At 64.5% G+C, this 101,336-nt stretch carries 86 protein-coding genes and 6 pseudogenes; 61 read left to right on the forward strand and 31 right to left on the reverse strand.

Annotated elements, in window-relative coordinates; genetic code table 11:
* Positions 1–578 precede the first annotated feature (578 nt).
* Positions 579–1,076, forward strand: a complete 498-nt coding sequence (locus ACHIRB_RS02795) for an HD domain-containing protein (protein WP_395127610.1) — start codon at positions 579–581, stop codon at positions 1,074–1,076.
* On the opposite strand, the gene ACHIRB_RS02800 is transcribed toward ACHIRB_RS02795, so the two are convergent.
* Positions 1,077–1,547: an NUDIX hydrolase gene (locus ACHIRB_RS02800; RefSeq protein ID WP_395125516.1), complete on the reverse strand. Its 471-nt coding sequence runs from the start codon at positions 1,545–1,547 to the stop codon at positions 1,077–1,079.
* 14 nt (positions 1,548–1,561) lie between these two features.
* Positions 1,562–2,326 (reverse strand): helix-turn-helix domain-containing protein, encoded by a 765-nt coding sequence (locus ACHIRB_RS02805; RefSeq protein WP_395125515.1) that lies wholly within the window; start codon positions 2,324–2,326, stop codon positions 1,562–1,564.
* 178 nt (positions 2,327–2,504) lie between these two features.
* Between ACHIRB_RS02805 and ACHIRB_RS02810 the strand changes: the two genes are divergently transcribed.
* Positions 2,505–2,720, forward strand: a complete 216-nt coding sequence (locus ACHIRB_RS02810) for an excisionase family DNA-binding protein (protein WP_395127598.1) — start codon at positions 2,505–2,507, stop codon at positions 2,718–2,720.
* On the opposite strand, the gene ACHIRB_RS02815 is transcribed toward ACHIRB_RS02810, so the two are convergent.
* The gene (locus tag ACHIRB_RS02815) at positions 2,687–3,211 is read right to left on the reverse strand and encodes a hypothetical protein (RefSeq protein ID WP_395125527.1); all 525 of its coding nucleotides are present in this window, start codon (positions 3,209–3,211) and stop codon (positions 2,687–2,689) included. The two genes, ACHIRB_RS02810 and ACHIRB_RS02815, sit on opposite strands and share 34 nt — an antisense overlap.
* Between ACHIRB_RS02815 and ACHIRB_RS02820 the strand changes: the two genes are divergently transcribed.
* From ACHIRB_RS02820 to ACHIRB_RS02835, 4 genes are all read left to right on the forward strand, one after another.
* Positions 3,138–3,908: a DUF2637 domain-containing protein gene (locus ACHIRB_RS02820; RefSeq protein WP_395125513.1), complete on the forward strand. Its 771-nt coding sequence runs from the start codon at positions 3,138–3,140 to the stop codon at positions 3,906–3,908. The genes ACHIRB_RS02815 and ACHIRB_RS02820 overlap by 74 nt on opposite strands.
* Before the next feature lie 35 nt (positions 3,909–3,943).
* Positions 3,944–4,153 carry a helix-turn-helix transcriptional regulator gene (locus ACHIRB_RS02825; RefSeq protein WP_395125512.1) on the forward strand — a complete coding sequence of 70 codons (210 nt, stop codon included), beginning with the start codon at positions 3,944–3,946 and terminating at the stop codon, positions 4,151–4,153.
* A gap of 7 nt (positions 4,154–4,160) precedes the next feature.
* Positions 4,161–4,955 carry a helix-turn-helix domain-containing protein gene (locus ACHIRB_RS02830; protein ID WP_395125511.1) on the forward strand — a complete coding sequence of 265 codons (795 nt, stop codon included), beginning with the start codon at positions 4,161–4,163 and terminating at the stop codon, positions 4,953–4,955.
* 202 nt (positions 4,956–5,157) lie between these two features.
* Positions 5,158–6,633, forward strand: a complete 1,476-nt coding sequence (locus ACHIRB_RS02835) for a P-loop ATPase, Sll1717 family (RefSeq protein ID WP_395125510.1) — start codon at positions 5,158–5,160, stop codon at positions 6,631–6,633.
* Between the two features lie 368 nt (positions 6,634–7,001).
* Here ACHIRB_RS02835 and ACHIRB_RS02840 read toward each other — a convergent pair whose 3' ends face one another.
* Complete coding sequence (locus ACHIRB_RS02840; protein WP_395125509.1) at positions 7,002–7,628, reverse strand: GNAT family N-acetyltransferase; 627 nt, start codon at positions 7,626–7,628, stop codon at positions 7,002–7,004.
* A gap of 72 nt (positions 7,629–7,700) precedes the next feature.
* Here ACHIRB_RS02840 and ACHIRB_RS02845 point away from each other — a divergent pair, with 72 nt between their 5' ends.
* Positions 7,701–8,762 (forward strand): GAF domain-containing protein, encoded by a 1,062-nt coding sequence (locus ACHIRB_RS02845; protein WP_395125508.1) that lies wholly within the window; start codon positions 7,701–7,703, stop codon positions 8,760–8,762.
* A 445-nt stretch (positions 8,763–9,207) separates the two neighbouring features.
* On the opposite strand, the gene ACHIRB_RS02850 is transcribed toward ACHIRB_RS02845, so the two are convergent.
* Complete coding sequence (locus ACHIRB_RS02850; protein WP_395125507.1) at positions 9,208–9,681, reverse strand: helix-turn-helix domain-containing protein; 474 nt, start codon at positions 9,679–9,681, stop codon at positions 9,208–9,210.
* Between the two features lie 152 nt (positions 9,682–9,833).
* On the opposite strand from ACHIRB_RS02850, the gene ACHIRB_RS02855 reads away from it, so the two are divergent.
* The 21 genes from ACHIRB_RS02855 to ACHIRB_RS02955 all read left to right on the forward strand — a co-directional run bounded on the left by ACHIRB_RS02855 (position 9,834) and on the right by ACHIRB_RS02955 (position 34,885).
* Complete coding sequence (locus ACHIRB_RS02855; RefSeq protein ID WP_395125506.1) at positions 9,834–11,027, forward strand: hypothetical protein; 1,194 nt, start codon at positions 9,834–9,836, stop codon at positions 11,025–11,027.
* 80 nt (positions 11,028–11,107) lie between these two features.
* The gene (locus tag ACHIRB_RS02860; RefSeq protein ID WP_395127599.1) at positions 11,108–11,917 is read left to right on the forward strand and encodes a DUF8176 domain-containing protein; all 810 of its coding nucleotides are present in this window, start codon (positions 11,108–11,110) and stop codon (positions 11,915–11,917) included.
* Positions 11,914–12,804, forward strand: coding sequence for a hypothetical protein (locus tag ACHIRB_RS02865; RefSeq protein WP_395125504.1), 891 nt, complete (start codon positions 11,914–11,916; stop codon positions 12,802–12,804). Before ACHIRB_RS02860 ends, ACHIRB_RS02865 begins: the two co-directional genes overlap by 4 nt.
* Positions 12,801–14,468 (forward strand): cutinase family protein, encoded by a 1,668-nt coding sequence (locus ACHIRB_RS02870; RefSeq protein WP_395125503.1) that lies wholly within the window; start codon positions 12,801–12,803, stop codon positions 14,466–14,468. Before ACHIRB_RS02865 ends, ACHIRB_RS02870 begins: the two co-directional genes overlap by 4 nt.
* A gap of 30 nt (positions 14,469–14,498) precedes the next feature.
* A complete protein-coding gene (locus tag ACHIRB_RS02875; RefSeq protein ID WP_395125502.1) occupies positions 14,499–16,100 on the forward strand; it encodes a peptidoglycan DD-metalloendopeptidase family protein in 1,602 nt (533 codons plus the stop codon).
* The gene (locus ACHIRB_RS02880) at positions 16,097–16,627 is read left to right on the forward strand and encodes a hypothetical protein (protein WP_395125501.1); all 531 of its coding nucleotides are present in this window, start codon (positions 16,097–16,099) and stop codon (positions 16,625–16,627) included. Before ACHIRB_RS02875 ends, ACHIRB_RS02880 begins: the two co-directional genes overlap by 4 nt.
* A 19-nt stretch (positions 16,628–16,646) precedes the next feature.
* Positions 16,647–17,366 carry a hypothetical protein gene (locus ACHIRB_RS02885; protein ID WP_395125500.1) on the forward strand — a complete coding sequence of 240 codons (720 nt, stop codon included), beginning with the start codon at positions 16,647–16,649 and terminating at the stop codon, positions 17,364–17,366.
* Positions 17,366–17,662 carry a hypothetical protein gene (locus tag ACHIRB_RS02890; RefSeq protein WP_199708650.1) on the forward strand — a complete coding sequence of 99 codons (297 nt, stop codon included), beginning with the start codon at positions 17,366–17,368 and terminating at the stop codon, positions 17,660–17,662. The genes ACHIRB_RS02885 and ACHIRB_RS02890 overlap by 1 nt, the downstream gene beginning before the upstream one ends.
* The gene (locus ACHIRB_RS02895) at positions 17,659–17,922 is read left to right on the forward strand and encodes a hypothetical protein (RefSeq protein WP_395125499.1); all 264 of its coding nucleotides are present in this window, start codon (positions 17,659–17,661) and stop codon (positions 17,920–17,922) included. Before ACHIRB_RS02890 ends, ACHIRB_RS02895 begins: the two co-directional genes overlap by 4 nt.
* A 52-nt stretch (positions 17,923–17,974) precedes the next feature.
* Positions 17,975–18,682, forward strand: coding sequence for a DUF8175 domain-containg protein (locus ACHIRB_RS02900; protein ID WP_395125498.1), 708 nt, complete (start codon positions 17,975–17,977; stop codon positions 18,680–18,682).
* Positions 18,679–19,575 (forward strand): DUF8175 domain-containg protein, encoded by an 897-nt coding sequence (locus ACHIRB_RS02905; RefSeq protein ID WP_395125497.1) that lies wholly within the window; start codon positions 18,679–18,681, stop codon positions 19,573–19,575. Before ACHIRB_RS02900 ends, ACHIRB_RS02905 begins: the two co-directional genes overlap by 4 nt.
* Positions 19,560–21,062 (forward strand): hypothetical protein, encoded by a 1,503-nt coding sequence (locus tag ACHIRB_RS02910; protein ID WP_395125496.1) that lies wholly within the window; start codon positions 19,560–19,562, stop codon positions 21,060–21,062. Before ACHIRB_RS02905 ends, ACHIRB_RS02910 begins: the two co-directional genes overlap by 16 nt.
* A 70-nt stretch (positions 21,063–21,132) precedes the next feature.
* Positions 21,133–22,647 carry an SCO6880 family protein gene (locus ACHIRB_RS02915; RefSeq protein WP_395125495.1) on the forward strand — a complete coding sequence of 505 codons (1,515 nt, stop codon included), beginning with the start codon at positions 21,133–21,135 and terminating at the stop codon, positions 22,645–22,647.
* 2 nt (positions 22,648–22,649) lie between these two features.
* A complete protein-coding gene (locus ACHIRB_RS02920) occupies positions 22,650–24,368 on the forward strand; it encodes an ATP/GTP-binding protein (RefSeq protein WP_395125494.1) in 1,719 nt (572 codons plus the stop codon).
* Positions 24,365–24,658: a hypothetical protein gene (locus ACHIRB_RS02925; protein ID WP_395125493.1), complete on the forward strand. Its 294-nt coding sequence runs from the start codon at positions 24,365–24,367 to the stop codon at positions 24,656–24,658. The genes ACHIRB_RS02920 and ACHIRB_RS02925 overlap by 4 nt, the downstream gene beginning before the upstream one ends.
* Before the next feature lie 16 nt (positions 24,659–24,674).
* Positions 24,675–25,394 carry a hypothetical protein gene (locus ACHIRB_RS02930; protein WP_395125492.1) on the forward strand — a complete coding sequence of 240 codons (720 nt, stop codon included), beginning with the start codon at positions 24,675–24,677 and terminating at the stop codon, positions 25,392–25,394.
* Positions 25,391–27,205 (forward strand): type IV secretory system conjugative DNA transfer family protein, encoded by a 1,815-nt coding sequence (locus tag ACHIRB_RS02935; protein ID WP_395127600.1) that lies wholly within the window; start codon positions 25,391–25,393, stop codon positions 27,203–27,205. Before ACHIRB_RS02930 ends, ACHIRB_RS02935 begins: the two co-directional genes overlap by 4 nt.
* On the forward strand, positions 27,202–27,774 hold the full coding sequence (locus ACHIRB_RS02940) for a DUF4913 domain-containing protein (RefSeq protein ID WP_395125490.1): 573 nt from the start codon (positions 27,202–27,204) through the stop codon (positions 27,772–27,774). The genes ACHIRB_RS02935 and ACHIRB_RS02940 overlap by 4 nt, the downstream gene beginning before the upstream one ends.
* Positions 27,775–28,074: 300 nt before the next feature.
* Positions 28,075–28,731, forward strand: coding sequence for an SRPBCC family protein (locus ACHIRB_RS02945; protein ID WP_395125489.1), 657 nt, complete (start codon positions 28,075–28,077; stop codon positions 28,729–28,731).
* A 125-nt stretch (positions 28,732–28,856) separates the two neighbouring features.
* On the forward strand, positions 28,857–34,571 hold the full coding sequence (locus ACHIRB_RS02950) for a helicase-related protein (RefSeq protein WP_395125488.1): 5,715 nt from the start codon (positions 28,857–28,859) through the stop codon (positions 34,569–34,571).
* A gap of 77 nt (positions 34,572–34,648) precedes the next feature.
* On the forward strand, positions 34,649–34,885 hold the full coding sequence (locus ACHIRB_RS02955; protein WP_395125487.1) for a hypothetical protein: 237 nt from the start codon (positions 34,649–34,651) through the stop codon (positions 34,883–34,885).
* A 649-nt stretch (positions 34,886–35,534) separates the two neighbouring features.
* Here ACHIRB_RS02955 and ACHIRB_RS02960 read toward each other — a convergent pair.
* The 6 genes from ACHIRB_RS02960 to ACHIRB_RS02980 all read right to left on the reverse strand — a co-directional run bounded on the left by ACHIRB_RS02960 (position 35,535) and on the right by ACHIRB_RS02980 (position 41,074).
* Complete coding sequence (locus ACHIRB_RS02960) at positions 35,535–36,344, reverse strand: alpha/beta fold hydrolase (RefSeq protein WP_395125486.1); 810 nt, start codon at positions 36,342–36,344, stop codon at positions 35,535–35,537.
* Positions 36,345–36,489: 145 nt separating this feature from the next.
* Positions 36,490–37,140 (reverse strand): YcnI family copper-binding membrane protein, encoded by a 651-nt coding sequence (locus ACHIRB_RS02965; protein WP_395125485.1) that lies wholly within the window; start codon positions 37,138–37,140, stop codon positions 36,490–36,492.
* Between the two features lie 132 nt (positions 37,141–37,272).
* Positions 37,273–38,544: an MFS transporter gene (locus tag ACHIRB_RS02970; RefSeq protein ID WP_395127601.1), complete on the reverse strand. Its 1,272-nt coding sequence runs from the start codon at positions 38,542–38,544 to the stop codon at positions 37,273–37,275.
* Positions 38,541–39,662, reverse strand: a complete 1,122-nt coding sequence (locus ACHIRB_RS02975) for a PLP-dependent cysteine synthase family protein (protein ID WP_395127602.1) — start codon at positions 39,660–39,662, stop codon at positions 38,541–38,543. The genes ACHIRB_RS02970 and ACHIRB_RS02975 overlap by 4 nt, the downstream gene beginning before the upstream one ends.
* A gap of 88 nt (positions 39,663–39,750) precedes the next feature.
* Entirely contained in the window at positions 39,751–40,185 is a 435-nt protein-coding gene (lpqS, locus tag ACHIRB_RS31230; RefSeq protein ID WP_465259337.1) for a putative copper homeostasis (lipo)protein LpqS, read from the reverse strand.
* Positions 40,186–40,531: 346 nt separating this feature from the next.
* Positions 40,532–41,074, reverse strand: a complete 543-nt coding sequence (locus ACHIRB_RS02980) for a DUF2269 domain-containing protein (RefSeq protein WP_395125482.1) — start codon at positions 41,072–41,074, stop codon at positions 40,532–40,534.
* A 384-nt stretch (positions 41,075–41,458) separates the two neighbouring features.
* Between ACHIRB_RS02980 and ACHIRB_RS02985 the strand changes: the two genes are divergently transcribed.
* Positions 41,459–42,043 carry a TetR/AcrR family transcriptional regulator gene (locus ACHIRB_RS02985; protein WP_395125481.1) on the forward strand — a complete coding sequence of 195 codons (585 nt, stop codon included), beginning with the start codon at positions 41,459–41,461 and terminating at the stop codon, positions 42,041–42,043.
* A 37-nt stretch (positions 42,044–42,080) separates the two neighbouring features.
* On the opposite strand, the gene ACHIRB_RS02990 is transcribed toward ACHIRB_RS02985, so the two are convergent.
* A complete protein-coding gene (locus ACHIRB_RS02990) occupies positions 42,081–43,082 on the reverse strand; it encodes a M23 family metallopeptidase (RefSeq protein ID WP_395125480.1) in 1,002 nt (333 codons plus the stop codon).
* A 420-nt stretch (positions 43,083–43,502) separates the two neighbouring features.
* Between ACHIRB_RS02990 and ACHIRB_RS02995 the strand changes: the two genes are divergently transcribed.
* The 6 genes and pseudogenes from ACHIRB_RS02995 to ACHIRB_RS03020 all read left to right on the forward strand — a co-directional run bounded on the left by ACHIRB_RS02995 (position 43,503) and on the right by ACHIRB_RS03020 (position 50,809).
* Positions 43,503–43,922 carry a DUF6153 family protein gene (locus ACHIRB_RS02995; protein WP_395125479.1) on the forward strand — a complete coding sequence of 140 codons (420 nt, stop codon included), beginning with the start codon at positions 43,503–43,505 and terminating at the stop codon, positions 43,920–43,922.
* 89 nt (positions 43,923–44,011) lie between these two features.
* Positions 44,012–44,644: a DUF305 domain-containing protein gene (locus tag ACHIRB_RS03000; RefSeq protein WP_395125478.1), complete on the forward strand. Its 633-nt coding sequence runs from the start codon at positions 44,012–44,014 to the stop codon at positions 44,642–44,644.
* Between the two features lie 89 nt (positions 44,645–44,733).
* The gene (locus ACHIRB_RS03005) at positions 44,734–45,960 is read left to right on the forward strand and encodes a L,D-transpeptidase (RefSeq protein WP_395127603.1); all 1,227 of its coding nucleotides are present in this window, start codon (positions 44,734–44,736) and stop codon (positions 45,958–45,960) included.
* A gap of 756 nt (positions 45,961–46,716) precedes the next feature.
* Positions 46,717–49,147 (forward strand): annotated as a pseudogene (locus tag ACHIRB_RS03010) (heavy metal translocating P-type ATPase).
* Between the two features lie 69 nt (positions 49,148–49,216).
* Positions 49,217–50,266 (forward strand): DMT family transporter, encoded by a 1,050-nt coding sequence (locus tag ACHIRB_RS03015; RefSeq protein ID WP_395125475.1) that lies wholly within the window; start codon positions 49,217–49,219, stop codon positions 50,264–50,266.
* 273 nt (positions 50,267–50,539) lie between these two features.
* Entirely contained in the window at positions 50,540–50,809 is a 270-nt protein-coding gene (locus ACHIRB_RS03020) for a heavy-metal-associated domain-containing protein (protein ID WP_395125474.1), read from the forward strand.
* 586 nt (positions 50,810–51,395) lie between these two features.
* Here ACHIRB_RS03020 and ACHIRB_RS03025 read toward each other — a convergent pair.
* Both ACHIRB_RS03025 and ACHIRB_RS03030 read right to left on the reverse strand, forming a co-directional pair.
* Entirely contained in the window at positions 51,396–52,067 is a 672-nt protein-coding gene (locus ACHIRB_RS03025) for a GNAT family N-acetyltransferase (protein ID WP_395125472.1), read from the reverse strand.
* 355 nt (positions 52,068–52,422) lie between these two features.
* Positions 52,423–52,830, reverse strand: coding sequence for a DUF6153 family protein (locus ACHIRB_RS03030; RefSeq protein ID WP_395127611.1), 408 nt, complete (start codon positions 52,828–52,830; stop codon positions 52,423–52,425).
* On the opposite strand from ACHIRB_RS03030, the gene ACHIRB_RS03035 reads away from it, so the two are divergent.
* Positions 52,769–52,909, forward strand: coding sequence for a hypothetical protein (locus ACHIRB_RS03035; RefSeq protein WP_395125525.1), 141 nt, complete (start codon positions 52,769–52,771; stop codon positions 52,907–52,909). The genes ACHIRB_RS03030 and ACHIRB_RS03035 overlap by 62 nt on opposite strands.
* Positions 52,910–52,949: 40 nt before the next feature.
* A pseudogene (locus tag ACHIRB_RS03040) lies at positions 52,950–53,060 on the forward strand (DUF305 domain-containing protein); the annotation flags it as partial.
* 66 nt (positions 53,061–53,126) lie between these two features.
* Here the strand turns inward: ACHIRB_RS03040 and ACHIRB_RS03045 are convergent.
* From ACHIRB_RS03045 to ACHIRB_RS03060, 4 genes and pseudogenes are all read right to left on the reverse strand, one after another.
* Positions 53,127–53,487, reverse strand: a pseudogene (locus ACHIRB_RS03045) (HAD-IC family P-type ATPase); the annotation flags it as partial.
* 64 nt (positions 53,488–53,551) lie between these two features.
* Positions 53,552–55,828 carry a heavy metal translocating P-type ATPase gene (locus ACHIRB_RS03050; protein ID WP_395127604.1) on the reverse strand — a complete coding sequence of 759 codons (2,277 nt, stop codon included), beginning with the start codon at positions 55,826–55,828 and terminating at the stop codon, positions 53,552–53,554.
* A 30-nt stretch (positions 55,829–55,858) separates the two neighbouring features.
* Positions 55,859–56,794: a hypothetical protein gene (locus ACHIRB_RS03055; RefSeq protein WP_395127605.1), complete on the reverse strand. Its 936-nt coding sequence runs from the start codon at positions 56,792–56,794 to the stop codon at positions 55,859–55,861.
* Positions 56,795–56,872: 78 nt separating this feature from the next.
* Positions 56,873–57,079, reverse strand: a complete 207-nt coding sequence (locus ACHIRB_RS03060; RefSeq protein ID WP_395126252.1) for a heavy-metal-associated domain-containing protein — start codon at positions 57,077–57,079, stop codon at positions 56,873–56,875.
* 286 nt (positions 57,080–57,365) lie between these two features.
* On the opposite strand from ACHIRB_RS03060, the gene ACHIRB_RS03065 reads away from it, so the two are divergent.
* Both ACHIRB_RS03065 and ACHIRB_RS03070 read left to right on the forward strand, forming a co-directional pair.
* On the forward strand, positions 57,366–58,793 hold the full coding sequence (locus tag ACHIRB_RS03065) for an MFS transporter (RefSeq protein WP_395126253.1): 1,428 nt from the start codon (positions 57,366–57,368) through the stop codon (positions 58,791–58,793).
* A gap of 315 nt (positions 58,794–59,108) precedes the next feature.
* Positions 59,109–62,123: a Tn3 family transposase gene (locus ACHIRB_RS03070; RefSeq protein ID WP_395126254.1), complete on the forward strand. Its 3,015-nt coding sequence runs from the start codon at positions 59,109–59,111 to the stop codon at positions 62,121–62,123.
* Between the two features lie 13 nt (positions 62,124–62,136).
* Here the strand turns inward: ACHIRB_RS03070 and ACHIRB_RS03075 are convergent, their stop codons facing one another.
* Complete coding sequence (locus tag ACHIRB_RS03075; RefSeq protein WP_395127607.1) at positions 62,137–64,278, reverse strand: MMPL family transporter; 2,142 nt, start codon at positions 64,276–64,278, stop codon at positions 62,137–62,139.
* Between the two features lie 141 nt (positions 64,279–64,419).
* Positions 64,420–65,943: a DHA2 family efflux MFS transporter permease subunit gene (locus ACHIRB_RS03080; protein WP_395126256.1), complete on the reverse strand. Its 1,524-nt coding sequence runs from the start codon at positions 65,941–65,943 to the stop codon at positions 64,420–64,422.
* An 88-nt stretch (positions 65,944–66,031) separates the two neighbouring features.
* Between ACHIRB_RS03080 and ACHIRB_RS03085 the strand changes: the two genes are divergently transcribed.
* The 3 genes and pseudogenes from ACHIRB_RS03085 to lnt all read left to right on the forward strand — a co-directional run bounded on the left by ACHIRB_RS03085 (position 66,032) and on the right by lnt (position 68,642).
* Complete coding sequence (locus tag ACHIRB_RS03085; protein WP_395126257.1) at positions 66,032–66,418, forward strand: ArsR/SmtB family transcription factor; 387 nt, start codon at positions 66,032–66,034, stop codon at positions 66,416–66,418.
* Positions 66,415–66,993, forward strand: a pseudogene (locus tag ACHIRB_RS03090) (P-type ATPase actuator domain-containing protein); the annotation flags it as partial. The gene ACHIRB_RS03085 and the pseudogene ACHIRB_RS03090, both read left to right, overlap by 4 nt.
* Positions 66,994–67,037: 44 nt before the next feature.
* The gene (gene lnt, locus ACHIRB_RS03095; protein ID WP_395126258.1) at positions 67,038–68,642 is read left to right on the forward strand and encodes an apolipoprotein N-acyltransferase; all 1,605 of its coding nucleotides are present in this window, start codon (positions 67,038–67,040) and stop codon (positions 68,640–68,642) included.
* 33 nt (positions 68,643–68,675) lie between these two features.
* On the opposite strand, the gene ACHIRB_RS03100 is transcribed toward lnt, so the two are convergent.
* Positions 68,676–68,990, reverse strand: coding sequence for a hypothetical protein (locus tag ACHIRB_RS03100; RefSeq protein WP_395126270.1), 315 nt, complete (start codon positions 68,988–68,990; stop codon positions 68,676–68,678).
* Between ACHIRB_RS03100 and ACHIRB_RS03105 the strand changes: the two are divergent.
* Positions 68,983–69,398, forward strand: a pseudogene (locus ACHIRB_RS03105) (sterol desaturase family protein); the annotation flags it as partial. The gene ACHIRB_RS03100 and the pseudogene ACHIRB_RS03105 sit on opposite strands and share 8 nt — an antisense overlap.
* A gap of 64 nt (positions 69,399–69,462) precedes the next feature.
* On the opposite strand, the gene ACHIRB_RS03110 reads toward ACHIRB_RS03105, so the two are convergent.
* On the reverse strand, positions 69,463–69,705 hold the full coding sequence (locus tag ACHIRB_RS03110; RefSeq protein WP_395126259.1) for a tRNA-dependent cyclodipeptide synthase: 243 nt from the start codon (positions 69,703–69,705) through the stop codon (positions 69,463–69,465).
* Positions 69,706–69,831: 126 nt separating this feature from the next.
* On the opposite strand from ACHIRB_RS03110, the gene ACHIRB_RS03115 reads away from it, so the two are divergent.
* The 6 genes from ACHIRB_RS03115 to ACHIRB_RS03140 all read left to right on the forward strand — a co-directional run bounded on the left by ACHIRB_RS03115 (position 69,832) and on the right by ACHIRB_RS03140 (position 73,860).
* Positions 69,832–70,269, forward strand: a complete 438-nt coding sequence (locus ACHIRB_RS03115) for a hypothetical protein (RefSeq protein WP_395126260.1) — start codon at positions 69,832–69,834, stop codon at positions 70,267–70,269.
* 94 nt (positions 70,270–70,363) lie between these two features.
* Positions 70,364–71,440 carry a sulfite exporter TauE/SafE family protein gene (locus ACHIRB_RS03120; protein WP_395126261.1) on the forward strand — a complete coding sequence of 359 codons (1,077 nt, stop codon included), beginning with the start codon at positions 70,364–70,366 and terminating at the stop codon, positions 71,438–71,440.
* Positions 71,441–71,458: 18 nt separating this feature from the next.
* Positions 71,459–71,680, forward strand: coding sequence for a heavy-metal-associated domain-containing protein (locus tag ACHIRB_RS03125; RefSeq protein WP_395126262.1), 222 nt, complete (start codon positions 71,459–71,461; stop codon positions 71,678–71,680).
* 100 nt (positions 71,681–71,780) lie between these two features.
* Entirely contained in the window at positions 71,781–72,419 is a 639-nt protein-coding gene (locus ACHIRB_RS03130) for a TlpA family protein disulfide reductase (RefSeq protein WP_395126263.1), read from the forward strand.
* 86 nt (positions 72,420–72,505) lie between these two features.
* Entirely contained in the window at positions 72,506–73,057 is a 552-nt protein-coding gene (locus tag ACHIRB_RS03135; protein WP_465254689.1) for a TlpA disulfide reductase family protein, read from the forward strand.
* Positions 73,054–73,860: a cytochrome c biogenesis CcdA family protein gene (locus ACHIRB_RS03140; protein WP_395126265.1), complete on the forward strand. Its 807-nt coding sequence runs from the start codon at positions 73,054–73,056 to the stop codon at positions 73,858–73,860. The genes ACHIRB_RS03135 and ACHIRB_RS03140 overlap by 4 nt, the downstream gene beginning before the upstream one ends.
* Positions 73,861–74,036: 176 nt before the next feature.
* On the opposite strand, the gene ACHIRB_RS03145 is transcribed toward ACHIRB_RS03140, so the two are convergent.
* The 6 genes from ACHIRB_RS03145 to ACHIRB_RS03170 are packed head-to-tail and all read right to left on the reverse strand — an operon-like array spanning position 74,037 to position 78,134.
* The gene (locus tag ACHIRB_RS03145) at positions 74,037–74,300 is read right to left on the reverse strand and encodes a hypothetical protein (RefSeq protein ID WP_395126266.1); all 264 of its coding nucleotides are present in this window, start codon (positions 74,298–74,300) and stop codon (positions 74,037–74,039) included.
* On the reverse strand, positions 74,297–74,890 hold the full coding sequence (locus tag ACHIRB_RS03150; protein WP_395127608.1) for a cadmium resistance transporter: 594 nt from the start codon (positions 74,888–74,890) through the stop codon (positions 74,297–74,299). Before ACHIRB_RS03150 ends, ACHIRB_RS03145 begins: the two co-directional genes overlap by 4 nt.
* Positions 74,891–74,924: 34 nt before the next feature.
* The gene (locus ACHIRB_RS03155; protein ID WP_395126268.1) at positions 74,925–75,281 is read right to left on the reverse strand and encodes a DUF3703 domain-containing protein; all 357 of its coding nucleotides are present in this window, start codon (positions 75,279–75,281) and stop codon (positions 74,925–74,927) included.
* A complete protein-coding gene (gene lspA, locus ACHIRB_RS03160) occupies positions 75,278–75,805 on the reverse strand; it encodes a signal peptidase II (protein WP_395126269.1) in 528 nt (175 codons plus the stop codon). Before lspA ends, ACHIRB_RS03155 begins: the two co-directional genes overlap by 4 nt.
* Positions 75,802–77,757 carry a heavy metal translocating P-type ATPase gene (locus tag ACHIRB_RS03165; protein WP_395127609.1) on the reverse strand — a complete coding sequence of 652 codons (1,956 nt, stop codon included), beginning with the start codon at positions 77,755–77,757 and terminating at the stop codon, positions 75,802–75,804. Before ACHIRB_RS03165 ends, lspA begins: the two co-directional genes overlap by 4 nt.
* Positions 77,754–78,134: an ArsR/SmtB family transcription factor gene (locus ACHIRB_RS03170; RefSeq protein WP_395126228.1), complete on the reverse strand. Its 381-nt coding sequence runs from the start codon at positions 78,132–78,134 to the stop codon at positions 77,754–77,756. The genes ACHIRB_RS03165 and ACHIRB_RS03170 overlap by 4 nt, the downstream gene beginning before the upstream one ends.
* A 188-nt stretch (positions 78,135–78,322) precedes the next feature.
* Between ACHIRB_RS03170 and ACHIRB_RS03175 the strand changes: the two are divergent.
* The 12 genes and pseudogenes from ACHIRB_RS03175 to ACHIRB_RS03230 form a co-directional block, all read left to right on the forward strand.
* Positions 78,323–78,901, forward strand: a pseudogene (locus ACHIRB_RS03175) (IS630 family transposase); the annotation flags it as partial.
* 75 nt (positions 78,902–78,976) lie between these two features.
* Positions 78,977–79,894: an ABC transporter ATP-binding protein gene (locus tag ACHIRB_RS03180; RefSeq protein WP_395126227.1), complete on the forward strand. Its 918-nt coding sequence runs from the start codon at positions 78,977–78,979 to the stop codon at positions 79,892–79,894.
* Positions 79,894–80,592, forward strand: a complete 699-nt coding sequence (locus ACHIRB_RS03185; protein WP_395126226.1) for a hypothetical protein — start codon at positions 79,894–79,896, stop codon at positions 80,590–80,592. Before ACHIRB_RS03180 ends, ACHIRB_RS03185 begins: the two co-directional genes overlap by 1 nt.
* A 231-nt stretch (positions 80,593–80,823) precedes the next feature.
* Positions 80,824–81,525: a hypothetical protein gene (locus ACHIRB_RS03190; protein WP_395126225.1), complete on the forward strand. Its 702-nt coding sequence runs from the start codon at positions 80,824–80,826 to the stop codon at positions 81,523–81,525.
* Between the two features lie 153 nt (positions 81,526–81,678).
* Positions 81,679–83,634: a DUF4158 domain-containing protein gene (locus ACHIRB_RS03195; RefSeq protein WP_395126224.1), complete on the forward strand. Its 1,956-nt coding sequence runs from the start codon at positions 81,679–81,681 to the stop codon at positions 83,632–83,634.
* 104 nt (positions 83,635–83,738) lie between these two features.
* Entirely contained in the window at positions 83,739–84,698 is a 960-nt protein-coding gene (locus tag ACHIRB_RS03200) for a tyrosine-type recombinase/integrase (RefSeq protein ID WP_395126223.1), read from the forward strand.
* 1,414 nt (positions 84,699–86,112) lie between these two features.
* Positions 86,113–87,051, forward strand: a complete 939-nt coding sequence (locus ACHIRB_RS03205) for a hypothetical protein (protein WP_395126222.1) — start codon at positions 86,113–86,115, stop codon at positions 87,049–87,051.
* The gene (locus tag ACHIRB_RS03210) at positions 87,051–87,983 is read left to right on the forward strand and encodes a hypothetical protein (protein WP_395126221.1); all 933 of its coding nucleotides are present in this window, start codon (positions 87,051–87,053) and stop codon (positions 87,981–87,983) included. The genes ACHIRB_RS03205 and ACHIRB_RS03210 overlap by 1 nt, the downstream gene beginning before the upstream one ends.
* On the forward strand, positions 87,980–89,650 hold the full coding sequence (locus tag ACHIRB_RS03215) for a hypothetical protein (protein WP_395126220.1): 1,671 nt from the start codon (positions 87,980–87,982) through the stop codon (positions 89,648–89,650). Before ACHIRB_RS03210 ends, ACHIRB_RS03215 begins: the two co-directional genes overlap by 4 nt.
* A 261-nt stretch (positions 89,651–89,911) precedes the next feature.
* On the forward strand, positions 89,912–90,136 hold the full coding sequence (locus ACHIRB_RS03220; RefSeq protein WP_395126219.1) for a hypothetical protein: 225 nt from the start codon (positions 89,912–89,914) through the stop codon (positions 90,134–90,136).
* Between the two features lie 195 nt (positions 90,137–90,331).
* On the forward strand, positions 90,332–90,718 hold the full coding sequence (locus ACHIRB_RS03225) for a hypothetical protein (RefSeq protein WP_395126218.1): 387 nt from the start codon (positions 90,332–90,334) through the stop codon (positions 90,716–90,718).
* 72 nt (positions 90,719–90,790) lie between these two features.
* Entirely contained in the window at positions 90,791–91,588 is a 798-nt protein-coding gene (locus ACHIRB_RS03230; protein ID WP_395126217.1) for an RES domain-containing protein, read from the forward strand.
* A 117-nt stretch (positions 91,589–91,705) separates the two neighbouring features.
* On the opposite strand, the gene ACHIRB_RS03235 is transcribed toward ACHIRB_RS03230, so the two are convergent.
* The 3 genes from ACHIRB_RS03235 to mobF form a co-directional block, all read right to left on the reverse strand.
* Positions 91,706–91,960: a hypothetical protein gene (locus ACHIRB_RS03235; RefSeq protein ID WP_395126216.1), complete on the reverse strand. Its 255-nt coding sequence runs from the start codon at positions 91,958–91,960 to the stop codon at positions 91,706–91,708.
* Positions 91,961–91,999: 39 nt separating this feature from the next.
* On the reverse strand, positions 92,000–94,051 hold the full coding sequence (locus ACHIRB_RS03240) for a DEAD/DEAH box helicase (protein WP_395126215.1): 2,052 nt from the start codon (positions 94,049–94,051) through the stop codon (positions 92,000–92,002).
* Between the two features lie 855 nt (positions 94,052–94,906).
* On the reverse strand, positions 94,907–100,834 hold the full coding sequence (mobF, locus tag ACHIRB_RS03245) for a MobF family relaxase (RefSeq protein ID WP_395126214.1): 5,928 nt from the start codon (positions 100,832–100,834) through the stop codon (positions 94,907–94,909).
* Positions 100,835–101,336 lie beyond the last annotated feature (502 nt).

The following is a 101,336-nucleotide window of genomic DNA, read 5'->3' on the forward strand; positions in this document are numbered from 1 at the left end:
GCACCATTCTTTGTTGGTGACACGGACTTCCGCTCAATCGCCGTGAAAGCACGAGGCTAGAGTCCAACCGCAGAGGTCGAATGGGAGCGGCACGGCGCTGTCGAGGTCATTAAGCACCACGCCGAAAGGGGACGCGTTGGGTGTTGGCACATGACGATGATCACACAGCGCTGGTGACGGGAAGGCCGCCGACTCGCATGGAACGAGCCAATTGCACCGTCCGCGAGAACCGGTTGACAATCTCTTGTGCTTATCGACACGGCTCGCCTCGCGGGCGCCAAGATCTAGGCTCGGCCGCTCGACTGAGGGCAACCCGGGCGAAGCAGCACACATTGTGCGGGATGCTTTGTCTACCGGATGCTCACAGTCCGTTTCAGACTGGACGGCCCGGGGTTTGTGGCGAACACATCCGAGGTGTGGTCTGCACGGGCTGCGACGGTATGTTGGTTGTTCATCGAAGTGACTGAGAATTGCGGCGACCAAGAGTTGTGCTCCGTATCCACTCTCGCAATCGGTAGGTTGACCTTGTGGCTGTCGCAGATATTTTCACCGCGCCCTCGCTTGCCAGGGCGACGCTCGTGGACCCGTTGCCTCAACGGTGGTTGCATGTTCGAGGCGTGGGAGCCCGGGCCGAAACAATCGCGCATGCGTTCCGCAATGACGGCCACTATCTCATCGCCGCATGTTGGCTGCACGACATCGGGTACGCACCTGCATTGGTGCACAGTGGTTTTCATCCTCTAGATGGAGCGAGGTTCCTGCGCGCAGAGGGCTGGCCCGAACGAATCTGCGGCCTTGTTGCGCACCACTCGTTCGCGGACGTTGAGGCGGAACTTCGCGAAATTGGTGGACTGGGTGAGTTCGAGAACGAAGAGTCGGCCGTCCGTGATGCAGTCTGGTATTGCGACATGACTACGGGGCCGAATGGCGAACTGGTGGACGTCCACCAGCGGTTGGACGAGATCGTCTGGCGGTATGGTCCGGCAGATGTGGTGTCACAGTTCGTAAGTCGTGCTCGTGGCGAACTCATTGCCGCGGTGGAGCGAACCGAGCGAAAGCTGCGCGCGGCTGGTTAATTAGCCGATGTACGGTTCGGGCGACCGGGCGTATCCGTGATCGATTCGAAGTCGGACCGAAGGATGAATGTCAAGTCCGTCCAATTCATCCTGATTGACCCATCGAACGATCGATGACTCGTCTGATGGGCGCAGGTGTCCGCCAACCGGTCTGGCGCGTAGACAAATCGAGAACTGTTGGCGCACTTCGCCGTTGGAATAGGCCATTACATGATTCGGATTGGTGTAAAGACCGACAATCCCGGTGACTTCGATGTCGATGCCGGTTTCTTCGCGGGTCTCGCGGACAGCGGTCTCCGATATGTACTCGCCGACGTCCTGGCCGCCGCCGGGAATCGCCCACAGGCCGTTGTCGGTCCGTTGGATCAGCAACACCCGTTCGTGGTCGTCGAGCACGAATGCCGTCGCTGCAACGACGATGCTGTTTGCTTGAGGTGCGTCAGGGTCGTAGTAGTGCTCGATGCGTGCCATCGAAGCGATTCTAGCTAGTTGTACATGGATACGTGCGGTCCCGCGAGAGGCTTCGAATCCTCCCAAACGGCGTCGAAGCTGTCTGCGTAGGTGTCGAAGAGGTCGCCGCCGGCAAGCTGGCGTAGATGCAGCACAGGGGAGTGGGCGGCCATCAGTCCGTAAACGTGTGTGTTGACTAGCATCTCGTGATCGAAGCGATAGATCGAGTTGTACAAGGTGGTCTCGTGCAGCCTGATGTCGATGGCAGGTTCGTCCGCGAGCGGCTGAAAGAACATGATCGCGTTTCGGATCTTCGCCGCGATCGCTTCAGGGCCGATGTTCTCCTCTCTGCTGCGACTCGTGACGTTAAGGCTGTCTGGGTCGCCGAACAGGAATCGGATGTTCGTTCCAGCTCGCGACTTGGTGCGAAGTGTCTTGACCAACTTGTGGTTCTCGGTCAGGAATAGTCCAGCGTATACAAGAATATCCAATTGGCTTGCGGCGCTGTCTATTAGACGCGACCAGACTTCTCGCGGCATTTCGTGCCGGTGCGGGTATACGGCGACAACCTCGGACGTTGCGATCTCTGCTGCGCGTTCTGACCCGCGCGCGTCCGGCCACAGGAAAGACTCGGATTCACGCAACAACGCCGCAAGAGCATTTCTGTGCTTTGGATATGGTGTCCGGTCTTTCGTAATCCATCTTTCGATGGTCTTCGCGTCGACGTTTATCGCTTGCGCGGCCGTGTCGCGCGTCAATCCTTGGCGAAGTAGAGCGTCTCGCAATCGGTCGTTCGTCACTGTTCCCCCTCAGAAGTTGGGACGACTAGGGACGAGTTTACCACGGGGACGTCTTAAGAAGTCACGTTGCGCGGTGCTGCCGTCCTCTTTGTACACGCGAATCTGTTTGTGCCCGAACCGATCCAACAACGACCGGACAGGTCACTCGGCCGGGCGTCGTTGCAGAAGGGACCATGCCATGAAGAAGCACGATCGATCCGGCAGCGGAACACTAGTCTTGATCAGCATTCAGAAGGGGGCGGAACTCGTCGGAGTTCATCCCAGGACATTGCGCCGCTGGATTGCCGAGGGTCGACTGACAGGCTACCGACTGGGGTCGCGCGCGATCCGTGTCGACAAAGGCGAATGCTTCGCGCTCGCTCAACCATTCGCAACGGCGGGTGGTGCGTGGTGAACGCCGACGAGATGCAATTTCGCGATCTCAGTAGGCTGTTCCACATATTCGAGGACATAGCGGCGTCCGCCCAATCGATAGGCCGCGATGGAGTCGAGCGTAACTCTGGATTCCCCAACGAGCGGTTGGCTCTCGCGGTCACTGCGATGGTCAGTATCTCCAATAGTCAGCGCGAAGTGTTGAACATGCTCAGCGTGCGCGCCAGACCCGGAGGAGGCGCGCCGCCGACCACGACTCGGGGTGCAGCTAGCCGCCGTGTCGCATTGCAGCGACTCGGCGATCCGCGTCGTTTGCTCGCCGATGTCGGTCGCGGGCCTCGATATGCCGATCCGGCCGGTTTCACCCTTCGGGCGGCGGGACAGCGACGAGCGGACCCAACTCGTCGCGATCGCGACACCATTAGTCGTGGTGCCGCACATGACCAGTAGCCGCGCTCGCCCTCTTCGTATTGCAACCATCTCTGCTGTCGGCTTGACCGTCGCGATCGCCACGGGCGCCTTCATATTGTCATTCGCGGCACTGTCGGACTTGGCTGTGCAAGCCGGCCAACCGCGTCACCTAGCGTGGATTTGGCCAGTCATCGTTGACGGAGCGATCCTGCAGTCGACCATCAGCGTCGTGACTCTGGCCCGCCTCGAAAGCGGTAAACCTGCGCTGCGCTTCTTCTGGACGGTCCTTGCGAGCACGGCCAGTGTCTCAGTGGCCGGTAACGCTTTTCACGCCGGCATATCATCTGGCCGCACACTGGCACCGTTGGTCAGCGCGGCGGTGGCAACCGTCGCGCCAGTGAGCCTTCTCGCTGCTACACACGGTATTGCGCTTCTGGTCCGGGTTACCCAACACGTTGAGCCCATGCCGACCAACAAAGACCAACCGATTTCGAGTCGGCGAGCGACAACGCAGCGGGCGCCAAAATCCAGTGATAGTACAAACGACAATCGCTCGCCTAATCGAGCCCAACCGAATCCGAGCCAGTCACTCGCGAGTGAATCGGATCAACTGCCCTCGAATGACGACCCCGCAAGAGTCGCTGCAGCCTTGAAAGCGGAGGGCTGGTCGCATCGGCGAATCGGCGTCCGGCTTGGTGTGCATCACAAGACAGTCGGTCGGATGCTGCAAAAAGAACCGCAGCCCGCTGAAGCCGCGACGCGGACAGACGTTCCAAACATTTCGACCGCAAATGTGTAGCGAAACGACAGTATTCATCCAGAAGGGGACAAAGCATGAGCCATCCGCCGATCGAACGAGACATGCTGACCGCCAACGAAGTCCGTGAAATCACCGGCGTGCCGGTCTCGACGCTGCACGACTGGGCATCGAAGAGAGAGCGTGGACTCGATGCACCCGGGCCGCACCATATGCGCTTGAGCGTCCGCCATCGCAGGTGGGCAAGGCAGGACGTGTACACGTGGCTTGAATCTGCACGAGTGTGATTGATCGATGAGCTGGAAAGCGGTTGATTGGGCCACCGATGCCGACGTTGGGTCACCCACCCTCAAGTTGATTCTGATCTTGCTCGCGAACAAGGCGGACGAGCGATTCTCCTGCTTTCCGTCGATTCGAACGCTGATGTCTGAATCGGGTGCCGGCAGAAGCACGGTCCTTCGCGCGCTCAAGACGTTGGAGGCCGACGGGCTGGTCACCAGGCGTGCCCAATTCCACGACTCGGGAGCGCAGCGGTCTAGTCGATACTTCCTCAACCACCCTGATGCGCCGCATCTTTCACCCCGTCCCGAATCGACACCCCCCGGTCCCACTCCGAAACGCCGCCCAGTTCGCCGTGAAACGGAGGGGGTGTCATATCGAGACCCCACGGGAGAACCAGTGGTGGACCCCAATAACCCCTCAAGTGAACCTCCATCCGAATCCAGTGATGCTGGTGTCGAACTGCTTCGAACCCTCCCGCCCCCGTGGACAGTGGGCCGGAAGGATGTAGCTACGCTGGCGCCGAGGATCAACGCTGCGCTTCGCGCTGGCTGGGACGCGAAGCGTCTCTCGGACTATCTATCGAAGAATGCGACAGGCGTGCGTTTTCCTGCGCGGGTTCTCATGGCACGACTCGCGGATCTGCCTGCGCCGCAGGTCTATTCGACAAAGCGAACGACAACCAGAATGCCGTGGTGCGGCAGATGCGAAGATTCGCTGTCGAGAACGGTCACCCTTGTCCAGTTGGATGGCTCAGATCGTGCGGCCTTTTGCCCGCGGTGCAGTCCTCAAATGCAAAGCTCACCATGAACATCGTTTCAACGTCCTCGACAAGAGGAGCAGCGATGTCCAGCATCGCGGAAGATCAACGATTCAAGGCCAAAGTTTGGTAACCGAGGTAAGTTGGTCGCCTGGGGAAATTGCCAACAGCAGCGGCGGCGTACTCGCCTGGACTCGGCGTTTCACCGAGTAGCGGACCTCGGCTTCGGCCGACTTGGCAAATGGAGAGTTGATGAGAACAAAGTACTCGGACTTGTATTTCGGACTCAGTGACGCGGTCAACGAAGCAAAGCAAGATCCCGACCATTTTTTTCGTAGCTACGTCAACATAAACAACGTCGTCGATGAGGTTACGTCAGGGCGCAGAACATTTGTCTTCGGGCCAAAAGGAACCGGAAAGTCCGCGCTTGGGTTGTGGATCGCTTCAGATGTCGACAGTGTTTGCTCGCAAGTGCGCGACGCGGCATCGCTTCCTCTTGCCGACATTCCGAACTTGCAGACCGGTCAACCTGCTGGAGTCGAGCGTACCGTTACTGCATGGAAGTTCATTCTACTGTGCAATTATCTCACCCTGCTGCGCAGAGATAATGCATGTAGCATGACCAACGCTCGAGAAGTGGATCGCGTTACGCGTCTTCTTCGCGAGTATGGATTTATGGGCGACGCATCGGGCAAGGCGCTTCTGAAGGTCGCGACCACAACGGTTGCGATCCCAATTCCACGAGCTGGAAGTGTTTATAAGAAGGAATCCAAATCTGCACTGAATATCTTCTCATTGATTCCGTATCTTGAGGAGTGGGTTTCGTCGGCGAGGTCTCCGAACCGACACGTACTGTTCATCGACGGGCTGGACTCTATCTACCTAAACGATCCACGATACGATGAGAGTTTAGCGGCACTCGTGCAGGCCGCGTATCGCATGAATCAAAATCTCGGTGCGGCTGGCGCGACAGGATCCGTCGTACTTCTACTGCGCAATGACGTCTTTTCGAGGGTTTCGTTGCGTCTGCCTGACTCGCAGAAAATGCGCGACGACCTCGGAGTCGACCTAGACTGGAGGATTCTCACCGGTTCAGCCGGACGAAATGCGCCATTGTTCAAGCTCGTTAATGATAAGGCGTCCGCTGCGGCGGAAGAGTCAGTAACAGTTCTGGACTATTTCCCGGCTAAGATAAAGGTAGGTAACGGAAATCGCGAAATACCGACTGTTCAATATTTGCTCAACCTTACCCGCCATACTCCGCGCGACTTGTTAAGACTCTTTGAGGAAATTCGAAAGGTCGAAGCCTCTAACGTCTTGGGGCAAGGTAGCTCGCAACTCTCGGCTGCCGTAATCCGAGAAGGAGTCGTGCAATATTCCACCAAGTACTTCGTCAACGCGATTAAGAATGAGTTTGCTGGATATGAGGGCGGCCCAGAAATCGCACAGGACGCCGTCACAGCATTGCAGTATCTAGGATCTCAGAAGTTCGACAGGATTGGCTTCAGGCAGCGGTTAAGGGAGGTAAGGGGAACCCAGGTGTCGGAGCAAGAAGGCGATCGATTACTCAAGTTGCTGTTCTTCGCAGGCGCAATTGGGAACCTCGTCGGAAACGACAGTTATATGCGCTTCTATCACCGACGGGACGATTCCGAGATATACCTTCGTGGGGGGCTGATTCTTCACGGGACCCTATGCCACGCCTGGAATGTGCCATTCGCTACTTAGCAAATCGGATCCTACGATCGTCGCCCACGCGGATAGCCTATGATGTATCGCCACCGGAACGGCGTGGCGACGCGCAATCACTGTAGCCATCGCGTGCACAGGCAGCGGACTCGTGGCACGCGTAGATGGAAGCAAAGTCGCGTACGCGTACTTGCGTGCCCTAGAGTGCCTTTCACGCAATTAAGCATGTACTCACTACAAGCAAATCGGCACGTTGAGCATTGCCCCCCTCCCTCGCTACTAAGGCGGCAGCGGTCCCGCGGTGAATTGTCATTCCGAGCCTCGAGCCCCGAGCCCTCATGACGGCCGTGATCTGATGCAGCCGACATTTTTTGGCGACCACGCCTGTACCACCGTTGTCAGAGGCGTTACCTTCGTAAGGGCCCGCCCGTTGGAGCGTCGCGCCACAAAGGCAACAGCTGCGGACCCGTTGAGCTCAAGCTGATCGGATCTCCGTAGTCCCCGAAGCCGAGTGAGCGATAGAAAGGCGTCATGACCGCTCGCGTCGCCGCACCGTATGTGGGTTCGCCGGCCGAATCGGCGCGCTCGAGACCGTATGCGAGGAGCGTCCTCGCAACGCCCGTCGTCTGCAGCTCGGGTTTCGTTGCCAGCAAGCACATGTACCAATGGGGCGTTCTAGGGTGGACGGCGTCCAAGGTCCGTCGCAGCCGAGCCGCCGCTGGCAGCCTGGTTCCGAGCGCGCGTATCAGCGCTGGAAGCGATCGGAGTAGTCCCGTCGTTGATTGAGTCCAGTGCCCTGGCGGATCCCATACCGCGACGCCGACGATCGTTGTCCCAACCTCGGCCACGTCGACACCGCCCGCCGGGACGTGATGGTGACGGAGGTTGGCGGCCAAGTAGATCGGCATCCGTGCTGCCCGCTGCTTGTCGTTCGGCCATAGATGGCACATCACGGGATCTCGGTAGAACGCGACCGAGAGCACTTCAGCCAACGCCGGGATGTCGTCAGCCTTTGCGGATCGAATTGTCGCCATGTTTATCATCATGCACGAATGGGGAAAATCGGGTTGTATCGACCTAAGAATTCGAACCGGGGGAGCACCGCTGTGACTACAGAAAAGAAGACCATTCGGCTGCTGGTCGAAACGTTGGATTCGGATCCAACTGTAGTCGTGGAAAACGGCGCGCCGCGCGAATTCAAGAGACTCCCGAATGTATTGCGCGGTGCCCAAAAGGCCGTGGTCGAGCAGCTGATTGCCGAAGCTGTCGACAGTGGTACAGAGCGCCGCGCAAGGGTCGAATCAGGCCGCGATGCCGACGGTGGTTCCGTCGTCGTCTCACCTGTCTTCGGTCCCGACAGGACCGTCTTCGGATTGCAGGTGGCCCTAGGGCCCGGTGAGACCTCGACACACGACTCGGTGGCTGCATGGGAATGGGAGCTCGGCCTCGATGGCGTCCCACCGCGCCTACGGCTTTCGGGAGAGTTCTTCGACGTCTTCGGGATCGGTCCTGACTATCAAGATCGAAGCGTTTACGGTCCGGCCGACTACTTCGCTCGGATCGTTCGACTGAATGATGTTTTCGCTGGTTGGGAGACGATCAAGCGAGCCAGTGCAGGCCATCGATCTTCTGGAGATTTTGTGATCCGGCGGGAGGCCGGAGACCTGGCGGTGATTCGCTTTGCCCAACGCTGCGTGGAAACCCCTGCGGGGCTTAGGCTCAGGGGAATCTGCCGCGAGTTGTCGGCGACGGAGGTCGGTACTGATCTCGACGTTGCGGTCTTGGACAGCATGGCAATGCGACACATGCTCGGAACGCAGCAGATGTTCGCATACATTCTCGACACGACCATCCCGCATGCCCCGTGTGTTCTTAAGTGGCTTACGTCCTGGGTCCCGAACATCGGACACGGCGTAAGCACTGGCCAAACGCCTGCCGTCCACCCTGATGATCTCCCGACCGTGATGCAGTTGATCGAAGAGGGCCGCCGGACCGCCGAACCTGTCACTGGAACCGCTCGCGTCCGCAGAGCAGGCGGCGGTTGGATTTCCATGCGGGCGACTGGTCAGCTGCTTTCGCCGAGCCTCTCCGAGAACACCTGGATTCTGATAATTCACCCCGAGTCTCTTGCCGAGAAGGGCGTGCCGTCCTCAGCCGTACCGGTCTGACGGCCGCATCCGAGACTTCGTCGGCGCCGGCACCGCGGGGGTCTGATTCTTCCGCGCATATAGCTGTTGACACGCGGGGATTGTGTGCAGGCCACTCGGGTCGACTTCGGTCGCGCAGTCGGTTCTTCGGTGACAATTGGACTATTGGTCTTTTTTGACGATTGGAGTCGACAGATGCTGTTAGTGCCGTGTAATAATTCGTTCTGAGCAGCAGCACCTAATCGCATTTTCGGATGCGAAGCGATGCACCCCTTTTGGTTATTCGCCCTGCGGTTGCGGCTCATTTGCGTACCTCGAAACCTCGGGGTTGCTACGCACGCTCTTAAGCTGCGTCGCCCGCGCCGGTAAGTGGACTTGAACGTGTATTCAGGTTCCGCTCACTCGACGTGACCGGGGTAGCGCACACATGAAACTTCTTGCTGAATCACCATCGCTTCGCGCAGCGCTAAGCGTGCGTTCCTGCCGGCCGAGCGCGGACCCTCGCGTGCGCGTCTCGCACTTCGTCCTCGGAGATTCCCAGCGCCGCCGCCAGTTTGGCTTGCACCCTGTCGTCCAGGTGCCGTTCTCCTCGCTCGATCTGCTCGACGAGCGTCTTGCTGAGGCCGGTTTCGTCGGCGAGTTGGTACTGGGTCCAACCCTTCATGTGCCGCCAGTAGCTGAGAAAACGCTGCTCGGGGTCCACGACGATGACGTCACTCATTTCGATCCCAAGCGCAGCAGTCGCGCGAGCGAGCTTGTCGATTTGCGGGGAATTGGGACCATCCTCCCATCGGCCGATGGTGACGCCGGTTGTGTCGGAGAGTCGACCGAGCTCGCCGCGCGACAGGCTTCTTGCTTGCCTGGCAGCGGCAAAAAGGTCTGGCCGGAATCCGCGGATGACCCGTCTCATCGGGGCGCTGTCGTTGACATCGACGGTCACGATGCGTCCTTCCATCGGAACACGCAACATTGTAGGTGTTAGTTGTCTGTGTTAGATGTTAGCCTGCTATTCAAACGAACTCCTCTAGGGCAGACATGACGGCCTGCGCTTGAGCGCTCACCTCCGAAACTCGCACACGAAAGGTTCCAAACATGCAGAACCGCAACATCTTTCCAAGCGCGGGCATCCTGGCTCAGCGTGCCGTCGTCGCGGTGTCCCTACCGCTCGCGCTCACTGTCGGGGCGGCGGGCACCGGCATAGCCGATCCGGGCCAGCCCGGGTTGACGCAACAAGACGACGAGGCGGGCCAACCCGGTCTAACGGTGACACCCCCAACACCGGCGCCACCTGCGATCGAGCCGGAAGTCGAACAACCGGTTGTCGAACGGTCCTACCTGCTACCCGACTATCCACAACTTCCAGCTCGTCCAGCCCCAGAGGTCTACGCCGGGCCCGCCCCCGCAGTTCAACTCGAAGAGCTTCATACGCCGGAGCCGGTAGCCCCCGTTGCGCCCGTCGAAACCAAGCCTGACGAGCTCTATTTGGGCGACCGGTCGGTGGTCCGACCGGAGTGGATACCGAAGGAGTGGGGCGATCGGTTCAACATCGAAACCTCGACTGTGCAGGCCGCAGTCAACACTTTCTACCGAAGCATCGGCGTCGACGACGACCGCGCAACGGTCATCGCCCAATCTCAGATCGCAGGTGGCCTCACCGGAGCGGTTGCGGCCGCGCTGGTGGCGGGGATTCCTGCCGCCATTGTCGGTGCTGCTGTCGGCGCGGCGTTCGGCGCGATAGCGGGTGGCGTCGTCGGAACAGTAGCGCTACCACTCGTCGGGGCGGGCCCGGGCGCACTGGCTGGTGCAGGTATCGGTGCCATCGTCGGCACCGCCGCACTGGGTATACCGGTGGGCGTCGTCGCCGGCGTCATCGGCGGCTTCCTTGGAGCCGGCATCGCAGGAGCTCTCGCAGCCGGAAGCGACGTGGGACCATCCGAACCGAAACCTGCTGAACCACCGAATAATTCGCAGTCCGCTCCAGAACCGGCACCACCCATCATCGTGCCGCAACAATGGGTCGACCAATCAGTGGTAGTCCTCGACGATGCTGTCCCTGGTGTCGCTGAAACGGTCGAAGCCGTCGTCGACACAATCGAGCAGGCGCCTGGCGGTTCCGACTTTGTCTCGACAGCCAAGCAGAGCTTGTCCTCGATGCCACCCATGCCACCGCTGCCTGCTCTGCCTCCTGTCCCCGCGGAACTGGCGCCACTGGCTGAGCAGCTCGCCCCCGTCGGTCAACAACTGACAGATCTGGTCGGCGCTGTCCAGCAGGCTGCAGGGCTCTGATCACGATGGCGAACGTGAACGATCTGAGGCTGGATGGGCCGATATCGCGTGAGCGGTCGCAGTTCGAGGAGCTACCCACAATGTCCCCGGCCCCGTCGAGAGAGGCCGTCAGCGGATCTGACGACAGTGAACCCGGGTGGCTGGGCTGGCTGGGCGACGAGGACGAAGTTCCGGTGCCGGGGCAGGTCTCTGGTTCGACCGAAGTCAAGGAGACGCCACTAGTCATCGGACGGGGCGGAGAGGCCTCTCCCGATGGTGCAGGGGCAGCGTCCGCGCGTGTGGACGACCCGCTGGCCCCCTATGCGGCGGATCTCCGACGCCGTACCGCACAGCGACGTGCCCGGAAGCGACGTGGGGCAATTGCTGTCGCCGTCGCAGGGGTCGCAATAGGCACCGGTCTTGTCGTGTTGGGGGTCAAAGCCCTGTCCTCTGACACCGATCCCAAGCTGCCCTCCGTTGAAACAGCCTCGGCGATGCCGTCCGCCCAAACATGGTGCCCGACAACCGTCGAGCCTTCGCGAGCGAGCGGAAACGGTCGCGGATCGACGATCGCCGGCAACGCCGTCTGGAGAGCAGGCGCAGCACAAGTGTTTGAGCTCGAGTACCAGATGTACATTGCCCGCAATGCCGAGGCCGCACGCGCCTTGATAGCACCGTCCGCTCAAGCGGCACCGATTGAAGCGACTCGCACTGCAATCAACTCGACGCCAGCAGGAACCGAACATTGCGTCTATCTAAAGGCGCTGGAGGCGGGTCGATTCGCCGTCACCGTCGACGAGAAGTGGCCCGATCAGACCGTCAAGAACTGGGATCTGGTCGTCACCACTGCGATTCAGCCAGACGGACGAACTCTCGTCACCGCGATCGAGCCCGGTGCAGGTGCACGATGACCACAGATATCGATCCAGATTCACTGGGCTGGTTGACGGATCCGCCACCACCTGGGTCACCAGCTGACGTGCCTTACACCGATATGCGAGTTCCCGCCTCCGTACGCATTTCCGGCTTGGCCTCGACAGGGCAAGGTTTACCGATTCCTCCGCCGATGCTGGTCACTGGCTCCAGCGGCGGATCCGGATCGACGATAGTCACTCTCGGGCTTGCATCCGCCATGGCGATCGACAACCTCGGATACGTCCATCCGGCGGCGATCGACGCCACGCCGGCAGGTGGGGATCTCTCACTCCGCGGCTGCGATCTGCACAACGCCCGCACCACCGCAACCATGCAGACCTGGCTGGCCGACACAAGCCTTCCGGTAAGTCTGCCGTCCGTCGTGGAGGCCGCATGCTCCCGATCCTCAGCAGGGCTACGGATCATGTCGCGCAGCGATGCAGCACTGCCGCGGCGCGAAACGCTGGTGTCGTTGCACGGCAACGTCATTGACGCGGGCTTCGTCCCGATCTACGACGCCGGTGCACCGGTCCGCGCCCGCTCCATTCGCCCGCTGTTGTGTGATCCACGAGTTCCGATTGCCATCACTGTCGCTGCCCGACCGGATGCAATCAACCGGCTCAACCCGGTCATGGCGTGGCTCGACGCTGAGTTCGGCGAATACATGGCCAGCGACGTGACGATCGTGGTCACCCGGCAAACCAACGACCCAGCGATGTTCGCCTGCACAGAGTGGGTCCGGGCATGGGGGATAGGGCACGTTCGCTCGATCGTGGAGATCCCCTACGACGAACACCTCGGCGAAGGCCGGCAGATCAGTTGGCACCACCTTGCTCCCGCCACCCAAGCCGCGTTCCGCCTACTTCTCGAGGAGATGCGATGAGCAACCAATTGAGCCCCACCAGACACCTCCGCAGCGGCCTCGTCGTCGGACTGTTGACGGCGACGATGCTCTCCACAGCCGGCCAGAGCAGCGCCGATCCGGCACCCCCCGAACCGCGTCCGCCCGCTCCCACTGCCTCCGATATCCCCTGCACTGCACTGCATGTGGTGGGTTTTCAGGGCACTGATCAATCCGGTGACCAGTCCGATCCGACCTTCGACGCCGGCTTCCTCGGCCAGTCCGTCACCGGCCCACTGAAGAGCGCCGGCGGAGACGCCGTGAGCAGCCAACTGGTGGCTTACGCGTCGGACTTCGGGCGTCGTGGGGAGTCCTACGTCAAATCGATGACCGGTGGCATCAGCAACGGACTCCAGTCCATCGCCGACTACGCCGCGCGGTGCCCACAATCTTCGTTCGCCATCATCGGCTACTCCCAAGGTGGCCAGGTTGCCGACGAAATCGTCCGACTCATCGGCGCCGATGATCCGACCGCACCGATACCCGCGTCCAAACTCGCTGCCGCATCGATCTTCTCCTCACCGATCCGACCTCCTGATGCAGCAATATTCCCCGGCGCACCGGGAATGCTTTCCCCCGCAACACCACCCGGCGTCGCATCCTCGGCCCTGTCCAACCTGACCGTCGACGCAACCACAGTCCCCGACGGTGGGGGCATCTCCACCTCGGTATCCAACGTCGCGGACTACGGTCCTCTGACAGGTCGGGTTGCATCTTGGTGCAGGGGTGGCGACATCGCCTGCGCCACACCGGAAGACGCGCCACTGGCCCGCACCATCGCCAACATCGGCGGTCAGGTCGACCACCTCGACCAGCAAGATCCACTCCAGACCGCAGCCGACCTCACCGTCGCACTCGGAGGTGCCGCGCTACGCACCGCAGCCGGGGTTGTAAACGACGACCTGAACTTCGCCGGTGGCCGCTTCACCATCACACCGGGCAGCGAGACTGTGCTGGGCCGTTTGGCGGTCAACTCCGATCCACGCTCGGCCGGCACCCAAGCCGACGCTGACATCGTCTCCGCCGTGGTCAAGCTCGGCGTCATGGGGTTCAACGCCGCCGTCACCGTCGCCAAAGAAGTCCTCACTCCAGCGAACATTGCGCAGTTCGCGACCGTCGGACTGGCCAATCCTGTTGCGGGCCTCGCAGACTTCGGCATGAAACTCGGCGGGGCAGTCCTCGACCTGTTGCCACCAGCGACGATCAACCAGGGCATCCAGTACATCTTCCATCAGATCCAGTCGGGCATCGTCGACAATCAAGGCCTGGTCAAGATGGCGACCGACCTGCGCGTCTGGGACGTGCAGCGCCAACACACCTCCTACGACGCCGCCGCCGACTCAGCCAGCGGGCAGACCCCAGCAAAATTCACCGTCGAGTGGTTCACCGCACTGGCACAGGCATTGACCACCGGTGACACCGCCGAAGCATCTGACACCGAGACCACCACTGCGCCAACGGGTCCGGCACCGATGTTCCCCGCAGATGCCTCTGCGACGAAGACCCGCCCGACTGGATCAACTCCCACTCCACTTTTCCCGACGACGGGCACCTTTGTGGTGCCGACACCACTGTTCCCCGAAACCGGCGACCCCACCGCCGCTACGCCGACATCAGCAGCACCCACCAGCAGCGAAAGCCGCTGACATGCACACCACCGCATCGAGTCGAGTCCGATGAAGACCGCAGCCGGTTTCGCCGGTGCGGTGGTGCTGCTACCCCTGCTGATGATCGCCGTTTTACTCGCCGTCGTCTTCGTCGACGACAAGGACGCCTGCGCACCGACTCGACCCGTAGCGGCCGTGGTCCAGGGCGATCCAGGCCCCGCACCCGCAGAGCGTGGCTCACCTGCCCCGTCGGGCGAGCGCACTTATCCGCTGGCCGCCGGAACCTACACCGTCACCGATCATTTCGGCACTCGCGGCGGATCTCACCAGGGTGTCGACTACGCCGCGTCTGCGGGCACCGCAATGTTCGCCGCCGCCCCCGGAAACGTGGTGGCATCCGGTCCGGCGTCGGGGTTCGGGCAGTGGATCATCATCGACTCCGTCGACGCCGACGGATCACCGTTTGCCACCGTCTACGGCCATATTTTTCCCGATGACCTTCGTGTCAAAGTCGGCGACGTCGTCAAGGCTGGCGATCACATCGCGGCTGTCGGTTACAACGGCGAGGTACAGCCACCGGGCCCGGGCGGATCGCACCTGCATTTCGAGGTCTGGCCCGGCGGCCGACTCACCGGAGGATCACCGATCGACCCAGAGTCCTGGCTCGCCGGTGCCGCGACCCCGAAAGCCCGCCCCGGTGGTACACCCTCGACACCCTCACCGGCACCGGTGTGCGAGGACGGATTCGGCACCCAAGGCGGCCAACTCGCCGACGGCGTCGTCCCACCCGAACTCGACCCCTGGTACCGCAAAGCGGGGTCACTGTGCCCACAGATCACGCCGTCGCTGTTGGCCGCACAAGGCAAGCAGGAGAGCGGCTTTCAACGTGGGCTGTCCTCGCCGGACAACGCGCAAGGCTTGGCCCAGTTCATCCCATCCACCGCCATCGCCACGGCCCCCGACGGGCGCCCCTACATCATCGACGCCGACGGCAACGGCCTCGCCTCGGTATGGGACGACGGTGACGCCATCATCGGGCAAGGCCGCTACATGTGCGCCCTCGCCGCCATCATCGACGGCTGGAAAGCCGCCGGTCGAGTGCAGGGCGACACTCCTGCACTGGCTTTGGGTGCCTACAACGCCGGCGAAGGATCGGTGCTCGCCTCGGGCGGCATGCCGAACCAGATCCCACGGCACTTCTCCGAAACACAGCCCTACATCCGGATCATCCTCGACAACGAGCCGAACTTCCGCGCCGCCGCCGCAACCGGCAGGTTCGTGCCAAGCCCGTCCTCGCCGGTCGGAGGACAGATCGTCGACGCCGCTCGGCAGTATCTCGGAACTCCGTATGTCTACGGCGGCGGCGGACCGCAAGGACCCAGCAACGGGGGGCTGGATTGCTCCGGACTGACCTCAGCTGCCGTGCACGCCGCCAGCGGCGGCACAGTGACCCTGCCCCGCACGTCGGAGCAGCAGTGGTCTGTCGGCACCGAAATCCCGATCGATCAAGCGCAGCCCGGGGATCTGGTGTTCGGCGAATGGGGTTCCGGCGGACCAGGTCACGTCGGAATCGCATCCGGCAACGGCCAGATGATTCATGCCCCCCAGCCCGGGGACGTCGTCAAAGAAGCGCCGGTTCAGTCCGGCATGCGTGCACGGAGAGTCGCATGAACCACTCCCACAGAACCCTCACCTCGCTGCTGATCACCGTCACCGCAGGAACGCTGCTGCTGATGGGGTGCGGCACCGACGACGAGTCACCACGCTCGACTGAACCGTCGACACCGTCGACCGTCGACACCAACTCGGCCGACACCGTCGCCGTGGAAGCGCTGGCGCGCATCTTCTCCTGGCGACCCGCCGACGAACCGCAAGGCGGATCCCTCGCCCGCGCTCGCGACCTACTCGGACCGACCCTGCTCACCGTGGTCGACGGGTATGCGTCGGATTCGGCACCACCGCGTACATCGCTGCAATGGGCGCACTGGCGCGACACCGGTGCTCGCGTCGACGCGTTCACGTTCGCGTCGGCCGAACCATCCGGAGACACCGACCCCGCCCGGATTCAGCACCGCAAGATCGGCATCGAACAGACAGTCGTCTATCCGGACGGGGACACCGAATCTCTCCCTCCGACAGCAGTCATCGCGACTCTCATCCGCACCTCAGATGGCTGGCGACTGGATACCTACCAGTGAAAGCAGGTGAACGAACACCATGACCGATTTGGTGACCGAGCGCATGGCGCCACCCCTCGGCCAGGCGGCGCCACCGTCGCCCCGGATGGCGCCCGAACGCGTCCCGATGCTGACACCAGCGCCACGCGGGACTGGCAGCTGGAACACACGGGTCACACGTGCGCCGCACCAACGAGCGCCGCTGGTGTGGCTGCTCGGCGCGACCGGTGGCGCGGGAGTGTCGATGCTGGCGGCGTCACTTGCCTATGCCGGAGATGCACAACGACGCTGGCCGTCGCTGGTCGGCTACAGCGCCGCACTCGATTCGCCACTCGTCGTCATCGTGACCCGCACCCATATGAGCGGACTGCACGCTGCGCACAACTTGCTGCTGCAGCACGCCTCCGCAGCCACCCCCACCGGGGTGCAGCTGGTCGGTGTCGTCACCGTCGCCGACACCGACCGGCCACTGTCCAGCCCGGTCGCCGCCCGCCGAGCCGTCGTCGAAAGCCTCGCTGCCGATCTCGACGCCCGTGTCTGGCGGCTCGGCTGGATCGAACCGTGGCGATCACTGACCACCGACGATCTCGCGATCTGGAGCCCGGGCTACCGACTTCCCGAGGACAAACAGCACCGCCGCGACCCGTCCCGCACACCACCGCCACCAGTTCGCGAACTCGCCGCCGAACTGCTCACCGCGGCACGATCCGCCACTGCCTCCGGCCGTGGGAAACCCAGCACCCGAAAGGAATCCACATAATGCTCGCCACCTATGTCGTCGACATCCTGGCCGCCGATCCTCCCGGCGGAAACATCTTCGACCCCGTCATCACACCACCCCCCTTCGCAGAGAAGTACTCCCTGCTGCTCGGTATCGGCCTGTTCTTCGCTGCGTTCGCCTTGACCGGGTTGGGGATCTTCTTCGGCGTGAAATTCGCGCAGTCCTTCGCCGAAGGCCACGGTGGGCAAGGCCAGAAAGCCGGCATCGCCGCGTGTGCGGTCGGGGCGATCATGGCTGCCAGCGCAGGGACGTGGGTGACGTGGTTCATCCGATGACCACCGCTGTTTTGGCCGCCGGCGGAATGGTGACCCCACCCGACGATGTCACCCAACCGGTGCTGCACATCGTTGGGATCTTCTTGTGGTTCGTGGCGGCCCTGCTCGTCGCTGCCGCCATGTACGGCGGTTACGAGTTCGCCGAATCGTTCCGCGAAGCGCAGTCGTTGACCCAGGCCAAAGGCCGGATGCTCGTCGTCGCCACAGCCGCGATTCTCACTGGCTCCGCCGCCGCCGTCGGTGGCTGGCTCTTGATATGAGCACCGCTGCCGCACAACCCCATTCGATCCAGACACAGAGGCGGAAGGCGATATGAAGATCCGATTGGTATTCGACGAGCTGCGCTCACGACTGTCCGAGGTGGACCGCAGACGGACCGTCGCTGCGATGGCCGTCCTGCTCGTCCTCGGGGTTGTCGCAACACTGCTGATGTCCTTTGGTGGCGGCGGCGAAACCACCGACGGCGGCACCGACACCGTCCTCGATGTCGCGGCCGTACCGGAGCAGGTGCAGTGGGAGCTGTATCGCGGCGTCGCTGTGCCCTACAGCGCCGATGGTCCGCGTGACCGGATCACCGGATCGGGCTATGCGCGCACACCCCAAGGCGCCGTGTGCGCCGCCATGCAGGCTCAGGTGCGGTTGTCGATGGCACCGGATGAATCCTGGGCCAGCACCGTGGTCACGGTCGCAGCACCCGGTCCTGGACGCGATGCATTCGCCGCGGCACGAGTCATGGCCTCGATCAGCAGCGACGCAGATCCAGCACAGACCGCCCAATTCGTCGGCTTTCGTGTGACCGACTACAGCGACTCCGCAGCCACGATCTGGCTGGCGACCCGCATGCCCGACGGCACTCTCACGGCTGCATCCTCGGGCGTCATCTGGTTCGGCGACGACTGGAAGCTAGCGTTGCCGGACCCGAAAGGTGCTGCGGGGGATGCAGAGTCGACTCCCTTGGTGGCGTTGACGTCGCTGGACGGCTACACCGCGTTCGGCGCCACCACCGGGGGCCAACGATGAAGACCGCAGAACGTACGAGCAAGCGCCCCGACACCACGACCGAACCAGGCGCAATGCGGCGCATGGGCGGGTGGCTCGCCGGTAGCCGAACCACGCTCTACATCTCGGCCGCCTTCATCGCCTTGATGCTCGTCGCCGGAATCGGCATCATCGGTGCGCGGCTCGTCGGCGACGACGACGCAGCGACACCGGCGCGGCCAACCTCGGCAGCGACACCGACCCCGACCCGAACACCGCCGGCACCCGATCCGACGCCGGCTGAGCCGTTCAACCCGCCGTCGGCGGACATGCTGGGACGACCGATCGCCTATCCGAAAAACTCTGCCGGTCAACCTCTTCCGCAGCAACCGGTCGACCGCGATACCTACTCGTGCCCGGCACCACCGACCTGCCCACCGCTCGATGCCCCTGCCTCGGTGATGTGGCAGATCATCGGTCCGTTCGCACTTCCCTTCTCCACCAGCGACGGACCCACACGCGTGGACGGACCTCTGGTCTCCGGCTACACCCGCACCCCGCAAGGCGCGGCACTGGCCGCCTGGCAAGTCCAGTCCCGGGTCGCGATCAGTCGAGCACACCTCGATGCCGCCCGTGACACACAGATCGTCGCTGTCCCCGGTCAGGATCTCAGCAGCACCGAAGAATGGGACATCTCCAGCATCGACCCTGTCGTACCGCGGCCGTCGGCATTCCGGATCACCGGCTGGAGCGCCGACGCCACGTTCGCCGTGATCCAGTACGCCGTCCCCGATCGACGCCGGGTCGGGAACAACTGGATGATCGTGCAGCTGCAAGCGCTCTGGCAGGACGGGGACTGGAAGCTACGTGGAGCCGACGTCGAGCCAGGCCCCTTCGCGCCGCTGACGACACTGTCGGGGTGGTCGGAGTGGTAACACGCCTGCTCACGCTGCTGCTGCTGGTCCTGGCGGTCCTGATCGGCACGCCAGTGCTGGCCGCTGCCGAACCCACCCCGCCAGCGCCGTCGGCGCCCGCGGAGGAACCCGATCTCTACTCCAAGTGCCGAGCAATCGGCGACAAAATCGACAGTCTGCCGGGCCCACTGAGCATTCCCGCCAAGCAATTCGAACTGACCTGTGACGTCGGTACCGCCGTCGCCAACCCCAGCGACGCCGTCGGGGAAGCGATGGACGGCGCAGTCGGGGAGGCTGCGACCGCATTCGCCGACGGCTGGACCAAAGCGATCACCATGATGTTCACCTGGTGGTACCGCACACCCCTCACCGATGAAGGCAGTAGCGGAAACAGCGGAGAAATCATCTCCGAGGTGCACTCCTACCTGCGCTTCTTTCAGATCGCGCTGTTCGTCGTCTCGATCGGCGTATCGGCAGTGCGTCTCGCCTTCGCTCGCGCGGAGATGCGGGACACCCATGCCCGTGAAGCGGCCGCTGTACTGACCCGAACCGTGTTCGCGTCGTGGTCGTTGGCTGGGCTGGTGGTGATTGCAGACGAAGCCTCCCGGCGCGGCGGAATGTGGATCGTCGAGCTGATGGTGGGGGACAACCTTGTCGACGCTGCCAAGAAGCTACTGATCTCCGGCCCGCTCCTGGGGCCGGGTCTGCTGTTCGTGTTCGCCTTCCTCGGCCTCATCGGCACGATCGTGCAGTGCTGCTTCGTCCTTGCCCAGATGGCGGTCGCGAAGCTCATCCAGGGCGTCATACCCCTCGCCGCCGCCGGATCCGGCTTCGCGGCCGGTAAACAGGCCTACAACAAGTTGCTCGCATGGACCGCGGTATTCCTGTTGTTTCCGCTGATGGCGTCGATCGTCTACGGCGTGGCCTTCGCCGCCGCCGGCGGCAGCGACGACGCCCAAGGCACGTTCGCCGGACTGATCCTGCTGACACTGAGCTTCCTGACCCTGCCCGCCTTGATGCGACTGATCGTTCCCGCAGTCGGATCGATGGGCGGCGCGTCCGGCATGGCGCTGGCCGCCGGGGTCATGGCCGCCACCGGATCCATCGGCGGCCGCATCGGTGAATCACTCGGATCCACAGGCGGTGCTACCTCGGAATCTCCATCGTCGCCACCGGCTGGAGGACGCAGCGACGGACAGCAACCGACCGGCGCGACCACCTCGTCGGGAGCTGCCGGATCGACCGGAGGCATCGGGTCCACCGGCTCCGCCGGGGCAACGGGCGCGGCCAGTAGCGGTGGCGCGGCAAGCGGTGGCGGAGCCGCCGCCTCCGGCGCAGCGTCCGGAGGCGCAACTGCTGCTGGACCGGCCGGTGCCGCCGTGATGGCCGGCGAACAGGCCGGTAAAGCCGTCGGCGCAGTGGTCGGCGGGGTCGCCGGGGCCACCGGTGCCGCCATGGGCGGACCGGACACACCCGACGGCGATTCCACCGGAGGACGGTCCGCATGACCTGCCCTGAGGTACCCCGACCACGCTGCCACACCCATCGCCCGACCGCGTCGGACCTGAAGGAGTCGAGATGACACAAGTCGATAATCTGCCGTTGGAGGCCAGACGCACCTACAGCGCCGGACACGAGGTGCGGCGAGTGTTCGCGTTCGGTGTGCCGAAGAAAGTGTTCTACGTCGTCGGCGCCAATCTGATCGTCGCCGTCCTGTTCATGCTGATCAGCGGATTCGTCCTCACGGGACTGACCTGGATCGTGCTCAGCATCGTGGCCTGCATCCCGCTCGCTGTCCGCGTCGCGGGCCATTCCGGCTACGAACTGGGCTTGCTGTGGCGGGGGTTCCGCAAACAGAGCCGCACCGGCCGCAACGTGCTCCGCGCCGGGCCGCTGTCGAACGCTCCGGGCGGACGGACCCGGCTCCCCGGCGTCGCCGCACCGACCGAAATGTGGTGGGGCATCGACAAACTCGGTCGCAGATTCGGCATGATCCGGATGCACTCCACCAGCCAGTACACGGTGTCGCTACGCGTCACACCACAAGGCATCGGCGGCATGCAGCAGGAAGTCGTCAACCTGATGGTGGCCGACTGGGGCGAACTGCTCAACTCGGCCGGGCAACCCGGCGACGTGGAAGGCATTGTCGTTGTCGCCGAGACGATTCCGGAGACCGGTGCACGGTTGAAAGCCGAAATCGACCGGCTCTGCCATCCCGACGCACCGGCCGCTGCGGTGGAAATGATCCGGCAGGCCGGTCGCGGCCGAGCGGCAGACAGATCCGGCAGCCAACTGCTCATGCGAGTCTCCATCACCTGGGCCGCGCGCACCGACGCGAAAAAGAAAGACCCGATGGTGATGCTCGCCGATCTGTCCGAGCGGATCCCCGCGTTCTGCGATCAGCTCGCTCGAAGTGGCGTCGTCGCTGATCCACTCTCCGATCATCAGCTCGCTGCGACCGTGCGCCGCTGCTTCGACCCTCGCGAAGAGACCGAAGCTGCCGTCGAAGACGTGGTCAGCAACAAGATCGACGCCGTCGACTGGCTCGACGCGGGTCCGCTGACCGCTGATCAGACCTCCGATACCTACTTTCACGACGGTGCCTGCTCGCGAGTCTGGGTGATGAGCAGGCCCCCGTCCGGATTCCCCACGGAACGAGTCTTGGAGAAGCTGATCGCGGGCCGACCCGATGTGGCGCGGAAACGAATCACTCTGATTCACAGGCCATTACCGCCCGGTGACGCCGCTGCGAGCGTCCACGCCGATCATCTCGCCGCCGCCGCCGCGGTCAACTCGACCCGTGGTTTGGCCTCGGCGCGGGCTGGGATGCAAGTGGCTGCAACCCAGCAGGCTCGACGCGAAGAGGCATCGGGTTCCGGGGTCACCGACTACGGCATGATCATCACCGTTTCCGCCCGCGACGTCGAGGAACTCGACGGACTCGGCGAGATCGCCAAAGACATGGCCGCCTCGGCGCGACTGTCGATCCGTCCCGCCTGGTGGTCCCAACCCTCGGCGTTCCTCGCTGGCATCGGAGTCGGGGTCTTGCTGCCCGACCATGCCAGCGTCGCGAAGACTGTTCGGGGGGCCTAGCCATGACCCGACGCTCCCGGATGGGCATCAACCTGCGTCGCTGGTTCGCCGACAGCATCACCCACAGCTACGAACCGACCCGGCGCCGCACGCGGGCACCGTCGATGGATCCGCTGACGCGGGGACAACGCAGTCGCGCGGCCGACGCCAAACAACAGGCACGCGAGACCGCCGCTGCTCTGAAAGAAGAGATCAAACAACGCGATCCCGCTCGGCGAGAGCCGAAATGGCGGCGCGCTGCACGTCTCGGCTCCCGCGGTCTCGGCGGACCCGGTGGCGGTGCCATGGAGGTCGTCGACGTCATTCCCACGTTCCGGGCCACCACCGTGCAGGCATGCGGGCTGTTCCCGTTCGTCTTCGGTGACACTCACCCGATGGTCGGCAGCCCGCATGGAATCAACCTCAAAACCGGCGGAACCTTCAATTACGACCCCATCTCGGCGACGTATCGAGCTCGTCTGCACGTCACCCCGAGCTGCTTTCTGCTCGGCCTGCCCAGCTACGGAAAATCTTCGGTCGCACGCAAGATGATCGCCGGTGCCGCAGGACAGAATCAGATCCCGTTTGTCTTTGCCGACACCAAAGGCGAACATGTCAAAGTTGTCAAAGATCTGGGCGGCAAAATCATTCGGCTCGGCCACGGCCACGGCCAGCTCAACCCGCTCGCGCTCGGGGCTCTCGGGTCGATCATTGTGCGCCTGCAAAAGGCCGGCCGCGAAGACCTGGCACGGTTGGTGTCCAAGCAGGTGCATTCGCGTCGCAAACGGCTGCTGCAAGGTCTGTGCGAAATCGAGCGTGAATCCGCACTCGGTCAGACCGAACGCAATCTGCTCGGTGCCGCGCTGCGCATCCTCGACGCCGATCCGCGATTCGGGCCTGAATCGCTTCCTCCGGTGATCGCCGATCTGATCGATCTGATCGAGTCCGCGCCCGACGCACTGATCCGCAAAGTGCTGGCTGCCGACCAAGCCCATTACAACCTGGAGGTCAAGCCGCTGCTGCAGACCCTCACTGCACTCGTCGACGGTGATCTGGGCGACGTGTTCGCCGGACAGACATCGGATCCGATCGATCTGATCGCAGATCCTCCGCCCGCGATCTGCGTCGACATTTCCTCGATCACCAGCGGTGACGAGAAGCTGGAAGCGGCGGTGATGTACGCGTGCTGGGAGGATGGTTTCGGCGCAATCGAAGCAGCCCACGTCCTGGCAGACGCCGGGCTGGCACCGCAACGACACTTCCTGGCCGTCCTCGACGAACTGTGGCGCGTGCTCTCGGCCGGCCCGGGCATGGTCGGGCGCATCGACGCAGTCACTCGCCTGACCCGCACCCTCGGGACCGCGCTGATGATGATCACCCACACCGTCAAAGACCTCGAAACCCTCGCCGCCGATATGGATATTCAGAAGGCGAAAGGTTTCATCGAACGTGCCGGTGCTCTGATCGTGGGTGCGTTGCCACGCGAAGAGATGGACAAGCTCGACGCGATCATTCCGTTCACCCGCGCCGACCGCGACACTGTGTCGAGCTGGTCGACCCCCGGCGCCTATGACCCCGACACCCACACACGGCGTCCACCACCGGGGCGGGGCAATTTCATGCTCAAGATAGGCACCGAACGCGTCCCCGGAACCCCGTTCAAGACCGTGTTCACACCGATCGAAATCGAACGCAAATGGCACGAGACCGACGCTAGATTCTCCGGGGCGATGGCCGCATGAGCATCGTCTTCCTCTATGCCTCGGCCACCGAGCCGCACTCGCCCTCGGCCGCGCTCGGTGGCGCTCTCGACGAGCTGCAGCGCCAACTCCTGATCCTCTCGCGCCAGCACCGCTACGTGGTGATCACCTCGCATTCACACACGCTGGCTCCGACAACGGTGACCAGCCGATCGGTGCTGGGACGAGACAAGCCCGGCTGGCTCGCCAGCGTGACGGCCGCAGTTGATTGCGCCGATCTGCACACCCGCAACTCCATCGAGCCCCTCGATGGTCAGGACACGCAGCGATGAACAGAGGAGCGACAGCATGAGCACCGACACACCACATTTGGAGTTCGTTGGCAGTGAGATCGCAGTCATGGCTGCGAAAGCGTTGCAAGCTGCTCGCCGGGCGAGCGAGGAGTACCGCCGCGCACAACAACGCCGTGAACAACGACACGACCGAGCCGAACGGTTGGCCGACCGCGAACGTCAACGAGCCGAGCGGGCACAACGAAACGCTGAGAAGAGTGACCTGCTGGCCCAGAAATGGCAGGACTCCTCACTGGCGGCACGATGGGCGGCGGCGGAAGCCACTCGCGACGTCGACCCGCAGACCGCCGATGCCTGGTCGCAACGGATGCGCGAAGATGGGATCAGTCCCGAAGCGGTGATCACCCTCGCCGATCAGATGGACGCAGCCGACGCCGAAACCGTGGCCGCTGTAGTCGGCGCGGGTTCGGATCCACGCGAACCCGGCGACGCCGGTGCCGGAGCGGACGAGCCGTCCGGAACAGATATGAACGCGCAGACGCTCGTCGCCGAATCGTTGGCCGAATCGTTGGTCGAACACACCCTCGACGCCGAGACTGCACCCGCACCGGACTACGACAGCGAGTCGAGACGACGTGTCGCCGACCTAGTCGGCGTCGCCGATCCGGCGTGGTCGAGTGGCGAAACTAGCTCTTCCGTAGCCGATTTCACTGAGGTTCCGCAGCGGGAATCGAACGAGACCTACGCCGAGCGTGAATTCGGAGCGGACCTGTGAACCGCAATCGTTCCGATGTTGTGTGGTGGTGGATCGCTCTCGCCTCTGGACTGGCTGGTGTCCTCACCTATCTGTGCTGGCGTGGCGGTAGTGCGATTGCCGGTCTCGATCAGGCCGTACCCGCCAACCCGGTGGTCGCCTTGTCCGGAGTCACCGACGGCGAGCTGATCTGGCCGATCCAGGCGACGGTATTGCTCGTGCTGGCCGCCGTCCTCGTTCTGGTCTGCGTCGGCCTGTTCTCGTCCCGGCTGATCCGACGAGGGTCCACCACACGCGTCGATCACCTCGCGAAGTCGATGGCACCGCCGCGACATCTCGCCGAAGTGCACGGCGCGAGCGCGAAACGCAAAGCCGAACGCCTGCGTCCCGGAATCGTCCTCGACAGGCCTGACACCTACGGGATTCCGATCGGCAAAACCGTCTGCGGAAACCATCTGATCGTGATGAGTTGGGAGGACGTTGGTCTCGCGTTCTCGGGCCCACGAACCGGAAAGACGCAGGCATTGGCTATTCCTGCTGTGTGTCATGCTCCTGGTGCGGTGATCGCGACGTCGAACAAGCGTGATCTGCACGACCACACGCGCGGGGTCCGCGAAGCGGTGGGGCGAGTGTGGATCTTCGATCTGCAAGGCATCGCGACCGACGGTGGTCCGCAGTGGTGGATCGACCTACTGCGCGGCATGTCGTCGCTCAAAGCGGCCCGCAAACTCGCCGGCTACTTCGTTTCGGCGTCCAAAGAGGACGGGGCCCGCGTCGATGCCTACTTCGACGGCGGCGCTCAAGAACTCCTCGCGCTGCACATGTTCGCCGCCGCGGTCGGAGGCGGAGATCTTCTGCACACGCTCGGCTGGCTTTCCGACGACGACTCGGCCCTACCGGCGATGTTGCTTGAGGCGGCTGGTGAAGCCATGGCGGCGGAGAAGGTTCGCAGCGCCCAACGACTCAATCCGCGTCAGAAGGACGGCCTCTTCGACATGGCGCGCCGGTTCCTCAACGTCCTCAACGATCCGGAGTACGCGAAAGCTGTTCTGCCGCAGCGCCGCAAGCAGTTCGATCAGGACAGTGGACTGGCCGCTGTCGCGTTGTCCCACGACTTGCCCGAGTTCGATGTCGACCGCTTCGCCAGCTCGACGGACACCCTGTATGCGATGTCGTTGGAAGGTCCCGATTCGGCGACCGCGTTGACGACGGCGCTGGTCGGTCGGCTGCTCGAGGCGGCGTTCGTGGTGGCGCGACGCAGCCCCGGTGGACGGCTGCCGACACCGATCGTGGCGGTGCTCGACGAGGCCGCCAACGTGTGCAAACTGTCGGATCTGCCCAAGCAGTACTCACACGCAGGATCTCAAGGGGTCGTGCTGTTGACGTTCCTTCAGTCGCCGGCCCAAGCCGGGGAAGTGTGGTCGGAGCAGAAGCTGGCCACGATGCGTCAGGCGGCGAACATGCATTACTACGGCGGCGGAGTCGACGACGACAGCTATCTGCAGTCGATTTCACATCAGATTGGGGAGCACGACGTTTCGCGGTGGTCGTCGAGTCATTCGAGCGGATCGACCGGTGGTGGTTCGCGGTCGCAGTCGTGGTCGCGGGAACCGATCGCACCGGTCTCGGTGCTGGCGGCGTTGCCGAAAGATCGTGCCATTGTGATGACGTCGGGCAATCCGCCTGTGCTGGTGCGTAAATCGTTCTGGAGCGAGGGCCGTTTCGCCGAGCAGATCCGCGCCTCGCTGGCCACATACGAACCGAAAAAGGGTGCCCTTGCCTTGAGCGGACTCGACCTCGACCCATCGACCGAGCAGGAGCTCGCGTCATGACCGACGACTACGGCGACGAACCCGACTACTACACGTCGACACCATCATCCCCGCAAGGCAAAGCCGGACGTAGACGTACTGCGAAGCCGAAACCCACATCGGGCGCAGCATCGGAGAAGGTCGAGAAGGAACCCGAACCCGATGTGTTCGCCGACGTCGGCGAATTCGTCGAACACTGGCTGGCACCGGTGCTGGCCGGGAAGCTGCTCGGCGGTGGCCGGGGTCGCACCTGGTGCCGACAGTGGTGGCGGCACCGGGAGGTCAGCGTCCGACTGCACGCACTGTGGCGCGGGTGGGAAGGGGCGCGGCGCAGCGAGGAACCGCTGGCGATGAGTTCCTGGTGGGTCCAGCACACCGACCCGCATCTGCGCGCACTCTGCGATGGCGAGGCCGGACCGATGTGGCGCTGCACCCCGGAGGCTCACGTCGACATACCTGCTTATCCGACGATCCCCGTACCTGCCGGGTGGTTCGACGCCGACCGCAACGACGAACAGCCGCCCGCAGACGGTGGTCGCGGACCAGATTTCCGGACCATCAGGGCCCGTACCACAGGAGATGCAGCATGAGCGGCGGCTGCGTTACCGGCGTCGATCCGCCGATCCGATAGCCCTTTCGCACTGTCGTCACGCTCGAACGTCATCACATTCACCCTTTCCCAGACCCTGGCGGGTGGTCTAGACCCGCCAGGGCAGGGCAGCCAGAGAACGGAGCTCCGGCCAATGAGTCACCATAATCACCACGAACGCAGGCACACCCGTCGCAGGGTATGTCTGCAGAGGAGCTCCCTGGTATGCCCCGCAAACAGCGCCGCGCCGCCACCGACACGCAACTGGATCTTTTCGCCACCGAGGAAGGTACCGCCGCCGATGACCGAGACCCCACCCGAGAATCTTCGCCAACTGGTCGAGCAGACGTGGCGGACCCATATCGGGCTGCCGGAGGACTGGTCGCAGACGCAGAAGGCGAACTTCGTCGCCGACGAGGCGCTGCGGATCAGCGACCTGATCGAGACGCAGATGCAGGGCCAGGGTCCGCTGGTGCGCCAATGGTGGGACGAGCACGGCGAAGCACCGGACTACCTGACGACGGTGACGTTGATCGAGACAGCTCGCCGCTCGATCACCGAAGCGGTGCTGGCGCAGGAACTTTACGAGCAGATCCCGCACTCGGAGCAGGACTTTCCGGAACCGGTGAGCGTGGAGGAGTTTCAGGAGCGGGAAGCGCTGCAGGAACAGGTGCGGCTCCAGGACGCGGCGGGGGACCGGGATCGGTGGATCGATCCGCTTCGTCGACGGGATCCGAGTTCGGAGGCGAGCGAGTTGTCGCGCCAGCTGTGGCCGGATCGCTCGGCGCTGTTCCGGGTGACGGGGGCCTTTTTGCTGCAAGCCCGGACCGAGGACGGCGAGCCGGTGCCGACTGGGCCGAGCGACCCGCTGGCAGCATCGTTCACCAACCAAGTCAGCCAAGCCTTGGTGGCGGCGGGCAGACCGCTCGACGGCCCCGGAAGACTCGTCGACCCGTAGCCGAGGGCCAGGGCGATCTGTTCGCTCTCGACGTCGACGGTGCCGCGCCGCTGGATCCGGCGGTCACCGATCCGGGCGGGACACCACTGCCGCCACCACCGGCGGAGGTGACAGCGGCGTTCGAGATGTCATCGCAGCACGCCGAAATGGGTACTGCGGCCGACGACGTAGAGCAGCTGCCAGTCGCGTCCATCTCGATCGACGCGACACTGACACATACTCCCGACCGCGGTGCGCCGCTCGTCGACGAGCACCAGGCCGTCGAGACACCAGTCGCCGAACAGCCGGTGTACGTGGCACCCGTCGATTTCCGACCCGGCACCGAGGTCCTGCCTCCGTCAGGGGAAAAGGCCCGTGCTGCGGCCAACATCGCCGCGATCCGGATCGTGCGTCGCATCGAAGCCGAGGACCGCTACGCCACCGCGGAGGAGCAGTCGGTGCTCGGCCGCTGGTCCGGGTGGGGTGCCGCTGCCGGGATCTTCGACCTCCGCAAACCGGAATGGGCCACCGAGCGTGAGCAGCTGCGTGAGCTGCTCGACGACAGGCAGTGGTCGCAAGCTCAACGCAACACTCTCAACGCGCACTACACCGATCCCGCTATCGCACGCGCGATGTGGCGGGCGATGGAACAGGCCGGATTCGGCGGCGGCCGCGTCCTCGAACCCGGCTGCGGATCGGGCACGTTCCTCGCGCACGCGCCGAGCAGTGCGCAGATGGTCGGGGTCGAGCTCGACTCCACCACCGCGTCCATCGCCGCGGCGTTGCATCCGTCGGCGCAGATCCGCAACGAGGGGTTCGAACTGACCCACGTTCCGGAGGCCTCGTTCACCGCAGCGATCGGCAATGTCCCGTTCGGTGACTTCCGGCTGCACGATCCGGTGCACAATCCGTCGCGGCTCTCGATTCACAACCACTTCATCAACAAAGCTCTCGCGGTCACTGCACCCGGCGGCTACGTCACGGTCCTGACCTCGCGCTACACCATGGACGCTGTCAACGCACGAGCACGCACAGAGATCGCCGACAAAGCCGACCTGCTCGGTGCGATCCGGTTGCCCGAAGGTGCGTTCTCCCGGGTCGCCGGCACGTCGGTGGTCACCGACATCCTCGTCTTGCGTCGCCGCGAAGACGGCCAGGAGATGACCGCCCGGACGAAGCAGTTCTTGGGGTTGACCTATTCGACGGTCTATCGGGACGGCCGTCAGCTCGGGCTGCAGGCCAACTCCTACTACGCCGACCATCCGCACCACGTGCTCGGCACGATGGAACTCGGACGTGGCCAATACGCCGCCGAGCAGCTGGTCGTGCGGGGGGAGAGCGGTGCCGCCCTCGCCACCCAGGTCGTGGAGGCGTTGTCCGGCATCGTCGAGCAGGCACGGGGAGCCGGGCTGGCGTTAACGGCGAGCTGGGCGAACACGATGGGACCGACCCGTGCGGACTTCGAACGCGGACTCACCCGCGCCCGCGAACGGGGTCAGGCCGGCACCACCATCGGCACCTTGTCCTGCGACCCGCAAGCCGCCGAGATCCGGACCTGGACCGGCATGGAATGGGCACCGGTCAAGACGCGGGGAGCCAAACAGACCGCCGAGTGGGGTGCGCTGCTGGATCTGCGCGACATTGCGGTCGCGTTGATCGACACCCAGCGCGAGGATCAACCGGCGGCCGAACGGGCCGCATTGCGCGTCGAGCTGAATCAGCGCTACGACGCCTACGTGTCGCGATACGGGCTGATCAACCGGTTCACCTGGTCGAAGGTCGCCGATCTGACCGATGCGCAGCACGACCGCGCCTTGGACACGCTGTTGGCGCAGTGGCGGGTATCGGAAGGCAGCAAAGCTGAGCCCTACGAAGGTCCGGTGCCGGAGCCGATCCTGGCGCAGTTGTCCGATCAGGCGTGGGTCAATCCGAAGTCGCCGCACAAACTGGCCTCGCACCTGGGTAAAACGCTGCGGGCCGATCCGTCGTTCGCTGCGGTGTTAGCGTTGGAAGAATTCGACGAAACGACGATGACGGCGACCAAAGCGGCGCTGTTTCATACCGATGTGCTCGGCGTGCGGCCCGGTCGCGAGAGTGCCGACACCCTCGCCGACGCGGTGGCGATCAGTCTGGATCAGACCGCCCGCGTCGACGTCGACCGGATCGCCGGTCTCCTCGGGACCAACGTCGAGCAGGTCGAGTCTCAGTTGCCCGACTCCGGCACCGCGTTCCGCGGTGTCGCCAATCCGAACGTGTGGGTTCCGGCCGCGCAGTACTTGTCGGGCAACGTCCGCAGGAAGTTGGCTGTCGCGCACGAGTTCGCGGCCGTCGACGAGCGCTACCGACCGAATGTGGATGCGTTGACGGCGGTGCTGCCACCGCCGATCCGCACCGGTGTCGAAGTGCGACCGGGCACGGGCTGGATCCCGCATACCGACTACGTGCAGTTCATGCGCGACACATTCGCGATCCCGGGCGATGTGTCGGTCACGATCGAGAAAGCGGCTGGTCAGTGGTCGATCCAAGCCGGGTACTACCCGGCCAGCGCCGAGCAGGACATGAAATGGGGGCTGGTTCCTAAGCCCTACCCGTCGGCGACGCGGTTCAACTTCGAGCACGCCGACGCCCAGGCCCGCGGCTGCTACGACGCCGGCGTTCGTAAAGGTGAGTACGGCTGGCGCGACGTGTTAACCGATCTGCTCAACAGCAAGCCGATCGAGATCACCAAGTCCAAGCAGTACCGCGACGCGTCGGGCGGTGACGGTCTGCACGATGCGGCCACCCGTGCCGCTCAAGCCCGCGCACAGCGGCTGTCTCAGGAGTTCGGTCAGTGGGCACTGCACACCGATACCGACCGCACCGAACGGCTGCTGGACCGCTACAACGAGCTGTTCAACTCTGTCGTCGCCCCGTCCTACGACGGATCCGCTCGCGCCTTTCCAGGGTTGGGTTCGTCGTTCAAACCCTATGACTATCAACGCAATGCGGTCGCTCGCATCGTCAGCGAGCCGTCGGTGCTGCTCGACCATGTGGTCGGGGCCGGTAAGAGCGGCACCATGTTCATGGGCGCGATGGAACTCAAACGACTCGGACTGGCCGCCAAACCGTGGATCGTGGTGCCCAACCACATCGTCGACCAGGTGACCAGTGAGGCGTTGCGCTGGTATCCCGGTGCGAAGGTGCTTTCCGGTGCGGCCGCAACCGATGCCGATATGCGTCGGTTGTTCGTCGCGCAATCTGCCTCGCAGGACTGGGACATGGTGATCGTGCCGATGTCGGTGTTCGTCCGGGTCGGTGTCGCGCCGTCGACGAAAGCCGAGTTCATTCAGATCCAGCTCGACAAACTCAACGCCTTCGACGCCGAACATGACGACAGTGTCAAAGCGATCGAAAAGGCCAAGGCCACACTGGAGGCCAAACTCACCGAAGCCCTCGACGACGCCAAACGCGACACCGGACTGAATTTCGAATCCTCGGGGTGTGACTACTTGTTCATCGACGAGGCGCACAACTTCAAGAACCTCGTCCGCGCCTCCCACATCCAAGAACTCGCCTGCGCGGGCTCCGATCAAGCACTCGATCTGCAGATGAAGCTGACCCATCTGCGCGATCAACGCCGCGCCCAGGCGGTCGCCGCCGGGGTCGGTGACGACGAATACGTCGAACGGGTCGCTACCTTCGCCACCGGCACACCGGTCGCGAACTCCCTCGCCGAATTGTGGGTGATGCAAACCTATTTGCGTCCGGATCTGCTCGCCGACGCCGAAGTCTCCGACCTCGACGAATGGGGTGCGGCGTTCACCGAGACAGTGGAACGGGTGGAGCTCAACAGTTCCGGTAGTCGGTTACGCCCGGTGACTCGTGTTGGTGAGTACACGAACGTGGGCGATCTGGTCGCCATCAATAGTGTGTTCACCGACTTCGTCGGTCGCGAACGAGTCCCGGTTCCGTTGCCGGAAAAGAACACCGGCACAAACGAAGTCGCGGTTTTTACCCCGCCGCAGGAGGTGCTCGACTTCATCGCCGACCTGGGCTGGCGCGCCGACAATGGTGATCCGTCCCGACCCGACATCGACAACACCCTCGTCATCGCCGATCACGGCCGCAAAGCGTCGCTGGATCCGCGGGCGGCGCATCTGCATCTGAGCGCGAAAGAGTTCCGCGTCGACGGCACCACCCGTGCCGCGGTCGTCTCGGAGAAGATGTTGGAGATCTGGAACGCGACGAAGGACAACCGGTACCGCGACAAGTTCGGTGAGATGTCCCCGACGCCGGGTGGGCTGCAGATCGGGTTCTGTGATCGCGGCACCCCGAAGCCGGGGGAGTGGTCGGTGTATCAGGAGATCAAGGATCGCCTTGTCGCCGGCGGCATGGATCCGCACTCGATCCGGTTCGTGCACGACTATCCGAAACCGTCGCAGAAGGCGCAGCTGTTCGCCGACTGCCGCAACGGACGCGTCTCGGTGCTGCTCGGATCGACCGAGAAAATGGGTACAGGAACGAATGTGCAGGGCCGGGCGGTGGCGTTGATACACATCGACGTGCCCTGGCGCCCAGCGGATCTGGAGCAACGCGAAGGTCGCATCATCCGCCAAGGCAACCAGAACGAGCAGGTGCGGGTGCTCAACATCGTCGCCGAACGCACCTACGACACGGTGATGTGGCAGACCGTGCACAAGAAAGCGCACTACATCGAACAACTCCGCCGAGCCGATCGGTCGATGCGCCGGGTCCCGAACCTCGACGCCGACTCCGTCGCCGAGAACGCAGCGCTGACAAAAGCGCTGGCGACTGGCGATCAACGGTATATGCGGCAGGTCGAACTCGACTCCCAAGTCCAGGACCTGCAAGCAGAAGCGGACGCGCATTTCGCCGAGCAACGCAGCATCGAACGCGACCGTGACCGGCTCCGGGTGCGGGTTCCATTGTCGGAGAGACGATTGCAGCTGCTGACTGCGGCTGTGCCGGCGTTGCAGGCATGGCGCGACCGGGACGGGTTCGACATGACGATCGGCGGCCGACGATTCAGCAAACGTTCCGAGGCGTCGGCGGCGTTGCAGATGTCGTTGCGTGAGGCGTGGGGAGCGTTGAAAGGCAAAGGTTTACACGAATCGCTGCCGGTCGCCGAGATCGCCGGACATACCGTCGAAGTGGTGCGGTCGATGACGTCGAGCGAACTCTTCGTCCGATTCGAATCGCTGCCGATCGCCAACCGCGCGTTCGATCCAAACGAGCTGTACACGCCGATCACCGCTGCGACGTCGGAGCACGGGCGGGCGGCTCGGGCGTCGGGCATCATGACCCGCGTCGAGAACATGGTCGACGACGCCGGCGCGGAACTCGGCCGACTCGAGTACAACCTCACCGAGGACCGACGACGGCTGGCACTGCTGGAGAACACCACCATGAGCGACTTCCCGGACGCCGTGCGGTTGCAGGACCTCAGCACCGAGCTGCACGTGCTGCGGCGTGAGCTGCGCGATGCCGAGAACAGTCCGGAAGCGTTGGCCCGCAACCTCGCTCGCACCCAACGACTGGAAGCGAAAGGACGCGAAGACGGGTGGAGCTTGCTGCTCAACCCGACACCAGCGCTGGTCGAAGACCTCGGCTTCGAAGATGCCGACGCGGTCCGGGAGGTGATGGCGGTCCGTGAGATCGAGGCGCAGCGTGACCTGCATATACAGGCGGTCGCCGAATCGATGACCGCGCCGATGCACAATTCCGCTGCGCAATTGATTGCGTTGACCACGCCGCCTGCATCGACACATCAGCGGCACACCACAACAGCGCACCCACCGACAGATCCGAACGATGTCGGACCCACCAAGAACACTGCCTACGGCGCAGATCCGGACCTGTGACATCACGACATCAGACCGTCGGAAATGCCCATGCAACGCTCATCTCGACCACAAATTCTTCTAGGGGGAGGAACCACATGAAGATCCGAACGATCCGACACACATCTGCAGCTGCGCTGCTCGCCGGCTGCGTGATGACCGCATTGGCCGGGTGCGGCTCGTCGACCGACGCCGAGACCGCGGCTTCGAGCACACAGGCGCTAACGGCAACTCTCACTCCCACGGCCACAGGTACTGCACCGACGGTGTCGACGGCAACGGCGCCGCCGGCAGGACAGGAAACACCGCTGGCCGATGTGGATGCGAACTTCTAGACCGGCCAGGCGTTCGGAACGCACTTCGTCGACCAATCCGGCCGGGTCGCATGCAACTTCAATCCGGTTATGGGCGGCTGCGTCCTGACGGCACCCGCACATCACGCAACAAGCACTATGCCGGTATATGCGGGCAGCGACAGTGCGATGCCCTACACCGCTGTCGGCTGGCGCACAGCGTCTGAAGTGCAGACGGAAGTACCGACCATGGCTAGTTTCCCTATTCGGCTGGCCCAGGCCGGGGGGTTGCAAGCCTGATTAAACGCTGGACGGTTACACGGTACGCACCCCGTTGGGCACACTTCGGTGAACGCCGATTCATTGCTTTGACGCCTCCGCTCCTTGTCCTCCGCCGTGGGTCGATGCGGGTGCCGTGGTAGCGGCGGGTTCCGAGTGATTTCGTACCATTCGCTTGTGCCGACGGCCTGCCCGCGACCGGCGTGAACAACGATCACCTCGTGGCTACCCGCATATCGGTCGCGGAGGTCGAACCTTTGCCGCATCGGGTGGTTGGATCCATCATCGGTTCGCCTGCTCCGAATCAGTGGTGCCGGGGCCGTCGGTAGGCATTCGAGCGGGTTATCGCAGGTGTGCTGCTTGCGATCCTCTCCAGGACAATTGGACGCCCAACTTTCTCCATGCTGAGTTGTTAGTTCCAAGAGAGCTCGCCGCAGTTGTCGAGGAAACGGCGGATTTCCGGGGCCACGGCATCGGCGAGATCCTCTGCTGTCCGCAGCGCGTCGAACGACACGTTCCGCGCGAGTGTCGCATTCGGGATTGTGGCGCTCATGCGTTCGGTGACCTCGACCGGATGGCGCTCGTCAGCGCCGGGAACGATAAGCACCGGAGCGTCAATCGCGCTGAGCTCGTCGAGCGTGCGGAACGAGCGGTCACGCCCAATGGCGGCAGCGGCGGCGACGCTCCCCGGGTCGGCGCGCGGTAGCGCAGAGCGCACCAGGTTCCCGATCAGTGGTTGCAGGTGAGGAAGGAACAACTCCCACGCCGCCTCGATGCCCTCCGCTCGCACCCGGTCGGCGAAACGGTCCATCAACGCGGTTTCGGCTAATTTTGCTTCGTCGTCCTCGATATCCTCGGCACTGATCACCACGATCGAACGAACTCGCGCGGGGAAGGCCAGACCGACGCGCAACGCGATGGTGCCGCCCAAACCGGTCCCGCCGACCACCGCATCCGGCACGTCGAGATGGTCGAGTAGGGCGGCCACGTCCTCGGCGTAGCGACTCCACGTGTGCAGGCCAGGATCTCGGCACACCGAGCGGCCATATCCCCGCACATCCGGGACTACAACCGTGAACCGGTCCGCGAGACGGTTCGCCATCGGCAGCAAACTGTGATGATCCGGGCCACCGCCGTGCAGCAGTACGACGACGGGACCGGCCCCATCTGCTGCGGCGAACAGAAGGGTTCCGTCGCCGCCGCGGTAGTTGATTTCACGCATTACCGCGCTTCTCTCGTCTCGTTGTGTTTCAGCTGGGTGCGGCGGGGCGTGGATGTGGTGGTCCAATCAAGTTGCGAGCAGCTTCGGACGCGTTGCTTTATCTCTTCGCGATCGGTCGGGCCGCGTCTATGCCCTTTTGACGATGCTATTTCCGTCGGCTGCGAATAGCGGCACCCAGTCCTAGTGCTACACCGAGGGCCCCGAGTGCCAGTCCGCCGGCGCCGAGCCAGCGAGCGAGGGTGTCGGTCGTACTACCTTCGGCGGCGGCACTGGACGTTTCGTCGCCGTGCGCATGGGCGTCCGAGCCCTCGGTGAGGGTGAGTACCGGTGCCGGAAATTCCGGCTCCTCGCCGCTGTCGGGCGTCGGCTGGTCCCAATTGACCACCTTTCCGTCGCTGTAGGTCTGCGCGGCGGTGAACGAAACTTCATTCTCCTCCGGCAGGGGGCTGGCCGACAGGACGAACCGCTGGAATTGGCCGGGGCCCACACCTGCACCGGGGTCGGCGGTCCATGTCACCGAGGTCACGAGCTGGGACGAGTCCTTCTCCACGGCAGCGGTCCATCCGGGTAACGGCTCCGTGCGCGCGGATTTGAAGCCTGGAAGTTGGATCGACAGTTTGGTTGTGTTGGCGGTGTCGGATTCGGTCGACACTTTGAAGGTGAGCACGGTCGAAGCGCCTTGCTTGGCGCCTGGTGACTCGACTGTGAGGTGTGCCGATGCAGTGCCGGCGGAGAGTGCGAGGGCCGTGGCAACGGCGCCTGCGGTGATGAAGGCCCGGGTGATCGAGTGCGTCATGTCTGTTCCTTATTCTGAGGGTCGCTGGATTTCGAGACGATTTGTCTGGTGTGGGAGCGAACGTTTGTCCGCAACGCCTGTGATCTTTTGACGGGCCGGAAGCTGCGCGAGCTTGCTAAACCGGTGTTGGGCTCATTCCAGCGAGGTGACAGGCACTTTGGTGGCGCGGGGATCGAGGCTGCCGGTCCGCTCGAGCAGATGCAGTGCGGTCACGCATCCGAATCCGACGACGGTGAGTGCGATCCAGATCAATGCGTCGAGTCCTGCGTCGTGAACCACTCCGAATACCGCACCGGTACCGAGGTTGCCTGCGAGGATGCCGATTCCGACGATCGTGTTGTAGAAGCCGTAGTGGGTGGCCACGATTCTGCCGCCGGCCAGGGCGACCACGGTATCCATTTCGAATGGGAAGACCGCGGCGGTGCCGACTGCGAGAAGTGCGGCGGTCAGTAGCAGTGCGGTCGCACCAGCCCAACTGCCGAACACGTCGTTGGTCGGCACGACAACCAGTGGGACGAATGCCACCGAAAGCGCGGCCATGCCGATAACCAGGCTTCGGCCCGAGCCCCACCGTGCAGCGAACCAGGCGGTGATGCGGAGTTGGCCGGCGATCGCCACCAATCCGGAGATGACGAAGACCGACGTGACCAAGGTGGTTGCGGACATTCCGCCTCCGGCAATGACGTCGGCCTGCAACGGCAAGGCCAAGTAGACCTGGAAGGAGAGGACGTAGGAGCCGATCATGGCCAGTGAGAACAGCACGAACGGTCGATTGGACATGACTGTGCGCCAGTCCTCGCGGACTGAAGGACGGTCCGTCTCGGTCTCGGCTTCATGGGCTGGGAGCGCCCAGATCTGGACCACGGTGAGGATGCCGAATACTGCCGCAGCGACGAGGGCCGTTACCCGAAAGTCGAACGCGGTCAGCGCAAGTCCCACTAGCGGGCCCAGCAGGATTCCTGCTTGGTAGAACACGTTGAACACGGCGAAGGCTTCGACCCGCCGGGGACCGGCGTCCGCGGCGAGGTAGGCGCGGACCGCGGGGTTGAACAAGGCACCCGCGAAACCGGTGGCAGCAGAGGCCACCAGGATCGCGGGCAGCGAGTCGACTGCTGCCAACAGGACGAAACCGGCGGTGCGTAACAGGCATCCGGCAATGATCAGAGGTTTGTATCCGAGGCGGTCGGCGAGGGTCCCGCCGAGCAGGAACATGCCCTGTTGGGAGAAGTTCCGGATTCCGAGGACGAGTCCGACTGTCCAGGCCGCCAGCCCGAGCGGTCCGGCGAGGTAGCCCGCCAGGAACGGCATCAGCATGTAGAAGCCGATGTTGATGGAGAATTGATTGACCATCAGCACTTGACTGGGTCGGTCGAAGCTGCGGAATTGGGTGATCAGGTTGGTCATGCTCGGTGCTCGCCTGGATTCACCACAGTGGCGCATCGGGTCCACTGCTGGACGACATGGTCGGTGGGATGGTCGATCGTGACCGGTTCGGTGGGGGGAGCGGTGTCGAGCAGCCCGCGTTCGCGGCAGAAGTCGTCGTTGTAGATGGTGTCGAAATATCGTTGGGGACCGTCGGGGAAGACGGCGGCGATCTTGGTGCCGGCACCGCTGCTGCGGGCAATCCATCCCGCTACCAACGCGACGGCACCCACACTCCAGCCGCCGCTCGCGTGATATTCGGCGGTCAATGTTCGGCACGACCAGACTGCTTCTTGTGGCGCGATCCAATGAATTTCGTCGAAGGCGGGATAGTCGATGTTGCCGGGAAAGATGCTCGACCCCAAACCACGCATAATGCGCGTGTCCGCGGGTTGCCCGAAGATGGTCGATCCGATCGTGTCGACGCCGACCAATTTCAGATCGGGAAAATGTTGGCGCAGGACTCGCGCGACTCCCGCCGAGTGGCCCCCGGTCCCGACCGAGCAGACCAGCACGTCGATACGGCCGAGTTGGGCAATCAGCTCTACCGCCAGCGACTGGTAGGCATCGACATTGTCAGGGTTTGCGTACTGGTCGGGACTCCACGAGCCGGGATTGGCGTCGAGCAGTTCACGGACCTTGTCCAAGCGGGCTTGTTGCCAGCCGCCGGTGGGGTGTGGCTCGGTGACCAGTTCGACCTTCGCGCCGTAGGCGGCGAGCATCCGATGCACGATCGGTTCCATTCCAGGATCGGTGACCAGGGTGACCGGGTGCTGGTGGACCGTGCCGGCGAGCGCGAGCCCGAGGCCCAGGGTTCCGCTGGTGGATTCGATGATCATCGCCCCGGCGGCAAGTTCGCCACGCGCTTTGGCGCGCTCGACCATGTGCAGCGCGGGGCGATCTTTCATCCCACCGGGATTGCATCCCTCGAGTTTCGCCCAGAAGCCTTTGCCGGCGTCGGCGAAGGGTTCCCCGACCCAAAGAACGGGCGTGTCACCGACCAGGATGCCGGGGCCCCGATCGCGTGCGCTGTCGATGGCGGGTGAGTCGTGCGGAGCTGAGGTTGGTGAATCGGGTACGTCAGAATACGCAATGTCCATGATGGTTCATCCCTGTACTAGTGGTCAGGTGAGATAGGCAGCATTCGACCGACCACAGAGTCGAACTTGGTGGTCGATCAGCTGATGCTCAGCACCTGGCGATACAGAGGTCTTGCAATATCGCGCGCCCGCTGCGAGCGGGGACGGGCGATCGTGGAGGCCCGCGAGCCGATACAACGAGGGACAGGACGGCGGCGACCAGCGTTGTCACGGAGGCGGCAACCAACGCCAGAGGTCGTAGTGGATTGTCGGTGCGGACCCGCTGGAGGGCAGCTTGCAGTTCGTGAACGTCCCGCGCCGATCCATCTTGTGTGTGGGGGTGCCCACCTGAGTCCGGGGACGATTGACTCATCTCACCGAGAGTGGTCTGACTTGTCACTGTCAGGTCGTGAGAGTGAGGCGGCAGCGACTCGTCACCGGTAAGAAGCGCACATTGAAGGACGGTCAGGCCGAGTAAGCACAGAACCGCGGACACAGCGACGAGCACATGCACACGCATGGGACGAACCGCGGTGACCTCCATAGTGCTCCCAACCGTAACAGTGGGGAAACATGTATCCGGGCTTGCGCTGCGGGCGCAGGTGACGTGTCGTACGTCCCGTACGAATGCCTGAACGCAGTGGCTCGTGAACAAAACTGGCAGATCAGAGGCTGTTCTCTGCCTGGTCGAACGTAGTTGACGGCGTCCACGTTTTACGGCGCGGCATGCCGAAAGGTGGGGTCCGTCACCCGAGGTGTTAGCCCACGGTCGGGACCGTAAGGCCTGGCCGATCGAGCGATATCAGGGCGATCGGGGTCCCGGCCGCGGTAAGCAGACGATGCTGAACGTGAACAAATCGGGGAGGGTGCTCTCAGCCTTCGGTGCCGGTTTACCGTTGCAATCTCCCCATGGAAGGTGAGAGCTCCGCCTTGCGCCGTGTGTCGGACTGCTTCAGGTGCCCGTATCGGGTCATTCCCCGCGGTTTGAAGACTGCGAGTGCATTGGCCGCCAGCAACATGAGTAGGGCAAGCAGGGTGTGGACCAGGGGGGATGGGTTCCGGACTGCGTCGAGATCCGTGGTCGTATCCGCGGCTATTCCTGCCATGACGCTGACCGTCTGCGTGTACATCAGCAAGATTGCCGTGGCAACGAGGTTGATCAGGAGTTTGAACAGGACCCAGTAGTGCCGGATCAGACCCCATGCGGTGCCAAGTGACTCGATGATTCCGGTGAGTAGTGATGCGAACGCGAGCGGGACGAGGACGAACAACGCGACGGGCTCCATCACGAGATAGGAACCCCGCACTGTTTGCGGGCTCTGGCTGGTCAAGCCGATGATTGCGAGTCCCAGAAACGCCACGACCGCACCGAGCCATCCGACCGAAACTGCGACGTGCGAAGCAAGGGCGAATTTGCGCAAGCGCGGTGTCATGATCACGACTGAGGGATCCCGTTGTCCGCCCCGTGCTCGTCCACCACACTCGGCTGCACCGTCCGCCCGGCATCGTTACCAAGAGAGGTGTGGCGACCAGGACCGTGATCTCCGCCGCCGAAGAGAAGGAGAGCAACTATGAGGACTGTGACGACGGCGCAGAGTACGTAGACGACCTTCACCCAGCGTGGTGTGCCGGGTTGGCGATCGGGTGTGGAGCTTGGCGGGAGAGCGGACACAGCAGGCCGTCCTTCGGGGTGCCACGCGGCTACGAGATCCAGAACCGGTGTTGCTTTGTCGATGGTTACCTATTTCAGTTTTACGAGACAGTCTGTATATGTCAATACATATCGTTACACCAGGGTCGCACTGTATAGTTGCGCAATGCCGCGACTGTGGAACGAGACGATCGAGGCGCATCGTCGTGACGTGCGGGAAGCGATCCTGGACACCACTGCGGCGCTGGTCGCGGACCAGGGTCTGGCCTCGGTGACGATGTCGCAGATCGCCGAGGAAGCCGGAATCGGGCGGGCGACGTTGTACAAATACTTCCCCGACGCGGACGCGATCTTGTCTGCCTGGCACGAACGTCAGATCGCCGCCCATCTCGGACATCTCGTCACCGTGCGCGACCGCGGTGGCGACTCCGACGAACAGCTACGTGCAGTACTCGAAGCGTTCGCCCTCATCTCTCACGAGTCCAACGGTGGCGGAGGCGAACTGGCGACACTGTTGCATCGGGGTGCGCACGTCGTCGGTGCCCAGCAACAGCTTCGCAACATGATCCGAGCATTGATTGCGGACGGCTCGACCCGAGGCGATATCCGCAGCGATGTGGCGGCTGATGAGCTCGCCGGATACTGCCTGCACTCGCTCACCGCTGCCGGCACCCTGGCATCGGTGGCTGCAGTCCGTCGGTTGGTGGACGTCACTCTGGCGGGAATGCGCCCGCCCATACATCGGGAGTAGCCGCAGTATCGGCCGAGGGAACCGACATCGCAGCACTTCAGGAATCGGTATCGGCGTCCGTTATGCCGGCATCGCGCTCGTCCAGCCATTCGATGGGATCGACCTTCTCGCCGGTCGGCGAGGCCACTTCGAAGTGGAGGTGGGGACCGGAGGAGATTCCGCGGTTTCCGACTGTCGCAATTTGCTGTCCTGCGCGAACGCGTTGGCCGACCGCGACACCATTGTTGTTGTTGTGCCCGTAGGTAGTCACGGTGCCATCGTCGTGGCGGATTCGCACCCAGAGCCCGAATCCCTGCGCAGGTCCTGCGCTGATAACTTTCCCGTCCGCAACCGCCACTATCGGAGTGCCTACGGAGTTGGCGATATCGATGCCCTCGTGGTTGCGCCCGTCACCGAAGGGTGAGGTGATCTCGCCCGAGGTTGGTGCGACGAATTTCGCTGTCCCGGGAAGGCTGGGATTCGGGCGAGTGCGGTCTGGCCGGGTCCGTTGCGCTGGTTCCGATGTCGATTCGTCGGGGGGGATGACGCGGCTCGCGCGAGGATCGGCCGTGAGTGGGGGAGTCGTGGTGTCGGTATCTGGCCCGTGGCCCAGCGATGGATCGTGCGGCGACTCGGCGGCGGCGAGGGTCGACACAAGTTTGCCGACAGGGAGTCTGGTGAGCAGGCCAGTCAGCACGGTGGGGTCGACGTCGTTCACTGCGCCGATGCACGGTGTGATCGTGGCCAACGCGCCCGGTCCTTCGGTTGGCGACGTAGATGGCGATGCGGTCATGTCGACCAGGCACGACGTGATTCGACCGCTTGGTCCGGCCAGTTCTTCGAGTGCGCCGCTGGAACCGATCGCGCGCAGAGATTCGATGAGGATGTCGGCCACTTCGCCGCGCAGGTGGGCCTGGCGAGCCGGGCTGTCGCCGGGTGCGGCCGACACGGCCGGCGCAAAAGCCACCAGTCCGCCGAGCATCCCGAGGCCGACGACAGCCTGAACGGCCGATCTCGGTCGATGGCCGGTGGAGCCATTTAGGGTCGGTGAGCGACGCATTCAAATTCCTCCTCGACCTACATGGACGTGACGCCCGGTAGATCACCGTGAGTGCGTGGCCTCGAAGTCAAGCCGACACGCCGCTCATCATTGCACTTCTGCAACATCTGCACCAGGAAACTCGATAACAACTTGAAACACACCAACCCCAGCAGGTAACTCAGAACGAGCTGACACCCCGCTCAATCCCGATCGATCTGTCGTTTGCGTGTCGACATTCAAGGACACAGGGCGTTTCCACACACCGATCATGCGAAGCCGTGCCAGGCCTTGATCGGTCCGTACATCGGGAACCACCTGGCGATGGCGATCAGTCGTGTGGGCGATGCAGCTGCGATCGCGGTGTGTTCGTTGGCGATCGTCTGCCTCTCGGTGCCCGCATATCGGTAGCATCGCAGGTGTGAAGCGCACGGTGCGGCGGTGAAGGCGAGGCACCTGCTGCGCGCCGCCGCTGTTATGGCGGTGCTCTTCGGTGTGCTGTTCATGCATTCGCTCCCGCTCGCACACCCCGCCCGTGCACACGTCGCGTCGGCGGCGCACGTCCCCGATGGCCATGCGCATTCCCACGACGCCTCCGCTGCCATCGCGCCCACCGCAGGGGTTCCGTCGCTGCAGTCGGGCCAATGCACGGGTGACTGCTCGAGTCACAGCGGCATGCAACACCTGTGTTTGGCGGTCCTGACGATCGCGGCCGCGCTGATTGTCGTCAAGTCGATGTCGCCCACCTCGACCACCGATCACCACCATCACTGCATGGCGTCCTGGTTTCGCATTCATTCGGGGCGTGCGCCGCCGTGGACAACTCCGACTCTCGCGCAACTGTCGGTATTGCGGGTGTGACAGGTGACCCACCGAGTGGGTCACCTACCAGGCGCGTCGCCGCGCCTGCCTCACCCTTTTCGCACACCGATAGTTAGAGGAGTTCCCTGATGCGTTCCACCACGATCAAATTCGCCGCTTCCGCCACCGTGGCAGCTGCAGCGCTTGTCCTGTCCGGCTGTAGTGATGACAGCGCCGGCAACCACGATATGGGCCAGATGTCGAGCAGCGCCGGAATGGGCACCTCGGCGGCCCCCTCCGCCACCGCGGAGGCCTCGGCCGAATTCAACGACGCCGATGTGACGTTCACGCAAATGATGTATCCCCACCACGCGCAGGCCGTAGAGATGGCCAAATTGGTAGACGGTCGCACCAGCAATCCCCAGGTGATCGAGCTGGCCGATGCCATCGAAGGCGCCCAGGCCCCGGAGATGGAGCAGATGACGCGCATGCTTGCGGCGTGGGGTAAACCGGCCCCGTCGGACATGGGCGGTATGAACCACGGCGGCGGTATGAGCGGGATGATGCCCCCGGAGCAGATGGCCGATCTCGCGGCAAAGACCGGTGAAGAATTCGACACCGCGTGGTTGACGATGATGATCGACCACCACAACGGTGCCATCGAGATGGCGCGGACCGAGCTCGCGGACGGCAAGAACGGCGAAGCGAAAGCCTTGGCCGGCAACATCATTGCCGCTCAAGAAACTGAAATCGCCACGATGAACGGCCTGCTGCAGAGATAACCCCGTCGAGGGGCGGGAACCAGCACTGCGGTTCCCGCCCCGCCGACGCCGCTTCGCCCAAGTTTCATTTCGCGTTGACCGGGAGAACCATGTGCACTGACCGATCCCGCAGGATCCTCACCCTCCTCGCAATCGCGGTCCTCGTCGTCATCGGAGCCGCCTGCTCTGAGGACTCGACAAGCTCTACGAGCAACCCCGAATCTCCAGACAGTCCCGCCCCGGCCGTCATCGTCCGACCGGATGACGGCGCCGCGGCGGTCAACCCGCTCGACCCTGTCGCAGTCGAAATAGACGGCGGCACTCTGGAATCGGTGACCATGACCAACGACGCGGGGAAAATTGTCGAGGGCATTTTCACTCCCGACCGCGCGGCATGGAAACCGGCAGTGCCGTTGGGGTACGGCAGGACGTATGAGATCGCGGTCTCTGCGGTGGGCGCCGACGGGACTCGTTCGCAGCCGATGACCTCGTTTTCGACTGTGACGCCGGACAACCAGACCACACCGTCCCATGTCACCAGCGGCGGCAATCTCCTCGTCGATGGTGCGACCTACGGTGTCGGAATCGTGGTCGTCACTCATTTCGACGAACCGATCACCGACCGCGCCGCGGCCGAGAGGCAACTGAGGGTCGATACAACACCGGCTGTGGAGGGATCGTGGTACTGGGCCGATGCCCAGAACGTGCATTGGCGTCCGCAAAGCTACTACGCCCCCGGCACTACCGTCACGGTGCGGGCGGACGTGTACGGCGTCGAGTTGGGTGAGGGTCTGTTCGGGCAGGAAGACGCGATGACCTCGTTCACCATCGGAGACGCGCACATCTCCGTCGCCGACGACACCACCAAACAAGTGACCGTGACCAACAATGGTGAGGTCGTGCGCACCATGCCGACGTCGATGGGCATGGGCGGAACCGAGATCGTCAACGGGCAGACCCTGTCGTTCTGGACCCAGCCCGGCATCTACACCGTCCTGGACAAGGCGAACCCGGTCATCATGGATTCCTCGACGTACGGTCTGCCAGTGAATTCCCGTCTCGGATACAAGGAAACGATCAACTACGCCACCCGCATCAGCAACGACGGGATCTATCTGCACGAACTTGCGGACACAATCTGGGCCCAGGGAAATACCAACGTCTCGCACGGGTGTCTGAACCTCAGCCCCGCCAACGCCCAATGGTTCTACGAGTTCTCCCGTCCCGGTGACGTCGTGGAAGTGCGCAATACCGGTGGAGCTCCGTTGCAACAGTGGCAGAACGGTGACTGGAGCGTGCCCTGGGACCAGTGGCAAGCCGGCAGCGCACTGCAATGAGCGGGCTGAAACAGCGGGGATGCGTGACCGATCACCAACCATCGAGCGCTGCACTGGTTGTCTGTCCACCGGGTTCCAGACCGGTGGCGTCCCATGCAACATTGCGCGAGCGTGATGTACCCCAGGGTTGGTCAGATGGAATTGCCGCTTGCACCGCGCGGTGCGGCCGTGGTGGCCGGATCCGATGTGGCAGAGGCCGTGCGATCTTAGGTCCTTAGTCCCTATGGCCGCGCTAGTTGTCGTGGGGACAATTGCTTTCTACGGCGGTGGCTCCCATCGACGACAGGCTGAGGAGAATTGTAATGAACCACAAGACGCATCTTTATCTGATGGTCGGCCTTGCCGTGGTGGCGGTTTGTTGTTCTCCACCGGGAATGCTGGCGGATGGTTCTCATTTGTGTGGGTGGGTGCGTGCATGGCGATGATGTTCTTCATGATGCGCGGTATGGGCGGTATGGGCGGCGGCAGGCGCGATGAGTCCGAGGACGACGAGCTATCGCCAGCACAGCGGCATGACCGTCATCGCTAGCCCCTGGCTACGCCAGCTCGCACCCGGCCACAGCACGACGTTGTCGCGGGCACGGTGGCGCGCGCAGAGTTCAGGGCCGCGGGCGCTTGCCCGGGAACGTGTCTCCGCAGTCTTTACGCCCCCCGTGGGGCCGGTGGTAACGGGCTCGGGACACCTCTGGATCGGCATGTCGACAGTAGAAGGAGTTAGGCGTGGCTACCTCGGTTACAGGCTCTGATCGCAGCGTGGTGTTGGAGCTCGACGGTGTGCACTGGGCGACCCAGAAGAATGCGGTAGAAACAACTCTCGGGCGGCGGCCGGGAGTGGTTGGCGTGCAGGCGAATCCGGTGGCGCAGACCGCAACGGTGACCTACGACCCGTCCCGCACCCGGGTCGAGGACCTCGCCGGCTGGATCAGAGACTGCGGATATCACTGCCGGGGGGAATCCGTCCCGGACCATCTGTGTCCTCCACCGGCACCGGCCACTGCCGCGCAAGTGCGTGTCACCTCCGGTGACCACGGCGGGCATGGCGCGCACCCGGGGCATGGTGTGGGTGCCACGCCCGGTGCGGTGACGGATCGGATGGGGAGCCCGGCCGAGGTGATGGGTCACGGTGGACATGGGGAGATGTCGATGGCCGGCATGGTCCGTGACATGCGTAACCGGTTCCTGGTGGCGGTGGTGTTCGCCGTGGTGGTCACGTTGTGGTCGCGGATCGGGCGCGATGTGCTCGGCTTTGGTGTGGCGGCACCGTTCGGGTTGCGCGACGATGTGTTCCAGCTGATCTTGAGCCTGCCGGTGATCTTCTACTCGGCGCAGATCTTCTTCGCCGGGGCTGTGCGCGCGTTGCGGGCCCGGACGTTGGACATGATGGTGCTGGTCGCGGTGGCGGTGGGTGCCGGCTGGGTGTACTCGGTCGGGGTCACCGTCACCGGGGGCGGTGAAGTCTTCTATGAAGCGGCGACGATCCTGACCGCGTTCGTCCTGCTCGGACACTATTTCGAGATGCGCGCGCGTGGGGGAGCCAACGAGGCGGTTCGGGCGCTGCTCAAGCTGGCGCCACCGATGGCCATGGTGTTTCGCGATGGTGAGCCGGTGGAGATTCCCACCGATCAGGTTGTCGTCGGCGACGTGCTGCTGGTCCGCCCCGGTTCCAAGATCGCGGTGGACGGGGTCGTCGAAGACGGGGACAGCGACGTCGACGAGTCCACCGTGACCGGGGAGAGTCTGCCCGTGCACAAGGGCCCCGGCGACGACGTGGTTGGGGCCACCATCAACACCACCGGCACCCTGCGGGGTCCGGGCTACCAGGGTCGGCGCGGACACCGCCCTGGCGCAGGTCGTGAAGCTGGTGCAGGAGGCGCAGAACTCGAAGGCGCCGGGGCAGCGGCTGGCGGACCGGGCCGCGTTCTGGCTGGTACTGGTCGCGTTATTGGGCGGGGTCGGCACATTCGTGGTGTGGCTGTCGGTCGGTCGGTCGGTCAGCGAGGCTTTGCTGTTCGCGATCACGGTGGTGGTGGTGACCTGCCCGGACGCGTTGGGCCTGGCCACCCCGACCGCGATCATGGTGGGCACCGGTCTCGGTGCGGGTCGCGGGGTGTTGTTCAAGAACGCGACCGCGATCGAAACGTCGAAAAAGATCGACGTCGTGGTGATGGACAAGACCGGCACCTTGACCTTGGGTGCGCCGGAGGTGACCGACCTGATCGTCGACGGGTTGCCCGAGACCGACGCGCTGGCGCTGATCGCGGCGGTCGAACGCAATTCCGAACATCCGTTGGCCGCAGCGGTCGTGCAGCACGCCGATGCCGCTGGCGTGCGCCGCTTGGATGCTCGGAACTTCACCAACGTGGCTGGCCAAGGTGCCGTCGCGACGGTCGACGGGCACCGGGTCGTGGTGGGCAACACCCGACTGATGGTCGCCGAGGAAATCGACCTCGGCGTGCTCGGTGCCCGGCAGCAGGAGCTCGCCGCTGGGGGGCGGACCTCGGTGCTCGCCGCCGTCGATGGCCGGGCCGTCGCGGTGATCGGTATCGCCGATGCGGTGCGACCCACCTCCGCCGCCGCGGTTGCGGAGTTGCGTTCTCTTGGTGTCGAGGTGGTCATGCTCACCGGGGACAACGCTGCCACCGCGCGCCGGATCGCCGCGCAGATCGGCGTCACCGAGGTGATCGCCGACGTGCTGCCCGGCGACAAGGCGGCGAAGGTCAAAGAGCTCATCGCCGCTGGGCGTCGGGTGGCGATGGTCGGTGACGGGGTCAACGACGCCCCGGCGCTGGCCCAGGCCGACCTCGGGATCGCGATCGGGGCGGGCACCGACGTCGCGGTGGAAACCGCGGATGTGGTGCTGATGCGTTCCGATCCCCTCGATGTCGCGGTGGCGCTGCGGATCGGGCGGGGGACGGTCCGCAAGATGAAGCAGAATCTCGGCTGGGCGATCGGTTACAACTCCATCGCGCTGCCGATCGCGGCCGGTGTCTTCGAACCGGCGTTCGGGCTGGTGCTGCGCCCCGAGATCGCGGCCATCACGATGGCCGGGTCCAGCTTGCTCGTAGCGGTGAATGCGCTGACCCTCAAGCGACTCCGACTACCCAGTCCCACACTTCCGGCGACACCGGGGCCGCTGGGCAAGCAGCCGGCCGAGCCGGCCGATGTGGCCGCCGCCGAGCGACGCTGACATGGCCTGGCCGGTGACGTCGCCGCGTGTATGTCGTGGCGTCATCGGCGAGGCGCGGTGTGTCCGCCGGTGACCGGCTCATCCCTGCGCGGCCGTCCGGCCGCCTTGACTCACCATCCGGCACCGCTACGGATGCTGTGGATTACCGCCGCCCTGGGTGCCTGTTTCCTGGGTGTGCGGTGGGGACTACGAGACGCGCCGCCGCTGTGGTTTGCCGCCTTGCGGGCCTTGCTCGGCGGGGCCGCGTTGGCCGCCGTCGCCGCCGCTCAGCGTCGGCCGCTGCCACGGTCGGCCCGCACCTGGGGCCGGGTCGGGGTGCTCGGGCTGGTCAACGTGAGCCTGGCGTTTGCGGCCATGTTCGCCGGCATCGCCGGGTTGGCTACCGGCACCGCCGCGGTGCTGTCCAACGCCCAGCCGCTGCTGATTCTGCTGCCCGCCTGGTGGCTGTACGGGGAGCGGGTGTCGGCGCGGGCCACGATCGCGTTGGTGGCGGGGTTCGGTGGGCTGCTGGTGGTCGCGGTGCCCGGCGGCGGCGGATCCGGGGCGCTGCTGTCACTGCTGTCCGCGGCCGCGGTCACCGCCGGAACGTTGATGGTGCGCCACCTGGGCGACGTCGACGTCGTGGTGGCGAGCGCGGCGCATTTCCTGTTCGGTGGGGTAGCGCTGGCCGGAGTCGCCTTCGCTGTGGAAGGCGTCCCGGACATCGCCTGGACGCTGCGCTTCGTGGCCGTCCTCGCCTTCCTCGGCCTGATCGCGACCGCGGCGACGACGCTGGCCTGGTTCGTGGAGACCCAGCGTTGCCCGCTGTCCGCGCTGACCCCATGGATGTTCCTCGTCCCCGTTTTCGGGTTGCTGATCGGTCTCGTCGTCTTGGGTGAACGCCCCGATGTCTGGACGGTCACGGGCGTCGTCCTGGTGCTGGTCAGCATGCGGGTGGCGCTGACGAAGCACAGCGTCCCCGGCGCCGGTCCCGGGTTACCTGCATGTGGCGGACTCCCTCGACCCGCCGTGGCAGCCTCATCAACGAGGTCACTCAAAATGAAGGAAGGCGGAGCGCGTGAGCAGCAACGACATGTTTTCAAGTTGTGGTGGGCGTGGATGGGTCCGCCGAGTCGCTGAGGCCCTCGATGGGCGGCGACCGAAGCCCGACTGCGGAACGGGGCCCGCAAGAGCTTTGGCCGATCAGAATCAGTCTGGTCGAGCCCGGCAATATTCCGGCAGAGACTTAACGGCCGTTTCCGGGTGAGTCGTTGGACACCGGGATGCGGCCGTTGCCCCAAGGGTCAACGTGGCCTCTCGTGCTGGCAAGCTGGTTATCTCGATACCCCCTATGGGTATAAGCTGAGGACCGACAAGCGCTCGGCGTGTCGTTATGAGAAGGGTGAGAAGTCGATGAATGTCACAACCTACAAAGTCGAGGCAATGACCTGCGGGCACTGCGTGTCGACGGTGAAGGCCGCGGTTGGTTCCGTCGTCGGTGTTACCGCTGTGGATGTGGATCTGCGGGCAGGAACCGTGATCACTACAGGCACGTACGCGGATTCCGCTGTTGCGGAAGCCATCTCGAAAGCAGGGTACGAGGTCGTCGCCACCGAACCCGAAGCGACCGCCGGTAGCTTGCTTCCGCTGGTCGGCAAATCCGGCGGCTGCTGCTGCGGCTAGGCGTCGGCGGGATGGGGGAACTCTAATCGTCGTGATCGCGATCGGCCCGGTCCTCACGGTCACGTTGGCGCGTGCCGGCGTTGCTACTTTGCGGCTCAATAACTGGCTGATTCAGCCAGTCATCGAGGGGAGAGCCTTGCATACACCCCAGGCCGATATGGTGATCGAGCTCGTCCGCGCCACCTACCCGAAGATGATCCAGAACCTCAGCTGGGCAGCCCGGATACAACGGCTTCGCGTCTGGGGCGATCTGGGCGTAACGCTGCGGTCAGCACAGCGCGTAGGCGCTGTGCGGAGGTGTCCGCGTTATCGCGGACTGCGGCGAGTTGGCGCAGTTGGGCGGTGATTCAAACGTCATTCCGGCTTAAGAAGCCGAGTCGCCACGACGGACGGGCTGCAGCAGCGATAGCCGCCGCCCAGCCAGGATCCGGTTATGGTTCCCGGCGGGCGACCTGTCACTCAGCTGGGGGCTCATCTGGTCGAACCACCCAGGTCAAATCCACGTTGGTCGAGGAACATGGTCGAGGGAACATCCCTCTCGATCACAACAGCGTCAGTGTGGGTGTTCACTATGAGCGGGTTCCGGCTATCGACAGTTGCGCTGTTCGGCATCACGAATACGCGCGAATCGGTCGGCGGTGATCGCCCACAATTCATGATCTGTTCGTCGTCCACCGACGTCGAGGTAGCCGCTCATCGTGCCTTCGTATATCAACCCGATGCGGGTGACCAGTCTTTTGGCTGCGACATTGGTGATGCTGATCGGCGCCGAGATGCGATGCAATCCGAGTTCGGCGAAGCCGTGCTCGAGTATCAATGTGGCTGCGGTGATCCCGATGCCTGACCGTCCATGCGCTGAATCCACCCAGATCCCAACCTCGGCGGTCCCGTTGTGCATGTCGATCCATTCGAAGTTGCACTGGCCGGCAAACCGTCCATCCACTTCGATCACCATGGGCAGTGCGTGGCCTGCCGTTGTGACGGCTCGACTGTGTAGACATTCGCGGATCCACACTGTCTCGGTGTGGCGCTGCTCCCAACATGTATTCGACGACGTCCAGAACGGTTCAATGACGGCCTGATTTTGTAGCCGTAGCTGGCGCCATGCTGGGGCATCCGAGATGCGGGGACACCGTAGAGTGACCGTGCTGTCGGTGGGACTGGGTCCTGTGATCGTGAGTTGCCGGCGTTTCGGCTGCCAGGCGGTGAACCGGTCGCGGACGCGTCCGGCGTAGAACCTGGCAACTGTTTCTGTCATCGACTTCTTGCGCATGGTGAGACCTCCGAGGTCGTCCGCCCGGTCCGTAACACGACCCTTCGAGGTCTCCGTTGGGACCCGGGACAGGTCCGATTAGCTGGTACCGACCGGCGACGGTGTAAACAACGTTGTGCACATCAGTGACAAAAGGTGTTGATGCACAAGTCGAAGTAACAACACCTGTAGCAATGGCCAGATGCTGGCTGGTGCGGTCGGCAAATGTCGGTGTCCGCTCCTCACCGAGGCGTCGCCGAGAAACAGCGTCGGCGGTACCACCCGATGGAGAACGGCAGGACTTAGTGCAGTGCGAACGGCCAACGTTTCGACTTGTTGACGCTGGCGGCGGGCCTACCCATCACACTCTCAACACCGATAGCTGTTCGAGACTCAAGGTGGTCTGCGGGCGGGTCGGGCCCTTCCATATGATCGACTGCCGCTGCATCCGGTCGGGCCCGCGAGCCCACGAGGTCTGGCCGAGCAGCATTCGGGCACCGGCAAGCGCAACGGTGACCGTCATCACGACGAGAGAACTATGCATACCCGAGTGCACTGGGCACGGGCTGCCGCAATCGGTTTCGTCTGAAGATGGATTGTCCGACGCTGCTGGGTAAAATAGCGCGGCATTGTCGCTCGCGGTATGAGTGGTATTCGGGGGGTGCCCGCCCGCGGAGTGTTCGACTGAAATCGAGTGCATGAGGAGAATGCCAACCAGCACTGTCACGACCACACTTATTCGTGCCGCGTTGATCATCGTCGCCCTCATCAGCGGACTCATCTTTCGACGATACTTCACGGATCTGGAAGTCGCGGTGCGGCCGCGAGCTGCCCGCCAAGACAAGTGATCGGATCGCCGCTGTAGGTGCCATCAGCGCTGTCGATTCGGCAAACGCCGGGATCGCGGGCGGGTCCAATACCGATGCCAAGCAGATGGCTCGCACGATCGTCGAAACTCAGCAGCAGGAGATCGACACGATGCGGCAGCTACTCGGCTGACCTGATCCACTTGTCGAGGAGAAGGCCGCACCCTCTGTTCGGGGGTGCGGCCCTGTCCTACGACGTTCAGCTACTCGATACCGCGTCCCGGCGGCCGTCGCCCACAGCGCCCGTGATGATATCCGGCGTGCGGTCGAGTCGACGCAACAACTGTGCGTTGGCTGCGACCCGACCGGTGCAAGCACTCCGGCTGCGAGGGGAACGGAGATGAGGTTGTATCCCGCTGCCCACCAAAGGTTTTGCTTCATCTTCCGGTACGACGCTCGGGAGAGTTCGATCACCGACAGGACCGATCGCGGGACGTCGCTTGCCAGGATCACTCCGGCCGACGCGATCGCTACGTCGATCCCTGCGCCGATCGCGATGCCGACGTCGGCTGGGGCGAGTGCCGGCGCGCATCGTTGACTCCGTCACCGACCATCGCCACCGGTTCGGCCTTCCTGTCGCAGGGCAGCAGGGTGTAGTCGTCCTTCCCTCCGGGTGTCGGTTGATTATCCGGTTGCAGTGGAACGGAATCGGCGCAGGCGCAGGCTGTTGCTCACCACGAACACCGACGAGAACGCCATAGCTGCACCAGCGAGCATCGGGTTGAGCAGGCCCGCGGCGGCGAGAGGGATGGCTGCCACGTTGTAGGCGAAGGCCCAGAACAGGTTGACCTTGATCGTGCGCAGTGTCGCGCGTGCCAACCGGATCGCGTCGGCGGCAGCGCGCAGGTCACCGCGCACCAGGGTCAGGTCACTGGCCTCGATGGCGACGTCGGTGCCGGTGCCCATCGCCAAACCGAGGTCGGCTTGGGCGAGTGCGGCGGCGTCGTTGACCCCGTCACCGACCATCGCCACAACCTTGCCCTCGGCCTGCAACCGTTTCACGGTTTCGACCTTGTCCGCAGGCAAGACTTCGGCGATCACATGATCGATACCGACCTGGTCGGCGATCGTCGCGGCGGCGGCCGCGTTGTCACCGGTGAGCATGATCGGTGTCAAACCCAGCGCCCGCAGCTGCGTAATCGCTTGTCTGGAAGTCGCTTTGACCGCGTCGGCAACCACCAGCACGGCACGGGCTTTGCCGTCCCACCCGACCGCGACGGCGGTCTTGCCCTCGGATTCCGCGGCGCGCAGCGAGGTGTCGAGGTCGGCGGGCAGGTGCTGGGCCCAGTCGTCGAGCAGTCGTGTTCGACCGACGACCACCGCGTGTCCCTCGACGACGCCGTGGACACCGAGACCCTCGACGTTGGCGAAATCTTCCACAGCAGGCAGGACACCGACCCGGTCACGCGCACCCGTAGCGATTGCTTGCGCGATGGGGTGCTCGGAGGAGTCTTCGAGCGCACCCGCAAGCCGCAGCACCTGGTCTCGATCTTCCCCGTCGGCGGTGATGACGTCGAGCAGTGTCATCTTGCCGGTGGTGATGGTGCCGGTTTTGTCGAGTACGACGGTGTCGACGCGACGGGTGGATTCGAGCACTTCGGGTCCCTTGATCAGAATCCCGAGCTGCGCGCCGCGTCCGGTGCCGACCATCAGTGCGGTCGGTGTCGCCAGGCCGAGTGCGCAAGGGCAGGCGATGATCAGCACAGCGACCGCTGCGGTGAACGCAGCGGCAATCGATCCGCCGGTGCCGATCCAAAACCCGAGTGTGGCCACCGAGAGTGCGATCACGATGGGAACGAAGATGCCGGAGATCCTGTCCGCCAGTCGCTGCGCCTGGGCCTTCCCGGTTTGCGCGTCTTCGACGAGTTTCGCCATCTGCGCGAGCTGAGTGTCGGTCCCGATCCGGTTGGCGCGCACCACGAGTCGGCCGCCGACGTTGACGGTCGCGCCGACCACCTGATCGCCCGAACCGACCTCGACCGGTACGGACTCACCGGTCAGCATCGACGCATCGACAGCGGAGGAGCCCTCGGTGACGACACCGTCGGTGGCGATCTTCTCACCCGGCCGGACGACAAACTCGTCGCCGACCGCGAGCTGGTCCACACTGATCCGCTCCTCGACGCCGTTACGTAGCACCGAGACCTCTTTGGCGCCGAGCTCGAGCAAGGCGCGCAACGCCGCACCCGCGCGCCGTTTGGAGCGCGCTTCGAAATAGCGGCCGGCCAGGATGAACGTGGTCACCCCGGCGGCGGCCTCGAGATAAATGTTTCCCGCGCCGTCGGTCCGCGAGATTGTCAGTTCGAACGGATGGGTCATGCCGGCGATCCCGGCGGTGCCCCACAACAGTGCGTACAGCGACCAGCCCAGCGCGGCGAGGGTGCCGATCGACACGAGCGTGTCCATGGTGGCGGTGCCGTGGCGCAGGTTGGTCCATGCTGCCTTGTGGAACGGCCATGCCCCCCAGGCGACGACCGGCGCGGCCAGGGTCAACGACATCCACTGCCAGTTGGTGAACTGCAGCGCCGGGACCATGGCCATCGCGATCACGGGCACACTCAGCATCAGCGATACGAGCAACCGCTGACGCAACGACGTGGTCGGATCCGGTGCACTCGAATCCTCGGATGCGTCTACGGAGTCGGGTGATGTCGATTTCGGGGCGGGCAGGTGCGCGGTGTAGCCGGTCTGCTCGACCGTGGCGATCAGCTGGTCGGGGGAGACGCCGCCGCGGTAGGTGACGCGGGCCTTTTCGGTGGCATAGTTCACCGTCGCGGTCACGCCGTCGAGTTTGTTGAGCTTGCGCTCGATCCGATTGGCGCACGACGCGCAGGTCATCCCGCCGATCAGCAACTCGACCTGCTCGTCGGACTGTGCGGGTAACGCGGTGGCGGAATTCATGGCTGGTCCTTTCACGGTGACGGTACGCGGTCAGTGGTCGTGACCGGCCACGGCCGGTTCGGGCTGCAGACTGCCCTCGGCCGGGGATCCGGCGGCGCTGAGGGTGAATTCGGCGGTGCGCACCACCCCCGCGTGCTGGAAGTCCAGAAACAGGCGGTAGTCCCCGACGCTGGGCGCGGTGGCGTAGAAATCGATGGTCGGACCGGCTGCTGTCACGCCATCGCCCGGATGCCCGTCGGGATGAACATGCAGGTAGGCGAGGTCGGCGCTGCGCAGGGCGACGAGATGGCCGTAGGCACCGAGATACGGCTGTAGATCGGTGACCGGTCGGCCGTCCTTGGTGACAGACAAGGTGACTTTGGACGCCTGTCCCGGAACCAGGTTGCCGTGCAGGGTGACGGTGTAGCCGTCGATCTCGGTGGTGCCGGTCGCGGCCGGTAGCGGTTGCGGGTCGAAAGTGCCGGCGACGTGAAGGTCTGCGCCCAAGGTGACTCCTTCGCCGCCTTCAGGGGTGAAATCGGCAAAGACGCGATAAGTTCCGGCGCGGGTGAGATCCAGTGGGACACTCCAGATTCCGGCCGAGTCGAGCACGGGGTGCACGTGCTGGTAGCCGACCATGTCGCGACGCACGACGATGAGGTGCAGTTGTTTGCCGTGGCTCGCGGCGTATCGCGTCAGCGGTGTTCCGGCGGGGTCGACGATTCGGAATCGCAGCGACACGGCGGTCCCCGTGGGCGTCTGCGGTGTCTCGAGCTGCAACGTGTATCGGCTGTCGGTGACCATCAGTCCTCCAGGTGCTGAATCCGGGCTTGCCGCCTCGCCGGGCAGTTCCTCGGGGTGTATGCCGCGGGTGTGTACCGGGGCGGGGCTGTCGGCGGGACCGACGACCGCGCCGGTCCCGAGTGCGGCGGCGAAGACCACCGCGAGACCGGCGGTGAAGCCGGCAATTTTCTGTGCCGTGTTCATGGTCGATGTGCTCCTGGTGGTTTCCCGGCCGAACCCGCTGAATCAAGTCCGGCCGACATGGGTCGTGGGGACCGACGATCAGTCGGCTAGTCGGTATCCGGCCTCGTGGACTGCGCCCTTGATGACGTCGCGGTCGACAGGTTCGGCGCTGTCGATCACGACCCGGCCGCTGGCGAGATCGACGTCCACGGACGTGACGCCGTCGATGGTGCCGACCTCCTCGCGTACCGAGGACACGCAGTGGCCGCAGGTCATTCCGACGACGGTGACGGTGGCTGTGCTCATTAGGAGTTCCTCTTCTCGGGGCGGTAGATCTCGCGGATCGCGGTGCTCGAGTTCGTCGTTCGAACCCATTGCAATATTTACCATACCCCCCTAGGGTATACAAGAGTCCGCAACGGAGCCGATGGTCAGGAGGACGACATGTGCATCGTGTAACCGACCGAATATGGTTCGCCACCTGCGAGGAGTGATCGAGCAGGATGCGGCGAGCCCGACTGGGCGGCGGTGAAAGGTATGTCACCGTCCGCCCGGTCCTCCCATACCCCGTACACGTAAGGAACCTGATCTCATGTCCACACAGACACCCACCCGGAAGTGGTGGGCTCTGGCGTTGATCGCCGCCGCACAGTTCATGGTCATCATGGATACGTCCATCATCGGCATCGCGCTCCCGCAAATGCAGAACGATCTCGGCTTCACCCAACAGAACCTCACGTGGGTCTTCAATGCCTACGTCATCGCCTTCGGCGGACTGCTGCTGCTCGGCGGCCGCCTGTCGGACCTGTTCGGTGCGCGACGCGTGTTCGGCGCTGGTTGGCTGATCCTCTTGATCGGATCGATCACCGCCGGTGCAGCCGGAAACGTCGCGATCGAACTCACCGGCCGCGCTGTCCAGGGGGCCGGCGCCGCCCTCATCGCACCGTCGGCACTCACCTTGCTGATGATGCTGTTCGGCGGCTCGCCGAAAGAGCTGACCAAGGCACTCTCGATTTACGGTGCAGCGGCCCCCGCGGGCGGGACCGCGGGTGTGTTCTTCGGCGGCGTCATCACCGAGTACATCAGCTGGCCCTGGGTGTTCTACATCAACATTCCCATCGCGGTGATTGCGCTGCTGGCCATACCCGCGGTCATGCCGAACGTGCCTACCCGCTCCGGATCGATCGATGTTCTGGGCGCGATCACGGTCACCGCAGGACTCGGCACTGCCGTGTACGCAGTCGTGCGGGCACCAGAGGTCGTTTGGGCGTCCGGTCAGACCTGGGCCGGATTGGCCGCAGCCGCCGGATTGCTCGCAGCGTTCGTCCTGATCCAGGCCAAGCGGCAAACCCCGCTGATGCGACTGGGCATCTTCACCGCGCCCAATCTCGCCGTGGCAAACGTCGCGCAGCTACTCCTCGGCGCGGCGTGGATTCCGATGTGGTTCTTCCTGAACCTGTACCTGCAGCAGGTACTTGGCTACAGCGCCTTCCCCGCGGGTGCCGCGCTGCTGCCGATGACCGTGTTGATCATGCTTTGCATGATCGTGGTAGCGCCACGAGCAATGGTTCGCTTCGGCGCTAAACCGATGATCGTCTCCGGTCTGGTCGTGCTCGCGGCGGGTCTGGCGTGGCTGTCGTTGGTACGGCCCACCGGGAACTTCTGGATCGACGTCTTGCCTGCCTCGCTGGTCGCAGCGGTCGGCATGTCATTGGCGTTCATTCCCTCACTCGGCACCGCGATCTCTGCAGCTCGTCCCGAGGAGGGCGGCCTCGCGTCCGGCATCGTCAACGTGAGCTACCAGGTCGGTTCTGCCGTCGGCCTCGCTGCGATGACCGCCGTAGCCGCGGCCGCCGGCGCAAACCAGCTAGGAAACACGGTGGAGCTGACCGACGGTTTCTCCGCGGCATTCCTCGGAGCCTCCGCGATCGCGATCGCAGGTGCAGCCATCACCGCCGTCGCAATGCGGACACCGAAAACTACGAAAGCTCAGGTGCGGGAGCCAGTCTCAGCCGCGTGACGTAACGGGATGGGGCCGGGCGGAAAGGTCCGGCTCCAACTTCGTCGACAGGGTGTGGCGTCGTATTCCGTTCGTGGGCTCACGAAATCCCACTGAAATCGAGACCCCAACCCCGGTCGGCGCGCTAGAGGAACCTCAATTTCAATTTATGGGAATCGCCCGCGGCCTGGCAGGGGTTCCGGTAGTAACGGCGCAGAAAACAACAGATATGGCGTAGTCCCTGGTCGGGGTTGATTCGCCGGTTCGGGCTGCGGGCGTGGTTGTTTGGTGCTTGGCTGCCGATGTTGTTGGACGGCATGTCGGAGGTTGGTGTTTGTGGCGACGCGGGTGTTCGCGGATGAGGAGTTGGAGCGTCTGCGGGAGTTCCCGGAGATCAGCCGTGAGGAGTTGTTCCGGTTCTTCACGTTGACACCGACTGATCTGGCGTTCGTTGATCCGGGTCGCGGGCGTGGGCCGGCTGATCGCCTCGGTGTGGCGATCGCGTTGTGCGCGTTACCGTGGTTGGGGTTCGTGCCGGACAAGGTGTCAGCAGCCCCGCCGGTCGCGGTGGCTCGGCTGGCTGATCAGTTGAAAGTTGATGCGGGCCAGGTCCGTTCGTACGGACGGCGGGCGCAGACCCGGACCGAGCATCTGCGGCTGGTGGCGCAGTATCTGGGGTGGCGGCCGGCCGGGGCGATGGAGCTGAAGGAGCTCGACGAGTTCCTGCTGGCGCGGGCGATGGAGCACGATTCACCGACACTGTTGTTCCGACTCGGGTGTGAGTACCTGGTCTCGGCGCGGGTGATCCGGCCGGGACCGGAAACGGTGGTACGCCGGGTTGCGCACGCTCGCGCGCATGCGCAGCGGGAAACCTATGACCGATTGGCGCACGAGTTCACCCCGGCGCGGTGCGCGGAGTTGGACGCTCTGCTGGTCAACGATGCATCGCTGGGGATGTCGCGGTTGCGGTGGCTGGCGACCGGCCCGGTGGAAGCGTCCGCGACGGCGGTGAAGGCAGAGGTGGAGAAGCTGGCGTTTCTGCGTGGGTTGGGGGCAGATGAGCTGGATATGTCGGTGCTGCCCGCGGAGCGGCGCCGGTTCCTGGCCACGATGGGTCGACGGTTGACCGGCCAAGCCCTCGAAAGGCGGGATCCGCAGCGCCGCTACCCGATCCTGCTCACCGTGCTCGCGCAGTCGGGCACCGATGTGCTCGATGAGGTGGTTCAGCTGTTCGATCAGGCGATCTCGGCGAAGCTGAGCAAGGCCGAACGACGTATGCAGCAGGAACTAGCCGAACGCGGCAAGGGTGGCGAAGACCGGCAAGGGCTGCTCGATGATCTGCTGGTGATCGTCACCGACTTGCAGATCCCCGACGAGGACATCGGCGGACTGATCCGGGGTGACCGGATCGGATGGGACCGTCTGCGGGCGGCGATCGCGCAGGCCAAACCGCGGCTACCCCGCGATCACGGACACCTGGCCGCATTCGATGCATCGTACGGATATTTGCGGCAGTTCACCCCGGCGGTGCTCTCGGCAGTGCGGTTCGCCGGTGGCACCGCGGCGACAGAGTTGCTACTCGCGGTGCACATGCTGCGGGAATTGAACGCCACCGGGAATCGGAAGGTCCCAGACGAGGCCCCGGCCGGGTTCGTCCCGACGAAGTGGCGCGGCTATCTCGAGGAGGCCCGCAAATCCGGCAATTCCACCGCCTACCGGCACTACTGGGAATTGTGCGTGCTGCTCGGCCTGCGCGACGGACTACGCAGCGGGGATGTGTACGTGCCGGGTTCGCGCCGGTACGCCGATCCGGCCGCCTACCTACTCACCCCCGAGCAGTGGCAGCCCCAACGAGAGAAATTCTGCCGTCTGGTCGGCAAATCACCTGATCCGGCCGGCGCCCTGGCCGCCGCCACCGACGAACTACACAGCGCGCTCGGCGAGCTGGAGGCGGTCCTGGCCGATGGGGATGGCCCGGTCCGTGTCGATGAGGCTGGCGATCTGGTGGTTTCGCCATTGTCGGCGGAAGACGTTCCCGCCGAAGCGGTGTCGCTCAAGGCCGAGTTGACCGAGATGCTGCCGTTCGCGCCGATCGTGGCGTTGCTGATCGAGCTGGACAAACGCACCGGCTACCTGGACTGCTTCACCCACGCCGGCGGCAAGCACGCCCGCACCCCAGAACTCAAACGCAACCTGATCGCGGTCCTGCTGGCCTACTCCACCAATCTCGGGCTCACACGCATGGCGGACGCCTGCGGTATCTCTTACGACATTCTGGCCTGGACCTCGGAGTGGTATGTGCGGGAAGAGACACTGCGAGCGGCCAACATTGCGATCATCGACTACCACCAGCTGCTGCCGCTGACCACGGTGTTCGGCGCGGGCACCTTGTCGTCTTCGGACGGGCAACGGTTCCCCACCCGCGGCAAATCGGTCACCGCGCGAGCGCTGAGCCGCTACTTCGCGAACGAGGGCCTGTCCACCTACACCCATGTCACCGATCAGCACGCCACTTACGGCACGAAAGTCATCGTCGCGACCAAGCGTGAGGCCCATTATGTTCTGGATGAAATCCTGGGTAACGCCACGGATCTGCCGATCACCGAGCATGCGACCGATACGCATGGGGTGACTCTGGTGAACTTCGGGTTGTTCGATCTGCTCGGATTGCAGTTGTCCCCGCGGATCCGCGATCTGGGCCGGATCACCCTCTACCGGACCGGGCCCCGCGCCCAGTTTGAATCGGCGTTCCCGCACGCGGGAGGACTGTTGACCCGGAAGGTCAACCTGGATCTGATCGCCGAGCATTACGACGACCTACTCCGGTTGGCCGGGTCGCTGAAGTTCGGGTATGCCACCGCGTCCCTGCTGGTCGGCAAGCTGTCCGCGTCCGGTCGGCAGAACACCCTTGCCGCGGCGTTGAAGGAGTACGGGGCGCTGCGGCGCACTATCTATGCCGCCCGCTACCTGTCCGACCCGGACTACCGGCGCAAGATCTCCCGTCAGCTCAACAAGGGTGAGTCCCTGCACGCGTTGCGCCGGGACCTGCTCTACGCCCACGAAGGCATGATCCGGGCCCGCCATCTGGAAGGGCAGACCGAACAAGCCTGGTGTCTGACCTTGGCCACGAACGCGGTAATCGCTTGGACTACAGAGTATTACGGGCTCGCGGTCGAGCAGATGCGGCGCACCGGGCGCCGCATCGACGACGAGGTCCTGGCCCATATCTCCCCGGCGCACAGCGAGAACATCAACTTCTTCGGCGCCATCGAGGTCGACATCGACGCCGAACTCGCCCAGCTCGGCCCCACCGGGTACCGGCCGTTGCGGGTCCGCGACACCTTGTTCTGAACGAGCGCGGCGTTTATCGTCGCGCTCGCTTGGGTGCGGGTAGCCACCAGTTCCAGCGTCCGAACAGTCGCATCAGTGCGGGGACGAGGATCAGGCGCACGATGATCGCGTCGATGGCGACGGCGAGGGCGAGGGCGAAGCCGATCTGTTTGAGTTCGAGGACGTCGGCGGTGACGAAGCTGCCGAACACGACGACCATGATCGCGGCGGCGGCGGTGATGGGGCGGGCGGTGTGGGTGAGGCCGGCGGCGACGGCGTGTTCGTTGTCGCCGGTGGTGTCCCAGTATTCGCGCATGCGGCGGATGAGGAAGACCTCGTAGTCCATCGACAGGCCGAACAGGATGGCGAAGACCACGGTGGGCAGGTACACCTGCAGGAAGCCGGTGCTGGTGAAGCCGAGCACGGATTCGCCGATGCCCCACTGGAATACGGCGACGGTGAGGCCGAGGGCGGCACCGGTGGCGAGCAGGTTCATCAGGATTGCTTTGAGCGGCAGGACGATGCTGCGGAAGGCGACCAGCAGGAACAGCAGTGACGAGGCGAGCACCAGGGCGATGACCAGGGGGAGTTTGCTGTTCATCTCCTCGGCGAGGTCGACGAATTCGGCGGTGCTGCCACCGATTCGGATGGTCGGTCCGCTGTCGCGGCCGAGGTCGGCGGCCTGGGTGCGCAGGTCCCGGACCAGTTCGTCGGCGTCGGCGGAGTCGAAGGCCACAGCGGGCACGACCGCCGCGAGTAGCCGCCCATCGGAGGATTGTGGTGGCAGGATCGTGTCGATACGGTCGTCGCGGCCGATGTCGGTCAGGTACTGCCGAACGCGGGCGGTGTCCTGGGTGCCGAGTGGTCCGTCGTCGGGTCCGGTGGCGAACACTTCGACGGGCGAGAGGGATCCGGCGGGGAAGTTGGCGGTGAGCGCGGCGGTCGCGCGCCCGGACGGTTTGTCGGCGAGGGTTCCGACGCCCATGTCGAGGCCGTAGCGGATGCCGAGGATCGGCGCGGATGCCAGCAACAGGATCGCGATGGCGAGGCCGCCGAACCAGATCGGGCGCCGCATCACCGCGCGTGCCCAGCGCGCCCAGGTACTCGTGGTGAGCCGGTCGGGGTCGAGGGTTTCGGCGGGCCGGAACCGCTGCGGCAACGCTCCCCGGTTGATCGCGGGTCCGAGCGCGGCCAGCAGCGCCGGGAGCAGGGTCAGGCCGACGGCGAGGGTGGCGAGTACGGCGAGCGCGACGCCGAGGGTGATGCCCCGGAAGATCGGGGCGTCCATGATCGCCAGGGAGCACAGGGAGATCATGACGATGATTCCGGAGGCGATGATCGTCTTGCCGGCGGTGTTCAGTGCCCGGCCGACGGCGTCGCCGATCGCGGTGTGCTGGTCGCGGCCGGTGACCCCACCGTGGCTGAGTTCTTCGCGGAAGCGGCTGACGATGAACATGGCGTAGTCGATGCCGACTCCGACGCCGATCATGGTGGCCATCGACGCGGTCAGCGCGTCGAAGCTGGTGATCGCGGTCATGGCGAACATGGCGCCGGCGGCCAGGGCCAGCCCCGCCAGCGCCACCGCCACCGGGACCAGCGCCGCGACCAGCGCGCCGAGAGCGAGGACCAGCAGCAGCAGCGCCACCGGGATTCCGATCGCCTCGGCGCGTTTGAGGTCGTCGGTCTGGATGGCGGTGACATCGTTCTGGACCGGGGAGTAGCCGGTGACGGCGGCGGCGAGGGCGCCGGTGTCGGTCGCGGCGATCGCCGTCTGCAGGTGCTCGGCGGTGGCAGCGCGTTGGGCCATGTCGCCGTCGAGACCGACCAGGGCGATGGCCACCCGTCCGCCGGGGGCGATCTGGCCCGGACCGCGGTAGGGGTCGATGATCCCGCTCACGCCCGGAATCTTCTGCGCCGCGACGATGGTCCGGTCGACGGTGGCCCGGAATTCGGGGCTGTCGGCGGTGGCGTCGGGTGAGTCGAACACGATCACGTCCTGTTCGGCGCCGAACTGCGGGAAGTGGGTGGCCATCAAGGTGTCGACTTGCGTCGATTCCGAGCCCTGGACCCCGAAATCCATTCCGGTGAGACGGCTTTCGAGCGCGGGGTAGGCGAGGGCGCACGCCACCAGCAGCGCCGCCCACACCGTCAGCACCCCGCGACGATGTCGGGCCATGGCGGTACCCCAGCGGTGCAGGGCTGCGGGCCGCTCGGTCCGAGAGGAGACCGCGGCCTCGGCGCGCCCGGCGTAACCAGTTGTTCGCATGTCGGAGTCCTTCTTTTGTTGTCGATCGGTTCGATGCCTGTCGGTGTCGTCTCAGCCGGTCGGTGACCGCCCGCGCTGTGGCTGCTCGGGCGCGGCGGCCGTGCGGCGGCCGATGATCGCGGCGGCGAGGACGGCGGACAGCGCGGCGACCGCGGCGGTGGTGAGCAGCACCAGCGTCATGCCGTGCAGATAGGCGGCGCGGGCGGTGTCGGCGAGCGCGGGGCGCCCGAGTTGCTGGGCGAGGGCGAGTGCCCCGGCCAGAGAGTCACGCGCGGTGCCGGCGGCGGGTTCGGGCAGTCCGGTGGTGCCGAGGCCCTCCGAGTAGCCTTGGGCGAGAACGCTTCCCAGTACCGCGACACCGAAGACGCCGCCGACCTGGCGCAGGGTCATGGTGATCGCGGTGCCCGAGCCGGCGTGTTCGGTGGGCAGGTCGGCGAGCACCGCGTCCATAGCCGGGGACAACGCGACGCCGATACCGAATCCGGCTCCGGTCAGCCAGGCGGCGACGAATCCGTAGCCGCTACCGGCATCAGTCGACGCGCCCACCGCCAGGGCCGCGGCGATGATCACGAGCCCGGCGGTGACCGGTACCCGGTAGCCCACGGCTGCGGCGACCCGTTCCCCGATCGGGGCGCCGACGACCAGACCGGCGATCAGTGGCAGCAGCCGCAACCCGGTACCGAGCGCGTCGTGGCCGCCGACGAGTTGCAGGTACTGCGGGATCACGAACAGCAGGCCCAGCATCCCGAAGGTGACCAGCGCCCCGGCGATACTACCGCCGAGGAACTGCCGCTGCCGGAACAGTCGCAGTTCGATCATCGGGTCCCGAGTGTGCCGCTCCCACAGGAGGAATCCCGCGAAAACCACTGCGCCGCCGAGCAGCGTCGCTAGCACCAGCGGATCGCGCCATCCCCGGCTCGGTGCCTCGATCAGTCCGTACACCACCCCGAGCAGACCCGTCGTGGACAGCATCGCGCCGAGCAGGTCGGGCCGCCGGGGTCGGGGATCCCGGGATTCGGGTAGCAGCACCGCGATGGCGAGGGCGGCGATCACCGCCATCGGCACGTTGATCAGGAAGATCGATCCCCACCAGAAGTGGTCGAGTAACCAGCCACCCAGAATCGGTCCCAGCGGGATCCCGATGCCGACACCCATCACCGTCAGCGATACCGCACGCCCGCGTTCGGACGGTGCGAACAGCACCGGCAGGACCGCGAACACCACCGGCAGGATGATCGCGGCCCCGACGCCCATCACCGCCCGTGCGGCGATCACCATGGCGGCGGTGTCGGCCCAGGCCGCCGCAGCGGAGGAGACGGCGAAGAGCATCAGCCCCGCCAGCAGCAGCCGTTTGCGCCCGTAGCGGTCGCCGAGTGCTCCACACGTCAGCATCAGCCCGGCCAGGACCAGCACGTACGCGTTGACCATCCACTGCAGTTCGGCCGTGCCCGCCGCCAATTCGGTGGCGATGGTGGGCAGCGCCACGTTCATGATCGTGATATCGAAACCCACGGTCAGCACCGCGATGAGCAGGCTGCCCAGCGCCCACCAGCGGCGAGCGGGTTGTGTGTACATGGCGTCCTCCCAGAACGGGAAATAATCTGGCTTACTCGCTGTCATCGGCTATTTACGATCGATCATGGTCGTAGGCTATCATCGGCCCATGTCGATGAAAAGCCCTTCCACCGATGAATCGGTGCGTGACGAGCTCGCCGGTGCGGTCGCGTTGTTCCACAGCCTGTCCGACCCCACCCGGCTGGCGATCGCGCGGCACCTCGCCCACGGCGAGGCGCGCGTGGTCGACCTGACCCGGGCACTGGGACTGCCGCAGTCCACGGTGTCCTCGCACCTGGCCTGCCTGCGCGACTGCCGGCTGATCACCGGCCGCCCCGAAGGACGTCAGGTGTTCTACGCCCTGGCCCGCCCGGAACTGCTCGATCTGTTCGCCGCGGCCGAGACCCTGCTGGCCGCCACCGGCAACGCCGTCGCGCTGTGCCCCACCTACGGCACCGACACCGGATCCGAGACCACCGAGGAGACCACCCGATGAGCGACGCCTGCGGCTGCGGCCACGACGAACCCGGAACAGGTGACGCCGAGGAGCGCGAACCCGAAAAGTTCTGGCAAGTCGGCGAATTGCGCTGGGCCGCCGTCTCGGGGGTGTTCCTGGTGGCGTCGTGGATCACCGGGTGGACCGGCGGACCCGAGCTCACGGTGACGGTGCTCGAGCTGATCGCCGTCGTCATCGCTGCGTCCACGTTCGTACCCGACGCACTGCGCAATCTGCGGCACCGACGCATCGGCGTAGGCACCTTGATGACCGTCGCCGCCATCGGCTCCGTGGCGCTGGGCCAGTTCGCCGAAGCCGCGCTGCTGGGCATCTTGTTCTCCATCGCCGAAGGTCTCGAGCACTACGCGGTGGCCAAGACCAGACGAGGGTTGCGGGCCCTGTTGTCGCTGGTGCCACCCAAGGCGTCGGTGATCCGCGGCGGAACCGAACTCACCGTCTCACCCGACGAACTCGTCATCGGCGACGTGATGATTCTGCGCCGCGGCGAGCGGGCCGCCACCGACGGAACCATCGCCGCAGGACGGACCAGCCTGGATCTGTCGGCCGTCACCGGGTGAGTGGCCGGAACATAGCCGGTGAACCCGCCGAGCAGCCAAATATGGACACCCTCCCCACCGCTGTCGCGGCGTCAGGCACCGGTTCACCGGGCGCCCGATGCGATCCTCGTCGGCTGATCTCTCGTCGGCTGATCGCCGTTGTCGCCGGCGGCGGGTTGCTGTGGAGCAGCTTTCCACCGACAGACTGGTGGCCCGCCGCTTTCGCCGGACTCGCACTGCTGGGCTGGGTCCTGGCCCACAGCAACACCACAGTGCTCGGCGGCCTGGGCTTTGGCTTCGTCTTCGGCGTGGCGTTTTACCTGCCCCTGTTGCCGTGGACCGGTGCTCTGGTCGGCATCGTTCCGTGGTTGGCTTTGAGCACTCTGTGCGCGGCGTTTACTGCACTGTTCGGTGCCGCCGCCGTGGCACTGCGCGATCAACGGGGTTGGCCGATGTGGTGGGCCACCTGGTGGGTCGCTGTGGAACTGTTGAAGAGCACCGTGCCCTTCGGCGGATTCCCTTGGGGTGTACTGGCTTTCGGCCAATCCAGCGGGCCGCTGGCGCAACTGGCACCCTGGGGAGGACCTTCCCTGATCTCGTTCACCACGACGCTGATCGGTTTCACCGTCACGGCGGTGCTCGTTGGTCCGGGTCGACACCGACGACGCAGCGCGGTAGTCGCGCTGTCAACGGCACTGTGTCTGGCGGCCCTCACCGGACTCGCCTGGGAGCCCTGGCGTTCGGATCGTGAGAAGCAGACTCTGGTGGTTGCGGCGGTGCAGGGCAACGTGCCGCGCCTCGGCCTGGACTTCAACGCACAGCGGCGCGCCGTGCTGGACAACCACGTTCAGCAGACTCTGCGTCTCGCCGACGACGTTCGCGCCAGTCGCGCGCCCCAACCCGATCTGGTGGTGTGGCCGGAAAACTCCTCCGACATCGACCCATTGATCAACAACGATGCAGCGCAACAAATCGACACTGCTGCACGGGCAATCAACGCACCCATTCTGATTGGCGCCGTCCTGAGCAACCCACCACAAAGCACCGACCCCAGATCCACCTCGAACACCATGATTCTCTGGTCACCCGAGGACGGACCCGGAGCCCGACACGACAAGAAGATCCTGCAACCGTTCGGTGAATATCTACCGTGGAGAGGGTTCTTCCAGCTCTTCTCCGATTATGCGGAGCGCGCCGGCTTCTTCGTTCCCGGTACCGGCTCCGGTGTCGTCGAAGCCGCCGACGTCGCCGTCGGAGTCGCCACCTGTTGGGAGGCGGTTTTCGACCGTGCTCCTCGTGAATCGGTTCGTAACGGCGCCCAGGTGTTGGTCATCCCGACCAACAACGCCACCTTCAACGAAACTATGAGTCGGCAGTTTCTCGCGTTCGCGAAGATTCGCGCCCTCGAGCACCGACGGCCGGTCGTGGTGGCAGGCACCACCGGTGTCAGCGCCATCATCACGCCGGACGGCCGGGTTGTCGATGAGACAGCCTTCTTCACCGCCGACTATCTAATCAGCCGCATTGAACTCAACGACGAACTCACGCCGGCCACGCGGTGGACCCCGATGATTCACGGGGTCGTCACCGTTTTGGCAATCGCTGCGCTCTTGTTAGTGGCGATCCAGCGCTATACGCCGTCGTGGCGTAAATCGTCAAGCGGATGATGCGAGCATGTCCGTCGGCCCGACCACGAGTATCTACATCACCTGCGGCGCAGTCACATTGGCGTTGCTGAATCTGCGACCGGAACGACCGGTCCGTTCGACACGCTCGCCCGCGGATACGAGGGGTTGACCGGCATGTGGCAGGGGAGGGTGGCGCTGCGTCCCGGGATGCTGATCTATACCGGCCGGATCGGGTCCGCGCACCGCCACCGCCACGCCGCCACGCAACTGGTGCTCGCCACCGACGGCGAGATCGAACTCATCGATGCCGCGCCGCGACACCGCCGCACTCATCCCCGCCGGGGTGCCACACGAAATCGTCGGCTCGGCAACAGGATTGCCGCTCATCCTGCTCGGGCTGCCCACCCCCGTCGCCTACGCCCTGGCTCTCGCCGTCGCCCTGCAGCTGCTGCTGCAGCACTCCAACGTCGACTACCGCGTCGGCCCGCTCCGCAACGTGCTCGCACTCAACCAGGCCCACCGGTTCCACCACCTCAAATGGGCCGGCATCGGCGATGTCAACTTCGGGCTGTTACCCTGCTCTGGGACCACCTGCTGCGCACCTACTCCTACGACCCCGCCCGCGCCTTCACCAGCGCCGACCTCGGCATGGCCGCCAAACCCGACTACCCCACCGGCTACTTCGCCCAACTCGCCGAACCCTTCCGCCCCAGCGGAGCCTGCACCACCAGCACCGCAGGACATCCAACGCCCATCCTGTCGCACCAGGCCGGGCTGAACCTCGAACCTCGATAGGAGAAAGTGCCCCGGCCGACCCGGCATCACCGCAGACGAGGAACGACACTGACATGGCCCCGCATCACCGACCAGGAGCGTGTAGGCCGCCGGTAGGTCCGGCACGAAGAAATGCGCGGCGGCCAAGCCCCAGCGCGCCAGGCCTGGCGATCCGCTCGGTGGTGAAGAAACTATTGAACGGGCTGATCCCGAAACAGACGTGCGCGCGGGCGGTCAACGGCGCATGGCAATGCAACGACAGTGGCTGTACCTGGAACGGCAAGGGCGGGCCTTTCGGTGGATCACGAACCCGGCGCCGCAGGACCAACGGGCCCTGGACCGGTGATGTCGCCCCACAGGATGGACCTTCCAGCGCCGGGGAAGGTCAAGCCCGGACGCGGGAGTTGCCACCTTCTACGACATTGCGACGTAGCTGGTCAGTAGTATCGGCGCGGTGACCGCCACCTCGCCCTCGCGCGGCATATCCGCGCGACTGCTCGCGGTGTTGGCGGTGCTCGCCGGGCTCGCGCTGGCGCAGGGCCTGCAGTGCCGGGACGGCATGCCGGCGATGTCGTTGCCTGGGTCGATGCCGCAGTCGGTCATGTACTCCGCCCCGGCCGACACCGACGCCAGTGACGACGCGGATCTGGTCACCGGCGCATTTCATATCGTGAAGGCCGCCGCCGATGCGGCTGGTGAACCGATGGCTCTCGGCGGAGTCCTCGCCGCCTGCCTGGTCGCCGTCCTCACCTGGTTGGCGGCGTCGACGCTGCGCCTGCGGCGAACCTCAGTCGCCGTGGGGTGCCCCATCCGGGCCGGACCCAGCCGCGCGGCCCATGCCGCCCTACCACGGGCACCCACTCTCGCACAGCTCTGCGTGCTCCGGACATAGAGAACAACGGCACCGTCGACCGATCCGCGCCGCGCGGCCGGTCGGTGGTTTCCGTGCGTCTTCCTCTGTCCACCTTGCTTTTTCAGGAGCTGTCGTGAATCTCCTCGCCATCCTCACCACCGGCCTGTTCGCCGGTGGCATCTCGTGTGCTGCCGTGCAGGGCGGACTGCTCACCGGCTTGATCAGCCGCCAGCGCACCACAGCTAAGACAACGGCCGCGGTCACGTCCCGGACCGGGAACGGCAGCGGTGTCTCGGCCGCACCCGTTCGGTGGTCGACCCGATTGGCCGACGACCTCACCCCGGTCGGTGGATTCCTCGCCGGCAAACTCGTGTCCCACACACTGTTCGGTGCCCTGCTCGGAGCAGTCGGTGGCGCCGTCCAACTCTCCCTCGGGATGCGCACCTGGCTGCAGATCGGCGCCGGGCTGCTCATCGTGACATTCGCACTCGCCCAGCTCGGCGTCCCCGGCTTCCGCCGGATCGTGATCGAACCACCCACCTCGTGGATGCGGCTGGTCCGCAGCCAGGCCCGCTCCCGGGCTGCCCTCGCGCCCGCACTGCTCGGCCTGGCCACCATCCTCATCCCCTGCGGGGTAACCCTGTCGGTCGCCGCCCTCGCACTCGCCTCCGGCTCACCGGTGCAGGGAGCGGCGATCATGGCCGTCTTCGTGCTCGGCACCGGACCACTGTTCGCGGTTCTCGGATATGCCGCCCGCCTCGCCGCGACCGCATGGCGCGGCAGGCTCGCCCTGGTCACAGGTCTGATCGTGCTCGCCATGGGCCTCTACACCCTCAACGGCGGACTCGAACTCGCCGGATCCCCCCTCGCAGCCAGCCGGATCACCGGAACTCTCGGATCGGCAGCACCGGCACCCGGCACCACGGCCGCCACCGTCGTCGACGGAACTCAAACCGTCACGATCACCGCCCGCACCGGCTCATACAGCCCCCACACCATCCACGCCGCAGCCGGAATACCCACCACACTGGTGATCAAGTCCGACAACGCCTCCGGCTGCATCCGATACCTCGTCATCCCCGACCGTGGCATCGAACAAGTCCTGCCCGTCACGGGTGAAACCCGCGTCGACCTCGGCGCGCTGCAACCCGGCCGGCTCGACTACACCTGCGGCATGGGCATGTACTCCGGCATCATCACCATCGCCTGAAAGGACAAACATCCCGAAATGGCCACCACCACCCACGAATTCCGCATCGAGGGCATGCACTGCGGCAGCTGCGCACTGCTCATCGACGACACCCTCGATGACCTGCCCGGCGTCCACCGCACCCGGACAACAATGAAGAAGGGCCGCAGCACCATCGAACTCGACACCCACACCACCACCCCCGCCGACATCCTCGCGGCGATCGAAAAGCTCGGTTACACAGCGACTCTCGTGCCCTGAACGGTGCGTGACCGACGTCGGACCCCCGCCCGTTCGAACCCGGACGCGGCGATCCGACGACCACCCACCCGCCGCTCCATCACACACGGAAGAAGGTCCGATGCAGGTCAGAACCCGGTGGCTCGTCTTCGTTCTGGTCGTGATCGTCACGTTGATCGTGGCGTTGTGGCCCCGATCGGGATCGCCGACGACCGCGTCGCGCACCGCTACCGAGGGCCTCGGGAGCGGGCCTGCCGGAGTCGACAGCTCCGCATCGACCGGGTCCGACACCGGCACCGGGACAGCAGCACCCTGCCCGCATCCGCCCACGGACTCGGTCGACGAGGGTGCACTCCGGGCTGTCATGGTGCGGTGCCTGGGATCGGGCGCCGACATCGACTTCGGTGCCGCGCTGCACGGGGAACCAACACTGATCAATCTCTGGGCGTCCTGGTGCGGCCCGTGCCGGGCCGAGATTCCCGTGCTCGACTCGTATGCCCGCGAACCGGGCGCGATTCGTGTCGTCGGACTCAACGTGCGCGACGCCCCCACCGCGGCGCTCGCGCTGTTGGCCGAACTGGGGGCGCGGTATCCGTCCTACACCGATACCGGCGCCGCGCAGCAGGCGCTCGCGGCGCCGCCGGTGCTGCCGCTGAGTTTCCTCGTTCAGCGTGACGGTTCCGTCGACCGGATCACCGCACCGCTGGTTTTCGACGACCCCGCCCAAATCCGTGCTGCCGTCCAGGAGTTGACCCGATGACCGCTCCGACCTCCGTTCCTCGCCGCAGCCACCCGCCCGCAAGGCGTGCGCCGGTGATCGCGTTGCTCGTTGTGCTTCTCGCGGCGATGGTCGCCGGCACCGGATGCGCATCCGGGACCGACGCGGTTGCCTCGGGCGGCAGTTTCGACTTCGTCGCGCCCGGCGGACAGATCGACATCCTCTACGACCCGCCACAAGCACGAGGGGCGGTGGGCGCTTTGTCCGGCCCCGATCTCATGGACGCCAGCAAGATCGTTTCGCTGTCGGACTACACGGGCCAGGTTGTCGTGATCAATCTCTGGGGCCAGTGGTGCGCGCCGTGCCGGTCCGAGGCCGACGATCTCGAACGCGCCTACGAAGCCACCAAACACCTGGGTGTCCAATTTCTCGGGATCAACGTCCGGGACCGGCAGAAAGACAAGGCACAGGACTTCGTCAGGGACCACCGCGTCTCCTATCCCTCGATCTACGACCCGCCCATGCGGACACTGATCGCGTTGGGTGGCAACTTTCCCACCAGCGTCATCCCGTCCACGCTGGTGCTGGACCGCCAGCACCGTGTGGCCGCGGTATTCATGCGCGCGTTGCTCACCGAAGATCTGCAGCCCGTCATCGAACGCGTGGCTGCCGAACGATGACCGTTCTTGCACAGGTCGGTGACAGCTTTCAGACGCTCGCGGCGAGCGGGCCGTTGCTGCTCGCGCTGGGTGCTTGTTTCCTGGCCGGGATGGTGTCGTTCGCCTCACCGTGCGTGGTGCCGCTGGTCCCGGGCTATTTGTCATATCTTGCCGGCATCTCCGGCGCCGAAACCCCGGACGTCACCGCGGCGGTCGGCACCCGGGTCCGGACCGCTGGACGATGGCGGGTGACCGGTGCCGCCGTCCTGTTCGTCGCCGGATTCACCGTCGTGTTCGTCGCGGCGACCGCGTCGGTGTTCGGCGTGATCGGTGTCCTCACGCTCAACCGCGAGCTGCTGCAACGGATCGGCGGCGTGATCACCATCGTGATGGGCTTGGCGTTCGTCGGCCTGATCCCGGCGCTGCAGCGCGACACCCGTTTTGCGCCGCGCCGCATATCGTCGCTGGCCGGTGCCCCGCTGTTGGGGGCGGTCTTCGGTTTGGGTTGGACACCGTGCCTTGGCCCCACCCTGGCCGGGGTGATCTCGGTCGCCGCCGGGACCGACGGCGCGACCGCCGCACGAGGTGTCGTCCTGATCGTCGCCTACTGTCTCGGGCTCGGACTGCCCTTCGTGGTGCTCGCTTTCGAGTCGGCCACCGCCGTCCGCGGGGTGGGGTGGCTGCGCCGCAACACCCGAACCATCCAGATCCTGGGCGGCATCATGCTCATCGCGGTCGGTATCGCCCTGCTCACCGGCGCGTGGGAACTGTTCGTCGGGTGGCTACGCAACGAATTGGTCTCCAACGTGGTGTTGCCGATCTGACGGCCCACCGACGGGGGTCCACCGCCACGGGTCGCATCAATCCAGCACATTCACACCTCTCGCGATCCAGACAGCACGGTGTCTGGGATACGGCTGCACCGGCGCCTGATTCGACCACCACCACTGTAGGAATTCACGGAACATGGCGGTGGAGCGCTCGCCCGACCTGCGGTTTCTCAGGTTCGTGTCGGCGACAGATTCTCAACATCATGTCGGAATCCTCGCGACGCGGTCTGGATCCGGTGTGGGGTGTCGGCGGGGACGATGACATGGGTGCCACGGTGCGGCTGACCGCGCCGATCGACGACAGTCATCGGTGAGCTCGCGGTCATGACCTGAACGGCGTGATGGGCGTGGGTGTCGGTCACCCCGATCGACCCGGTGAACGCAAGGATTCCGGGCCGGATCAGGGCGCCGCCGCTCCAGGTGTGGTCGGTCATGTCACCGCCTCGAATAGCCGGAGGATCACGCCGGATTCGATCAGGATGATCGCGCCGAGTGCGATGAAAACCGCGGGGACGAGCCAGTGGTCGACTCGTTCGAGGGTTTCGGTGACCTTCTTGTGGCTGCCGAGGAGCCGCCCGGCTGCGCACCAGATGCCGACGCAGACCATGAACACGGCGATGGTGATCGCGGTTTGGGGCGGTGCGAGGGTGCGGAAGACGGGGGTGTAGAGGGAGATGTTGTCGGCACCGTTGGCGATGGTGATGCCCGCGACCCCGAGCAACCCCGCGGCGACGACCGGTGACTCGCCGTCACCGTTGCGGCCGGCGATCAGGCCACGGATACCGAGGGCGAGTGGCAGCAGCCCGAGCAGCCCGACCCACTCGTCGGGGACGATGACCAACCCGAGGGCGGCGATCACGCTGATCACCACGATGGCGGTGAAGCCGAGGTACTGGCCGGCGACGATCTGCCACGGGTGTGGCCGTCCTTGGGTTGAGGCCACGAACAGCACGGTGAGTACGACGATGTCGTCGATGTTGGTGCCTGCGAACATCGCTACGGCCGCGAGGACGGTTTCGATCACCGGAGGTACCCCGCGGCGGAGGTCAACTGCACGTTCACCGGGTGGGGTCCGCTCGCCCGGTGAGGGCCGCGAGGTCGGACGGGAGCGGCATCGGGGTCGTCAGCCCCGCGCGGGTGCGGCCGGTGTTACCCTCCGGGTAGTGGCCGACCAGGGATCCGGGTGCGGCGACGACGATCCGCACGATCTGCCCGAGGGCCTCGCGGCGGTCGTGTTGGCGCAGAGCGAGTGCGAGCATGGCGACGTGGTTGCGGGTATGCGGCCAGGGGTAGGGCTGGGACAGGATGTGCGCCCGTTCGAGGTGCACCCACCGCGCATTGTCGGCCGTGGTGTCGCGGGCGGCGGTCATCTCCGCGGTGTAGGCGGATCGAATGCGGTCCGGCATGGCGGTCATGCCGCACTCTCCCTGGCGGTAGGCGCCGATTCAGTAGGAGTTCGGATCGAATCCCAGACCATCGATGCGATCACCAGCACGACACCGCAGGTGAGGTAGGTGTCGGCGAGGTTGAAGGTAGGCCACCAGCCGGTGTGGAAGTAGTCGGTGACCTTCCCGTCGACGGCGCGGTCGATCACGTTGGCGGCCGCTCCCGCGAAGATCGCCGAAAAGCCCACCACCCCCACCAGCGAACTGGCGGGGACGGTGCGCCACGCGTAGACGCCGACACCGAGGGTGATGGTGGCGGTGACCGCGAGGACGATCCACGTCGGCAACTGGTCGCCGAGGCTGAACGCGACACCGCTGTTGTACGCCAACCGCAGTTGCAGCAATCCCAGGTCAACACTGCGACCCCCGGACAGTTCCCGGCGCGCGACAGGTTCGACCAGCAGTGCACCCGCTGCGAGCGCGACGGCGACGGCGACAAGAACCCACCGCGACCGTCCCGCGCGGGTCGATCGAGCGGTCGCTGTCTCGATCATGCGCGGGCCTCGAGCTTCTCCGTCTTCAGGGCCCGTACCGACCCGGTGGTCAGGGGCTGGGCGCGGCCGGCCCGGACACCGTTGGCGATCACCACAATCTCGGCGACCTCGTGCACGAGGACCACGGCGGCGAGGCCGAGGACACCGAACAGGGCCAGTGGCATCAGGACGGTGATGATCGCGAGCGACAGTCCGACGTTCTGCAACATGATCGCTCGTGAGCGGCGGGCGTGTGCCAGGGCCTGCGGCAGGTGGCGCAGGTCCTCACCCATGAGGGCGACGTCGGCGGTTTCGATGGCCACGTCGGTGCCCATCGCGCCCATCGCGATGCCGAGGTCGGCGGTGGCCAGGGCGGGGGCGTCGTTGACGCCGTCGCCGACCATCGCCGTCGGCCGCGTGGTGCGCAACTCGCCGATGATGCGGGCCTTGTCCTCCGGGCGCAGGTCGGCGTGGACCTCGTCGATCCCGACGTCGGCCGCGAGTGCGCGGGCGGTGCGTTCGTTGTCGCCGGTGAGCATCGCGACGTGGTAACCGTCGCGGCGCAGCCCGGCCACCACTTCGGCCGCTTCGGGCCGCAGTTCGTCGCGGACCGCGACCGCCCCGATCACCACGCCGTCGCGCTCGATGAGCACCGCGGTGGCCCCGGCCTGCTGCATCCGTTCCACGTCGGCGGCGAGGGGTCCGGGCTCGATCCAGCCCGGGCGCCCCAACCGCACCGCACGTCCGTCGAGGTATCCGGTGAGGCCGGCACTGGTGACGGCCTCGACGTTCTCGGCCGGGGCGTAGTCGTCGACGGCGGCGAGGATCGCCTTCGCGAGGGGGTGCTCGCTGCGCGCTTCCAGGGCCGCGGCCACCGCGAGGACCTCGTCGCGGGTGGCCCCCGCGGTGGTGGCGATGTCGATGACGGTGGGCCGGTTGCGGGTCAGGGTGCCGGTCTTGTCCAGGGCGATGCCGCGGATCCGACCGAGTGCTTCGAGGGCGGCGCCGCCCTTGACCAGGACACCGAGCTTGCTGGCGGCACCGACGGCGGCGAACACGGTCACCGGCACGGCGATCGCCAGCGCGCACGGCGAGGCGGCGACGAGGACGACGAGGGCGCGTTCGATCCACACACGCGGTTCCCCGAGCAGGCTGCCGACTGCGGCGATGACCGCGGCGATGACCAGGATCGCCGGGACCAGCGGTTTGGCGACTTTGTCGGCCAGGCGTTGGGCCTCACCCTTGCGGGATTGTTCGGCCTCGACGATCCGCACGATCTTGGCCAGGGAGTTGTCCTGGGCATCGGCGGTGACGGTGATCTCGAGGACGCCGGTGCCGTTGATCGAGCCGGCGAACACCTCGTCGCCCGGCCCGGCCTCGACCGGCACGGACTCGCCGGTGATCGCCGAGACGTCCAAGGCGGTCCGGCCGGTCGCGATGGTGCCGTCGGTGGCGATCCGCTCGCCTGGCTTGACGATCATCATCTCGCCCAGGCGCAGTTCGGCCGGGGGGACCGTCTGTTCGCGGCCGTCGCGGATCACGGTGGCGGTGGCCGGGACCAGGGACAGCAGCGCGCGCAGGCCGCGGCGGGTGCGGGTGACCGAGTACTCCTCGAGGCCTTCGCTGATCGCGAAGAGGAACGCCAGCATGGCGGCTTCCTCGACCTTGCCGAGGAGCACGGCGCCGACCGCGGCGATCGTCATCAGGGTGCCGACCCCGATTTTGCCCTGTACCAGGCGTTTGAGGGTGGACGGGACGAAGGTGTAGCCGGCGACGAATAGTGCGAGCGAGAACACCGTCAACGCGACCAGGCGGGGACCGCCGGTCCACTCGACGATCAGACCGACCGCCAGCAGCACACCGGCGACCGCGGCGGCCCGGATCTCAGTGATCTGCCACAGTTTTTCCGGCTCGCGTTCCTCCTCGCCCTCGGGGCGGGGCTCGTCGTGGCCGCAGCCGCACGCGTCGCTCATGCCCGCACCCCCTCGGCGGTGTCGGTGCCGTAGTTCGGGCACAGCGCCACCGCATTTCCGGTGGCAGCGAGCAGGGTTTCCGCCGAGGCCAGCAGGTCCAGCAGCTCGGGCCAGGTCAGGGAGTAGAACACCTGCCGGCCTTGCGGGCGGCCCTGCACCAGACCGCAGTCCCGCAGGCACGCCACGTGCGCCGACACCGTCGACTGCGCCAAGTTTTGTTCACCGACCAGGTCCGCCACCCTCGCCTCCCCGGCGGCGAGTCGGCGCACGATCGCCAGCCGGGTGCCGTCGGAGAGGCTGTGGAACAACGCCACCGCCGCATCCAGGTTCGTACCGGTGCCCGGCGCTGCCAGGCACTTATCGCTATCAATCGTCATGTGACGATGATAGCGCACTTGGTAGTTGCATTGCATCCGGTGATGACGGGGTATGTGCCGACGTCGATGTCATGAGATTTCCGTACGGAGGTAGCCGGATGATTCTCGACAGGGGCAACCTTCATGCTTGAGCAACCACTTGCATCGCAAGAGTCACAGCACCGGGTGATTGAACGCGACCCTCGAGGCCACCGGAGAACGCGATCGTCTTGTGCTGCGACGAGAATCTCAGATCCAGGCGTTGGACCGCACGGCCCCGACGTTGCCGATGCAGATCGGGATCCCCGAGCGGCAGACCCACGACTATGTTCGCCACGGCACGACCACGCTGTTCGCGGCATTGGAGATCGCGACCGGCAGAGTCACAGGCGTGTGCAAGCCGCGGCACCGGCACCAGGAATTCCTGTCGTTCCTCAAACACGTTGCACGCGCTTACCCCAAACAGCAACTACACCTCGTGATGGACAACTACGCGGCGCACAAGAAGCAGGAGATCCGCGACTGGTTGGCCGAAAACCCCCGGATCCGTGTGCATTTCACCCCGACGTCGGCGTCCTGGATGAACCTGGTCGAGGTGTGGTTCGGCATCATCGAACGCCAGGCAATCCCACCGCGGCACATTCCGAAACGTCAAAGAGCTCACCACCGCGATCCGGCAGTTCATCAACGGTTGGAACCCACGCGCCCACCCATTCGTCTGGACCAAAACCGCCGATCAAATCCTCAAGAAAGCCAACCGCCCAACAACTTCAAACGCGGACCACTAGGCTAGGGATAAGTAAAAAGGGGTATTAAAATGGACATAGAAGCAGAAACCAATACAAACGATTCGGACACCAAAAGTGGCTGATGCGATTATTGTCTCAAAACTAATTAAGAATTTCGGCAGCTTCCGCGCCCTCAACCAGCTTGATTTAACTGTCAAGACTGGCGAAGTACATGGATTTTTGGGGCCCAACGGTTCGGGCAAATCCACGACTATCCGCATTTTGCTTGGCTTGATGCGTAAGTCGGCTGGTGAGGTGCGCATGATGGGCGGGGACCCCTGGCGCGACGCTGTGGAGCTGCATCGCCGCTTGGCCTATGTGCCGGGTGAGGTCAACCTGTGGCCAAACCTTTCCGGCGGCGAAGCGATCGATATTCTTGGCTCGCTGCGCGGCGGACTGGATAAACAGCGCCGCAAGCAGCTGCTTGACCGTTTCGACCTTGACCCGTCCAAGAAATTTCGTACCTACTCAAAGGGTAACAGGCAGAAAGTGGCGCTGGTAGCCGCTCTCACTTCTGATGTCGAGCTTTATATATTGGACGAACCGACATCAGGATTAGATCCTCTTATGGAGGCAGTGTTTCAAGAATGTATTCGCGAACTAAAGAGCGCTGGTAAGACCGTCCTGCTATCCAGCCATATTCTGGCTGAAGTTGAGTCGTTGTGCGACCGGGTAACAATCATCAGCCACGGCGAGACCATCGAGAGTGGCACACTCGCGGAATTGCAGGGCCTGCACCATACCACGGTCATAGTCGAGACTGAACAGCCAATTACCGGTTTACAAAAATTATCAGGCATCCGCAACCTTGTTATCAAGGGACGGCAAGCCCACTTCGAAGTTGACCCACCAAGCCTGGACGCTGCTTTTGATGTGCTGAGCAAACTCAATATCCGCAGCGTCACCAGTCACCCGCCGACGCTCGAAGAACTATTTTTGCGCTACTACAAAGTCACAGATATAAAAGACCAGAATAAAAAGGCAGTACGATAATGAGCACGCTTACCGGCACCTGGCGACTTACTTTGGTGGCCTTGAGACGCGACCGTGTCAAACTCTTGGTCTGGATTGTGGGTATTGCACTGATAACTCTGGGTATGGCGAGCACGATGCTAAGCGAATACCCTACCGCAGCCGAACGGCAAATAGCTGCCACGCTGATAGCTAATAGCCCTGGATTGTTGATTATTCGCGGGGCCGCGCCCGCCATAAGCCCCGGTGGGCTGGCATTATCGGAAGGCACGGTCTTTTGGGGTATTTTTGCCGCATTGATGAGTATCCTGGCCGTTATCCGCCACACCCGGCAGAACGAGGAAACCGGGCGGGCGGAACTGGTCGGCTCAGGCGTTGTCAGCCGCTATGCGGGGCTGATTGCCGCTCTGATTGTGGCGGTGGCAGCGAATATCCTGCTAGCCGGACTGGTAAGTCTGGTTTTAATAGCCAAAAACTTGCCGCTTGAGGGCTCGTTGGCGGCCGGGATCGGGATCGGAGCTGTAGGTATAGCCTACGCTGCCATTGCGGCTGTCGCCGCACAGATGTTTGAAAGTACTCGCACCGCCAGCGGATTGGCGGTAAGCATTCTAGGGGTGACTTATTTGCTGCGCGGTGTGGGAGACGCGTTGGGCACGGTGCGGGCTGACGGAGCTACTATTTCCAGCGCCTGGCCCTCGTGGCTGTCACCAATCGGTTGAGCTCAGCAAATGCGTCCGTACGACCAGAACAATTGGTGGGTTCTGGCGATCCCAGTAGGACTGTTTATAGTCGCAACAACTGCTGCTTTTGCGCTAGTCGCGCGGCGGGATGTGGGGTTAGGATTGCTCCCAGCCCGCAAAAGCGCGGCTACGGCTGCCCACTACCTTCTACGGCCAATCGGCCTGGCCTGGCGGCTGCAGCGGGGAACGTTAGTGGCATGGCTAGCCGCGATGTTGGTATTTGGCGCGGTTTTCGGGTCGCTGGGTAGACAAGTCGGCGGGTTGCAAAATTCACAAGTAGCAGAATTGTTTGCCAAGCTCGGTGCCACCGGCGAAGATTTTACGAACGTCTTTTTTGCCGCCATCCTGGCGCTGATGGGAGCCATCATCAGCGCATACGCGGTTCAAGCATTGATGGTGCTTCGGTCCGAAGAAGCAGAAGGCAGACTGGAGCCGCTGATGGCTACCGCCACTGCGCGGCTAGGCTGGCTGATGAGCCACGTGGTTATCGTCGTTGCGGGTAGCGTAATTATCTTCTTATTCTTGGGTACCGGCATGGGCATCGCCTATGGCCTTGCCGCCGGTGATACGCCGGGTCGAGTTGCCACATTAGCCGCCGCTGCGTTGGTGCATGTCCCAGCGACTTTGGTTATAGCGGGAGCAGTCGTAATGCTCATTGGTCTCACTTCAAAGTGGTCAGGAGTCCTGGCGTGGTCGGTATATGCGCTCGCTATGCTCACCGGGCCATTAGGTGAGGCTTTAAGTTTACCTGGTAGCTTTCGCGGTGTCTCGCCGTTCAGTCACACACCAGCATTGCCCTCAGCTGACCTGATACTAGCGCCTTTGCTAGCTTTGCTGTTAGCGGCAGGCGTTATCACCGTCATAGGGATAGTCGCCTTCCGCCGCCGCGACTTAGGAAGTGCACGACCGTAAATAAGAAATATCCCTCGGGAAGCGTGGCTTGCACTTTGCCTATTTCATCATAGGCTGGGATTTAATAGGGGGTTGAGGGACAGACGCCCGGGATCCGGCGCTAACGACTGAATAGCGAGCGGTGCTGGGCCTGCCGGTGATTTCATATCGAGCGTGAACGACGGGGGCAGCTACGGCCGGTTCGGTGCGTACTCGCGGGTCGAGTTGGAACGGTTCTTCCACCTGGACGACGAGGATCGGCGGCTGATCGCGGCCAGGCGCCGCGATTACAACCGATTGGGCTTCGCTCTTCAAGTCGTGGCGGCGCGGCATCTCGGCATGTTCCTTCCTGATCCGCTGGACGTGCCGCCCGAGCTGGTGGGCTACCTCGCCGGGCAGCTGGGAATCGAAGACCCGACCTGCGTGAAGCGCTACACCGACCGGGAGAAAACAAAACTTGAGCATGCCTGGGAGATCCAGCGTGAGTACGGCCTGACACCGTTTGCCGAGGTCGAGTCCGAGCTGACGGCCTGGATTTCTGATCAAGCCTGGATGACCGGCGAGGGGCCGAAGGCGATCTTCTCCGGCGCGATGGCCTGGCTTCGCGGTCGCCAGGCGCTGCTTCCCGCAGGCGTCACGACCTTGGAAAGGATGGTCGCCACCGGTCGTGAGTCCGCGGATCAGCGGTTGTGGCAGCAGTTGACATCACCGCTGACGCCGCAGACTTCGGGTGCGTTGCTAGGGCTGTTGGATGTGCCCGACGCGGGCAAGCAGCGGGTCAACGAGCTGGATCGGCTGCGTAAGGGCCTGTTCCGAACGTCGTCGAAGGGCATGGTCGCCGCGTTGAACCGGGTGGCGGACCTGGTCGCGGTGGGGGCCGGTTCGCTGGACGTGTCGACGGTCCCGCCGCGCCGGTTGCTGGGGTTGGCGATGCACGGCATTGCGGGCAAGACGACCCTGCTGCGGCGGATGTCGCGTGAGCACCGCCTGGCTGTGTTGGTCGCTACCGTGCTGGCATTGGCGGCGCGGGCGACCGACGACGCTTTGGAGTTGTTCGACCTGGTGATGACCACGGAGTTGTTGTCCAAGGCCGAACGCGAATCCAAAGACGAGAAGCTACGCCGGTATCCGCGGGTGTCGCGCAATGCCGGCAAGCTCGCGGCCGCGGTGAAGGTGATGCTGGAGATGAGCGAGGTGGAACCGGACATCAGCTTGGAGTTGGTGTGGGATCTGATCGAGAACGGGGTCACCAAGAGCGAGCTGCGGGCGGCTGTCGCGGTGATCGACGAGTTGGTCCCGGCCGGTGACGCCGAGTTGAACGGTCGACGTTTGGAGGAGCTGGCCGGGCGACTGGCCACGGTGCGCCCGTTCCTTCCGCTGATGATGCGGACCATCGAGTTCGGTGCCACCGCCGACGGTGCCCCGGTGCTGAAGGCGATGACGACCCTAGCCGATCTGCTGACGACAAAGTCGAAGCTGCCCGCGACGTATCTGGATGCCCGTCGGGTCGACCACGACCTGATCACCGGCGGCTGGTCCCGGCTGATCTACCGGGAAGGCCGCCCACCGGAGACGGTGGACCGTGCTGCCTACACGCTGTGTGTTCTGGAGCAGTTCCATCGACGCGAACTCCATACCCGGATCGACGCGGCGATCCGGCGGACGGAAGGGGCCGAGCCGATGACCGACAGCCCCCCAGGCGAGCCTGACCGAGATCCTGCGCCACAACGGCATGCCCGATTTCCTGGGGCCACTGATCCGGCCGATAGCGCAGGGCAGACCCCGTCGAGCGGGCACAGCTCACCGACGCGAGCGGGTGCAGGACCCCACCCCATGAACCCGACAACCCCACCCGCCGTGCGCGTCCAACTGCTGCACGTTCCCGACTGCCCGCTCGTCGAGCGCGTGCGCGACACCCTCACCGCTTGTCTGCACGACACCCTGATCCCGGTACAGGTCGAAGAACTCGAAGGCGAGTACCCCTCCCCGACATTGGTCATCGCCGGCCGCGACGTCGCCACCGGCCAACCGCCACAACTGGTCACCTGCTGCCGACTCGATCTGCCCACCTACGAGCAGATCTGGACCGCGCTCAACACAGCCATCCCAACACGACCAACCCACGGATAACGGCCTGTTATCTGTGGCATCCTGAGATCCGGCCTGCGGGAACAACACTCCGGCGGTGCGCGAAGCGGCCCCGTTATCTGTGGCTAGCCGATTGGAGGTCACCCATGGTGAAGATCGCGATCACCCTGCGCGCCGCCGCGGACGCCTTCCTCGACTCGATTCGTTCACCGAACACCCGCCGCGCCTACACCATCGCCCTCGACAAGACAACTGCTGTCCTCGGCGAGGACCGGCCCCTCGCCGACGTCGCCGACGACGAGATCGGCGAGACCCTGGAAACCCTGTGGGGTGAGTCGGCGGTCAACACCTGGAACGCCCGCCGCGCCGCCGTCGCCTCCTGGCTCGTGTGGTGCCGCGAACACGGATACCCCGCCCCCAAGGTCGCGGTCTGGGTGAAACGCTCCACACCACCGGACTCGAACACCCCGGTGCATTCCCGCACCGCGATCGACCGGCTCATCGCCCGCCGCGACATCGACCTACGGGAGAAGACGCTGTGGCGGATGCTGTATGAAACCTGCGCCCGCACAGATGAACTGCTCCAGATCAACATCGAAGAACTCGACTCGGCGGGCCGCTGTGCCCCGGTGAAAGCCAAAGGCGCGAAACCTCGCACCCGCCGCCGCGGCGCGACCCACGCCGAACACCAACTCGAGCTCGTGTACTGGGACGCGGGCACCGCCAGGCTGCTGCCGAGATTGATCACCGGCCGAACCCGCGGACCACTGTTCCTCACCCACCGCCGACCCGGCCCCGGCACGGCCGTCACCGACCGCGACATCTGCCCCGACACCGGGCTGGCGCGGCTGTCCTACGGCCAAGCCCGCGCCCTGCTCGACAACGCCACCGCCACCGCCACCCACGGGCCAGGCACAGGGTGGGACCTGCACGAAATCCGACACTCCAGCCTTACCCACCTCGGCGAAGCCGGAGCGAGCCTGCTCGAACTCATGGCCAAATCCCGGCACCGCAAACCCGACAGCCTGCGCCGCTACTTCAAGCCCTCACCAGCAGCCATGCGCGCAATCACCAGCCTGCTCGGTCCCGGAGCCGACCGACGCTGAAATCACCGTTCGCCCCTTCGGCGATCCTGAACACTTGGACAGGTCAATTACCTGGCGCCGCAACGCAATATCCGTTGTTTTCTGCGCCGTTACTACCGGAACCCCTGGCAGACGGCGACGTGGTGAAGCGAGCGAGGTTGTGCACCAGTCGATTCAAGGCAAACAACCGTCGTGCCGGCAGTTGGACACCCTGTCGGGGATTGCTGGGCATACGTTTCTGCAGCACCCATCACCACGAATGGGCAATTGTGCAACGCTGTTGCACAAGTTCGGGCCCGGCATCTGAAGCATCGCGAGGTGACGTCTGCGGGGTAGTGAAGATCGTACGGACGAAGTGACTCAGTCGCGTGCGTGTGAGCGTTCAGGGTGCTCGGTCGGCTCGTGGAGCTGAGGGCGACTTATCGAGGATGCCTAGGGTCGTGACCTTTGGAGGTATTTGTGCAGCGGGCGCTGCACAAATTGGCCCAGGCTCGCGCGCAACCCGTCCTCGGACGCCCGAATTCTGCCGCCGTACGTGGCGTGCCAGCTATCGTTTTTAACGATCGGCCGGCCCGGTCAACCCCCAACTGACCTGTGGTTTCTCGTTTGTGCAAGCGCCGCTTGCACAAAGTGGCTTGCGACGTGACCTGTTAGTAAGCCGATGTGCTTCGGTTCACCACGGTGTTGCGGGCTGCGGTGGAAGTCGTGGTGATTTCGTAGGTGGCGTCGGCGAGAGGTCGGCGCCACCTCTATCGGAAACGTACGCGGGTTGAGGCGTACGGCTGACGGCGATCGCGTCGCGCGTCGACCGGTCAAGGTTATCGCGTGAGGGCCCGGGAAGCGACGGTCCGCAACTCCACGACGCGCCGCTGTGTATGGGCGATCCATCGGTTGCGACCCCAAAGTTTTTCCGAGGCCGGCAGCGCCCCTTCGCTATCGCCCTTGAGATCGTTCTCGAAACCTCCGGCCGCACACCTCACCGAACGGATGCACAAGCGAAACGACTGAACTTGTTTGTGCGCGAGCTTAGAACGTCTGGCGATCGCGAAGGGGCCTGAGGTTGTCCAGGCGGGCCGCATCGACGGCTTGTGTTCCGGGCTGTCGTTTCAAGGGTTCCGTCTGCCGGGCTGCGGATTTAGGATGATCATTAATCGGTCACCACAATCGAACCGTGCCCCCTTGCGGGTGCGGCAGTTGGATCGTTGGACGCGTACGACGATCGCCTCGATAGCCGATGTCCACAGGTGGTGGCCCAATCCAGTAGATACCCCCTGAAATGTCGAAAGACACCGATTGCCGTCGGTGTCTTTCAGGTCGATCGCCAGGAATCCGCAGTCGCTGACGTCTGTGCAGGAGGAGATCTGCACTCATGAGAATACTCCCGTTTTCCCGTTCCACACCAGCCTTTTCAGCGTGAAAGACGGGTGATGTGGTCGTGTCGGCGTATGCGCGTGGTGGTGACGATCCCGACTCGATCATGTTGCGTATCAGCTCCTTTTGCCCACGAAGCATCGACGATGAAGCATGGCGAGCGATCGGGCCGTGGGTGCGGACAACCACGCTGGCGTCGCAGCCGGTGTTGGCGACACAGGCCACGGCGTCACTGAAAGCGCTGTCGCGATTCGCCGCGTGGGCGGTCGAGCAAGCAATGGTGCTCGAGGCCGAGACGGTGTTGAGTCCGGATGTGTTGGAGCGGTATCGGCTCACCGGGATGCGGCCACTGGTCGCCACCTCACGCTCAGCGGAGATATCCCGGCTGCGGCGAATCGCCCGCACGGTGACGACGTCGGCGCCGTGGCCACCGCCGCTGGACAGCTCCCCTCGCGGACCACTGTCCCCGCCCTACACCGCTGAGGATGTGGCACGGTTCTGGGACGTTGCGCATCGGCAGCGCAGTCTGTTTCGCCGTCATGCGATGACGGCCGTTCTCGCGCTGACTCTCGGTGCCGGCGCCCGGTCGGGAGAGTTGTTCACCGTCGGGGCCGCCGACGTGGTCGAGATCGCGTCGACCACTGCGGTGCGGCTCGGCGTACCGGTGCGGGTGGTGCCGGTGCGTCACGACTGCGTTCGACCGTTGCGGCGGGTGTGCGCGGCAGCAGGCGCTGAGCCGCTGGTGGTGTCACGACGGCACGGCCGTGATCAGGCTGCGGCCTTGGTGGGTTCGTTCGACATGCCGCGAGATGTGCCGCATCTGACGGTGGCGCGATTGCGATCGACATGGTTGGCGTCGGTGCTGACCGATCTCTCGGTGCCCGAGGTGTTCGCCGCGGCCGGAATCGTCAGTGGCAAAGCCTTTTCCGACCTGGTCGCCTACCTCCCCGCATCGGAGATCGGTTCGCCCGGGTGGCGCAGCCTCGTCGGACGAGGGTCGTGATGGCTGCCCGCACCGCGGAGGAGATCCTCGCGCGCTACACCCCGCAGATGCCGGCCGAAAAGTGGTCGCAGATAGGGCCGTTCGTGCGGTCGGTCATCTACGAGGCCTATCCGGCGTCTGAACGGGCGAAGGTATCGGCGGGCCGGATCGGGATAGTAGCCGCGCTGGTGTCGTGGGCGGTCGATCAAGGACTGCCGTTGGATGTGGAGCAGATTTTCGACCCGGCAACGGTGAACCGGTACGCGGTCACCACCCCGGGGTTGGCGCAGGCGTCGCGGGCTACGCGACGGGCGACGTTGAGTACCGTGTCGCGTCGGGTCACCCGCCGGGCTCCGTGGGAGCCGCGCCGCGAGCCGCTCGATGGCCGCAACGGTCCAGTTCCTTACACCGACGCCCAGGCGCGGTGGCTGCTGGAATGTGTTGGCATGCAACGCACCTCGGTGCGGACGCGAGCTCTGGGTACTGCTGTCGTGCTCGGGCTGGGGGCCGGGTTGCGGTCCTCGGAAATGATCCGGGTCCTGGGTAGTGACGTGACGGTTCGTAACCCGCATCTGCTGGTGACGGTAACCGCTGGGGAGCGTTTGCGGACCGTGCCGGTGCTCGACCGGTATTCACCGCTGCTGGCCGAGCTGGCGCGGCGTGCGGGGGGCGAGTCCCTGTTCCGGCCGCAGCCGCTTACCCGGGTCGAGTTCGTGGCACATCTGTTGCACCGCTGTGAGATTCCGGAGCGGTTGCAGCCGGTGACTGTGGCGCGGTTGCGGGCGACGTGGGCTGTTGCGGTGCTGTCCGCGGTGCCGATGCCGACCTTTCTGCGGTTGGCCGGCTACATCGACATCGAACAGATCCGTGGACTTCTTCCCTACGTGGCCGACGCCGGTCACCGCCCGACACGAACCGAATTGGACCTGATCGGCCGGGCGGTCCCACCATGACCGACCCACTGCATCCGTTGCACGTCGTAACCGACGAGGTGAACCGAACCGAGCCGTGGCAATGGCGGCGCGTGCTTGCTGTGCTCGACCACTGCACCGCCCGACCGTTCGCTCGGCGCGTGCTCGAGCAACGCCGCGGCGCACACCGCGTGTTGAACGCCGACGCATTCCTCGCCGCCTATCTCGTCCATGCGATGTTCAAGTCGACGCTGATGCATCAGACGCAGATCACCAACACCGTCCGAGGCTGGACCCCCTCCCAACGCCACGACGTCGGACTCGACCCACACACGCCGATCACCTACAAAATGATCACCGACGCCTTCGAACATGTTCGCCGTGCCTGCGAAAGCGCCGCCTACCCGGACTGGGACGCTGAACGGTTCGCCCAAGCCTTGCTCGATGCGTCCTTGTGGACGCAGCCACCGACTGGCGCTTTCGCTCTCGATTCCACCGATATCCCGACGTGGGGTAGGTTGCGCTTCCGTCGACCGGCAATGGATTCCGATCCCGACGCGCCACCGCCGCAGAACCAGTCGCAGCACCCGCTGCCCGACGCACCGAAGGGTCCGGACGGCCGGTACATCTACACCTGTGACCTCGATGCTCGCGTCGGCTGGCGCAGCGCGTCGCAAGACGAAACCGAATTCTTCTGCGGATACGACGCTCATGTCATCACCGACGTCGCCGTCGAACCCGCGTCCGCTCCCGGACATCTCCAGGTCCCACACGTCGCCCGATCCGCCGTACTCGCCCCTGCAGGCACCCACAAGGGCGACTGCGGTTGGCGGGCAGTCGTCGCGCTCGGCGACACCCCCGCACCGCGGGAGCTGATGGCTGACCGCGCCTACAACTACACCACCGCATCGCATTTCACGATCCCGCTCTGGCGCGCCGGCTACACGACCGTCTTCGATCTGCACGAACAACAACGCGGTCGCCGGCCCGGACCCGTCGCCGGCACCCAGTGGATCGACGGCACCCTGTACACAACCTGCCTTCCGGAAGGTCTTGTCTATATCGCACCGCTGAGCAGTGACCCGACAGTGCGGGACAATATGCGCACAGAAGAGCGCGAGCGGATCGAGCGGTTGCATCAGTTGCGTGCCGCGTACGCGTTCACCCCGCACGGTGTGCGGCAACCCGACGGGCGACACCGCTTCCGCGGCCCGGCTGTGACCCACCCGAAGATTCGCAGCCCCAGGGCGCCGCGGTCGATGCGGGAGGATTTCCGCAAACCGACGGTGTACTGCACCGACGGCAAGACCTGCGGGTGCGCGATCACTGTGACCCTGTACGACACCGACGAACCCAACACCCGCATGCCGTTTCAACACGGCACCATTGCGTGGGCCGACAGCTACCACCGCCGCGTCGGAATCGAATCGGTGTTCAGTGATCTGAAGGCCAATCGTCTGCATCTCACCCGTGGCGGTATTCGCGGATTCGGGCTCACCCGCTACAGCCTCATGCTCGGATTCGCCTTGGCCGCAATGAACCTATTGATCTTGCGGGACTGGCACGCCAAACGTGAACGTCTCGACCCTTGGGGTGCGTTGCTCGGCGAACCGCCACCACCGACTCCTCATCGAGACCGACATCCGGCAACCGGGCGTCGCTCGGCACGCGCGAACAACCGCCGCACCACAGTCCGGCCCGATCGATAACTTCCCCGCCCCGCACCGGAATCAGCTCACGATTCCGGCGGACACGCACGTCCTGACCTTCGTTGGAGGCCTGAACGGCCTGGCCCCAAGCCGAAAATCGGTCCGTTGGGACCCATTGGGGAGGCAGAACTACCTCATTCGGGAGACCGAGCGAGGAGGGGACCGACACAGAAGGCCACGACGAAGTGGCAATCGGGCAAATCAGACTATTCGGACCTGAATAAGTAAACCCGACAACCTCATACAGGGAAACTAGCCACCATGTGCCGGACACTGGACAAGATGTTCAACATGCCACTCGGGCCTGGACCGGACGGAACATTCGACGATGCCGAACTGCCGATGCACTCGCGTATCGCCATTCGAACCAGCTTCGACGATCCCGCCGCGACGATCGTGTGCGAATCGCGCGCGTCCGGACTGCGCTGCACCAACAGCGCCGGTCACGGCTTTTTCGCGGGTTCGGACGAACTCGACGTGTACTGAGATTTTCTATGTTCTACAGCGTCAACCAGTAGATCGTCGAACATTGAACACCTCGTGTGCATGCCGTATTCGACGTTTTCGAGTACAGTATTTGTCACATTTGGCGATATTAGTACGATATTTGTGTAACCTCGCTCATATGCCCAGCGGTAACAGTGTTGCCTATTTGTCGACCTTGAAGGGAGGTGACTCGTCATGGATGTCTTGACGAAAGCGTGTGATGACACGGCTCGTATGCCGACCCATAAAGTTGCCGAGTACCTGCTGGAGCGACTGGGGCGAACCTTGACGGCCTACATCGCGAACTCGCGAAGCCGAGCGATGCCTGCGCGGTGGGCGGCGCCTCCGGGCTCGGCAACACATGCGACACCGTCCGACGAGCGGGTCACTCGGTTGAAGGCAGCGCATTCAGTTTTCGTATCGATCGAGGACGCCGAGAACGACCAGGTTGCCCGGTCGTGGATGATCGCTGCGAATCCGCGGCTCGATGGACACACGCCAGCAGAGTTCATTCGCGATTCCAAAATCCCCGCTGTCTATCGCGCTGCGGCCGCATTCGTCTCGGGTGAGTATTACGCCTGAGCACGTGTGAGTGCACAGCGCTGTCGGGCCTGCTCCTTATACTGATCGTTCGGTATAAGGGGGAGGCCCGAGGTGACTGCTCAGACCTATGGCGTCGATGCCGTGTGCGCCACCACAGGTCTGAATTTGGTACCCAGTAGCGGGCGTCGAATGTTCCGCGTCGCACAAACTCAGTTCGGTCCACTTCAACCCCCGCCCCGCGTCAAGACCGCGAATCCTGTCACGTGGTCGCGTTGGGATACTCCAGGACGCACCATCTACGGCAGCTCGACGGCGGAGGGTGCATTTGTCGAAGTACTCGAATACATCACCCCGGATCCGCCTGCCGTTGCGATGAGTGATCTGTTCGACGACGTCGAAGACTCCGACGATTTGACCTTCGACTCGCAGATTCAGCGTGAGCTGCCATTGTGCGGCGCGATGGCACCGCGTTCGATCTCGAAGGGATGGCGGGAGGCTCGAAACCTGTACGAGCTGGTGTTGCCTGGGAACGGCTGGTTTGTCGACGTAACCGGGGCCGGCAGCATCTCGGCCGTCGAGGAGCAATTGCAGATGTTGTTGACCACATGCGGGGTGGATCGGTTGACGTTGAGCGAGTTGACGAGCTCGTCGGAGGACATGAAGCAGCTGACAACTGGAATCGCCACGTGGCTACGCGAGTCTGTGGTGCTCAGCGACGGGTCCCGCCCTCATGGTGTTGTGTACCCGTCGAAATGGGGTACTACGGTCCAGAATTGGGCAATGTGGCTGCGCCGGGCGGATGACGGCACCGGTGGTGATGCGGTTTGGATCCACGAGGCGTCGGACATAGGTCGCCACACGCAGCCATTCGTCGAGGTTGCGACCAACCGTCGAATGCGGACTTACTGAAGTTCACGTCGCGCCGAACGCTTTTATCTGTAGGGGAAGCACGGTGCGAATCTCTCTGAGTCATGTGCTGTCATTACTGGATAGCCCTTGTGGAAGACAGTGATATCTGTAACTGTGTCACGCACTAGCGGGTGCCGTCCGATCAAGCTGCAGCCGCAGGGCGTCGAGGTCGCGCTGGGCTTGGTCGAGGATTTCTGTCGCCGCCTCGCGGCAGTATCTGATTTTGTCGTCGCCTTCGACGATGACCAGGTGGGTGTCGCCCTTGAGGATGTGGTGAGCCTTCTTCCCTCTCTGGTGGGCTGAGCATTTTCGTTGATGGTTGGTGCGCGGGGTTTCGATGCTGATGTGGCGCAGAACCGCTTTGGTGGGCATGTCGATCTCCTGTCGAACCGGGGACTCGGATAATCCGCGTCACTTCTTCTTGCTGAGTTGATCTCTCAACGCGTCGCGGACGGAGTCGCCGATCTCGTCGAGGCGCTCGAAGATGGTGGTCATTTGTTCGAGTGACCACTGTCCACGGCTCGCCTTCGCTTCGCCGGCCACGTGGTTGATCGCGGTGTTGATGCGGCGTATCACGATCGCCGAGTTGTATTGGCGCTGGCCGGGAGTCACGGCCATGAGCTGATGCCCGCGATGCGGCAGCTTCAGTTCCGTCAGGACACGATTGGCGACGGATTTCGCACGCTCGTTGACCCGTGTCTTGGTCGATTGGCGTTGCCGCTGCGGGGAAACCGGTATCGAAGCCGGAACTGGTGCCGCTACCTGCTTGGCGAGTAGCCGCTCGCGTAACTGCTCGCGTCCGACGAGATCGCCAACGGTGATCGCGGGCGCGATCTCGCGGGAGAGCAACTCGTCGAGCACCCGGTCGTCCGTCGGGTCGAGGTATGTGTGTTCGACAAAACTGGTGAGTATTTCGTTGTCGACGAGCATGCCCTCGTCGAATCGGCGGGGGCGTGGCTCGCTTTCTCTGCCCTTGGGGTCGTCGTCGGTGTTCCCGTCGACCCAGGTGCGGATCAAGGCTTGGTCGTCGAGATCGAGTTCCCGGAATTCTGTCCAGCGAGCGTCGTTGTTGAGTCCGACGTGAGACACGATGTGTCCCTGGTTGTCGGGGTGATCCGGAGCGGACTCCTGGACGACACGCATGACTCTGCCGACGAACTGGACGTAGGGCGCAAGACTTCGGAACGGTCTGAAGATCGCCGCGACACTCAGGCGGGGATGGTCGAAGCCCTCGCCGAGCATCTGGACCTGAACTATGCAGTCGAGCTGGCCCTGCCTCAGCCTCTCGATGACGGCGTCCTGGTCGTCGTCTGCCATGTCGGAGTGGATTTCAGCGGCTCGGTAACCGCATTCGGTGTAGATGCTGGCGACTTGTCGCGCGTGGTCGACCGAGCATGCCGCGGCGATGATCTGGTGCTGGATGCCTGTCTCTGCCCGCATGCGGTCGCACTGCTGGATGCTGGCTTCGACGATGTGGCGGTTGCACTCTGGGCTCAGGGCGACACCGCGGCGAAACCACGCCTGTTCCCGAAGCTCGAGGACTTCATCGAGAGTATGGCGGCGGATATCGTCGCGGTAGGTGAAGTAGAGCTCCGAAGGAGCAACGTTGCGGGAGTGGATCTGCTTGATGTAGCCGTTGATCATCGCTCGGGTGAACGGGTAGCGGTAGACGATCTCGCCGTGAAGTTGCTGCTGGTCGGACCGAAACGGTGTTGCTGTCAGGCTGACGACCTTTGCGTTGGGAAATCGGCGGAACACCTTCTGCCAGCTTTCGGCGGCGGCATGATGCCCCTCGTCGACGAGGATCATGTCGAAGAAGTCTTCCGGGAATTGGGGCAGCCAACGGTCGGCCTGACTGGCTAGCTGCTGAATGTTGCAGACCACGAAGTCGCTCTCGATCGCGTCGTGGATGTTCGCGTTGACTCCGTCGAGCAACGCCATCCAGGGGCCGGCGGTGAAGTCAGAGATCACCCGGCATTTCGTCCAGAAGCATTGTGGGCTGGTGATATCGACGGCGTCGGCGACGCCTTTGCGAATCGTGAGGTTCGGAGTGATCACCAATACCCTGCCCTTCGCGATTCCGAAGGGCAGCGTGGCCATGATGCCGGTCTTCCCGCAACCGACGGGGATCTGCACGATCGCCGGACCAGCGTCGGCAGCGAAGTGCTCGCGCACTGCGCGATGTGCAGCGCGTTGCGGGTCGCGCAGCGCAGCATTGGCCTCGATGTCCGCGTTGGCGGTCGCGAACACGCTGGTGTTCCCGTCCGCAGCGGCAGCCTCCTCGGCGCGTCGGTAGACCAGTCGGAACGGCTCCAGGTCGGCGCGCCGATAGAAGCGATAGTCGCTGCCGGGCCGTCGCACGGCCTTCAAGGTGCCGTCCCTGTCCCACCGGCGGAGGGTCTGCGCGGATATCCCCAAGTAGGTCGCCGCCTCCGACACACGCATAAATTCTTCATCAACCATGCTGTTACTATACAACCTTAGTCAACTCTTCCATATCTGTACACCGATTTGCGAGGCGTCCGTCCTCGCCGGTGTCGTTCCCGACGGCATCATCGCGACCCGGCTACGTGCAAGCCTGCGCGGAAGTGTTGGGCCGCAAGAAGTCCGGACGGTTCGTCGTCTTCGAGGTCGAACCCCGACTACCGGCCGCCGGCGCGCGAACGGCGAGATGTGTTCGTTGTCGTACTTCGAGCAGGACCGCGACGTTCTCCCGATCAGCAGAGACCACCTGACAGGCGCATCGGGCGACTAGCTCGGCGAGGCGACGATCCGGGACGGGCTGCTGGGGATGATCACCGTGCGCTACACCCAATCCATCTCGGTCGCATATGCTCGCGACGGCGTGACCGTCGGGATCTGCGCCGGTCAACAGTCCGCGCGACTGCACTGCCCTTGCCGGCGACAAGGCCGGATCTGGTGGCTACGAAAACATCCCGCATTTCGGGGCACTCCCGACACCGCAGGGCGAACAGCGACCGGACCGGCTGAACCGCCAGTTCCGCGCAGCCGCGAACGCCCGCTCGGCCGACGACCCCGAGTCGACGATCACCGAGCATCTCAGCGATCGGGAACGCCGCGATTGGGGCATCAACCTCACCGGTATGACCCTCGTATCCGACGGGTTCCTGTCCTTCCGTGACAACGTCGACGTCGCCGCCCGCCGCGAACACGCGATCACCCTCGTAAACACCGGACTCCGCCTGTTCCATCACTGACAGGTTCGTTACATGTACATAACGCTCCCGACCAGCACAGATAGTCATTCGGCGCTGCTGTCCTTACTGATAAGCAGTTCAGGTAGGAGCCGCCGAAGAACTAGTTGTCCCGGTCGAGCTCGTGTTCGTGGGCGGGGTCGAGCTCCGGTGGCGTTACGTCCGTTGAGCGGTGAACTTGATCCCGTCCTTCGCGTTCACGTAGACGGTCTTCGATTAGACATTCGGTCGCCGTTTGTGCTTCGCGGCGGGCTTGTTCGGCCAGAAGCGCGTCGAGTCTGGTTGCTGCTGTGCGGCGTTCGGCGCTGATCTTCTCGCGCATCTGTTCACGCTCGTCTTCTGCTGCTGGACTCGCATCTCGCTCGGCGGCTTGGACCTCTGAGTTCTGGACTTGGGCCTCGATCCGGGTCCAGTCCGACGGGTGTGCACCGGCGTCGGCGGCCCGGTTAGACGCTGCAACGGTTGCAGCCTGCGCTTGGTCGTGTTGGTACTGGCGCTGTTCGCGGACTCGGTCTGCAGCCGCGAGTTCGGCAGTGAGTTTGGAGCGTGCGCCGACTCGAATCGAAGGGGTTTCCTCTAGTCGATGACGCAGCTCTGCAGAACGGGCATACGCCTCGCGGAGTGCGGTTTCGGCTGTAGCTTCCACGCTGGCAGCGGTGCGAGCGGCTGTGATTGCGGCGACATGACGGTTCAAGTTGTCTGCGGTGGTCTCGGACGTCTCAACCACGCTCTCGGACCATTTCCAGCCGATCAGGTCGTAGTCGTCGCAGGACAGCCGGCACCGAAGCCCGTGGACGTTGGCGGCGAGTTCGGTGTCGGTCAGCATCCGTAACGGATCCGACGCAGCCTCGGCGGCAAACGCTGCGGCGTAGTCACGGCGCTCGTGCCGCACGGCGAGGGCACGGAACGTGGCATCGGATGCACGGCGGGTGCCGGCGGCCGCGAGTTCACGGGCACCGGCCATTTCGGCGCGGTCCAACTGAGCCGCAATACGCTCGGCGACGATTCGGGCCTGGTGCACGTTGTCGAGGTCGAGTTCTTGAGCGAGTAGGCGTGCTTGCTCGACGTCGTCGCGGGTGGCAACCCCGCGTCCGCCGGCGAACGCTTCGAGTGCGACTTGGGCGGCATCGGCGTCGGTACGGGCCGAATCTGCGGTCGAGCGGTAGTACTGGGCTTCCATTTCTTGCAGGCTCGCGTCGAGTTCGATCGAGGCTGCGGTGGTGTCGTCGCCGGCAGCGCGTGCGGTCGTGGCGTCGCGGCGCAGTGTGGCGACGGCGTCTTCGGCGGCGGACGCGGCGAGGTCGGCTTCGACCCACCGTTCGTGCGCGTCGAGCGCCTCGATCCGGTAAGGCCGTTGCTCGTCGGCGCGGTAGGCGAGGTCGAGAATCATCGGTTCATTCGCAACGACGTGCTCACTGGTTCCGGTTTGAAATGCCGACCGCAGTCGGGCCACGAGGTATTCGGCGGCGGCAAGATCGGCACCGAGCTGGCTGATCCGGTCGCCGATAGGCAGGTCGGGGTAGGGGAGTTCGACGTCGGGGAACGGTGCCCATTCCGCGATGTCGACTCCGAGGTCGTCAGCCAAGCTCGATAGTGCTTGGCCGCTGTCCATCTCGACGACGTCGTCGAATGGATCGAGGTCATCGACTGGTGGTTCGAGGACGAGTAGTGAGTCGAGGTAAACGTCATCGCCGATGACAACCCCCACCGGGAGGGCCTCGCCGTCGAGCAGCTTGACGCCGAACTCGGCATCCGCTGGATCCGGGGGAGCGGACTCGACATCGACGGGCTCGACCGGTAGCGGCATGTTGCCGAATCGAGGTGCGGTCAGCAGCGTTTCGATTCGCCACGTCACGGCGGTGGCGACCTGATCGGGACGGATCGGGTCGTCGTCTTGGGCGGCGAGGATCGCCTCATGAGCAATGGCGAGCAACTGGGCGGGGGTCCACTCGGCGGGGTCGGCGGAGTCGACGACGGCGACGAGTCGAGCGAACGCCGGATCGGCGATGATCCGGTCGGAGTACTCCGGCACCACCGTGTGCAGCACCGGCAGCCAGTCGGGGTGCCGGGCTGCGAGGTCGCCGGATTCGATGTCGGCGACAACCTCGGGTTGCAGGGTGCGCGACATCCGCCACCACAGGGCGGCAGCCGCGAGTTCGTCGGGCAGGGGCCGCTCGTCGACGCAGGTGCCGACGAGGGCGTGCACGTCGATTCCGGCATGTTTGGCGAGGCTGAGTTTGTCGGCGAGTACCGGCCAGAACGGATCGAGCCGGATCCGCGGATCGAGCTTGTCGACCAGTGGTGCCCACAGCGCGGCGGCACTGTTGGGGTCGCCGATCGCTCGGGTGGCGCGACCGTCGAGGCGACGTTGATAGCGCGATTCGACGACGGCGTAGCGGTCCGGCCCGGTCGGTCGTCGGTCGGTGTCGTCGACGTGCATCGCCGCTCGCCATACAGCGAGATCGCTCAACAGGGCGGGGTGCTCGCCCACGATCGGGCGTGCCCACAGCGGCGCGTCCGACAGCGACCAGTCACCGGCTGCGGTGCGGACCTGCTCGGCGAGAGTGGTGACGAGTTCGCTGCGCGCCGACAGATACGCGCCCCACGTCGGTGACTGTTGCAGTGCTGTTGGGATCCCGCGTTGCCAGGGCAATGGTCCGGTCCCGCTGGAGTGCGCGCCGGTTTCGTCGAGTCGCCAATCCAGGACGGCGGCAACGTCGGCGGCGGTGTCGAGCGCGCCGTAGATGCGGTTTAGTTTCGGTGAATGCGCCGCAGTGTGTAGGTCGGCGACGGCGTCTCGGCCGTCGACGGCGAGGGTGGCGAGGTGTTTGCGCAGTGTCGGCCAGGCGGCGGAGTCGGTGAGCCCGGGCCACGTGGTTTCGGCGCCGGCGTCGATAACCGCCAGGGCATCGGCACCGATGACGGCTTCGGCGGCGGAGCCGACGGCATCGGTGTACGCCGCGGCGGCGTGAGCGAGTCGACCACGTGGGTCGTCGAGCTCCCGCTGGGCAGTGGTCGCCGACACCTGTGCACTGGATCGAGCGAGAATTCCGGTCAGCGCATCGACGGCGGTGAGTGGGTTGAGCACTTCCGGATGCAGCGCTTTGTGGACGTCACCATCAGTCGCCGTGGAGACGTAGACGTCGTTGCGGCGCTTTCCTCGGGTCAGCGGGACGTAGAGATCTTCGCGGCTGCTGCGGCCGTCTTCCAACGTGTGCGAGGTGTCGGCAGTGATGCCTTGTGCGGAGCTGGCGGTGGAGGCGTAGCCGAGTTCGACGTGCTCACGCACGTAGCTCGCGGGCAGACGAACACGGCGGCGGCTGCGCAGATGGGTGACGTCGAGGGATCCGTCGTCGTGGACGTGGTTGATCGTCCAGCGGTAGCCGTTGCGGACGAAGTCGGTGCGCGAGATGGGCAGTCGACGATCGTTGTTGCGGGTCAACACGACGTCTCCGACGGAGGCAGGTAGTCCGTCGGACAGTGCGACCATCGCACCGACCCGACTATCGGGCACGGCGGCGATGCGGTCGGTGCGCGCACGCAGGTTCAGGTCGGCGACGAGTTCGCGGGTGGGTGCCACCATCACCGAGTCCAGGCCGGCGGCGCGGTCTCGTGACCAGGCTGTGTAGAGCGTGTTCTTGGCCGTTTCGAGGTCACCGACGTGAACGCGCTGGTTGTCGATGTAGAAAGCGATCGCAGCCGGATCGCCCTCGCGCAGGGCGAGGCTGGCGTTGCCTTCGGCGGGATCGGTGAACCGCATGACTTGGGTAAGCGTGACCGCGCCGGCCGATTCGGCTATGTCGCGGATGACGCCGCCGGCGGCGATCGAGGACTTCTGTTTGTCGTCGCCGATCATGCGGACACTGCCGCCGCGCCACACGACGAATCGCACCGCGGCGTCGAGGTTTTCGGTGCCGGCCATGGCGGCTTCGTCGATGATCACGAGTGTGTTGGCGTCGATCTCCCGCATCCAGTGCGGGATCTGCACGGGCTTGCCGGTGCGTCCGGCCTTCTCCATCTGGGCGAGGACGTGGGTCATTTTGTCGATGGTGTCGGTGGTGGTGTCGATTTCTTCGCGCAGTACTCCGGCGGCGGCGCCGGTCGGTGCGAGGCCGATGATGGTGCCGCCTTCGCTTTGCCAGGCCCGGGCGAGGACTTTCATGGCGGTGGTTTTGCCGGTGCCTGCGGGGGCGATCGCCACTTGCAGTCGTGCACCGGAGGTCGCCATGCGCCGGACCAGCTCTGCCTGGCCGGCGTTGAGGGAGCGGCCGTTGTTGTTGGCGGCGTATTCGAGCAAGGCGACGGCGACGGTGGAGTCGGGGATCTGGTGACCGCCGGTCTGGTGTGCGGCGGCGATGAGGCGTTCTTCGGCGGCGATGACTGCAGCGGATGTGTAGACCTGACTGCGCGCGGTCGCGTAGACGCTGGTGCCGTCCGTACGTCGCAGTGCTGCCGGCTCGTCGAACTGATCGGGCGGTCGGCGGGGGATTGAGCGGCGGACGCTCAGCGCTTCTCGCACCAGTTGGTCCACCAGTCTTGTGCCCTGTTCGGGGTCTGCACTGGCTGATCGAACGATTCGCTCCGCTTCGGCCCGGACGTGCGCCTCCTGCCACGTGGCGCGGCTGGTCGCCACTCGCGAGATGAGCGCCTGCGCCGAGGTGGATATCCATCGATCGTCGAGATCGGCGCTGGGGCCGCGATTGGGGTGGCGCGCACGATGCACCATTTCGGATAATGCATGTGCGCCACCGAAAGCGGCGATGGCTTCGTTGCGCCACGTGGCGCGCTGCTCCGCTTCGGTCCGCGGCTCGTGCTTGGCTTGGCGGGTCTCCAAGGTGGCGCGTTCGGCGAGAGCAAACATTTCGTGCGGTGTCGGCTCACGCCCGTGGTCGGCTTGGAAGCCCTTCGCGAGCACGCCAGTGCGCTCGGTGATCGCGGCGCTTCGAACCGACCAGCGCTCGATGAGGCGAGTATCAACACCGACAATTTCTCGAATGGGGCGCTTTTCATTCTCAATCGACGGACGTTCCGCAAAGTGCAACCCGAGTCGCTTTCGAAGGTGTGCTTCGAGGCGAGTGTTGTAGTGCTCGGACGCGCACACTGCCCATCTGTAGAGCATTCGTCCATCCAGCGCCAGCCACCGCCAGCTACCGTCCGCGGTCCGGGCGCGGACTTTGTTGCTGATCACCACATGGGTGTGTAAATCAGGGTCACCCGCTCGTGAATCGCGGTGCGTAAATGCAGTGGCTATCAAACCATCCGTCTCGACCTGCTGCACTCCGTCGGTGCCCAGGCGGGTGTATCCAGCGACCTTTTCCAGAAAACTCAGATAGTCGGCGACAGCGGCGTCGTGACACTCCTCTATTTCTTTCGCAATCGATCGCGGCGCAACCGCCCACAACGCGGATACCGACTTGACCGGTGAGCAGCAACCGTCGAATCCGGCGACCGCTGTCGTCCGGTTCCGTGAGCTTCGAGCAGTCCATCCAGACAACTCGCGCTCGTCCAAAGGGGCGCGATCAAATTCGGCAGTGAACATCTCTGTCGCGACGTCGGTACGGATCCGTGCGCGGTCCTGGTCTGGAATCGGCGCGAGGCCTTTCTCGCCGCGGGAGACATTGAAGTCGACGAAGCGCTCCGCAACGGTCTGTCGAAATTTGCTGGCACCGTTGTAGATCCGATAGCGAGCGCCGATCCGAGTGGATGCGTCCGCCGCGCGTGTGGCGGCCTTTTTAGTCGCACCTTTGGTGATTTGGTCGGCGAGTGTCTGTCGCCGGATCTTGTCTGCATCGGGATGGAGGCCTTCACCGTAGAGTGCCTTCATCTGTGCTTCGGTGACTGGATCGCCGCTGTCGATTGTGTCGAACGCAGCGAGGCCCTTGCCGAGCCACCTACCCGGCGATTCGCCTCTCGCGGAGTAGTAGTCGGACAGCGAGGTTCGGCCCTTCTCGGTGCTGTCCATCGCGGCCACGGACTTCACGTAATACGTGTAGCCATCGCCAGCAGTGAGTTTGTGAAGTGTCGCTGTCACATTCTCAGAATAGCGGACGTTATCTTTTCGTTATCCATAATGCAAGAGGTGTGAAGGCGAATTATGGGTCTGATGGTTATTGGTGGGGTCGCGTCGCAGCTGGTTCGGTTAGAACGGCGCAGGGTTGGGGCCGGGACTTTAGCGACAAGGACTTGTTTGTCCGAAAGGACTGACTGATTTGAGTTTCGATAGGTGTCGTCCGCGCGCTGTCGGTTGCCTGCAAAATCCATATTGGTCCAATTAGAACAGTAGTTCCGGTTGGTCCAGTTTTATAATTGTGAGCTGGAATGGAGTGTGATGTTCGATGAAATCGGGCTGGTGCCGTCTGAGGGATAACATGCGCGTGCACAGCAGGTGCCAATGGGCGCGAGTTGAGCTCTGCGATGCGGCGATTCAATCTTTGCGGAACAAGAGCCGGGTGGACCCAGCCGAGCAGTTAGCCCAGATCTTTCTCCGGGCTGACGTGCCGGCTTGATCTGTTTCGGATTGGGTTTTCGATCTT

This window comes from Antrihabitans spumae (assembly GCF_043944905.1).
In the GTDB taxonomy this organism is placed as follows: domain Bacteria; phylum Actinomycetota; class Actinomycetes; order Mycobacteriales; family Mycobacteriaceae; genus Antrihabitans; species Antrihabitans spumae.

Coding starts and splice junctions, on each gene's coding strand:
- ACHIRB_RS03235 (WP_395126216.1), bottom strand. CDS start 91,960: ATGCCCACCAAAGCGGTTCTGCGCCACATCAGCATCGAAACCCCGCGC.
- ACHIRB_RS03065 (WP_395126253.1), top strand. CDS start 57,366: ATGTCCACACAGACACCCACCCGGAAGTGGTGGGCTCTGGCGTTGATC.
- ACHIRB_RS03210 (WP_395126221.1), top strand. CDS start 87,051: ATGGCTGCCCGCACCGCGGAGGAGATCCTCGCGCGCTACACCCCGCAG.
- ACHIRB_RS02900 (WP_395125498.1), top strand. CDS start 17,975: ATGAAGATCCGATTGGTATTCGACGAGCTGCGCTCACGACTGTCCGAG.
- ACHIRB_RS03225 (WP_395126218.1), top strand. CDS start 90,332: ATGGATGTCTTGACGAAAGCGTGTGATGACACGGCTCGTATGCCGACC.
- ACHIRB_RS03075 (WP_395127607.1), bottom strand. CDS start 64,278: ATGGCCCGACATCGTCGCGGGGTGCTGACGGTGTGGGCGGCGCTGCTG.
- ACHIRB_RS02895 (WP_395125499.1), top strand. CDS start 17,659: ATGACCACCGCTGTTTTGGCCGCCGGCGGAATGGTGACCCCACCCGAC.
- ACHIRB_RS02960 (WP_395125486.1), bottom strand. CDS start 36,344: ATGCGTGAAATCAACTACCGCGGCGGCGACGGAACCCTTCTGTTCGCC.
- lnt (WP_395126258.1), top strand. CDS start 67,038: ATGGACACCCTCCCCACCGCTGTCGCGGCGTCAGGCACCGGTTCACCG.
- ACHIRB_RS03080 (WP_395126256.1), bottom strand. CDS start 65,943: ATGTACACACAACCCGCTCGCCGCTGGTGGGCGCTGGGCAGCCTGCTC.
- ACHIRB_RS03085 (WP_395126257.1), top strand. CDS start 66,032: ATGTCGATGAAAAGCCCTTCCACCGATGAATCGGTGCGTGACGAGCTC.
- ACHIRB_RS02980 (WP_395125482.1), bottom strand. CDS start 41,074: ATGACACCGCGCTTGCGCAAATTCGCCCTTGCTTCGCACGTCGCAGTT.
- ACHIRB_RS02800 (WP_395125516.1), bottom strand. CDS start 1,547: ATGGCACGCATCGAGCACTACTACGACCCTGACGCACCTCAAGCAAAC.
- ACHIRB_RS03185 (WP_395126226.1), top strand. CDS start 79,894: ATGAGCACGCTTACCGGCACCTGGCGACTTACTTTGGTGGCCTTGAGA.
- ACHIRB_RS02920 (WP_395125494.1), top strand. CDS start 22,650: ATGACCCGACGCTCCCGGATGGGCATCAACCTGCGTCGCTGGTTCGCC.
- ACHIRB_RS03135 (WP_465254689.1), top strand. CDS start 72,506: ATGGTCGCCGGCACCGGATGCGCATCCGGGACCGACGCGGTTGCCTCG.
- ACHIRB_RS02915 (WP_395125495.1), top strand. CDS start 21,133: ATGACACAAGTCGATAATCTGCCGTTGGAGGCCAGACGCACCTACAGC.
- ACHIRB_RS03005 (WP_395127603.1), top strand. CDS start 44,734: ATGTGCACTGACCGATCCCGCAGGATCCTCACCCTCCTCGCAATCGCG.
- ACHIRB_RS02840 (WP_395125509.1), bottom strand. CDS start 7,628: ATGGCGACAATTCGATCCGCAAAGGCTGACGACATCCCGGCGTTGGCT.
- ACHIRB_RS03000 (WP_395125478.1), top strand. CDS start 44,012: ATGCGTTCCACCACGATCAAATTCGCCGCTTCCGCCACCGTGGCAGCT.
- ACHIRB_RS03035 (WP_395125525.1), top strand. CDS start 52,769: ATGCCAACCAGCACTGTCACGACCACACTTATTCGTGCCGCGTTGATC.
- ACHIRB_RS03100 (WP_395126270.1), bottom strand. CDS start 68,990: ATGAGCGGCAATCCTGTTGCCGAGCCGACGATTTCGTGTGGCACCCCG.
- ACHIRB_RS03050 (WP_395127604.1), bottom strand. CDS start 55,828: ATGAATTCCGCCACCGCGTTACCCGCACAGTCCGACGAGCAGGTCGAG.
- ACHIRB_RS02975 (WP_395127602.1), bottom strand. CDS start 39,662: ATGGACATTGCGTATTCTGACGTACCCGATTCACCAACCTCAGCTCCG.
- ACHIRB_RS03025 (WP_395125472.1), bottom strand. CDS start 52,067: ATGACAGAAACAGTTGCCAGGTTCTACGCCGGACGCGTCCGCGACCGG.
- lpqS (WP_465259337.1), bottom strand. CDS start 40,185: ATGGAGGTCACCGCGGTTCGTCCCATGCGTGTGCATGTGCTCGTCGCT.
- ACHIRB_RS03130 (WP_395126263.1), top strand. CDS start 71,781: ATGCAGGTCAGAACCCGGTGGCTCGTCTTCGTTCTGGTCGTGATCGTC.
- ACHIRB_RS02955 (WP_395125487.1), top strand. CDS start 34,649: ATGAAGATCCGAACGATCCGACACACATCTGCAGCTGCGCTGCTCGCC.
- ACHIRB_RS02905 (WP_395125497.1), top strand. CDS start 18,679: ATGAAGACCGCAGAACGTACGAGCAAGCGCCCCGACACCACGACCGAA.
- ACHIRB_RS02860 (WP_395127599.1), top strand. CDS start 11,108: ATGTCCCCGGCCCCGTCGAGAGAGGCCGTCAGCGGATCTGACGACAGT.
- ACHIRB_RS02865 (WP_395125504.1), top strand. CDS start 11,914: ATGACCACAGATATCGATCCAGATTCACTGGGCTGGTTGACGGATCCG.
- ACHIRB_RS03215 (WP_395126220.1), top strand. CDS start 87,980: ATGACCGACCCACTGCATCCGTTGCACGTCGTAACCGACGAGGTGAAC.
- ACHIRB_RS03155 (WP_395126268.1), bottom strand. CDS start 75,281: ATGACCGCCATGCCGGACCGCATTCGATCCGCCTACACCGCGGAGATG.
- ACHIRB_RS02875 (WP_395125502.1), top strand. CDS start 14,499: ATGAAGACCGCAGCCGGTTTCGCCGGTGCGGTGGTGCTGCTACCCCTG.
- ACHIRB_RS03240 (WP_395126215.1), bottom strand. CDS start 94,051: ATGGTTGATGAAGAATTTATGCGTGTGTCGGAGGCGGCGACCTACTTG.
- ACHIRB_RS02970 (WP_395127601.1), bottom strand. CDS start 38,544: ATGACCAACCTGATCACCCAATTCCGCAGCTTCGACCGACCCAGTCAA.
- ACHIRB_RS03170 (WP_395126228.1), bottom strand. CDS start 78,134: ATGACGATTGATAGCGATAAGTGCCTGGCAGCGCCGGGCACCGGTACG.
- ACHIRB_RS03220 (WP_395126219.1), top strand. CDS start 89,912: ATGTGCCGGACACTGGACAAGATGTTCAACATGCCACTCGGGCCTGGA.
- ACHIRB_RS03200 (WP_395126223.1), top strand. CDS start 83,739: ATGGTGAAGATCGCGATCACCCTGCGCGCCGCCGCGGACGCCTTCCTC.
- ACHIRB_RS03165 (WP_395127609.1), bottom strand. CDS start 77,757: ATGAGCGACGCGTGCGGCTGCGGCCACGACGAGCCCCGCCCCGAGGGC.
- ACHIRB_RS03145 (WP_395126266.1), bottom strand. CDS start 74,300: ATGACCGACCACACCTGGAGCGGCGGCGCCCTGATCCGGCCCGGAATC.
- ACHIRB_RS02835 (WP_395125510.1), top strand. CDS start 5,158: ATGAGAACAAAGTACTCGGACTTGTATTTCGGACTCAGTGACGCGGTC.
- ACHIRB_RS02830 (WP_395125511.1), top strand. CDS start 4,161: ATGAGCTGGAAAGCGGTTGATTGGGCCACCGATGCCGACGTTGGGTCA.
- ACHIRB_RS02945 (WP_395125489.1), top strand. CDS start 28,075: ATGACCGAGACCCCACCCGAGAATCTTCGCCAACTGGTCGAGCAGACG.
- ACHIRB_RS02950 (WP_395125488.1), top strand. CDS start 28,857: ATGTCATCGCAGCACGCCGAAATGGGTACTGCGGCCGACGACGTAGAG.
- ACHIRB_RS02940 (WP_395125490.1), top strand. CDS start 27,202: ATGACCGACGACTACGGCGACGAACCCGACTACTACACGTCGACACCA.
- ACHIRB_RS03030 (WP_395127611.1), bottom strand. CDS start 52,830: ATGAGGGCGACGATGATCAACGCGGCACGAATAAGTGTGGTCGTGACA.
- ACHIRB_RS03140 (WP_395126265.1), top strand. CDS start 73,054: ATGACCGTTCTTGCACAGGTCGGTGACAGCTTTCAGACGCTCGCGGCG.
- ACHIRB_RS02925 (WP_395125493.1), top strand. CDS start 24,365: ATGAGCATCGTCTTCCTCTATGCCTCGGCCACCGAGCCGCACTCGCCC.
- ACHIRB_RS02990 (WP_395125480.1), bottom strand. CDS start 43,082: ATGCGTCGCTCACCGACCCTAAATGGCTCCACCGGCCATCGACCGAGA.
- ACHIRB_RS03190 (WP_395126225.1), top strand. CDS start 80,824: ATGTTGGTATTTGGCGCGGTTTTCGGGTCGCTGGGTAGACAAGTCGGC.
- ACHIRB_RS03020 (WP_395125474.1), top strand. CDS start 50,540: ATGAATGTCACAACCTACAAAGTCGAGGCAATGACCTGCGGGCACTGC.
- ACHIRB_RS03055 (WP_395127605.1), bottom strand. CDS start 56,794: ATGAACACGGCACAGAAAATTGCCGGCTTCACCGCCGGTCTCGCGGTG.
- ACHIRB_RS02930 (WP_395125492.1), top strand. CDS start 24,675: ATGAGCACCGACACACCACATTTGGAGTTCGTTGGCAGTGAGATCGCA.
- ACHIRB_RS02880 (WP_395125501.1), top strand. CDS start 16,097: ATGAACCACTCCCACAGAACCCTCACCTCGCTGCTGATCACCGTCACC.
- ACHIRB_RS02965 (WP_395125485.1), bottom strand. CDS start 37,140: ATGACGCACTCGATCACCCGGGCCTTCATCACCGCAGGCGCCGTTGCC.
- ACHIRB_RS02890 (WP_199708650.1), top strand. CDS start 17,366: ATGCTCGCCACCTATGTCGTCGACATCCTGGCCGCCGATCCTCCCGGC.
- ACHIRB_RS02825 (WP_395125512.1), top strand. CDS start 3,944: ATGAGCCATCCGCCGATCGAACGAGACATGCTGACCGCCAACGAAGTC.
- ACHIRB_RS02985 (WP_395125481.1), top strand. CDS start 41,459: ATGCCGCGACTGTGGAACGAGACGATCGAGGCGCATCGTCGTGACGTG.
- ACHIRB_RS03060 (WP_395126252.1), bottom strand. CDS start 57,079: ATGAGCACAGCCACCGTCACCGTCGTCGGAATGACCTGCGGCCACTGC.
- ACHIRB_RS02810 (WP_395127598.1), top strand. CDS start 2,505: ATGAAGAAGCACGATCGATCCGGCAGCGGAACACTAGTCTTGATCAGC.
- ACHIRB_RS02870 (WP_395125503.1), top strand. CDS start 12,801: ATGAGCAACCAATTGAGCCCCACCAGACACCTCCGCAGCGGCCTCGTC.
- ACHIRB_RS02855 (WP_395125506.1), top strand. CDS start 9,834: ATGCAGAACCGCAACATCTTTCCAAGCGCGGGCATCCTGGCTCAGCGT.
- ACHIRB_RS02885 (WP_395125500.1), top strand. CDS start 16,647: ATGACCGATTTGGTGACCGAGCGCATGGCGCCACCCCTCGGCCAGGCG.
- ACHIRB_RS02820 (WP_395125513.1), top strand. CDS start 3,138: ATGACCAGTAGCCGCGCTCGCCCTCTTCGTATTGCAACCATCTCTGCT.
- lspA (WP_395126269.1), bottom strand. CDS start 75,805: ATGATCGAGACAGCGACCGCTCGATCGACCCGCGCGGGACGGTCGCGG.
- ACHIRB_RS03125 (WP_395126262.1), top strand. CDS start 71,459: ATGGCCACCACCACCCACGAATTCCGCATCGAGGGCATGCACTGCGGC.